This is a genomic window from Nocardia sp. JMUB6875 (assembly GCF_041154655.1).
Taxonomy (GTDB): Bacteria; Actinomycetota; Actinomycetes; order Mycobacteriales; family Mycobacteriaceae; genus Nocardia.
In genome coordinates this window covers 1-89,693 of sequence record NZ_BAAFGR010000006.1, presented here as the reverse complement: position 1 = coordinate 89,693, position 89,693 = coordinate 1, and the positions used below count along the sequence as shown (strand labels likewise).

Annotated in this window: 89 protein-coding genes, 1 rRNA gene and 3 pseudogenes; 52 read left to right on the top strand and 41 right to left on the bottom strand. The window is 68.2% G+C overall.

The genetic code is table 11. The features are described 5' to 3' along the window. Positions 1–149 precede the first annotated feature (149 nt). The 5 genes from rrf (at position 150) to ACAM49_RS03165 (ending at position 4,103) form a co-directional block, all read left to right on the top strand. A 5S ribosomal RNA gene (gene rrf / locus ACAM49_RS03185) occupies positions 150–266 on the top strand. A gap of 163 nt (positions 267–429) precedes the next feature. After that, positions 430–972, top strand: coding sequence for a YrdB family protein (locus tag ACAM49_RS03180; RefSeq protein ID WP_369633933.1), 543 nt, complete (start codon positions 430–432; stop codon positions 970–972). A gap of 69 nt (positions 973–1,041) precedes the next feature. After that, a complete protein-coding gene (gene fusA, locus ACAM49_RS03175; protein ID WP_369633932.1) occupies positions 1,042–3,075 on the top strand; it encodes an elongation factor G in 2,034 nt (677 codons plus the stop codon). A gap of 151 nt (positions 3,076–3,226) precedes the next feature. Continuing rightward, positions 3,227–3,649 (top strand): SRPBCC family protein, encoded by a 423-nt coding sequence (locus ACAM49_RS03170; protein WP_369633931.1) that lies wholly within the window; start codon positions 3,227–3,229, stop codon positions 3,647–3,649. After that, positions 3,642–4,103 carry a MarR family winged helix-turn-helix transcriptional regulator gene (locus tag ACAM49_RS03165; protein ID WP_369633930.1) on the top strand — a complete coding sequence of 154 codons (462 nt, stop codon included), beginning with the start codon at positions 3,642–3,644 and terminating at the stop codon, positions 4,101–4,103. Before ACAM49_RS03170 ends, ACAM49_RS03165 begins: the two co-directional genes overlap by 8 nt. Here ACAM49_RS03165 and ACAM49_RS03160 read toward each other — a convergent pair whose 3' ends face one another. Next, entirely contained in the window at positions 4,104–4,931 is an 828-nt protein-coding gene (locus ACAM49_RS03160; RefSeq protein ID WP_369633938.1) for a GNAT family N-acetyltransferase, read from the bottom strand. A gap of 86 nt (positions 4,932–5,017) precedes the next feature. Between ACAM49_RS03160 and ACAM49_RS03155 the strand changes: the two genes are divergently transcribed. The 10 genes from ACAM49_RS03155 to ACAM49_RS03110 all read left to right on the top strand — a co-directional run bounded on the left by ACAM49_RS03155 (position 5,018) and on the right by ACAM49_RS03110 (position 14,648). Next, complete coding sequence (locus ACAM49_RS03155; protein WP_369633929.1) at positions 5,018–5,644, top strand: HAD family hydrolase; 627 nt, start codon at positions 5,018–5,020, stop codon at positions 5,642–5,644. A gap of 79 nt (positions 5,645–5,723) precedes the next feature. After that, positions 5,724–6,887 carry an ABC transporter substrate-binding protein gene (locus ACAM49_RS03150; protein WP_369633928.1) on the top strand — a complete coding sequence of 388 codons (1,164 nt, stop codon included), beginning with the start codon at positions 5,724–5,726 and terminating at the stop codon, positions 6,885–6,887. After that, complete coding sequence (locus tag ACAM49_RS03145; protein WP_369633927.1) at positions 6,888–8,723, top strand: ABC transporter permease; 1,836 nt, start codon at positions 6,888–6,890, stop codon at positions 8,721–8,723. Then, the gene (locus ACAM49_RS03140) at positions 8,704–9,582 is read left to right on the top strand and encodes an ABC transporter ATP-binding protein (RefSeq protein WP_369633926.1); all 879 of its coding nucleotides are present in this window, start codon (positions 8,704–8,706) and stop codon (positions 9,580–9,582) included. The genes ACAM49_RS03145 and ACAM49_RS03140 overlap by 20 nt, the downstream gene beginning before the upstream one ends. Then, positions 9,575–10,327: an ABC transporter ATP-binding protein gene (locus ACAM49_RS03135; protein ID WP_369633925.1), complete on the top strand. Its 753-nt coding sequence runs from the start codon at positions 9,575–9,577 to the stop codon at positions 10,325–10,327. Before ACAM49_RS03140 ends, ACAM49_RS03135 begins: the two co-directional genes overlap by 8 nt. Then, the gene (locus tag ACAM49_RS03130; RefSeq protein WP_369633924.1) at positions 10,324–11,340 is read left to right on the top strand and encodes a putative FMN-dependent luciferase-like monooxygenase; all 1,017 of its coding nucleotides are present in this window, start codon (positions 10,324–10,326) and stop codon (positions 11,338–11,340) included. The genes ACAM49_RS03135 and ACAM49_RS03130 overlap by 4 nt, the downstream gene beginning before the upstream one ends. Beyond that, positions 11,337–11,804 (top strand): hypothetical protein, encoded by a 468-nt coding sequence (locus tag ACAM49_RS03125; protein WP_369633923.1) that lies wholly within the window; start codon positions 11,337–11,339, stop codon positions 11,802–11,804. Before ACAM49_RS03130 ends, ACAM49_RS03125 begins: the two co-directional genes overlap by 4 nt. Beyond that, positions 11,797–12,405, top strand: a complete 609-nt coding sequence (locus tag ACAM49_RS03120; RefSeq protein WP_369633922.1) for a peroxidase-related enzyme — start codon at positions 11,797–11,799, stop codon at positions 12,403–12,405. Before ACAM49_RS03125 ends, ACAM49_RS03120 begins: the two co-directional genes overlap by 8 nt. A 663-nt stretch (positions 12,406–13,068) precedes the next feature. Next, the gene (locus tag ACAM49_RS03115) at positions 13,069–13,701 is read left to right on the top strand and encodes a TetR/AcrR family transcriptional regulator (RefSeq protein ID WP_235949243.1); all 633 of its coding nucleotides are present in this window, start codon (positions 13,069–13,071) and stop codon (positions 13,699–13,701) included. A gap of 98 nt (positions 13,702–13,799) precedes the next feature. Continuing rightward, positions 13,800–14,648: an alpha/beta fold hydrolase gene (locus tag ACAM49_RS03110; RefSeq protein WP_369633921.1), complete on the top strand. Its 849-nt coding sequence runs from the start codon at positions 13,800–13,802 to the stop codon at positions 14,646–14,648. A 28-nt stretch (positions 14,649–14,676) separates the two neighbouring features. Here ACAM49_RS03110 and aspA read toward each other — a convergent pair whose 3' ends face one another. Next, the gene (gene aspA / locus ACAM49_RS03105; RefSeq protein ID WP_369633920.1) at positions 14,677–16,542 is read right to left on the bottom strand and encodes an aspartate ammonia-lyase; all 1,866 of its coding nucleotides are present in this window, start codon (positions 16,540–16,542) and stop codon (positions 14,677–14,679) included. A gap of 157 nt (positions 16,543–16,699) precedes the next feature. On the opposite strand from aspA, the gene ACAM49_RS03100 reads away from it, so the two are divergent. Then, positions 16,700–18,028 carry an anaerobic C4-dicarboxylate transporter family protein gene (locus ACAM49_RS03100; protein ID WP_369633919.1) on the top strand — a complete coding sequence of 443 codons (1,329 nt, stop codon included), beginning with the start codon at positions 16,700–16,702 and terminating at the stop codon, positions 18,026–18,028. A gap of 10 nt (positions 18,029–18,038) precedes the next feature. Here ACAM49_RS03100 and ACAM49_RS03095 read toward each other — a convergent pair whose 3' ends face one another. The 3 genes from ACAM49_RS03095 to ACAM49_RS03085 all read right to left on the bottom strand — a co-directional run bounded on the left by ACAM49_RS03095 (position 18,039) and on the right by ACAM49_RS03085 (position 21,651). Next, a complete protein-coding gene (locus tag ACAM49_RS03095; RefSeq protein WP_369633918.1) occupies positions 18,039–20,090 on the bottom strand; it encodes a prolyl oligopeptidase family protein in 2,052 nt (683 codons plus the stop codon). Positions 20,091–20,164: 74 nt separating this feature from the next. After that, entirely contained in the window at positions 20,165–21,178 is a 1,014-nt protein-coding gene (locus ACAM49_RS03090; RefSeq protein ID WP_369633917.1) for an NADP-dependent oxidoreductase, read from the bottom strand. A 56-nt stretch (positions 21,179–21,234) separates the two neighbouring features. Beyond that, positions 21,235–21,651 (bottom strand): helix-turn-helix domain-containing protein, encoded by a 417-nt coding sequence (locus tag ACAM49_RS03085; RefSeq protein WP_369633916.1) that lies wholly within the window; start codon positions 21,649–21,651, stop codon positions 21,235–21,237. A gap of 448 nt (positions 21,652–22,099) precedes the next feature. Here ACAM49_RS03085 and ACAM49_RS03080 point away from each other — a divergent pair, with 448 nt between their 5' ends. Both ACAM49_RS03080 and lpdA read left to right on the top strand, forming a co-directional pair. Further along, entirely contained in the window at positions 22,100–23,122 is a 1,023-nt protein-coding gene (locus ACAM49_RS03080) for a dipeptidase (protein ID WP_369633915.1), read from the top strand. A 70-nt stretch (positions 23,123–23,192) separates the two neighbouring features. Continuing rightward, positions 23,193–24,596 carry a dihydrolipoyl dehydrogenase gene (lpdA, locus tag ACAM49_RS03075; protein ID WP_369633914.1) on the top strand — a complete coding sequence of 468 codons (1,404 nt, stop codon included), beginning with the start codon at positions 23,193–23,195 and terminating at the stop codon, positions 24,594–24,596. A 61-nt stretch (positions 24,597–24,657) separates the two neighbouring features. On the opposite strand, the gene ACAM49_RS03070 is transcribed toward lpdA, so the two are convergent. Together ACAM49_RS03070 and ACAM49_RS03065 are read right to left on the bottom strand one after the other, a co-directional pair. Next, positions 24,658–25,137 carry a nucleoside deaminase gene (locus tag ACAM49_RS03070; protein WP_369633913.1) on the bottom strand — a complete coding sequence of 160 codons (480 nt, stop codon included), beginning with the start codon at positions 25,135–25,137 and terminating at the stop codon, positions 24,658–24,660. Between the two features lie 8 nt (positions 25,138–25,145). Further along, positions 25,146–25,544 (bottom strand): winged helix-turn-helix transcriptional regulator, encoded by a 399-nt coding sequence (locus ACAM49_RS03065; protein ID WP_369633912.1) that lies wholly within the window; start codon positions 25,542–25,544, stop codon positions 25,146–25,148. Positions 25,545–25,654: 110 nt separating this feature from the next. On the opposite strand from ACAM49_RS03065, the gene ACAM49_RS03060 reads away from it, so the two are divergent. Then, positions 25,655–26,506 (top strand): SDR family oxidoreductase, encoded by an 852-nt coding sequence (locus ACAM49_RS03060; protein WP_369633911.1) that lies wholly within the window; start codon positions 25,655–25,657, stop codon positions 26,504–26,506. Between the two features lie 22 nt (positions 26,507–26,528). Here the strand turns inward: ACAM49_RS03060 and ACAM49_RS03055 are convergent, their stop codons facing one another. The 5 genes from ACAM49_RS03055 to ACAM49_RS03035 form a co-directional block, all read right to left on the bottom strand. Further along, positions 26,529–27,032, bottom strand: a complete 504-nt coding sequence (locus ACAM49_RS03055; protein WP_369633910.1) for a transglycosylase SLT domain-containing protein — start codon at positions 27,030–27,032, stop codon at positions 26,529–26,531. Between the two features lie 174 nt (positions 27,033–27,206). Continuing rightward, the gene (locus ACAM49_RS03050) at positions 27,207–28,469 is read right to left on the bottom strand and encodes an RNA polymerase sigma factor (RefSeq protein WP_369633909.1); all 1,263 of its coding nucleotides are present in this window, start codon (positions 28,467–28,469) and stop codon (positions 27,207–27,209) included. A gap of 46 nt (positions 28,470–28,515) precedes the next feature. Continuing rightward, entirely contained in the window at positions 28,516–28,869 is a 354-nt protein-coding gene (locus ACAM49_RS03045; protein ID WP_369633908.1) for a YciI family protein, read from the bottom strand. A gap of 15 nt (positions 28,870–28,884) precedes the next feature. After that, positions 28,885–29,460: a dihydrofolate reductase family protein gene (locus ACAM49_RS03040; protein WP_369633907.1), complete on the bottom strand. Its 576-nt coding sequence runs from the start codon at positions 29,458–29,460 to the stop codon at positions 28,885–28,887. 109 nt (positions 29,461–29,569) lie between these two features. Then, positions 29,570–29,947 carry a VOC family protein gene (locus tag ACAM49_RS03035; RefSeq protein WP_369633906.1) on the bottom strand — a complete coding sequence of 126 codons (378 nt, stop codon included), beginning with the start codon at positions 29,945–29,947 and terminating at the stop codon, positions 29,570–29,572. A 123-nt stretch (positions 29,948–30,070) separates the two neighbouring features. Here ACAM49_RS03035 and ACAM49_RS03030 point away from each other — a divergent pair, with 123 nt between their 5' ends. Both ACAM49_RS03030 and ACAM49_RS03025 read left to right on the top strand, forming a co-directional pair. Further along, complete coding sequence (locus ACAM49_RS03030; protein ID WP_369633905.1) at positions 30,071–30,850, top strand: TetR/AcrR family transcriptional regulator; 780 nt, start codon at positions 30,071–30,073, stop codon at positions 30,848–30,850. Positions 30,851–30,952: 102 nt separating this feature from the next. Beyond that, positions 30,953–31,618: a GNAT family N-acetyltransferase gene (locus ACAM49_RS03025; RefSeq protein WP_369633904.1), complete on the top strand. Its 666-nt coding sequence runs from the start codon at positions 30,953–30,955 to the stop codon at positions 31,616–31,618. Positions 31,619–31,625: 7 nt separating this feature from the next. Here ACAM49_RS03025 and ACAM49_RS03020 read toward each other — a convergent pair whose 3' ends face one another. The 7 genes from ACAM49_RS03020 to urtA form a co-directional block, all read right to left on the bottom strand. Further along, positions 31,626–32,156 carry a carboxymuconolactone decarboxylase family protein gene (locus tag ACAM49_RS03020; protein ID WP_369633937.1) on the bottom strand — a complete coding sequence of 177 codons (531 nt, stop codon included), beginning with the start codon at positions 32,154–32,156 and terminating at the stop codon, positions 31,626–31,628. 63 nt (positions 32,157–32,219) lie between these two features. Continuing rightward, complete coding sequence (locus ACAM49_RS03015) at positions 32,220–32,963, bottom strand: GntR family transcriptional regulator (protein ID WP_369633903.1); 744 nt, start codon at positions 32,961–32,963, stop codon at positions 32,220–32,222. Positions 32,964–32,973: 10 nt separating this feature from the next. Then, positions 32,974–33,666 carry an urea ABC transporter ATP-binding subunit UrtE gene (urtE, locus tag ACAM49_RS03010; RefSeq protein WP_369633902.1) on the bottom strand — a complete coding sequence of 231 codons (693 nt, stop codon included), beginning with the start codon at positions 33,664–33,666 and terminating at the stop codon, positions 32,974–32,976. Beyond that, positions 33,650–34,441 (bottom strand): urea ABC transporter ATP-binding protein UrtD, encoded by a 792-nt coding sequence (urtD, locus tag ACAM49_RS03005; RefSeq protein WP_369633901.1) that lies wholly within the window; start codon positions 34,439–34,441, stop codon positions 33,650–33,652. The genes urtE and urtD overlap by 17 nt, the downstream gene beginning before the upstream one ends. Next, on the bottom strand, positions 34,441–35,610 hold the full coding sequence (urtC, locus tag ACAM49_RS03000; RefSeq protein WP_369633900.1) for an urea ABC transporter permease subunit UrtC: 1,170 nt from the start codon (positions 35,608–35,610) through the stop codon (positions 34,441–34,443). The genes urtD and urtC overlap by 1 nt, the downstream gene beginning before the upstream one ends. Beyond that, entirely contained in the window at positions 35,607–36,491 is an 885-nt protein-coding gene (urtB, locus tag ACAM49_RS02995; RefSeq protein ID WP_369633899.1) for an urea ABC transporter permease subunit UrtB, read from the bottom strand. The genes urtC and urtB overlap by 4 nt, the downstream gene beginning before the upstream one ends. Before the next feature lie 114 nt (positions 36,492–36,605). Continuing rightward, a complete protein-coding gene (gene urtA / locus ACAM49_RS02990; RefSeq protein ID WP_369633936.1) occupies positions 36,606–37,841 on the bottom strand; it encodes an urea ABC transporter substrate-binding protein in 1,236 nt (411 codons plus the stop codon). A 406-nt stretch (positions 37,842–38,247) separates the two neighbouring features. Here urtA and ACAM49_RS02985 point away from each other — a divergent pair, with 406 nt between their 5' ends. Beyond that, on the top strand, positions 38,248–38,481 hold the full coding sequence (locus ACAM49_RS02985; protein ID WP_369633898.1) for a hypothetical protein: 234 nt from the start codon (positions 38,248–38,250) through the stop codon (positions 38,479–38,481). After that, positions 38,474–38,773, top strand: a complete 300-nt coding sequence (locus tag ACAM49_RS02980) for a hypothetical protein (protein ID WP_369633897.1) — start codon at positions 38,474–38,476, stop codon at positions 38,771–38,773. Before ACAM49_RS02985 ends, ACAM49_RS02980 begins: the two co-directional genes overlap by 8 nt. Positions 38,774–38,812: 39 nt before the next feature. Here the strand turns inward: ACAM49_RS02980 and ramB are convergent, their stop codons facing one another. Then, on the bottom strand, positions 38,813–40,222 hold the full coding sequence (gene ramB / locus ACAM49_RS02975) for an acetate metabolism transcriptional regulator RamB (protein ID WP_369633896.1): 1,410 nt from the start codon (positions 40,220–40,222) through the stop codon (positions 38,813–38,815). 105 nt (positions 40,223–40,327) lie between these two features. Here ramB and ACAM49_RS02970 point away from each other — a divergent pair, with 105 nt between their 5' ends. Beyond that, on the top strand, positions 40,328–41,845 hold the full coding sequence (locus tag ACAM49_RS02970; RefSeq protein ID WP_369633895.1) for an ATP-dependent DNA ligase: 1,518 nt from the start codon (positions 40,328–40,330) through the stop codon (positions 41,843–41,845). Positions 41,846–42,124: 279 nt separating this feature from the next. Here the strand turns inward: ACAM49_RS02970 and ACAM49_RS02965 are convergent, their stop codons facing one another. Beyond that, entirely contained in the window at positions 42,125–42,565 is a 441-nt protein-coding gene (locus tag ACAM49_RS02965) for a DUF4254 domain-containing protein (RefSeq protein WP_369633894.1), read from the bottom strand. Between the two features lie 117 nt (positions 42,566–42,682). Here ACAM49_RS02965 and ACAM49_RS02960 point away from each other — a divergent pair, with 117 nt between their 5' ends. From ACAM49_RS02960 to ACAM49_RS02935, 6 genes and pseudogenes are all read left to right on the top strand, one after another. Then, positions 42,683–43,627, top strand: coding sequence for a hexose kinase (locus ACAM49_RS02960; RefSeq protein WP_369633893.1), 945 nt, complete (start codon positions 42,683–42,685; stop codon positions 43,625–43,627). Positions 43,628–43,711: 84 nt separating this feature from the next. After that, entirely contained in the window at positions 43,712–44,122 is a 411-nt protein-coding gene (locus ACAM49_RS02955) for a hypothetical protein (protein ID WP_369633892.1), read from the top strand. Positions 44,123–44,221: 99 nt separating this feature from the next. Next, positions 44,222–45,025, top strand: coding sequence for an ABC transporter ATP-binding protein (locus tag ACAM49_RS02950; RefSeq protein WP_369633891.1), 804 nt, complete (start codon positions 44,222–44,224; stop codon positions 45,023–45,025). After that, positions 45,022–45,783, top strand: coding sequence for an ABC transporter permease (locus tag ACAM49_RS02945; RefSeq protein ID WP_369633890.1), 762 nt, complete (start codon positions 45,022–45,024; stop codon positions 45,781–45,783). The genes ACAM49_RS02950 and ACAM49_RS02945 overlap by 4 nt, the downstream gene beginning before the upstream one ends. Positions 45,784–45,800: 17 nt before the next feature. Next, a complete protein-coding gene (locus ACAM49_RS02940) occupies positions 45,801–46,607 on the top strand; it encodes an ABC transporter permease (RefSeq protein WP_369633889.1) in 807 nt (268 codons plus the stop codon). A 79-nt stretch (positions 46,608–46,686) separates the two neighbouring features. After that, positions 46,687–47,787, top strand: a pseudogene (locus ACAM49_RS02935) (ABC transporter substrate-binding protein). Between the two features lie 18 nt (positions 47,788–47,805). Here the strand turns inward: ACAM49_RS02935 and ACAM49_RS02930 are convergent. Further along, positions 47,806–48,831, bottom strand: a complete 1,026-nt coding sequence (locus ACAM49_RS02930; protein WP_369633888.1) for an XdhC family protein — start codon at positions 48,829–48,831, stop codon at positions 47,806–47,808. A gap of 341 nt (positions 48,832–49,172) precedes the next feature. Then, positions 49,173–51,863: a tetratricopeptide repeat protein gene (locus ACAM49_RS02925; protein WP_369633887.1), complete on the bottom strand. Its 2,691-nt coding sequence runs from the start codon at positions 51,861–51,863 to the stop codon at positions 49,173–49,175. 186 nt (positions 51,864–52,049) lie between these two features. Between ACAM49_RS02925 and ACAM49_RS02920 the strand changes: the two genes are divergently transcribed. Next, a complete protein-coding gene (locus ACAM49_RS02920; protein ID WP_369633886.1) occupies positions 52,050–52,412 on the top strand; it encodes a hypothetical protein in 363 nt (120 codons plus the stop codon). Positions 52,413–52,416: 4 nt separating this feature from the next. Here ACAM49_RS02920 and ACAM49_RS02915 read toward each other — a convergent pair whose 3' ends face one another. Further along, on the bottom strand, positions 52,417–55,293 hold the full coding sequence (locus ACAM49_RS02915) for a tetratricopeptide repeat protein (RefSeq protein WP_369633885.1): 2,877 nt from the start codon (positions 55,291–55,293) through the stop codon (positions 52,417–52,419). Positions 55,294–55,472: 179 nt separating this feature from the next. Between ACAM49_RS02915 and ACAM49_RS02910 the strand changes: the two genes are divergently transcribed. Then, complete coding sequence (locus tag ACAM49_RS02910) at positions 55,473–55,700, top strand: hypothetical protein (RefSeq protein ID WP_369633884.1); 228 nt, start codon at positions 55,473–55,475, stop codon at positions 55,698–55,700. Between the two features lie 133 nt (positions 55,701–55,833). On the opposite strand, the gene ACAM49_RS02905 is transcribed toward ACAM49_RS02910, so the two are convergent. Then, a complete protein-coding gene (locus ACAM49_RS02905) occupies positions 55,834–56,313 on the bottom strand; it encodes a DUF1772 domain-containing protein (protein WP_369633883.1) in 480 nt (159 codons plus the stop codon). 515 nt (positions 56,314–56,828) lie between these two features. Between ACAM49_RS02905 and aceA the strand changes: the two genes are divergently transcribed. The 3 genes from aceA (at position 56,829) to metE (ending at position 61,801) form a co-directional block, all read left to right on the top strand. Continuing rightward, positions 56,829–58,118 carry an isocitrate lyase gene (aceA, locus tag ACAM49_RS02900; RefSeq protein WP_369633882.1) on the top strand — a complete coding sequence of 430 codons (1,290 nt, stop codon included), beginning with the start codon at positions 56,829–56,831 and terminating at the stop codon, positions 58,116–58,118. 298 nt (positions 58,119–58,416) lie between these two features. Beyond that, entirely contained in the window at positions 58,417–59,289 is an 873-nt protein-coding gene (locus tag ACAM49_RS02895; protein WP_369633881.1) for a 3-hydroxybutyryl-CoA dehydrogenase, read from the top strand. Positions 59,290–59,485: 196 nt separating this feature from the next. Then, positions 59,486–61,801 (top strand): 5-methyltetrahydropteroyltriglutamate--homocysteine S-methyltransferase, encoded by a 2,316-nt coding sequence (gene metE / locus ACAM49_RS02890; RefSeq protein ID WP_369633880.1) that lies wholly within the window; start codon positions 59,486–59,488, stop codon positions 61,799–61,801. An 8-nt stretch (positions 61,802–61,809) separates the two neighbouring features. Here metE and ACAM49_RS02885 read toward each other — a convergent pair whose 3' ends face one another. Further along, on the bottom strand, positions 61,810–62,541 hold the full coding sequence (locus tag ACAM49_RS02885) for an NIPSNAP family protein (protein ID WP_369633879.1): 732 nt from the start codon (positions 62,539–62,541) through the stop codon (positions 61,810–61,812). Positions 62,542–62,677: 136 nt separating this feature from the next. Here ACAM49_RS02885 and ACAM49_RS02880 point away from each other — a divergent pair, with 136 nt between their 5' ends. The 4 genes from ACAM49_RS02880 to ACAM49_RS02865 all read left to right on the top strand — a co-directional run bounded on the left by ACAM49_RS02880 (position 62,678) and on the right by ACAM49_RS02865 (position 64,310). Next, positions 62,678–62,800, top strand: a complete 123-nt coding sequence (locus tag ACAM49_RS02880; RefSeq protein ID WP_281033382.1) for a hypothetical protein — start codon at positions 62,678–62,680, stop codon at positions 62,798–62,800. 45 nt (positions 62,801–62,845) lie between these two features. Beyond that, positions 62,846–63,550 carry a helix-turn-helix transcriptional regulator gene (locus tag ACAM49_RS02875; protein WP_369633878.1) on the top strand — a complete coding sequence of 235 codons (705 nt, stop codon included), beginning with the start codon at positions 62,846–62,848 and terminating at the stop codon, positions 63,548–63,550. 110 nt (positions 63,551–63,660) lie between these two features. Then, positions 63,661–64,044 carry a VOC family protein gene (locus tag ACAM49_RS02870; protein ID WP_369633877.1) on the top strand — a complete coding sequence of 128 codons (384 nt, stop codon included), beginning with the start codon at positions 63,661–63,663 and terminating at the stop codon, positions 64,042–64,044. A 74-nt stretch (positions 64,045–64,118) separates the two neighbouring features. Then, entirely contained in the window at positions 64,119–64,310 is a 192-nt protein-coding gene (locus ACAM49_RS02865; protein WP_369633876.1) for an antitoxin, read from the top strand. Positions 64,311–64,391: 81 nt separating this feature from the next. On the opposite strand, the gene ACAM49_RS02860 is transcribed toward ACAM49_RS02865, so the two are convergent. Together ACAM49_RS02860 and ACAM49_RS02855 are read right to left on the bottom strand one after the other, a co-directional pair. Beyond that, a complete protein-coding gene (locus ACAM49_RS02860) occupies positions 64,392–64,640 on the bottom strand; it encodes a hypothetical protein (RefSeq protein ID WP_040813683.1) in 249 nt (82 codons plus the stop codon). Between the two features lie 146 nt (positions 64,641–64,786). Continuing rightward, positions 64,787–65,839, bottom strand: a complete 1,053-nt coding sequence (locus ACAM49_RS02855) for an NAD(P)-dependent alcohol dehydrogenase (protein ID WP_369633875.1) — start codon at positions 65,837–65,839, stop codon at positions 64,787–64,789. A 107-nt stretch (positions 65,840–65,946) separates the two neighbouring features. Between ACAM49_RS02855 and ACAM49_RS02850 the strand changes: the two genes are divergently transcribed. Together ACAM49_RS02850 and ACAM49_RS02845 are read left to right on the top strand one after the other, a co-directional pair. Then, positions 65,947–66,684 (top strand): ZIP family metal transporter, encoded by a 738-nt coding sequence (locus ACAM49_RS02850; protein WP_369633874.1) that lies wholly within the window; start codon positions 65,947–65,949, stop codon positions 66,682–66,684. A gap of 57 nt (positions 66,685–66,741) precedes the next feature. Beyond that, a complete protein-coding gene (locus tag ACAM49_RS02845) occupies positions 66,742–67,836 on the top strand; it encodes a S1C family serine protease (protein ID WP_369633873.1) in 1,095 nt (364 codons plus the stop codon). 17 nt (positions 67,837–67,853) lie between these two features. Here the strand turns inward: ACAM49_RS02845 and ACAM49_RS02840 are convergent, their stop codons facing one another. The 5 genes from ACAM49_RS02840 to ACAM49_RS02820 all read right to left on the bottom strand — a co-directional run bounded on the left by ACAM49_RS02840 (position 67,854) and on the right by ACAM49_RS02820 (position 72,051). Further along, on the bottom strand, positions 67,854–68,420 hold the full coding sequence (locus ACAM49_RS02840; protein WP_369633872.1) for a vitamin K epoxide reductase family protein: 567 nt from the start codon (positions 68,418–68,420) through the stop codon (positions 67,854–67,856). Then, positions 68,420–69,241, bottom strand: coding sequence for a DsbA family protein (locus tag ACAM49_RS02835; RefSeq protein WP_369633871.1), 822 nt, complete (start codon positions 69,239–69,241; stop codon positions 68,420–68,422). Before ACAM49_RS02835 ends, ACAM49_RS02840 begins: the two co-directional genes overlap by 1 nt. A 132-nt stretch (positions 69,242–69,373) precedes the next feature. Beyond that, positions 69,374–70,225 carry a polyphosphate kinase 2 family protein gene (locus ACAM49_RS02830; protein ID WP_369633870.1) on the bottom strand — a complete coding sequence of 284 codons (852 nt, stop codon included), beginning with the start codon at positions 70,223–70,225 and terminating at the stop codon, positions 69,374–69,376. A 49-nt stretch (positions 70,226–70,274) separates the two neighbouring features. Next, positions 70,275–71,000, bottom strand: coding sequence for an ESX secretion-associated protein EspG (locus ACAM49_RS02825; RefSeq protein ID WP_369633869.1), 726 nt, complete (start codon positions 70,998–71,000; stop codon positions 70,275–70,277). Positions 71,001–71,127: 127 nt separating this feature from the next. Further along, on the bottom strand, positions 71,128–72,051 hold the full coding sequence (locus ACAM49_RS02820; RefSeq protein ID WP_369633868.1) for an esterase/lipase family protein: 924 nt from the start codon (positions 72,049–72,051) through the stop codon (positions 71,128–71,130). 131 nt (positions 72,052–72,182) lie between these two features. On the opposite strand from ACAM49_RS02820, the gene ACAM49_RS02815 reads away from it, so the two are divergent. Then, positions 72,183–72,731 carry a TetR/AcrR family transcriptional regulator gene (locus ACAM49_RS02815; protein WP_369633867.1) on the top strand — a complete coding sequence of 183 codons (549 nt, stop codon included), beginning with the start codon at positions 72,183–72,185 and terminating at the stop codon, positions 72,729–72,731. A 29-nt stretch (positions 72,732–72,760) separates the two neighbouring features. Here ACAM49_RS02815 and ACAM49_RS02810 read toward each other — a convergent pair whose 3' ends face one another. Then, positions 72,761–73,396 (bottom strand): TetR family transcriptional regulator, encoded by a 636-nt coding sequence (locus ACAM49_RS02810; RefSeq protein WP_369633866.1) that lies wholly within the window; start codon positions 73,394–73,396, stop codon positions 72,761–72,763. A 102-nt stretch (positions 73,397–73,498) separates the two neighbouring features. Between ACAM49_RS02810 and ACAM49_RS02805 the strand changes: the two genes are divergently transcribed. Further along, entirely contained in the window at positions 73,499–74,455 is a 957-nt protein-coding gene (locus ACAM49_RS02805; protein WP_369633865.1) for a hypothetical protein, read from the top strand. Positions 74,456–74,458: 3 nt separating this feature from the next. On the opposite strand, the gene ACAM49_RS02800 is transcribed toward ACAM49_RS02805, so the two are convergent. The 3 genes from ACAM49_RS02800 to ACAM49_RS02790 form a co-directional block, all read right to left on the bottom strand. After that, the gene (locus tag ACAM49_RS02800) at positions 74,459–75,700 is read right to left on the bottom strand and encodes a trans-acting enoyl reductase family protein (protein WP_369633864.1); all 1,242 of its coding nucleotides are present in this window, start codon (positions 75,698–75,700) and stop codon (positions 74,459–74,461) included. 23 nt (positions 75,701–75,723) lie between these two features. Further along, positions 75,724–77,157, bottom strand: a complete 1,434-nt coding sequence (locus ACAM49_RS02795) for an ABC1 kinase family protein (RefSeq protein WP_369633863.1) — start codon at positions 77,155–77,157, stop codon at positions 75,724–75,726. Positions 77,158–77,267: 110 nt separating this feature from the next. Further along, positions 77,268–77,969, bottom strand: coding sequence for a TetR/AcrR family transcriptional regulator (locus ACAM49_RS02790; RefSeq protein WP_369633935.1), 702 nt, complete (start codon positions 77,967–77,969; stop codon positions 77,268–77,270). Positions 77,970–78,263: 294 nt separating this feature from the next. On the opposite strand from ACAM49_RS02790, the gene ACAM49_RS02785 reads away from it, so the two are divergent. The 6 genes from ACAM49_RS02785 (at position 78,264) to ACAM49_RS02760 (ending at position 83,593) form a co-directional block, all read left to right on the top strand. After that, complete coding sequence (locus tag ACAM49_RS02785; protein ID WP_369633934.1) at positions 78,264–79,481, top strand: DUF445 domain-containing protein; 1,218 nt, start codon at positions 78,264–78,266, stop codon at positions 79,479–79,481. A 123-nt stretch (positions 79,482–79,604) separates the two neighbouring features. Then, positions 79,605–80,138, top strand: coding sequence for a helix-turn-helix domain-containing protein (locus ACAM49_RS02780; protein WP_369633862.1), 534 nt, complete (start codon positions 79,605–79,607; stop codon positions 80,136–80,138). Further along, complete coding sequence (locus ACAM49_RS02775) at positions 80,135–80,803, top strand: heparin-binding hemagglutinin (protein WP_369633861.1); 669 nt, start codon at positions 80,135–80,137, stop codon at positions 80,801–80,803. Before ACAM49_RS02780 ends, ACAM49_RS02775 begins: the two co-directional genes overlap by 4 nt. 132 nt (positions 80,804–80,935) lie before the next feature. Beyond that, entirely contained in the window at positions 80,936–81,232 is a 297-nt protein-coding gene (locus ACAM49_RS02770) for a DUF2516 family protein (protein ID WP_040813756.1), read from the top strand. A gap of 192 nt (positions 81,233–81,424) precedes the next feature. Continuing rightward, a complete protein-coding gene (locus ACAM49_RS02765) occupies positions 81,425–82,447 on the top strand; it encodes an alpha/beta fold hydrolase (RefSeq protein ID WP_369633860.1) in 1,023 nt (340 codons plus the stop codon). 147 nt (positions 82,448–82,594) lie between these two features. Further along, on the top strand, positions 82,595–83,593 hold the full coding sequence (locus ACAM49_RS02760) for an alpha/beta fold hydrolase (RefSeq protein ID WP_369633859.1): 999 nt from the start codon (positions 82,595–82,597) through the stop codon (positions 83,591–83,593). Positions 83,594–83,660: 67 nt separating this feature from the next. Here the strand turns inward: ACAM49_RS02760 and purU are convergent, their stop codons facing one another. Beyond that, positions 83,661–84,536 (bottom strand): formyltetrahydrofolate deformylase, encoded by an 876-nt coding sequence (gene purU, locus ACAM49_RS02755; protein ID WP_369633858.1) that lies wholly within the window; start codon positions 84,534–84,536, stop codon positions 83,661–83,663. A 60-nt stretch (positions 84,537–84,596) separates the two neighbouring features. Then, complete coding sequence (locus ACAM49_RS02750) at positions 84,597–85,145, bottom strand: GNAT family N-acetyltransferase (RefSeq protein ID WP_369633857.1); 549 nt, start codon at positions 85,143–85,145, stop codon at positions 84,597–84,599. A gap of 54 nt (positions 85,146–85,199) precedes the next feature. Here ACAM49_RS02750 and deoC point away from each other — a divergent pair, with 54 nt between their 5' ends. Beyond that, positions 85,200–85,877, top strand: a complete 678-nt coding sequence (gene deoC / locus ACAM49_RS02745; RefSeq protein ID WP_369633856.1) for a deoxyribose-phosphate aldolase — start codon at positions 85,200–85,202, stop codon at positions 85,875–85,877. Here the strand turns inward: deoC and ACAM49_RS02740 are convergent. After that, a complete protein-coding gene (locus ACAM49_RS02740) occupies positions 85,874–86,998 on the bottom strand; it encodes a DUF2993 domain-containing protein (RefSeq protein WP_369633855.1) in 1,125 nt (374 codons plus the stop codon). The genes deoC and ACAM49_RS02740 overlap by 4 nt on opposite strands. A gap of 112 nt (positions 86,999–87,110) precedes the next feature. Between ACAM49_RS02740 and ACAM49_RS02735 the strand changes: the two genes are divergently transcribed. Together ACAM49_RS02735 and ACAM49_RS02730 are read left to right on the top strand one after the other, a co-directional pair. Further along, a complete protein-coding gene (locus ACAM49_RS02735; protein ID WP_369633854.1) occupies positions 87,111–87,728 on the top strand; it encodes a hypothetical protein in 618 nt (205 codons plus the stop codon). Positions 87,729–88,111: 383 nt separating this feature from the next. Continuing rightward, positions 88,112–88,165 (top strand): annotated as a pseudogene (locus ACAM49_RS02730) (hypothetical protein); the annotation flags it as partial. A 1,248-nt stretch (positions 88,166–89,413) separates the two neighbouring features. Here ACAM49_RS02730 and ACAM49_RS02725 read toward each other — a convergent pair. After that, positions 89,414–89,693: pseudogene (locus ACAM49_RS02725) on the bottom strand (class I SAM-dependent methyltransferase); the annotation flags it as partial.

Below are 89,693 nucleotides of genomic sequence, written 5' to 3'. Positions count from 1 at the left end.
TAGGCCAGAACTGGAAGCCCGGTAACGGGTGTAGGTGACTGGTACTAATAGGCCGAGGACTTACCAACAAAGAAGCTACGCGTCCACTGTGCAGTATCTGAAACAACACACAGACCCTCTGCGTGAGGGTGTGGATAGTTTCATAGAGTTACGGCGGCTATAGCGGTGGGGAAACGCCCGGTCCCATTCCGAACCCGGAAGCTAAGGCCACCTGCGCCGATGGTACTGCACTCGACAGGGTGTGGGAGAGTAGGACACCGCCGGAACATCATTCGCGAAACCCCCTGACTTCGGTCAGGGGGTTTCTGCGTTTCCGGGGCAGGCTTGGCCTTTCTCCAGCTCAGAGCATGTGGAGAGCGGTGCTCTTGACTCGGTGCGGAGATTCTGTGACCATTGGTCAAAACAGAGAGCACCGATCTCGGAGTAGTCATGATCAGCACCGCCTGGACCGCCGCCAACCTGACCCTCGCTTTCTTGTTGGAACTCGTGGCTGTCGGTGCACTGACCTACTGGGGCGTGCGCACCGGCCGCGGCCGCACCGCGAAGATTCTGCTGGGCGTGGGCATGGCGGTGGCCGCCGTGGCGCTCTGGGGCATGTTCGCGGCACCGCAGGCGAGCTACTCGATTCCCGTTGCCGCGGTGGTCACCAAGGTCGCGGTCTTCGGTGGCGCATCCGCCGGGCTCTGGCAGCTGGGCCACCGGGCGGCCGCCATCGGCTTCCCGGTCCTGGTGGTCGCCAATCTCGCGGCGATCCACTTCGGTCACCTCTCGTTCGGATCACCGCCGAGGCCGGTTGGGCCGCTGGGAAATTCACGCGACAGCGCGAACGTTGCACTGTTACGTTCACACCACTCGACAAGCAGGAAGGGGCCGATCATGCGGGAGTCTCGCACCATCGTCGTGGCCCGTTCGCGCTTCGAGGTGATCCTGGTGTCTTCGCCGGCTCGGTGCCGGCTGCGCGGCCGGTACTGAGTACCCCCGGACGTTCCTGATCGTCCCGGGGAATCGCGCTGTTCTGTACCAGATCAGCACGAAGGACGTATGACCGTGCGTACCAATGTTTCTCGAACCAATCTGGCTGCCGTTCGCAACCTCGGAATTCTCGCGCATGTCGACGCGGGCAAGACCACGGTGACCGAACGCATGCTGTTCCTCACCGGGATCACCCACAAGCGCGGCGAGGTGCACGACGGCACCACCGTCACCGATTTCGATCCACAGGAACGCGATCGGGGCATCACCATCTTCGCGGCGGCCGTGAGCTGCGCCTGGGCCGGGCACCGGCTCGCCGTCATCGATACCCCGGGGCACGTCGACTTCTCCGACGAGGTCGAGCGTTCCCTGCGTGTATTGGACGGCGCCGTAGCCGTTTTCGACGCCGTCGCGGGCGTCGAGCCGCAGAGCGAATCCGTGTGGCGGCGCGCCGACCGCTACGGCGTGCCGCGCATCGCGTTCGTCAACAAGATGGATCGCGCCGGGGCCGACCTGACGGCCGCCGTCGCCTCGATTCGCGAACGGCTGCACCCGGTTCCGCTGCTCGTGCAGCTACCGGTCTACAGCGACGAGGTATTCACCGGTGTCGTGGACCTCGTCCGCCTGCGGTCCCTGCAGTGGGACGGCGGGGTCGTCGAGGGCCCGGTGCCCGAACATCTCGCGGCGGACGTGGACCGCCACCGGCGTGAGCTGGAAGAGGTGGTGGCGGAACGGCATTCGGCGGCGCTCGAGGAGTTCGTCGAACGCTCCGGGCTGTCCGCCGACACCCTGACCGCCGCGCTGCGGGAGTTGACCCTCTCCGGCGAGGTGGTGCCGGTGCTGTGCGGCGCGGCCTACCGCGATATCGGCGTCGAGCCGCTGCTCGACGCCGTCGTCGCCTACCTGCCGTCGCCGCTCGACCGGCCCGCGGTCGGCAGCGACGACGACCAGCGCACCGCGGATCCGGCGGAACCGCTTGCGGCACTGGCGTTCAAGGTGCACGCCACGCCGACCGGGCGGCTCACCTTCGTCCGCGTCTATTCGGGCGTCCTGGCCAAGGGCGACACCGTGCTGGACACGGGCACCGGACGCCGCGAGCGGATCGCGCGCATCCTGCGGGTGCAGGCGGACCGGCACGAGGAGGTGGCGGCCGCGGTGGCGGGCGACATCGTCGCACTGGTCGGGCCCAAGGCAGTCCGGGTCGGCGCGACCCTGTGCGCGCCGGACGCGCCGGTCCAGCTGGAGCCCCCGGCTCCGACCGAACCGGTGATGTCGGTGGCGGTCGAGGCGCGCACCGGCGCCGAGACCGAGAAGCTGGCGCTCGCGCTGGCCCGCATCGCCGACGAGGACCCGTCCCTCACGGTGCGGACCGATCCGGAGACCGGGCAGACGCTGCTGGCCGGTCTGGGCGAGTTGCATCTCGAGGTCGTGGTGGAGAAGCTGCGCCGCGACCGCGGGCTGAGCGTGACGGTGGGCAGGCCGCAGGTGGCGTATCGCGAGACCGTGGTGCGCGGCGTGCGGGGTCTGGTGTACCGGCACGTCAAGCAGGACGGCGGGTCCGGGCAGTGGGCGCACATCGTGCTCGACGTGCAACCGCTGAACGAATCCGAGGCCGGGGCAACCGGTTTCGAGTTCGAGTCGGCGGTGGTCGGCGGCCGGGTGCCCGCGGAGTTCGTCCGCGCGGTGGAGGCCGGCTGCCGCGACGCCCTGGCCGAGGGCCCGCTCGCGGGTCATCCGGTCACCGGCGTGCGGGTCACGCTCACCGACGGTGCGACGCATTCGAAGGATTCGTCGGACCTGGCCTTCCGCACCGCCGGTCGGCTCGGCATGCGGGAAGCCTTGCGCGCCAGTGCCATGGCGGTACTGGAACCGCTGGCGGAGGTGACCGCCACGGTGCCGGAGGACCATGTCGGCGCGGTGCTCGGTGATCTCGCGGCCCGGCGCGGCCGGGTCACGGGTTCGGTCACCCGGACCGGGACCGTGGTGCTCACCGCCACGGTTCCGCTGGCCGAACTGTTCGGCTACGCAACGCGTTTGCGCAGCCGGACGCAGGGCCGGGGCACGTTCACCACGCGCCCGCTCGGCTACGCCCTCGCGCCCTAACGGGCGAACGGAGCCGGTGGCGGCGACACCTTGATGTCGTCCGCCACCGGCTTCCGGTGTGCGGGTTCCACCGAAAGGGGTTGATTGTTGTCGCGACTACAGTTACTGTTGTCGCAACAACAGATTTCCTCGATTGGAGATGGTCCCGATGATGTACTCGTTCACCGAAGCAGCCGTGATCAAGGGCGATATCGACAAGATCTGGGCGGTCGCCACCGATGTCGCCCGCTGGTCCGACTGGGATCCGCACGAGGAGAAGTCCCGCATCGACGGCGAATTCGCGGCCGGTACCAAGGGCTGGGTCAAGCCGAAGGGCGCCCCCGCCGGGCCGTTCACCATTGTGGCCGTGGAGCCCGGGAAGTCGTGGACCAGTGAGGCGGGCATTCCGTTCGGCAAGCTGCGCGGGCACCGCACCTATGAGGCGCTCGGCCACGGCACCGTGCGGGTGGCGGAGAATGTGGAAGTCCACGGGCCCTTCGGGCCGTTGTTCAAGCTGATCTGGGAGAAGGCCATGCGCGCGGACATGCCGCTGACCTTCGCCGCATTGGAAGAGGAGGCGCTACGGCGTGGCTGAATCTCCGGGTAATTCGCGGGGCGTGCCGCGGGGTCCGCTCATGAGTCCGGGCTTCTGGCTGCACCACGCCGCGCTGGAATGGCGGGCCACCCTGGAACGCAACCTGCGCCCGCTCGGCCTCACCCCCACCCAGTTCAACCTGCTGGCCTCGGCGGGCTGGCTGAGCCGGGAGGGGGAGCTGCCGACCCAGCAGCAGGTGGCGGACATGTCCGGCTCGGATCGGATGATGGCGTCCAAGGTGATTCGCGGCCTGGAGGAGCGTGAACTGCTGGTCCGCCGCCCCGACCCGGCCGACGCCCGCGTACTGCGCATCGAACTCACCCCCGCCGGAAGGGAATTGGCCAGCAAGGGCGTCCGGACCGCCGTCGACACCGACGCCCAACTCTTCGGCGACGACGGCGATCTTCTACGCGAACACCTGAAACCGATAGCCGCGCACCGGCTTCCGGACTGATCAGGACTTGACCAGGATGGCGCGGGTGTAGAGCAGGCTGAAGCCCTGGCGCTGGACATTCTGCTGGGATTTCGAGCCGGGCTGGGTGGTGACCACCGCGATATCGCAGCCCGCCGCCGTGGCCTCGGCGAGGCGGACCGACAGCAGCGAGGACTGGACGCCGTGCCGTCGTTGCTCGGGATGCGTTGCCGCGCCGGTGAGTTGGGCGACGCCCTGCGACAGGCGCATGCTCGCGCCGCCCGCCACCTGTCCGTGGTATCGGGCCAGATAGCGTCGTACGCCCGCGGCGCTGGTCATATCCCGCACGGCGGCGGCAATGATGTCGGCGGGGAACTCCTCGTGGGAGGCCACACCCTGGGTGTCGGGGGTCGCGAAACCGGTCGCGACCACGTCCAGCCAGACGTCGAATTCGGCCTCGTCGCTGTGCCGCACGTCGACCCCGTCGGCGACGATCGCCGCCCGGGCGTCGCCGAGCTCGATCCCGAGGACGTTCTCGAACGACACCAGCCGGTACCCGCGCCCGGTGAGCAGTTCGCCGATGCCCGGATCGCCGAGCTGCGAGATCTCGGCTTGCACCGGCGTCTTCCGTTCCGCGAACAACCGCTCGATCTCCTCGAGCTCGGCTTCCCCGGGTATCCCGTCGAAGCCGAGCCCGGCCACCTTGTTCAGTGGCGACCCGTCCTCCGCGAAGGAGGCCACCCCGCCCGCGATCGGAATCACGAATCCGGCGTCCGCCCCGTGCCGGGCCGCGGCGGCCCCGCTGCTCTTGGCGATCAGCTCCGCCTCGACCCGCTCGATACGGGCGGCCAACTCCACTCCACAGAACAGCGTTCCGGCACTTTGCATGGCTTCGACCATAGGGCGCGCCCGTGCCCGAGTCGCGGCATCTTCGGGCGCGGCTAGGGTCTTCAGGCGTGGCTGGTGATCATTCGAGCGGGCTGGTGGTCGGGTTCGACCTGGATATGACGCTGATCGATTCGCGGCCGGGGATCGCCGCGGTGTGGGATGCGGTGGCGGCGCGGACGGGGGTGGCGATCGATTCGGAGTTGGTGGTGTCGCGGCTCGGGCCACCGTTGGCGGTGGAGGCGGCCGAGTGGTTTCCCGAGCACGAGGTGCCGGGGATCGTGGCCATGTATCGGGAGTTCTATCCGGAGCTCGCGGTGCACGCCTCGGAGCATCTGCCGGGGGTGGTCGACGCGTTGGCCGCGGTGCACGGGGCCGGCGGGCGGGTGCTGGTGATCACCGCCAAGAACGGGCCGCACGCGCAATTGCATCTCGATCACCTCGGGCTGGAGGTCGACGAACTGGTCGGCGGGGCCTGGGCGGAGGAGAAGGGGGAGGTGCTGCGTGAGCGCGGGGCCTCGATCTATGTCGGCGATCATCTCGGGGATATTCGCGCGGCGAAGGTGGCCGACGCGGTGTCGGTCGCGGTGACCACCGGGCCCTACTCGGCCGAGGAATTGTCGGCCGCCGGTGCGGATGTGGTGCTGCGCGATCTGACCGGATTCCCGGCCTGGCTCACCGCGCACCTCGCCGCCTAGCTCGATTCGAGTGCCGCCCTTGGCATCAGGGTGAGCGCAACGGTGTTCGCGGCGACGGTCCCCGGCTACCTTTCGGCCAATGAGCAAGATCTTGTCCCGGTCGCGTGGTTTCAGCCGGGTTGCGGTAGGTATGACGGCTGCGGCCCTGGTGGCGGTGCTGGCCTCGGCCTGCTCCAACGATTCGTCCGGAAGCGGTTCGGACACCGTCTATTTCGGCGTCTCGGGGCCGAAGACCGGCAACTCCGCCGAGTACGGCCGGCTCTGGCAGCAGGGCTTCGATCTGGCGCTGGACGAGATCAATGCCGCGGGCGGGATCAATGGCAAGAAGGTCGCGCTGAAATGGGAGGATTCGCAATCGGATCCGAAGCAGACGGTGCCCATCGCGACCAAGTTCGTCGGCGATCAGTCGATCATCGCCGAGCTGGGTGACTTCTCCTCGCCCGCCTCCATCGCGGCCTCGCCGGTGTACAACCGCGGCAAGCTGGTGCAGTACGGGTTCACCAACTCCTCGGTGGACTTCACCAAGGGCGGCGACTACTCGTGGAGCCCGTCCATCACCTTGGACGTGTACCAGGAGCGCAATGCCGAATGGGTGCGCTCCAAGGCCAAGAAGGTGTCGGTGGTCTACCTCGAAACCGACTGGGGCAAGCAGGCTTTCAAGTTCTTCGAGCAGTTCGCCAAGGAGAAGGGCATCGAGATCGCCTACTCCTCTTCGATCCTGCCGGACTCGCAGGACTTCCGGCCGGTGCTGATCAAGGGCCGCGACGCCAACCCGGAGGCGTTCGTGCACCTGGGCTACGGCCCGGACGGCGCGCTGGTGGTCAAGCAGCTGCGTGATGTCGGCTTCAACGGCCAGTTCTTCGGCGGCCAGAACACCCCGCAGTTCATCGACCTGGCGGGCAAGGCGGCCGAGGGCGACATCGTGAACGGCGTGTTCACCCCGTCGGATCCGAGCCCGAAGGTGCAGAGCTTCGTCACCAAGTTCCGGGCCAAGTTCAATACCGATCCGGGCGACTTCAACGTCTACGCCTACGACGCGCTCTACGCGCTGGTGAAGGCCGCGAAGTCCGGCGGCGCGACCCGCGAGGGCGTGCTGAAGGGCCTGCGCGAGGTGAAGGACTTCGACGGAATCGGCCTGGGCACCTTCGCCTTCGATCAGCAGACGCGCCGCCCGAGCGGCGTGAAGCCGATCGAGCTGGTGCTGCAGAACGGCAAGTTCGTGCCGGTCGGAAGCAATAAGTAGATGCTCGACACGCTCATCGCGGGTCTGGTCCACGGCAATGCGTACGCGCTCATCGCCGTGGGCATCACCCTGATCTTCGGGGTCAGCAATGTCATCAACTTCGCGCACGGCTCGATCTTCGCGTTCGGCTCGGTGCTGGGCTGGTGGCTGATCGCCCAGCACGGGGTGCCGTGGTGGGTGGCGCTGGTGATCGTGGTGGCGGTGACGGCGCTGGTCGGTGTGGCCATCGACGTGCTCGCAGTGCGGCCGTTGCGGCGCGCCCCGGCCATCGCGGCGCTGCTGGCGACGGTGGCGGTCGGGCTGATCATCGAGAACGTGGTGGCGCTGGTGTTCGGGCCGGACACCCGGCCGTTCCCACAGGTGTTGCCCACCAACAATATTCGGCTGGGCGGGGTGCGATTGGGCACCTCGGACGTGGTCATGTTCGCCATTACCCTCACGGTGATGGCGGGACTCTGGGCGTTCCTGCGCTACAGCCGCCACGGTCTGGCCATTCGCGCCACGGCGCAGGATCCCGATGCGGCCGCGCAGATGGGTATCGGCGTGGGCCGGGTGCAGTCGCTGGCCTTCGCCATCGCGTCCGGATTGGGCGGGCTGGCAGGCATTTTCGTGGGTCTCTACAACTCGAACATCTCGCCGACCAGCGGCGGCATCGTCGGCATGACCGGGTTCGTGGCAGCGACCATCGGCGGGCTCGGCTCGATTCCGGGCGCGGTGCTCGGCGGGTTCGTGCTCGGACTGGTGGAGGCGTTCGGCATCTACTGGTTCGGTGACGGCTACCGGGACCTGATCACCTTCGGACTGCTGGTGGTGTTCCTGGTGCTGCGACCCGGCGGTCTGCTGGCGCGGCCGCCCGCCATCGAATCCGAGCCCATGACCGGCACGTTCCTCGGCGCGGGCCGGGAGTTGAAGATTCGCCGATGGCACGCGCTGGTGGCGTTGGCCGTTGCGGGAGTGGCGATTCCGCTGTTCGCCGACGATTACAGCCTCTCGGTCGGTACCCAGATCCTGGCCTACGCGATCATCGCGGTGTCCATGACGCTGGTGGCCGGATCCGCCGGGCAGCTGGCGATCGGGCAGGCGGGCCCGATCGCGATCGGCGCGTATACCTCCGCGGTGCTGACGGTTTCGCACGGCTGGGCGTTCCTGCCCGCCATCGTGGTCGCGGGCCTGGTCGCGGCCGTCGTGTCCTCGGTGCTGGCCGCGCCGCTGTGGCGGCTGGGCGGGCACTACGTGGCCATCGCGACCTTGGGCATCGGCATCGTGACGGTGGCGATCATTCGCAACTGGGAGCCGGTGACCCGGGGCAGCTACGGCATCTTCGGCATCCCCGCGCCGAAGCTCTTCGGCTACGAATTCACCACGCACGCACAGATATTCCGGCTGGAGCTGGCGGTGCTGGCGATCGTGCTGGCGGTGATCGTCGGGGTGCAGCGGTCCCGGCTCGGGACGGCCATCCGGGCCATCGGCGCCGACGAGGTGGCCGCGCGTTCGGCCGGGGTGCCGGTGCGCGACTACAAGGCGCTGGCCTTCGCGCTGGCCGCCTTCTTCTCCGGCATCGGCGGCGCGCTGCTGGCGCACCAGTACTCCTACATCGATCCGACCGTGTTCAATCTGCCCATGTCGCTGCTGGTGGTGACGATCCTGGTGCTGGGCGGTACGGCCTCGCCCTACGGCGCGGTGCTGGGCGCGGTGGTGCTGATCGGGGTGCCGGAGGCGCTGCGGCTCGCGCCGTCGTGGCGAATCGTGTTGTACGGCTTGGTGCTGCTGGCCGTGGTGCGGTTCCGGCCGCAGGGAATTCTGGTGAGGAGGGAACGTGTCGCAGTCGACGCCTGAGGTGGAAGCGGTACTGAGGGTGAACGGGCTGCGGCGTGCCTTCGGTGGTGTGCGGGCCGTGGACGGGGTCGAATTCTCGATCGCGCCCGGCGAATTCGTCTCGATCATCGGCCCCAACGGATCTGGGAAGTCGACGACGGTCAATCTGATCTCCGGGGTGCTGAAGCCCGACGCCGGTGAAGTACTGGTGCGCGGCAAGCGGATTCGCCCGGGCGCTCCGGAGGCGGCCGCCGCGGCGGGCATCGCACGGACCTTCCAGAACGGACGCGTCTTCGGCAATATGACCGTCCGCGAGAACGTGGACGTCGGCCTCCAGACGACGCTGCGCGCCTCCCGGCCGCTGCGGTTACTGGCGAATATCCCGGTGCTGCGGTGGGTTTCGCTGCTCGCCGAGCTCGCGGTGGCGCTGGTGCCGACCCCCGCGGCCCGTGCCGAGCGCCGGGAGTCGGCGGCCCGGATCGACGCGCAGGTGGCCCGGTTCTCCGAACGCCTCGGTCCGCGCGTCGACCACCCGGCCTACACGCTGTCCTACGCCAACCGCCGCCGCACCGAGATCGCCCGGGCGCTGGCGCTGGAACCCGATCTGCTGCTGCTCGACGAGCCAGCGGCGGGCATGAACCAGACCGAGACCGCCGAGATCGGCAGGCAGCTGGCCGAATTGAAGGCGCAGGGCCAGACCGTGCTGCTGGTGGAGCACAAGATGGACCTGGTCCACGACCTCTCGGACCGGGTGCTGGTCCTCGACGAGGGCCGGATCATCGCCGAGGGCACCCCCGACGAGGTGCTCGCCGACCCGCGCGTGATCGAGGCCTACCTCGGGACCAGCCGCGTGCACGGAAAGGTGGCCGTGGATGTCTGACGGCTTCGACGAGAACGCCACGCCCATCCTCGAATTCGAGAACGTGGTGGTGCACTACGGCCCGTCCCGGGCCCTGGACGAGGTGTCGCTGAAGGTCCGCCCCGGCGAGATCGTCTCCCTGCTCGGCGGCAATGCCTCCGGCAAGTCGACCACCATGAAAACCGCACTGGGCCTGCTGAAGCCGACCTCGGGCACGGTCCGGATCGACGGCGTCGACGTGAGCGCCACCCCGCCCGCGACCCGCATCCGGGCCGGCCTGGCCTCGGTGCCGGAGGCCCGCCGCGTCTTCCCGGCCATGACCGTGGAGGAGAACCTCTTCGTCGGCGGCTACATCCGCCGGGAGCGCCGCGCGGTGCTGGCCGCCCGCGCCGCCGAACTCTTCGAGCACTTCCCGCGCCTGGCCGAGCGCCGCACCCAGCGGGCGGGCACGCTCTCCGGCGGTGAGCAGCAGATGCTGGCCTTCGCCCGCGCGCTCATGAGCAAACCCCGCCTGATCTGCATGGACGAGCCCACCATGGGATTGTCGCCGCTGTTCGTGGATCGGGTGCTGGACGAGATCGCCCGGCTCAATCGGGAGCTGGGCCTGGCCATCCTGATCGTGGAACAGCAGGCGGAACTGGCACTGAGCATCGCGCACACCGCCAATGTGCTGCGCACCGGGCGCATCGTGCTGCACGGCCCGGCCGCGGAGCTCGTCGGCGACCCGGCCGTGCGCGACGCCTACCTCGGAAAGGTGACCGTATGACCCCGCAACGGCTCGGCTTCTTCACCCGCCTGGTCCGCACCGACCCCGCCGAGACCGCGGCCACGGTGTACCGCCAGGCGCTCGAGCAGATCGACCTGGCCGAACGCCTCGGCTACCAGACCGCGTGGGTGGCACAGCACCACCTGGATCCGGCCGAGGGCGGACTGCCGTCGCCGTTCGTGTTCCTCGCCCACGCGGCCGCCCGGTTCCCGCGGATTCGCTTCGGGACCGCCATCGTGACGCTGGCGCTGGAGGATCCGATCCGGGTGGCCGAGGACGCGGCCGTACTGGACGAACTGTCGGGCGGGCGACTGGAACTGGGCTTCGGCGCGGGCGGATCACGGCACGCCTTCGAGCTTTTCGAACTGGGCGACGCCGATCGGCAGCGGGTCTACGCCGACAAGCTCGCGAAAGTCACCGGGGCACTGGGCGGGGAGCCGCTGGTCGGCGATCGGACCCTGAACCCGCCCGCCCCCGGGCTGCGGGATCGGTTGTGGCAGGCCACGTTCTCCGCTGGTGGAGCCGAGCGGGCCGGGCGCGCCGGGGACGGTCTGCTGCTGTCCAAGGCCCAGCCGCGTGATCCGGCCGCGCCCGACGCCACCCTGTGGGAGATCCAGCAGCCGCTGGTGGACGCCTACCTCGATGCGCTGCCCTCCGGTGCGACACCGCGAATCGGCGCGTCCCGAGGTGTTTTCGTGGCCGACGACCATGACGAGGCCGTCGAGCTGGCCGAGCGCGGCGCGGCCCGATTCCTGGATCAGCTGGGCCGCAACGGCGGTCCCGAAGGGACGAACACCATCGCCGAGGTGCTGCGCGACATCTACTACGGCACCCCCGACGAGGTCGCCGCGCGGCTGGCCGCCGACTCGGCCCTGCGGCACGCCACCGACTTCATCGTGCAGGCGCATCCGGTCGATCCCGGGCACGCCGCCACCTCGCGTTCCATCGAACTCATCGCCACCAAGGTTGCGCCGCAACTGGGTTGGCGAGCCGACGAAAGGAATCAGTTGTGACAACGGACGTCATCGACGCCGTGCTCGGGGAGCGCGCGGAATCGGTGCGCGCGCTGCGGGCGGTGCGCCCGGCGGTGGTCGAGCACACGCAGGGGGTGTACTCGGCGTTGCTGGACGGTGAGGCGAGCGCGAGCATCGGCCGCGAACGCCTGGTAGCGGCGGCCGTGGCGGTGGCCGAGCTGGCGGGCGCGCCGGAACTGGCCGCGCATTACGCGTCGCTGGGAACCGTTCCGGCCGAGGGCGATCCGGTGCTGGCGGCGATCCTGCGCCATGCCGCGCGGGTGACCACCTCGCCCGCCGCCGTGACCCGGGCGGATATCGACGCGCTGGCCGCGGCCGGTCTGGACGAGCGCGACATCGTGACGGTGGCGCAGCTCATCGGATTCGTGCACTTCCAGGTCCGGCTGCTGGCCGGGCTCGAATTGATCGGAACCGACCCGGAGGGAAGTGCCGAGCATGAGTGAAGTGCGCAGCGTCGAAACATCGCGACGCCCAAAGGGATTCACCCAGGATCAGCTGGATTGGGTGCCGTGGGTGGAGCCCATCGCGCTGGCCGACGCGGACGACGAGCAGCGGCCCCTGCTCGAGGGCGATCGGGGCATCGGCCCGTATTTCCGGCTACTCGCGCGCAACGCCGCGGTGCTGGCCCACCGCAGCGCCAATGACAAAGAGATCTTCTATGGCCGCGAGGGTCTGGCCCGGGCCGAGCGCGAACTCGCGGCGACCGTTACCTCCCGGCACAACGGCTGCGAATACTGCGCCTCCGTTCATTCTCGTTTCACTTCGGCGCTGTCCAAGCGGCCCGCGGATGTCCAGCGGTTGCTGGACGAGGGCAATGACGTCCGGATCGACGAAACCTGGGACGCGGTCATCGATTTCGTGGACGCGCTGGCCGCGAATCCGCCCCGCGCGCACGCCGGGCACCTGAAACGCCTGCGGGAGCTGGGATTCGGCGATATCGAGCTGCACGATCTGGTGTTGTCCACCGCCTCGTTCTCCTGGGCCAACCGGCTCATGCTCACCCTCGGTGAGCCGGAGGTGCCGGCGGTTGTCAGCACTGTCTAGCGGTCTCTGGAAATAATTCTAGAAAGTTCATCCGAAATCTTCCCAGGGTGGGGATCGGCTCGGTATCGTTCCGATGGCAAACAGTCAGTGACGGCACTGGCAATCTGTTGGATCGGAGCACCACCATGACGAACTTCCTTTCGGATGTTCTAGTCCAGACCATCCTGAAGCTGCTGCAGACCGGTTCCTCGAGCCTTTCCGCCAAGTAGCGCAACGAGCGCCATCTTTCGGCTACTGCGCGGAAGCCGAATCGATGACGAAGGGCCTGATCTTTGACGAGGGGATCGGGCCCTTTTTCGTGCCCGCGGCAGGTCGCTGCTCCCGGCAGTCGGGACTCGTGCTTGCCTCGCACCGGAGCGACACGCGAAATTTATACTAAAAATCTCCTCGAAAAGTATTCCGTCCAGTTCCGCTGCTCTGTATCGTGTTGAACGGCAAACGATCAGTGACTTTCGGGTCAATGCGACATCGGGCCGCGAGTCTCCCCCCGGACGCGCGTCCCGAACCCGGGACGGTTCCCCTGCCTATACCCACCGTCCCGGGTGCGCCGCACTGCCCGAAGTCACTGAGCCAACTTTCGGCTAACGCGCGGTAAGTCGAAGGTGCAAACGAAGGGCCCGATCCATGACGAGGGGATCGGGCCCTTCGGTATTGTCTGGCGCAATGTCACAGGAAACGAACGCGGGAAGAATGTACGCCGGGCAGCCCGTAGAAGACCGGCAGCGGCAGCGTCGTGCGCGTTTTCTGGAGTCCGGGCTCACGGTGTTCGCGCGCGACGGATACGCCAATAGTTCCGTCGGGGCCATCTGTAAGGACGCCGGCCTCTCCTCGAGGCAGTTCTACGAGGAGTTCACCGGACGCGAATCGCTGCTGCTCGAGCTCTACGAGCAGATCGATCGCGAATCCCGGGAAGCCGTGGCGGCCACCATCGCCGAGCACTCCGACGCCAGCGCCATCGACATCATCGACGCCGCGGTCCGCGCCTATATCGAGTCCATCGGGCGAGATCCGCGCAAGGCCAGAGTCGCGCTCGTCGAAGTCGTCGGCGCGGGACCCAAGGTGGAGAAGTTCCGCCTGGAGCTGCGGCGCGCCTGGGGCGCGCTGCTGGCCAGTGCCGCCGAGGATGCCGCGCTGCACGGTGAAATCCCGCCCGGTGACTACGAAATGCGCGTACTCGCCATCATCGGCGCGGTGAACTACGTGGTGGACGCCTGGAGCGGTTCGGAACCGCGCCAGCCGCTCGACGACGTCATCCGCGTCCTGCGCCGCGTCATCATGGGTGCGGTCAGCGCCTGACTCCACCGCCGCCCCCGTTCGAACCTCCCCCATCCGACTCCCTTTCGCGCCCGTCCGCCTCGCGGACGGGCGCGATTTTTACGGGTAGCGTGCCGATCATGGAGACGGTGCCGATTCAGATGCCCGACGGGACCACCGTGCCGGTGCGGATGATTCCGGCGAAAGGCCCACACCGGCATCCGATTACGGCTGACACACCGAGGCCCGTGGTCGTAATCGTTCCGGGACTGGGGGTTCCGGGGGAGTTCTATTCACTGTTCGGGAAGCCCTTGGCGGACCGGGGTTTCGACGTGGCGCTGCTGGAGATCCGCGGAAACGGGGACAGTAAACCCAAACCCGGCGCGGCGAGCCAATTCGGTTACCACGAACTGGTCGCCGTGGACTTCCCGGCGATGTTCGAGGCGGTCCGCGAACGCTTTCCGGACAGCACGCCGTATCTGCTCGGGCACAGCATGGGCGGGCAGCTCGGGGTCATGTACGCCGCCCGGATTCGTGGACGGCTGGGCGGGCTCATCCTCGTCGCCTCTGGGACGCCCCACCACCGCGGATATTCGGGCCTGGCCGCGCTCGGCAGCGCGGCGCTCTCGCTGACCGCCCCGCTGGCCGGGTTCTGGCCCGGCGACACCGTCACCGCGGGCGGGTTCGGGCGGCAGTCGAAGGTGCTCATCGCCGACTGGGCGCGACTGGCCCGCACCGGCAAATTCCAGCCCGCCGGGGCCGATATCGATTACGAGGAGCGCATCGCGCGGCTGAAGCTGCCGGTGCTGTCGATCACCCTGCGCGGCGATGAGCTGACCCCGCAGCGCTCGGCGCGGCAATTGCTCGCCAAAATGCCGAACGCCGACATCACCACCTGGCACAACCCGGACTCGCTCGGGCACAACGGGTGGATCAGCGATCCCGGCTCTACCCTCGACTACGTCGAAAAGTGGCTCCGGGACCGCTGATTCGCGGTCGGCGGAATTCGGTGGCTCGCTACAGCGACCGGGACCGGGGTGCGGTCATCTTCTCCGGGCTGAGCAGCTCGTCCAGTTCGTCCTTGGTCATGGCGCCGCGTTCCAGCACCAGCTCGTAGACGCTGCCGCCGGTCTTCAACGCCTCCTTGGCGATCGAGGCCGACTGCTCGTAACCCAGCTTCGGCACCAGCGCGGTGACCAGGCCGATGCTGTGGTTGACCAGTTCCCGGCAGTGCTCCCGGTTGGCGGTGATGCCGACGACGCAGCGGGTGGTCAGGGTGATGGCCGCGTTGCGCAGCATCATGGTGCCCATCAGCAGGTCGTAGGCCATGATCGGCTCGGCCATGTTGAGTTCGAGCTGGCTGGCCTCGGCGGCCATGGTGACGGTCATGTCGTAGCCGATGAGCTGGAAACAGACCTGCGACACCACTTCCGGGATGACCGGGTTCACCTTGCCGGGCATGATCGACGAACCCGGCTGCATGGGCGGCAGATTGATCTCGCCCAGACCCGCGCGCGGGCCCGAGGACAGCAGCCGCAGATCGTTGCAGATCTTCGACAGCTGCACCGCGGCGCGCTTGAGCGTGGCGGAGATGGCGACGAAATCGCCGGAGTCCTGGGTGGCTTCGACCAGGTTCTCCGCCTGGACGATCGGCAGCCCGGTGACCTGGGCCAGCTTGGCGGTGACCAGTTCGGCGTAGCCGGGCGGGCTGGTGATGCCGGTGCCGATGGCGGTCGCGCCCATGTTCATCGCCAGCAGATCCTGCGAGATGCGCAGCAGGTGGGTGATGGCCTCACCGATCATCACCGCGTACGCGCCGAACTCCTGGCCCAGCGTCATCGGCACCGCGTCCTGCAGCTGGGTGCGGCCCATCTTGATGACATCGCTGAACTCGGCGGCCTTGGCCTGCAACGCGGTTCGCAGTTCGCCCAGCGCCGCGACGGCGTTCTGCAGCGACAGGTAGACGCCGAGCTTCACCGAGGTCGGGTAGACGTCGTTGGTGGACTGCGAGCAGTTCACGTCGTCGTTGGGATGCAGGAACTGGTACTCGCCCTTGTGGTGGCCCATGAGCTCGAGGCCGCGGTTGGCGATCACCTCGTTGGCGTTCATATTGGTCGAGGTGCCCGCGCCGCCCTGCACCATGTCGACGATGAAGTCCTCGCGCAGCTTGCCGGCCAGGATCTCGTCGCAGGCCCCGACGATGGCGTCGCGCTTGGCCTCGGTGATCGAGCCGAGCTCCGCATTGGCAAGCGCCGCCGCCTTTTTCACGTAGGCCAGGGCGTGCACGAGATCGCCGAACTTGCGCAGTTTGATGCCCGAGATCGGGAAGTTCTCGACCGCGCGCAGGGTCTGCACGCCGTAGTAGGCCTCCGACGGGATCTCGCGCTCGCCGAGCGAATCGTGCTCGGTGCGGATACCGCCCAGCGGACGGGACGCGGCCTGCATGGCCGACAGCTGTTCGGACACGCTGCGTAGGCGCTGGCTGATGAGCTGGGCCACCCGGCCCACCATGCGGTAGTAGCGCGCGGGATCCTCGGCGGCGATCTGGCGCATGGTGTCTCGGGAGACGGTGAGCACGACCGCGCCCGGTTTGGTGCGGGCGGTGGCGGCGTGCGGGCCGTCGTCGAGCAGCCCGACCTCGCCCAGCAGGCTGCCGGGGCCGTAGTGGCCCACCACGGTTTCGTGTCCGGTCAGGCCGACGAAGACCTCGACCTCGCCCTCGGTGATGATGCCCAGCCATTCGCGCGGCGTCGCCTCGTGGAAGAGCACCGCGCCGGGCGCGAACTCCCGGCGTTCGGCCTGTTTGGCGAGGGCACGCACATCATCCGGGTCGAGGCCGGTGGCGGTGGCGGTGGTCTTGATCAATTCGTCCAGCTGGCCCACATCGACTCCTCGTCCGGAAGGGAGGTGCTTGGTTCAGGACATCCAACACCGGCAAACAAACCGCAATCTTTCCGCGTTCGCCGGATATCTTTCAAGAGCGACTTGGTAACAGCATGCCCGGACACCACCACCTACTAGCCGAACAGGCGGGTCGACGATGGTCAAGATGCTGCTCGAACTGGCCGTCATGCTGGCCATCATCATGATCGGATCCCGGGTCGGAGGCATCGGACTCGGTGTCTGGGGTGGTATCGGCGTCTTCGCGCTGGCGACCATCTTCGGGGTCGAACCGACCGTGCCGCCGGTGGACGTGCTCCTCATCATCCTGTCGGTGGTGGTGGCCGCGGCGACCATGGAGGCCGCGGGCGGCGTCGACTACATGGTGCGAATCGCCGAGCGGATAATTCGCAGCAACCCCAAGCGCATTACCTTCGTGGCGCCGCTGGTGACTTACGCCTTCACCGTCGGCGCGGGCACCGGGCATCTGCTCTACCCGCTGCTGCCGGTCATCCACGAGGTGGCGCGCGAGGGCGGAATCCGGCCGGAGCGGCCGATTTCCATCGCCACCATCGCCAATCAGATCGCCATCGTGGCCAGCCCGGTCTCCGCGTCCACGGCCGCCTCGGTGGTGATCTTCGGGCCCGACGGCTGGTCCATCGTCAAGATCCTGGCCATCACCGTGCCGTCCACGCTCATCGGTTCCATGGTCGGCGCGCTGTCGGTGCTCCGGCTCGGCAAGGACCTCGACGACGATCCGGAATATCAGCGGCGGCTGGCGGCGGGGGAGATCCCGCCCATCGACCCGAGCCATGCCGACCGGGCGCCGCTGCCGCCGCGGGCCTCCTGGTCGGCGGGCATCTTCCTGCTCGGCGTGATCGCCATCGTGGTCTCCGGCGCGTTCCCGAGCCTGCGGCCGGACGTGCACGGCACCGACGGCAAGGTCGACGCGCTGGCCATGCCGTACGCCATCGAGGTGCTCATGCTCGCGACCGCCGCGGTGATCATGGTGCTGTGCAAGGTCGACGCCGCCCGGGTGCCCGGCATGCCGGTGGCCAAGGCGGGTCTGGTGGCGCTGGTCGGGGTGTTCGGATTGGCCTGGCTCGGTGACTCTTTCGTCGAGGCCAACAAGACGCTGATCGTCGACAAGCTCGGCAATATCGCCAAGGACTACCCGTGGACCTTCGCCATCATCGTGACCCTGGTGGCGGCGCTCATCCTGAGCCAGGCCGCGACCACGAAGACGATGATGCCGCTGGGCATCGCCCTGGGCATACCGTCGGCGCAGCTGGTGGCCATGCTGCCCGCGGTCGCGGCGCTGTTCATCCTGCCGGTGTATCCGACCTCCATCGCGGCGGTGAACTTCGACCTGAGCGGGACGACCCACTTCGGCAAGTACGTGCTCAACCACTCGTTCATGCGTCCCGGTCTGGTCACCCTGGTCGCCTCCATCGCCATCGGCTACGGGCTGGCGGCGGTCATCGGCTGAGCGCCGCGCGTCACTGCTTCATGAGCTGCTGGGCGAAGAACTCGTAGACCAGCGCGGCCTGGAAGGCCGACTGCTTGTTGTCGGCCGCGCCGCCGTGGCCGCCCTCGATGTTCTCGTAGTACCAGACGTCGTGGCCCTCGGATTCCAAGAGCGCGGCCATCTTTCGCGCATGGCCGGGGTGCACGCGGTCGTCGCGGGTGGAGGTGGTGAGCAGGATCGGCGGATACCGCCGGTCGGCGCTGGTGTTCTGGTACGGCGAGTACTTCGAGATGTACTCCCACTCCTCCGGCTTGTCCGGGTCGCCGTATTCGGCGATCCAGGACGCGCCCGCCAGCAGCAGGTGATAGCGCTTCATGTCCAGCAGCGGCACCTGGCACACGATGGCCCCGAACAGTTCCGGATACCGGGTCAGCATGACGCCCATGAGCAGGCCGCCGTTGCTGCCGCCGACCGCGCCCAGCTGCTCGTGGGTGGTGATGCCGCGGGCCACCAGGTCGCGGGCGATGGCCGCGAAATCCTCATAGGCCTTGTGCCGGTTGGCCTTCAGCACCGAGGTGTGCCACTCCGGGCCGTATTCGCCGCCGCCGCGGATATTGGTCATGACGTAGGTACCGCCGCGTTCCAGCCAGCCCATGCCGACCGCGCCGAAATAGCCCGGCGTGCGCGAGACCTCGAAGCCGCCGTAGCCGGACATGACGGTCGGGCCGGGCGCGCCCTTCCGATCACGGTGGCGGATCACGAAATACGGGATCTGGGTGCCGTCGTCGGAGGTGGCGAAGAACTGTTCGGTCTCCACGCCGTCGGCGTCGAAGAATTCCTGTTCCTGCTTGAGCACCTCCACACCGCCGCCCACCGAACCCCACATGAGGGTGGTCGGGCGAGTGAAACCACTGGTGGAGAGCATGAACTCGTCGCCGCCCTCGAGCCGGTCCAGATTGGTGACGCTGGTGGTGGCCATGCGCGGGGCGTCGGCCAGCGGTTCGCGGGTCCAGCCGTCGGGACCGGGGGTGAGCACGTAGAGCTTGGTCTGCACATCCTCGAGCGTGACGAGCATCAGGTGGTTCTCGGTCCAGCCGTAGCCGTGCAGCGCCGTATGCGCGTCCGGGGTGAACAGGACATCGAAATCCCGTGCACCGGAAAGGAATTCCTCGAAGTTTGTGGCCAGCAGCGAGCCCGAAGGATAGGTCGTGCCGTTCACCTCCCACGGCGACTTCAGCCGCACCAGCAGCAGCTCCTTGTACCAGGATTCGGTGGCGTCGCTGGGGACGTCGATGAAACGCAGGGTGCCGTCGGGCTCCAGCAGGTAGACCTCCTCGTTGAAGAAGTCGGTGGCTCGGCCCAGGAAGTGGCGCTCGTAGCCGGGGGTACGGTCGTAGCCCGCCGAGACGGCCACATCGGTGACCTCGCCCTCGTACACGAATTCCGCTGCCTCCAGCGGTGTTCCACGATGCCAGCGCTTCACCACGCGCGGGTAGCCGGAATCGGTGAGCGAGCCGGGGCCGAAATCGGTGCCGACGTACAGCGTGTCGTCATCGATCCACGCGAAGTCCGACTTGGCCTCCGGTAGATAGAACCCGCCGTCCTCGGGGGAGATGAAAGCCTTTGCCTCGATATCGAATTCGCGCACCACCTTGGCATCCGCGCCGCCGCGCGAGAGGCTGATCAGCGCCCGCCTCTGCTCCGGCCGCAACACCGCCGCGCTGCCCCATACCCAGTTCTCGTCCTCGGCCGCGGCCAGCGCGTCCAGATCGATGAGGATCTCCCACTCCGGATCCTGCTTGGCGTACTCGGCGAAGGTGGTGCGCCGCCACAGGCCCTTGGGGTGCTCGCGATCGCGCCAGTAGTTGTAGAGCCACGGGCCGCGCCGACCCGGGTACGCGATGCGGGTGTCGGTGTCGAGCATGGCGAGTACGCGCGCCTCGAGTTCGCCGAAGCGTTCCGAGGTGGCGAATCTCCGCTTCGCCACCTCATTACGCGCCTTCGCCCACTCCAGGGCGCGCTCGCCCTCGACCTCTTCGAGCCACAGGTACGGATCCGTCACGCTCTCTCCAACACCGGTCATGCCCTCATTGTTGCCGAGCCCCGCGTTCGCCGGTCGCGAACGTGTTGCCCGGGGTGCGGTGCCGGAGGGCCGCGTCAGCCGAGGCGCACCAGCATCTTTCCGGTGTTCGCTCCGGACAGCACGCCCAGGAACGCGGCGGGCGCCTGCTCGAGACCCTCGTAGACGGTCTCCCGGGCGCGCAGGGTGCCGTCGGCGAGCCAGCCCGCCGCCCGCCCGATGTATTCGCCGAACCTGGCGAGGTGACTGGTGACCAACATGCCGCGCAGCGTGATCTCCTTGGTGGCGGCCAGGTACAGATCCGGCGTGAACTCCGGTGCCGCACCGTTGTATCCGCTGATCGCGCCGACCAGGGCGATGCGGCCGCCCGGGCGCATGGCCTCGATGGCGACCTTCAGATGTTCGGCCCCGACGCCGTCGAGGTAGACGTCGATGCCCTCGGGCGCGGCGGCGGCCAGCTGCCCGCCCAGGTCGCCCGCGCGGTAGTCGACGGCCGCGTCGAAGCCGAATTCCTCGGTCAGCAGCCGGGTTTTCGCGGACCCGCCCGCCGAGCCGATCACCCGGCTCGCGCCGAGTTTGCGGGCGATCTGCCCGGCCACGCTGCCCACCGCGCCCGCCGCGGCCGAGACGAACACGACATCGCCGTCCCGGACCGGGGCGATCGTGGTCAGCGCCGCGTAGGCGGTCAGGCCGGGGGTGCCCAGCGCGCCGAGGTAGTGGTGTGGCTCGGCCAGGCCGGTATCGATCACGGTGGCTGTCTCGGCGTCCACCACCGCGAGCTCGCGCCAGCCCAGGAAGTGAGTCACGGTGGCCCCCACCGGAATCGCGGACGAGCGGGACTCGATCACCTCGCCCACCGCCGAACCCTCCAGCGCCTCACCGAGCCCGAACGGCGGGAGGTAGGACGGCTTGTCGTCCATGCGCCCGCGCATGTAGGGGTCCACCGACATCCAGGTGTTGCGGACCAGGATCTGGCCCTGCGCCAGCTCGGGCAGCGGGCGCTCCACGAGCGCGAAGTTCGCGGCCGTCGGCACGCCCTCGGGGCGGGCGGCCAGCTGAATCTCCCGGCCGGTACGGAGCTGAGTTGTCATGGCGCACAGTCCTTTTCGTTGCGGTGGGCCGGTATCCCGGCCCGTTGCCGACAACGTTAGGAACCGATCGCGCCCGCCCCCAGGTCCCGCGATGCCACCGCCCGGTCCGAATGCGCCAGTCCGGTCGGCGAGGTGCCGCGCCAGCGCCGGAACGCCTTGCGCAGGGCGCGATCGTCGGTGAATCCGAGCCGCGCGGCCACCGCCGCCGTCGAACGGCCCTCGGCCAGCAGGGTTTCGGCCCGCTCCGAGCGCAGCAGATCGACCTCGTACCGCCAGGTGGTGCCGTGGTCGGCGAGGCGGCGCTGCAGGGAGCGGCGGCTCACCAGCAGCCGCCGCGCCACGGCGTCCAGGGTGAGGTCGCCGTCGGCCAGGGCCGCGGCCAGGGCGGCGCGGAACGCCTCCAGCGGGCCGGGCAGGGCGCGCGAGCTCGCCAGCACCAGATCGGCATGACTGCGCAGCAGCTCGCCGAGCATCGGATCGGCGCGGTGCAGGGGCGCGGCGGCGTCGGCGGCGTGGAAGGTGATGCTGTCGGCGGGCGCGTCGAATTCGAGGTCGGTGGTGCCGAACGCCTCGGCCAGCGTCGAATGCCCTGGCGGCGCGGGTCCCCAGGGGTGCGGCGGCGGCCACGGCGATACCCGCGCCCGGGCCGGGTCGCAGGTGGGCGATCAACTCCCACAGGCGAATCAGGGAATCGAGCGGGATCCGGTTCAACCCGACGGCGAGCGCCTGCTCGTCCAGGCCGGGAATGCCCGCCAGTTGCCCGGGTTCGGCTCCGGCCTGCCGGGCGGCGTCGCGCACCAGGCGGATGAGCTGGGTCGAAACCGTGCGGTCGAGCGGATCCACCCGCCCCACAGTAGTGATCGCGCTCGTCCCACCGGTCGGTAGGATTGCGGCTTCGAAGCCCATCCGCGAGGAGGTTCGGTGTCGCCGCAACAACGTTCGCAGGCCGGCCGGCCGCGGCTGTGGGAACAGCACTGCTGCCTGCCGCTGCTGCCGACCGCGGATCTCACCGAGCTGACCCGGTATCCGCTCGGATCGTATCTATCGGTGAATATCGGATATTCGCCGCAATCCACCCGGGAGTCGCTGGAGCTGGTCACCCAGTTCCGGCGGGATGCCTTGACCGACGGGCGGTTCCGGCTCGTGCACAGCATCGAGGATGCCTGGCCGGAGACGCCGACCGCGGAGACCGAGTCCACGCTGGCGCTGGCCTTCGACCTGGAGGACTCCGGTCCGCTCGAGGGTGACCTCGACAATGTCGAGCTGTTCTACGAATTGGGGCTGCGGTCGCTGCTGCCCAGCTACAACTACGCCAACGCGGCCGGATGCGGCTGCCTCGATGCCAACGACACCGGGCTCACCGCGTACGGGCGGGAGCTGATCCGCAAGCTCAACGAGGTCGGGGTGTTCGCCGACGGATCGCACTGCTCGGTGCGGACCGGACTCGACATCGCCGAGACCACCACCGTGCCGATGATCTACAGCCACTCGAATTTCGCGGCGCTGTGGGCGCATCCGCGCAATATCACCGATGAGCAGGCCAAGGCGTGCGCGGCCACCGGGGGCGTGATCGGCATCAACGGCGTCGGAATCTTCCTGGGCCACAACGAGCCCGCGTCCCGGGCCGAGCGGGTCGCCGCCATGGCCGACCACGTCGTCTACGGCGTGGAGCTGCTGGGGATCGAGCACATCGGCATCTCGTCCGACTTCTCCTTCGACGGCGAGGAATTCAACGACGTCATCTTCGCCAGCCCGGAGAGCTTCTCCGAGGAGTACACCCGCTACGGCCGGTTGCAGTGGACTCCGCCGGAGGACCTGCTCGGTGAGTCGGACGTGCCGGGGCTGGACGAGGTGCTGGCCGCGCGCGGCTTCACCGAATCAGACCGGTCAGCCGTGTTCGGAGGCAATTTCGCGCGCGCGGCCCGGCAGGTGTGGCGCGATTAACGTGTTCCGCGTCTCACCCGAGCGGGGGATGGCTGAGTGAGCAACCGGTAACAGGTCTAGTCTCGACTGCGTGACTTCCCACTACGATGTCGTCGTTCTCGGCGCTGGTCCCGGCGGTTACGTCGCCGCGATCCGTGCCGCTCAACTCGGCCTGCGAACAGCGATCGTCGAGCAGAAATACTGGGGTGGCGTGTGCCTGAACGTGGGCTGCATTCCGTCCAAGGCGCTGCTGCGCAACGCCGAGCTCGCCCATATCTTCACCAAGGAAGCGAAGACCTTCGGTATCTCGGGTAACGCGACCTTCGACTTCGGCGCGGCGTTCGACCGCAGCCGCAAGGTCGCGGACGGCCGGGTCAAGGGCGTCCACTTCCTGATGAAGAAGAACAAGATCGACGAGTTCGACGGGAAGGGCACGTTCACCGGTCCGAAGTCGCTGTCGGTCGCGCTCACCAAGGGCGGCACCGAGGACATCACGTTCGACAACGTGATCATCGCCGCCGGCACCGAGACCAAGCTGCTGCCGGGCACCTCGCTGTCGGCCAATGTGGTCACCTACGAGGAGCAGATCCTCACCCGCGACCTGCCGGGCTCCATCCTCATCGTGGGTGCGGGCGCCATCGGCATGGAGTTCGGCTACGTCCTCAAGAACTACGGCGTGGACGTGCGCATCGTCGAATTCCTCGACCGCGCACTGCCGAACGAGGACGCCGACGTCTCCAAGGAGATCACCAAGGCGTACAAGAAGCTCGGCATCACCATCACCACCGGTGCGGCCGTGCAGTCCATCGACGACGACGGGTCGAAGGTCACCGTCGCCATCAAGGACAACAAGTCGGGTGCGATCGAGACCGTCACCGTCGACAAGGTGCTGCAGGCCGTCGGCTTCGCGCCGCGGGTGCAGGGCTACGGCCTCGAGGCCACCGGCGTGCAGCTCACCGATCGCGGCGCCATCGCCATCGACGACTACATGCGCACCAATGTCCCCGGCATCTACGCCATCGGTGACGTTACCGCCAAGCTGCAGCTCGCGCACGTCGCCGAGGCGCAGGGCGTGGTCGCCGCCGAGACCATCGCCGGTGCCGAGACCCAGGCGCTGGGCGACTACCGCATGATGCCGCGCGCCACCTTCTGCCAGCCGCAGGTCGCCTCCTTCGGCCTCACCGAGCAGCAGGCCCGCGACGAGGGCTACGACGTCAAGGTCGCCACCTTCCCGTTCACCGCCAACGGCAAGGCGCACGGCCTCGGCGACGCCCAGGGCTTCGTCAAGCTGGTCTCCGACGCCAAGTACGGAGAACTGCTGGGCGGCCACATGATCGGCCCGGACGTCTCCGAGCTGCTGCCCGAACTGACCCTGGCCCAGAAGTGGGACCTCACGGTCAACGAGGTGGCCCGCAACGTCCACACCCACCCGACCCTGTCGGAAGCGATTCAGGAAGCGATCCACGGCCTCGCGGGCCACATGATCAACTTCTGATTCTCGAACGAAGAAGCCCGGTGCCAGCGAAAAACGCTGACACCGGGCTTTTTTCGTAGATTCAATCTCCCAGGTGGAAGCGGCGGTGGAGGGCGTGGACGCGGTCGGTCAGTTCCGGGAAGGGGCCGGAGACCGGGATGCTCGGGGCTACTTCCCGGATGGCGAGGGGGCGGACCGGGCCCGTGGGGACGCCGAACTCGTTGAGCCACTCCAGGAGTTGGGCGGTGGAGGCGGCGTAGACGATGCGGCCGAGGCCGTTCCAGGCGTGGGCGGCCGAGCACATGGGGCAGTGTTCGCCGGAGGTGTAGACGGTGGCGGTGGCGCGTTCTTCGGGGGAGAGGTTCTCGCCCGCCCAGCGGGCGAGGTCGAATTCGGGGTGGCGGGTCTGGTCGCCGCCGGACACTCGATTGCGGTCTTCGGCCAGCACCTTGCCGTTCGCGTCCACCAGTAGCGATCCGAACGGTTCGTCGCCCGCGTCGAGCGCCTCCTCCGCCAGCTCCACACAGCGCTCCAAGTAGTGCAGATCGTCATCGGCGGACATGCGACTCCCTATTCACGGTGGTACTTGGTCTGGGCCTCGGTGATGGCGGAGATATTGGATTCGAGGATGTCGATGAGGCCGACGAGTTGGTCGGCGACCTTCGCGCCGAGGTCGGTGAGGGTGTACTCGACGACCGGCGGGATGGATTGCTGGACTTCGCGATTGACCATGCCGTCGCGTTCCAGGGTCTGCAGGGTTTGGGACAGCATGCGCTCGGAGATGCCGTCCACGCGGCGGCGCAGCGCGGAGAAGCGGTAGGGGCCCTCGCGCAGGGCGGCCAGGGCGAGCACGCCCCAGCGGCTGGCCACGTCCTGGAGCACGGGGCGCGAGGCGCAATTGCGGGCGAAGACGTCGGCCTCCAGCGTGGGGTCGACCGCATATGCCTGGTCGGGGGGCTGGGAGGTCATGAGATTCAGGTTACCTGTCATTCGGGTAGCGGTTTGGGAATGGGATGTGCTTACTATTAGTTAGTGCATGTCGAGAGTTCAGTTCATTCCCTGAAACCGTGGAGGAAGTCATGACCGTCGCAGTCACCGGAGCAAGCGGGCAGCTGGGTCGTCTCGTCGTCGAGGCGCTGTTGAAGGACGGATCGCAGCCGGTGGTGGCCGTGGTCCGCGATCCCGCCAAGGTGGCGGATCTGGCCGAGCGCGGCGTCGAGGTGCGGGCGGCGAGCTTCGACGATCCGGCCGCGCTGGAGCAGGCGTTCCAGGGCGTCGACCGGGTGCTGCTGATCTCCGGCAACGAGTTCGGCAAGCGGGTCGCCCAGCACACCAACGTGCTGCGCGCGGCCGAGGCGGCGGGCGTGAAACTGCTGGCCTACACCAGCATTCCGAAGGCCGACGCCAATCCGCTGATCCTGGCCCAGGAGCACATCGGCACCGAGGCGGTGCTGGCCGGGGCGAAGATCCCGACCACCGTGCTGCGCAACAGCTGGTACTGGGAGAACTACAACGGCGGCCTGGCCCACGCGGTCGAGTCCGGCACGCTCTACGGCGCGGCCCGCGACGGCAAGGTATCCGGCGCGGCCCGGGCCGATTACGCCGAGGCCGCGGCGCGCGTGCTCACCACCGACGGCCACGAGGGCAAGGTCTACGAGCTCGGCGGCGATGAGACCCTCACCTATGCCGAACTGGCGCAGGTGCTTTCGGAGGTCTCCGGCAAGCCGGTCGTCTACCAGGATCTGCCGCAGGCCGATTACGCCGCCGCGCTCGAGGGCGCGGGCCTGGATGCGGGCTACGCCGCGGTGCTGGCCGATGCCGACGCCGGTATCGCCGAGGGCATCCTGGCCGTCGACTCCGGCGACCTGCAGCGCCTGCTCGGCCGCCCGTCGACGCCGGTGGCCGAGGTCTTCCGCGCGGCCCTGGCCTGAGCATCGAGGACCGGCAGGCCCGCTAGTACCAGTTGTGGGCCTGCCAGAAGTCCCAGGCGGCGTTCGGGCTGCCGTAGCGGGCGACCATGTAGCGGTAGGCCCAGCGAATCTGGGTGAGCGGGTTGAACATCCAGTCCGGGCCCTCGCTGAACATCTTGTGCGCGGGCAGGGCCTGGGCCAGGCCGTAGGCGCCCGAGGTCGGGTTGATGGCGAAGACCTGCCAGTTGCTCTCGTGGGTGATGATCTGGTCGAACGAGGCCCACTGGTCGTCGGGGACGATGAAGCGGGACACCGTCTGCAGCGCCGGTTTCGAGTACCGCTGGGCGGTGCCGACCAGTTGCAGCAGACTGGCGGGATCCACCGGCAGCGCGGCCGGAATCTCGAGCGCATCGGCGATCGGGTTCGCGACCTCGGTGCGCGCGTCGGCGCTACCGGTCGCGACGGTCAGCGGGGTGAGGGCGGCCACGAGCAGTGCCAGCAGGGCGGCTCGTAGCGGTGGCTTCTTGGAGTCTCGAAAAGCGGGCAACGCCTGGTCCTTCCGTGTCGTCCCCCGTAACGCGAGCGGTCACAGCAAGCACGAAAAATCAGACCAATCTGTTTTCAGACGAACTGACGCTACGCCCTTTCAGTTCGCGGACAGAGGCGACACGCTGGTGGGCGACACGCTGGAAAAATGCCTGGTAAGAGCGAATTGCCGGAATCAGCGCGCCCGGCCGAGCAGCAATTCGCGCTCGGTCTCATTGGCCGTCAGCTCGGCCGCCCGGCCGAAAGCCGCCCGCGCCTCCGGATCTCGGCCCAGCTGTGCCAGCAGGTCCCCGCGCACCGCGTACAGCAGGTGGTAGCCCTCCAGCGCGCCCGCCGCGGCGATCGCGTCGACCAGTTCCAGTCCGGCCGCCGGACCGTGGACCTTGGCGACCGCGACCGCCCGGTTCAACTCCACCACCGGCGACGGAAACCGTTGCGCCAGAATCGCGTACAGTCCGGCGACGCGGCGCCAGTCGGTCTCCTCGGCGGTCGGGGCCATGGCGTGCACCGCCGCGATGGCGGCCTGCAGGGCGTAGCGCCCGGCCTCGCGGTCGCGGGTCCGGTTCAGGGTGTGCGCGCGGGCCAGGGCGGCGAAACCACGCTGGATGTAGAGCCGATTCCACCGGGAGCGATCCTGATCGGGCAGCAGCACCAGGCCGCTGTCGGATGCGCTGCGCGCACTGGTACGCGAAGCCTGGAGTTCGATCAGCGCCGCGAGCGCGTGCGCCTCCGGTTCGTCCGGGAGCAGGCCCGCCAGAATGCGCGCCAATCGCAGGGCGTCCTCGCACAATTCGGCGCGCACCCAGCGCTCGCCGGAGGTGGCCGTGTACCCCTCGTTGAAGATCAGGTAGATGACCTCGAGCACCGAGTCCAGCCGCGCGGTCAGCTCCGCGCCTTCGGGCACTTCGTAAGGGACCTTCTTGGCCGCGATGGTGCGCTTGGCGCGCACGATGCGTTGCGCCACGGTCGATTCCGGCACCAGATAGGCGCGCGCGATCTCGGTGGTGGTCAGGCCGCCGACCATGCGCAGGGTAAGCGCGGCCCGCGCGGGCGGCGTCAGCACGGGATGGCAGGCCGTGAAGATCATGCGCAGCAGATCGTCGGTGATGCCCGGCTCCGGCGCGGCCGGTTCTCCCTGCTCGATGATCGCCTGCCGCCCGAGCAACTCCAGCTTGCGCGCGAAGTTCGCATCGCGCCGAATGCGGTCCACGGCACGATGTTTCGCGGTCAGCATGAGCCAGCCGCCAGGATTGGGCGGAACGCCGTCGCGCGGCCACTGCTCCAACGCCGCGACCAGGGCGTCCTGCGCCAACTCCTCGGCGGTCGCGATATCCCCCACGATCCTGGTCAGCCCGGCGACCAGCTTGGGCCACTCGATCCGCCACGCCGCCTCCACCGCCCGCCGCGCCCGCTCGGTCTCGGGCCGGCCGGAGTTCACGCGCGCACCGTCCGGGGCGCGTGAACTCCTTGGGCGGGTGGGGGATTCAGTTCTGGCCGCCCTCGACCTTCCGCACCTCGACCTCGATGTCCCACTCCGGGCCGTGGACGCGCAGGAATCGGCTCGCCCATTCCACCGCCTCCTCCGTCGTTCGCGTCTGGAGTAGACAGTAGCCGCCGATGATCTCCTTGGACTCGGTGAACGGGCCGTCGAGAACGGTTTGCGCGCCGCCGGTCTGCCGGATGCGCACGGTCTCGTCGATGCCGAGGCCCGCGGTGTCCAGCAGCACGCCCGCCTTGGTCATCTCCTCGATGAGGGCGTCCATGTTCGCGAGCAGCTCCTCGCTCGGACCCTCCGGGGCCTGGTTGGGGTCCAGGCGAATCAGCACCATGTGTCGCATTTTTCGATCCTCTCTCTAGGCGACCGCGTAGCGGACGTAAACAGCGCCGGAGTCGAAGGACTTCGTCTCCAGCAGGGCCAGCTTGGTCTCGAACTTCGCCGGGAACAGCGGGGTGCCCGCGCCGATCGTGACGGGGTGGATGACCAGCCGGTACTCGTCGATGAGCCCGTTGTCGGCGAACCAGTGCACCAGGGTGGGGCTGCCGTAGATGACCAGCGCGCCACCGTCTTCCGCCTTCAGTTCCGCGATCCGCGCCGCCGCGTCCGCGCCGATGATCCGGGTGTTGTTCCAGCCCGGCTCCTCGAGCGTGGTCGAGAATACGAGCTTGTCGATCTTGGTGACCCATTCCGCGTGCTCGAGGTCGTGGGCGCCGGCCTCCGGATCGTTCGGGACCGTCGACCAGTGGTCGCGCATGCCCTCGAAGGTCTTGCGGCCGTAGACCGTGGTGCCCACATCGGTGCGGATGTGCCGGTCATGGAAGGTGGCGAGGTCCGGGCTGTAGCCGTGGGCCGTCCATTCCAATCCCATCCCGGTGTCGGAGGCCGCGAAGCCGTCGAGGGACATGTGCGAGAAAGCGACTACCTTGCGCATCGGATTTCCTTCCGTCGAGTCGTGGACCCTGGGTGGTCCTCACCTACTCCTCGAACGGGGTCGCCCGGAATCGACACACACGGCGAAAACTTTTTTCAGCGGTTCTCCATCAGACCCATTGGACCAGCTGGACGACGATGCCGTTGGGGTCGAGGGTCTGGAAGTAGCGCTCGCCCCACGGCTCGGTCTCGATGGGCGTCACGATCGGCACGCCCTCCTTGCGGACCCGTTCGTATTCGGCATCGATGTCGTCCACGACGAAGACGACCAGCAGGCCCTCGCCCGCGCTGCCCGCGATGCGCTCCGGCTTGAAGCTGCCCAGGCCGGTGCGCAGGTAGATGACATCGAATCCGGCGTCCGCGCGGGTGACGTTCACGAAGCCGTCCGCCGACATCTTCTCGGTGAAGCCGAAGTGGTCGACGAGGAACTTCGCGGAGGCGATCGGGTCGGACACGTTCAGGGAGATGGCGGAAGCGGTGATGTTCAAGGGTCCTCCTGGGTGGTGCCGATTAACTCTGTACTAAGTACGCTATACTTTGTACGCAAATTCCCGACGGGACGCAAAGTGAGGACCGTCACATCGATACGATCGGCGGCGGAGGTGAGCCGAATGGCCGGAAAAGGCGGGGAACGCAGCAGCGCGGGCGACCCGGTGCGCACGCTGGAATTGCTGTGGCGGGTGCCGGGATCCGGTGGACCCACGCGCGGACCCAAACAGCGCACCACGCTGGACGCCGTCATCGCGGCCGCGCTCGAGATCGCCGACGCCGAGGGGCTGGGCGCGCTCACCATGCGGTCGGTGGCGGCCAAACTGGGCATCACGCCCATGGCCACTTACACCTATGTGCCGGGCAAATCCGAACTGCTCGACCTCATGCTCGACACCGTCTACCAGCGCATGCCACGCCACGATCTGAGCGGAATGCCTTGGCGGGAACGGGTTTCCACCATCGCCGCCGAGAATCGCGAACTACTGGCCGCGCATCCGTGGGTGGCCTACCTGCCGACCACGCGACCGCCGCTGGGCCCGGGCGTGGCCGCGAAATACGACCACGAGCTGCGCGCCTTCGACGGTCTGGGCCTCGACGACCTGGAGATGGACGCCGCGCTCACCTACGTGCTCGGCTTCGTGACCTCGACCGCGCAGCTGGCCATCGACACCGCGCGGGCCGCGGCCGAGAGCGGTCAGTCCGACCGCGACTGGTGGGAGCGCGCCGCCCCGTTGCTCGCCCGGGTCTTCGATGCCGACCGCTATCCCCTGGCGGCCCGGGTCGGCGCGGTTGCCGGGCAGGCGCACGACAGTGCCTACAGCGCGGACCACGCCTACGAGTTCGGGCTGTCGCGGGTGCTGGACGGGTTGGCGGTATTGATCGAAAACCGCAGGCCCTGAGCGCCGTTTGACCGCGCGGACAATTTTCGCGGCACAGACCGATCGGGACGATGGTCTCAATTTCGCCGCGCGGACCCCTCGATCGCGGGCAGAATTCCAGCTATGCCGCGAGCAGCCCCGGCAATCGTTGCCGCCGAAACCTTCACGCGGGCAGCGCAGCCGGTGCTCCCCGTGGGCGACGGCCTGGTGCTGCGCCCGTGGCTGCGCCGCGACGGGCCCGAGGTGTACCTCGCCTTCCAGGACCCGGCCATCCGCCGCTGGCATGTGCGCACCGCCGACACCGTCGAGGAGGCGGGGGACTGGGTCGACTCCTGGGCGCGCTCCTGGACCGGAGGTTCGGCCGCGAATTGGGCTGTCGCCGACAGCCGTACCGGCCGCCTGATGGGCCGCGCCTCCCTGCACCACATGGAGCTCTGGCACGGCGAGGCCGAAATCGCCTACTGGGTGGTGCCCGCCGCCCGGGGCCGCGGCATCGCGCCCCGCGCGGTGGACGCCCTGGTCGGCTGGGCCTTCGAGGTGGCCGGATTCCACCGCCTCGAACTCCGCCATTCGGTGCACAACGCCCAATCCTGCCGGGTCGCACACAAATCCGGGTTCGTGCTGGAGGGCATCAATCGCAGCGCGGGCCTGCACGCAGACGGCTGGCACGACATGCACCTGCATGCCCGCCTGGCGCACCCCGCCGAACCGGCCTTCTCCCACCATCTCCCGGACGCCGCGGCCGTTCCGGAGGCGGCGACCCAGCCGGTCTACCGCCTCCGCCGCTGACCGTTCGCTAGTGGTCGGTCTGGATGCGCAGGGCGGTGATGGTGCTGGCCAGGCCCTCGTACTGGTTGGTGAGCAGCACGATTTCGATCAGGTGGCGTTCGTCGTAATGGGCGGCGAGGGCCTGCCAGGTGGCGTCGTCGAGGTCGCGGGTGGTGACGAGCTGGTCGACCGCGGTCAGCAGCGCGCGCTCCCGGTCGGTCCAGCCCGGGGCGGCCGGACCCTCCTTGATCCGGTCCAGGATCTCGGCGGTGACGCCCGCGCGGCGGCCCAGCCGGATGTGATGGTCCATCTCGTACTCGCATTGCCGCAGGTGAGCGACGCGGATGATGACCAGTTCCGACTCGTACCGGCGCAGCTTGCCGCCGGGCATGAGCCGCCCGGAGAAGTGCAGCCAGCCCCGGAACAGCCCGCCGGTGCGTCCCAGCGTGCTGAACAGATGCGCGTCCTCGGTACCGGCCGCACGCGAAAGCGCCTGCCAGACAACCCAGTTCACCGGCCCCAGCTCGCGCAACCGACCGGGGGCGATACGTGGCTTCATCGACACCATGGGTCCAGTCAACACCCTGTCCCAGTCACCCGCCAGGCCAGCGCGCGGGAGCGTTCATTCCCGCACGGCCTGGGCGAGTTTGGTGAGCTCCAGCGCGCGGCGGGCACGGGTCAGCACGTGCGCCCGCGAGCTGGTGAGGTGGGCCAGCAGCGTGCGCAGCGCGGTGTCGAGGTCGCCGCTCAGCAGGAATTCGGCGATGGCGATGTGGTCCTCGGCCATGGCGGCGATGCGTTCGGGGGTGGGCATGTCGAGGGCGCGGACCGGGCGGACCCGGGCCTGCACGGTGGAGAGCGCGTCCGCGAGCGCGGAGTTGCCCGCGGCCAGCAGCAGGGTGGTGTGGAACTGCTCGTCCGCGGCGATGAGGGCGGCGCCGGGCTCGGGCGGGTGTTCGCGGATTCTGCGCCAGGTCTCGAGCTCGCGCCGCACCGCGGTCATCTCGTGGAGGGTGGCCGTGGGCAGCGCGGAGCTCAGCGACGGGGTGGTCGAGGGGCTGGACGGGGTGGTCTGCAGGCGCTGGATTCCCCTGGCCTCCAGCACGATTCGGAGTTCGTAGAGGTCGCCGAGCTCATCGACCCGGGGGCGGTACGGGTAGAGGCCGTCGGGGTGGCGTTCCAGCAGGCCGTCGGCATAGAGGCGGGCCAGCGCCTCGCGGACGGGAGTGCGGGAGACGCCGTAGGACTCGGCGAGGCGTTCCTCGCCGAGGCGTTCGGTCGGCACCAGCACCCCGGCCGCGAGATCACGCTGGAGGGATCGGTAGACCCGCTCGGACAACGGAATACGCCCCCTGCGCGCGTTCACGTGTGTCCGATCAGATCGCCATGGCCAGGCGCACCGCGGATTCCGCGCCCGCGCCGCCCGCCCCCGAGGAGGTGATGCGGCCCGAACGCAGCACGTAGAACTGCTGCGCGGCCTGCAGGGCGAAACCGATGTGCTGCTCCACCAGCAGCACACTCAATCCGCCGCGTTCGGTCAGTTCGATGATGGTGCGCTCGATCTCGGCCACCACCGACGGCTGGATGCCCTCGGTCGGCTCGTCGAGGATCAGCAGCTTCGGCTCGGTGATCAAGGCGCGGGCGATGGCCAGCTGCTGGCGCTGGCCGCCGGAGAGCAGTCCGGCCTTGCGGGACAACAACTCCCGCAGCGCCGGGAACAGGTCCAGCGATTCGGCGATGAGTTCCTTGCCCCGCGCCCGGCCGTCGGCCACCACCTGCAGGTTCTCCATTGTGGACAGCTGTGGAAAACTCTGCTGCCCCTGCGGGACATAGGCGATGCCGCGCTTGACCCGCCGCGACGGGGACAGCTTGGTGATGTCGTCGCCGTCGAATCGGATCTTCCCGGACTTGGCGGGCAGCAGCCCCACCGCCGCGCGCAGCAGCGAGGTCTTCCCGGCCCCGTTGTGGCCCATGATGGCCGCGACGCCGTTCTCCGGAACCGTCAGGGACACACCGTGAATCACCTCGGTCCGGCCGTAGCCGGTGTGTAGGTCAGCGAGCTCCAGCATCGGCGGCCTCCTCTTGTTGGTCGGTGCTCGGCGGCAGTTCACCCGCCGCGGCGGTGCCGAGGTAGACCTCCTGCACCTTGGGATCGGCCTGCACGGCCTCGACGCTGCCCTCGCTGAGGACCTTGCCGCCGGCCAGCACCGTCACCGAGTTCGCGAACGCGCGCATGAAGTCCATATCGTGCTCGACGACGATCACCACGCGTTCGGACCCGATGCGGCGCAACAGGTTTCCGGTCTCCTCGCGCTCCTCGGCGCTCATGCCCGCGACCGGCTCGTCCAGCAGCAGCACCGAGGCGTTCTGCACCAGCAGCATGCCGATCTCGAGCCACTGCTTCTGCCCGTGCGCGAGCACCCCGGCGGGCTTGTCGCGCAACGCGGTCAGGCCGGTGATCTCCAGCGCCTCCTCAATGGCGGGCAGCACCGACTTGCGGCTGCGCAGCAGGGTGAGGGCGGAACGCCCGGCGCCCGCGGCGATATCGAGATTCTGTAGCACCGTGAGCTGTTCGAACACACTCGCGGTCTGGAAGGTGCGGCCCACGCCGAGGCGGGCGATCTGGTGCACCTTGCGGCCGATGAGCTCGGTGCCGCTCTTGCGGGCCGAACCGGTGGCCGGGGTGAGGCCGGTGATGGCGTCGATCAGGGTGGTCTTGCCCGCGCCATTGGGTCCGATGAGGAACCGCAGATCGCCGGACAGGACGGTGAGATCGACGTCGGTGACGGCCTTGAAGCCGTCGAAACTCACCGACAGCTTGCTGATTTCGAGATACTCGGCCATCAGGCTTCCACCTTCTCCTCGACCTCGGCGGACTGCTCCTCGACAACCTCGGCGGCCTCGGCCGATTCGACCGGCGCCGCCGGTGTTCCGGCCGCAGCCTCGGCGGGCCGCACCCGCTCCAGCAATTGCTTTGCCATGGGCCCGAATCCGGCCAGCCCGGCCGGAATGAACCCGACCACCACGATGAACAGCGCACCCTGGAAGTACGTCCACGCCGACGGGAAGTTCTCCGAGAACGTGGTCTGCGCCCAGGCCACACCCACCGCGCCCAGCACCGGCCCGAGCAGGGTGGTGCGGCCGCCGATGGCGACGCCGATCAGGAACGCGATGGACGGCACGACACCGATATCGGCGGGGGAGATGATGCCGACGATCGGGGTGAACAGCGCCCCCGCGATGCCCGCGAAGAACGCGGCCACCACATAGGCGACGATCTTGATATTGGCCGGGTCGTAGCCCAGGAAGCGCACCCGCTCCTCCTGATCACGCACGGCGACAAGCAGTTCGCCGTACCGGCTGCGCATGAGCTGGCGCGCCACGGCCACCACGATCAGCAGCGTCCCGGCCGCGATGAAGAACAGCATGCGCCGGTTCACCGGATCGTCCAGGCGGAAGCCGAAGAACGACCGGAAGTCGCTCAATCCGGTGAAGCCGCCGATGGTCTGCTGCCCGGTGAGCAGGATCGCCAGCGCCGCGGCCAGCGCCTGGCTCAGGATGGCGAAGTACGCGCCCTTGACCCGGCGCTTGAAGACACCGAAGCCGAGCACCGCCGCGATGGCCGCGGGCAGTATCAGAATCCCCAGGATCGCGACCGGCGCGGAGGCGAAAGGCTGCCAGTAGGATGGCAATTCGGGAACACCCGCGATCACCATGAACTCCGGCACATCCTCGTGCGCCTTGGCGGCGTCGGCCATCTGCATGTGCATGGCCATGATGTACGCGCCGATGCCGAAGAACACGCCCTGCCCGAGGGTGAGCATGCCGCCCCGGCCCCAGGCCAGGCCGATGCCGACGGCCACGATGGCGAAACAGAGGAACTTGGCCAGCAGGCTCAGCCGGAAATCGGTGAGCACGGCGGGCGCGAGGACGAACAGGACGACGGCGGCAATGGCGAAGCCGCCCAAGGCTTTCAAGGAAGAGTTGCCGTTGAGGCGCTGAATGACGGTCATGCCAGACTCCTCGTCCGGACGGTGAACAGACCCTGCGGGCGCGCCTGCAGGAAGATCACGACCACGATGAAGACGATCACCTTGGCGACCGTCGCGGTGGTCGAGTATTCGACGAACGAGTTCAGCAGGCCCATGGCGAAGGCCGCGATGACGGTGCCCTTGATCTGCCCGAGGCCGCCGATGACGACCACCAGGAAGGCGTCCACCAGATACGACTGCCCGATGGTGGGGCTGGTGGAGCCGATCAGTGTGAGCGCCACCCCGGCCACGGCCGCCAGGCCGGAGCCGATGAAGAACGTGCTGATATCGGTGAGACGCGAAGAGACGCCGGAGGTTTCGGCCAGGCTGCGGTTCTGCACCACGGCCCGGATGCGACGGCCCAGCGGCGTCGTCTTGAGCGCGGTGGCCAGCGCGATCACCGCCGCCACGGCCAGCACCATGATGAAGATGCGGGTCTTGGGCACCACGGTGCCCGCGATGGTGATGCCGCCGGTCAGCCAGTCCGGGGCGACCACGTTCTTGGCGGGCGCGCCGAAGATGTCGCGCACCGCCTGCTGCAGCACCAGCCCGACACCGAAGGTGACCAGCAGGGTGTCCAGCGGCCGGTCGTACATCCAGCGGATGAGCCCCATCTCCAGGGCCGCACCCAGCAGGCCGCCGACCAGGAAGCCGACGAACAGCGACACGATCAGCGCCACGCCCGTCGCCGAGATCAGCTGCTCCACAACGTAAGTCGTGTAACAACCGGCCATGATGAATTCGCCGTGCGCCATATTGATGACGCCCATCTGACCGAAGGTCAGCGACAGCCCCAACGCGGCGAGCAGCAGGATCGAGCCCAGGCTCAGTCCCGTGAACAGCTGTCCGACAGCGACGTCCATGTTCTGTACCTCTTGAGTTCTATTGGTGGAGAACGCCGTACGGCTGGTGCGGCCGCCGCGTCGTGAGAGCTCACGCGGTACCGCACCAGCCGCCCCTCATCGGCGGCCGCCGAGTTACTTGAGGCCCTTGGCCCAGTCGTAGTTCTTCAGGTACGGGTCCGGAGCGACCGCCTTGCCGGAGTCCCACACGGTGTAGATCAGGCCGTCGGGGTGGATCTCGCCGATGCGCGCGGTCTTGGTGATGTGGTGGTTGGAGCCGTCGATGGTGACGGTGCCCTCCGGCGCGTCGAAGCTGACGCCGTCGGCGGACTTCTGAATATCGGCCACCGCGAACGACTTCGCCTTCTCGACGGTGCTCTTCCACAGGAAGACCGAGGTGTAGGCGGCCTCCATCGGGTCGGAGGTGGGCTTGCCCGCGCCGTAGGCGGCCTTGTAGGCGGAGACGAACGCCTTGTTCTGCGGGGTGTCGACGGTCTGGTAGTAGTTCCAGGCGGTCAGCTGGCCCGCGACGTTCTGCACGCCGACGCCGCCGACCTCCTCCTCGGCGATGGACACCGAAACCACCGGCATATCAGCGGCTTTCAGGCCCGCGTTGGCGTACTCGCGGAAGAAGGCCACATTGGAGTCGCCGTTGAGGGTGTTGAACACCGCGCCCGCCTTGGAGCTGCGCACCTTGTTGACGATGGTGGAGAAGTCCGTCGAGCCCAGCGGCGCGTAGTCCTCGCCCTTGATCTCGATGCCGTTGGCCTTGGCGTACGCCTTGATCTCGCGGTTGGCGGTCTGCGGGAAGACGTAGTCCGAACCCACCAGGTAGAGGGAGGTGATGCCCTTCTGCTTCAGGTAGTCCAGCGCCGGGATGATCTGCTGGTTGGTGGTCGCGCCGGTGTAGAAGATGTTCTTGGAATCTTCCAGGCCCTCGTACTGGACGGGGTAGTACAGCAGCGAGTTCAGCGATTCGAACTTGGGCTTCATGGCCTTGCGCGACGCCGAGGTCCAGCCGCCGAAGACCGCGGCCACGCAGTCGGAGCTGATCAGCTTCTCGGCCTTCTCCGCGAAGGTCTTCGGATCGGACGCGCCGTCCTCGAGCACGATCTCGAGCTTCTTGCCCAGGACGCCGCCGGCGGCATTGATCTGGTCGACCGCCAGCTTGGTGGCATTGGCCACGGTGACCTCACTGATGGCCATGGTGCCGGTCAGCGAGTGCAGCGAGCCGATCTTGATGGTGTCCTTGGAGGTGTCCACGCAGGACTTGGCATTGGAGCCGGACGCGGAATCGCTGTCACGCGAACCACAACCGGCGACCATGACGGCGGACAACGCCAGTGCGGTGGGGATGGTGATCGCCTTCATCAGGCGGGAAGCCCTGTCCCGGCGGGAAGAGTCGTGCATGGGGGCGGATCCTTCACTTCACGATGTTCGGCGACGCCACATGCGCCGCTTGCGAATACCGCCGCGTATACAACGGCTGTATTCGTGAGACGGAACGGTAAACGGGAAGTGTTGCGCCGGAATGTCTCTCGATGAATGCCCGATTTCTGAGGTTTCCGGGGTGTGAATTTCTGCTCACGGCAACGGGATTCGTTCGATAGCATCGCCGTATCGCAGCAGTTCAGGGTGCATAAGAGCCTCTAGTCGAGGCTCGTGAAAGCCGGAGTCGACACGGGGTGGGCGGTGTGGAACCTCGAGTAAGGCGCACTGTCATGCGCCGCTGATTTTATACCACTGATTGGTGGTATAAATTGGTAGTATGTGCGCTATGGGCACCACGAAAGCCACCTTGTCCCTCGACAGCGCCGCCCTACTACTGGCCCGCCAGGCCGCCGAGCGGGAGGACATGAGTGTCTCCCAGTGGGTGTCACGGGCGATGCGGAACGAGATCCAGCGCAGCTACGCGGCTACCAGCGGTGGTGCCGCGGAGGCGGCCGAAGAGTGGGCCGAGCAGGAACGGTCGACCGCCCTGGGGCAGGAGGCACCCGATCATCATGCGTAAGGGCGACATCATTCACTACGGCGCCGAAGGCATGGCCAGACCGCGCATCGCCGTTCTGATCTCGTCGGACATCATCCTCGGTCGCGCTGACATCAGCCATGTTTCGGGCTTTGTGATCAGGGAGGTCGAGCACCCGGGGTTGCAGCATATGGACGTCTCCGGGTTCGGATTCATCGACGCGGCGACCCCGGAGCGGCTCTACCGAGGGTGGATCGGTGAGATAGTCGGCAATGTCGGTGACGCGGCATTGGAGACGATTGCTGCCCACCTGCGTATTGCGTTCGATCTGTAACTATCACAGCGTGTATCACGTCCGTGCCAGTCGATTTTGTCATTGAATGACGTACGGCGAGATCGAACTTCGGTGCTCGCTGATATCGAGTGATTTACCCAGCGGGGGGAAGGCGCGCTGTGGGCAGTTCGAGCGTTCGCAGACGCGGCAGCCCGCGCCGATCGGGGTGGCCTTCGGCTCGTTGAGATCCAGGCCGTCGGCGTAAACGGTGCGGCCCGCGTGGCGTAGTTCGCAGCCCAGGCCGATGGCGAAGGTCTTGCTGGGTTCGCCGTAGCGGGTGGCGCGGCGTTCGACGGTGCGGGCCACCCACAGGTATTTGCGGCCGTCGGGCATCTGGGCGATCTGGGTCATGATCTTCGCCGGATAGGCGAAGGTCTCGTAGACATTCCACAGCGGGCAGGTGCCGCCGCTGGAGGAGAAGTGGAAACCGGTGGCGGACTGGCGTTTCGACATATTGCCGGCGCGGTCCACCCGCACGAAGGAGAACGGGACGCCGCGCAGTTTCGGGCGCTGCAGCGTCGAGAGGCGGTGGCAGATGGTCTCGTAACTCTGGGTGAAGAACGCCGACAGCCGCTCGATGTCGTAGCGGAAATCCTCGGCCACCTCGTGGAAATGGGCGTACGGCAGCACGGTGGCGGCGGCGAAATAATTGGCCAGGCCCAGTTTCGCCAGGACGATCGATTCGTGGCCGGTGAAATTGCCCTCGGCCACCAGCTTTTCGATCAGATCGCCGCATTCCAGATAGGCGAGTTCGGCCGCCAGTTTGAATACCCGCTGCCCGCCGGAGAGATGCGGGGCGATTTCCAGGCGGCGCTGTTCGGGATCGTAACGGTGCAGCACGCCGTCGCCCAGATCGATGCGCTCCACGATCTGCACGCCGTGCGCGTCGGCCAGGCGGCGTGGGATCTCGCGTTTCAGGTCACCGCCGTGGAATCGCATGCGGTGGGTGAGTTCCTCGGCGGCGGTATCCAATTCGTGAATGTAGTTCTGCCGCTGATAGAAGTAGTCGCGCACTTCCTCGTGCGGTTTGGAGATGGCCGCCGAACCGCTGCCGTCGGCGAAGCGGTCCTCGGTGGCGGCGGCCAGCTGCGCGGTCGTATTCCGGTAGCGGCGGTGCATGTTCACCATGGCGCGCGCCAGACCCGGATGCGCGGAGACCATTTCTGCGATCTCCTGGGCGTCGGCCTCCACCCCGAGCTCCTGGTCCATCACGACCTCCTGGAGTTCGGCGATGAGCCGGGTGTCGTCCTGGGAGGAGAAGAAGCCGGCGTCGACGCCGAAGACTTCACTGATGCGCAGCAGGACCGGTACGGTGAGCGGGCGCACGTCGTGTTCGATCTGATTCAGATAGCTCGCGGAGATCTCGAGCTTCTTGGCCAGGGACACCTGACTCAGCCCGCGTTCGGTACGCAACTGGCGGAGCCGCGCGCCGACGAAAGTCTTGGCCATGCGACCGAGTTTATTGCCGCATTAGCATGCTTGCCAACGACGGGATTAGCATCGCTGCTGAGCTTTGGGTCACATCCTGTCGGTGGGCGGGGTTACCGTTCTGAAGTGCTCTTGTCCGAAGTGGTTGAGGCGTCGCGGGAGGTCCGGGCGACATCGTCCCGGAAGAACAAGATCAATATCTTCGCCGGGCTCCTGAAGCGGGCCGCGGCCGATGAATTGGCGCAGGTCGTCGCCTGGTTGTCCGGTGACCTCCTACAGGGCCGGATCGGGACCGGATGGCGGACGCTGACCGCGCTCGAGGTCGAGTCCGCGGCGGCGCCGACCTTGTCGGTCGACGATGTGGACAAATCCTTCGATCAGCTCGGTGAGATCACGGGCAGCGGATCGGCCGCGCGGCGGCAGGAATTGCTGGCGAGCCTGTTCGGTGCCGCGACGCGGGACGAACACGACTTCCTGCTGCGGCTGCTGACCGGGGAGATGCGGCAGGGTGCGCTGACCGCGATCGTCGCCGAGGCGGTGGCGGTCGCCTTCGAGGTGCCGATCGCGGCGGTGCGCCGGGCGCACATGCTGTCCGGGCGGCTGCCGGTCACCGCCGTCGCGGCGCGGACCGGCGGCGTCGCGGCGCTGGAGGCGTTCCGGCTCGAGGTCGGGCGGCCGATCCAGCCCATGCTGGCCTCGCCCGGCGCGACGCTCGACGAGGCCATGGCCGAATTCGGCGGCGAGGTCAGTGTCGAACACAAGATGGACGGTGCCCGCATCCAGGTGCACCGGGATGGTGATCGGGTGTGGGTGTTCACCCGGACGCTGCGCGAGATCACCGCCAGCGTGCCCGAATTGGTGGATCTGGTGCGGAAATTGGACTGCACCAGCGTGGTCCTCGACGGAGAAACCCTGGCGCTGAACGACTCCGGCCGCCCCCGCCCGTTCCAGGAGACCATGAGCCGCTTCGGCGCGGCCACCGCCCAGGAACTGCTGCTGCATCCGTACTTCTTCGACTGCCTGCACCGCGACGGCGTCGACCTGCTCGACGCGCCCCTGCGCGAGCGGCGCGCGGCCCTCACCGAAGTGGCCGGCGGCCTGAGCATTCCCGCCCTCATCGCCCCCGACGCCGAGGCGGCCGCCGAATACTTCGACGGCGCGCTGGCGGCGGGCCACGAGGGCATCATGATCAAATCCCTGGCCGCCCCCTACGCCGCGGGCCGCCGCGGCCGCGCCTGGCAGAAGATCAAACCCACCCACACCCTCGACCTCATCGTCCTGGGCGCGGAATGGGGCTACGGCCGCCGCACCGGCTACCTGTCCAACCTGCACCTCGGCGCCCGCGATCCGGAGGGCGGCGAACCGATCATGGTCGGCAAGACCTTCAAGGGCCTGACCGACGCCCTATTGCAGTGGCAGACCGCCGAATTCCCCCGCCACGAACGCGAACGCGACGGCACCACCGTCTACCTCTATCCCGAACTGGTCGTCGAGATCGCCCTCGACGGCGTCCAGACCAGCCCCCGGTATTCCGGCGGCGTGGCCCTGCGCTTCGCCCGCGTGGTCCGCTACCGCCCCGACAAGGAACCCGCCGACGCCGACACCATCGACACCATCCGCGCCCTACTCCCCGGCACGAAATAGATCTCCGAAGCCGATCTCACTCACAGCCGATTCACAGCTGGAATATGGGACGCTCCGAGCTTCTCGCTCCATGATTCAAAGGTCGATAGCCGATCGGACGGTTGTCAGGTGACGAGAGCTCAGGAACTGCCACCGCATCTCCCACGCGGAAATCCCTGTGTGATCGTGCCGTCCTGGTCGAAATCGACGGTGGATTGCGCATGGTCCACCTGTGTGGCCGGTGGTGCCCCGCCCCCTCGCCGGGCACCGCCGGCCGCGGTCAATTCCGTGGTCGTGCGGTCAGGATTCGTAGTCGTGGGTGCCCGTCAGATTGGGCAGTCTGCGCCGGCCCGCGGCCAGTTCACCCGCCAGATCCTCATAGGCGATGGCCAATTCGGTGAGCCGCTGGGCGGCATCGTGCATGGCGTCGTCGGGCGACATGGTCAAGGTCAGATAGGCCAGCGCGGAGAACTGGGCCAGCCGATCCACCACGGTCCCGACCGTCTCGGTGTGCAGGTGCGCGTCGCGCGCCGCCTTGGGCAGTTCGGCCGCCACCCAGCTGTCGATATCGTGCACCAGCCGGGCCCGGTCGTGGTCGATCCGGTCGACGCCGGCGGCGCTGGTGAGTCGTCGTTCGTGCAGGTCCGCGAGTAACCCGGCGCAGCGCAGCACCGGATGATCGTCGGGGGGCAGGCCGCGGCAGGCCTGCAGCAGCAGGTGTTTCGGTGGGAGCGGATGCACGGCCGACATACTGCCCCTCGAATATCTCCGAATGGCAACGACATTCGCGGACGACATTCGGTGCCACTTTGTCTTCCAGGGGTTGCATCCGGTGCCGTGACGTGCCGAGATGGTGGAGTGATCCTCACCGTTACCCTGAACCCCGCCTACGACATGACGTACCGGGTCGAGAATTTCGAGCGGGGACGAGCCCAGCGGGTGCGCTCGGTGGATCAACGGCTGGGCGGGCGCGGCATCAATGTCACCCGGGTGCTGAACCAGCTCGGCAAGTACGCGCGCGCCACCGGATTCGCCGATCATTCCTTCGCGGCCGCCGCCGAACTCGAGATGCCGGTGGATTTCGTGCACGCGCTGCCGTGGGTGCGGCGCACGGTGGTGATCAGCGAATCCGACGACGGCACCGCCACCGCGCTGTGGGAGCCCGGGCCCCGGGTCACCGAACCGCATGCCGTGGACCAGCTGCGGGTCCGGGTCGGGGGCCTGCTGTCGGACGTGAGCGGCCTGGTCATCGCCGGTTCCCTGCCCGGCGGCGTGAGTCAGGCGCTGCCCGCCGAGCTGGCCCGCACCGCGATCGCCGCGGGCGTGCCCACCATCTGCGACTTCGACGGTCAGGCGCTGGAATTGGCGGCGCGCGTGCCGGGCGTGGTGCTCACCCCCAATACCGATGAGCTGGAACGGCTCACCGGCCGCCCGGCGGGCACGATTCCCGAGATATTGGCCGCGGTCGAACCGCTGCTCGCCGACGGCCTCGGCGCGGTGGTGGTGACCCGCGGCGGTGCGGGCATGGTCGCGGTCACCCCGACCCGCGCCTGGACGGCCGCCCTGCCGAAACCGCTGGCGGGCAATCCCACCGGCGCGGGCGACGCCGCCGTGGCGGCCCTGATCGCCGGATTCGCCACCGAGCGCACGCCGGACTGGCCCACGCTGCTGGCCGACGCGGTCGCCACTTCCGCTGCGGCCGTGGTCATTCCGGTCGCCGGGGAGATCGACCGGGTGCTGCGCGACCGGCTGCTGCCCACGGTGCGGGTCACCGAACTGGAGTCGGTGGCCGCCAGGCCGTGAGCGCTGCGCCCCTCGCCGGTATGTGAACCGGACGGTCGGCGTGTGGTCGGGGGTTAGGGGGTCGTACGGGGTTAAGTTGGGGGAGTGTCCGACCTAGATACCCAGTCCGATCGCGGGCCGGGTGTGGACGACCGGTACCGGATGCCGCGGGTGGTGCGCGCGGCACAGATTCTCGCGCTCGGCATGGCCGGACTCGGAATCGTCTGCGTGGCTTCGCAGGGCTGGTTGTTCGGGGCATCAGCCGCCATACCGACCGCCGTGCCCTTCATCCCGGCCTTCCTGCTCGGACTGGTCGCGCTGACCTTCAATTCCGAGGGCCAAGGGGTACGGATCGGGGCGATCCTGGTGGCCGCCATGAATATGTTCTGGACGGTGCCGTCGATCACCGAGGGACGGCCACCCGGGCCGCTGGGGCCACTGGTGTCACTCGCCATGATCGTGTTGCTGTTCCGGAAGGAGGCCCGCGATTGGTTCGAACCCCCGACGTGGTGGTGAGCATCCGGTAATCGGTTCGAGCCTTCGGAAGTAACAACTACGAAATCTCGTCTGCCCATTTGCAATCTGCGTGCAATTCCCGGCCCTTACGGTTGCCCTATGAGTTCGGAAGTCGCCGCGGGAACGGGCATTCATATCAGCGGGTTGAGCAAGACCTTCCGCTCCGGGCGGCGTGAGGTGCAAGCACTCGTGGACGTCGATCTGCATACCGAGCAGGGCGCGTTCCTGTCGCTGCTCGGCCCCTCCGGCTGCGGGAAGTCCACGATCCTGCGCATTCTCGCGGATCTGGAGTCCCCCACCGCGGGCACCGCGAAGATCAATGGCGAGACCCCCGCCGAGCTGCGCCGCCGCCACGAGTTCGGGATCGCCTTCCAGGATTCGGCGCTGTTGCCGTGGCGCAGCGTGGAATCCAATATCAAGCTGCCGCTGCAGGTGGCGGGCCTGCCCGCGGACAAGGAACTGGTCGCCGATCTGATCCGGCTGGTCGGGCTGGACGGTTTCGAGAAGGCCAAGCCCGCGCAGCTGTCCGGCGGTATGCGGCAACGGGTTTCGATCGCCCGCGCGCTGGTGGTCAAGCCGACGGTGCTGCTGCTGGACGAACCCTTCGGCGCGCTCGACGATATGACCCGGCAGCGGCTGAACCTGGAACTGCTGCGCATCTGGACCGAGAAGCCCGCCACCACACTGATGGTCACCCACGGCATCGCCGAGGCCGTCTTCCTCTCCGATGTGGTGGCCGTGATGAGCCCGCGCCCCGGCCGGGTGGTGGAGGTCGTGGACATCGATCTGCCGCGGCCGCGCAAGCCCGAGATGATGCGCTCGCCGGAATTCCACAAGCTGCACGACTATCTGTCGGAGTTGCTGTTCGGGCGCACCGGCAAGGGCGGGGTGGCGTCGGAATGAGAGAACGACTACGGCTCACCCGGCTCGGCGGGCTGGCGGGCATCGCCGTGCTGCTGGCGGTGTGGACGCTGCTGGCCGAACTGCGCGTCGCGGGCGGCACGGTGCCGAGCCCGTGGAATGTGCTGCACACCATGTACACCGACGGCTGGGCGCTGTACGGCCCCAACTTCCGGGTCACCGCCTGGGGCGCGCTGCAGGGCTTCGCCTGGGGCAACGGCATGGCCATCGCGCTCGCGGTGCTGGTGGTGCTGATCCCGCCGATCGAGATGCTGGTCACCCAGCTGGCCATCCTCAGCTACTGCACGCCGCTGCTGGCGCTGGGGCCGATCATCCTGGTGGTGTTCGGCGGGCGCACGCCCACGGTGTTCCTGGCCGCCATGTACTGCTTCTTCACCACCATGGTCGGGACGGTGTCCGGGCTGCGGTCGGCCGATCGCACCAGCATGGATCTGGTGCGGGCCTACGGCGGCGGCCGCTGGCAGCGGCTGCGGCGGGTGCAGTTGATCGCGGCGCTGCCGAATACCTTGGCCGCCTTGAAGATCGCCGCGCCGTCCGCGGTGCTGGGTGCGATCATCGGCGAGTACCTGGGCGGGGTGGACAGCGGCATCGGCGTCGCGCTGACCGCCGCGCAGACCGCCTACAACGTGCCGCGCACCTGGGGCATGGCGCTGGCCGCGGCCGCGTTGGCCGGGCTCGGCTACGCGGTCGTGGCGGTGGTGGCGCGGGTCGCGGTGCCGTGGACGCGGGCGGAGGCGTGAGAGGGATGGGCGCGAGCGTGACGAAGACCCTGAACGTGCTGCGGCCGATCGGCAGATTCCTGCTGCCGCTGCTGGTTTCGCTGATTCTGCTGGTGGCGCTGTGGTACGGCTTCCTGAAGCTGTACCCGCAGGTCGGGCTGGTCGGCAAGAGCCCGGGCGACGTCTGGAAGTACCTGGTGACGGGCCCGACCTCGGGCAATGCCCGCAAGGTGATCTTCGAGGAAATGCGAATCACCCTGCGGGACGCGCTCATCGGGTTCGGCTCCGGCATGGGCGCGGCGCTGGCGGTGGCCGCGCTGTTCATCGGGATCCCGGCGGTGGCGCAGGCGTTCATGCCGGTGGCCATGCTGCTGCGCTCGGTGCCGCTGGTGGCGATCACCCCGATCATCGTGCTGGTGTTCGGCCGCGGACTGGTGGGCGTCACCGTGATGGCGGCCATCGTGGTGTTCTTCCCGGCCCTGGTGATGATCATGACCGGATTGCGGTCCGCGCCACGCCAAGCCACGGAACTGGTGGTGGCCTACGGCGGCTCGACCTGGACGGCCATGCGCATGGTGTCGATTCCGGCAGCGCTGCCGTCGGTCTTCGCCGCCGCCCGCGTGTCGGTGCCCGGCGCGCTGATCGGTGCTCTGCTCGGCGAATGGCTGGGCAGCGGAACGGGATTGGGGGCCGGGCTGATCCGCGCCATCCCCACCTTCCAGTACAACCGGCTGTGGGCCTCGATCGCGCTGGTGACGGTGGTGTCGGTCTTCGCCTACGCGGTGGTCGGCGTGCTGGAGAACCTGGTGCTGGCGCGGTTCGCGCCGCAGCGGGACCGCGATTGAGCGCGCGAGTTAACCTGCCGCACACAAATACCCGCGGAAAAGCAAAATAAATGAAATCGAAACGGCCTACATTCGCCGGATGAGTGGTTTGTTTCGGCCGGGTCCGGCCTCGCAGTTGTCCATGGGACGGCGGTCCTTCCTCCGCTACGCCGGGCTGGCCGGCGCGGCGGTCGGCGGCGCCGGTGTGCTCGCCGCGTGCGGCAGCAGCTCCTCGGGCGGCTGAAACGGCAGCAGCGCCGACGGTTCCAAGTACGGGACCGTGGCGGTGCAGCTGTCCTGGCTGAAGAACATCGAATTCGCGGGCGAGTACTTCGCCGATTCCAAGGGCTACTACAAGGACGCCGGATTCGGTTCGGTGAACCTGGTCGCGGGCGGCGCGGCCAGCACCTCGGTGGAGGCCGGGCTGGGCACCGGCAAGATCTGGATCGGCATGTCCGCGCCGCAGACCACCGCGCCCGCCGTGCTGGAGGGCCTGTCCGCCAAGATCGTCGGCACCACGTATCAGAAGAACCCCTTCTGCATCGTGAGCAGCGCCAAGAATCCGATCAAGAACCCGCAGGACATGAAGGGCCGCAAGATCGGTGTCCAGGACACCAATCAGCTCATCTTCAACGCCCTGCTCACCGCCAACGGCATGACGCCGAGCGACGTCACCATCGTGCCCGCGCAATACGATCCGACACCGCTGGCCAACGGCGAGGTCGACGGCTGGGTCAGCTACGCCACCAATGAGCCGATCACCCTGGCCTCCAAGGGCTTCCAGAACATGAACTTCCTCTTCGCCGACTACGGCCTGCCGCTGGTGGCGGAGACGCTGACGGTCAGCCAGAAGACCATCGACTCCGAGCGCGACAAGCTCAAGGCGTTCCTGATGGCCGAGGTCAAGGGCTGGAAGGACGCGGTCGCCAGCCCGGAGGAATCCGCGCGGCTGGCGGTCGAGGTGTACGGCAAGGACCAGCGTCTGGAACTGAAGGAACAGACGATGGAGGCGGCGGCGCAGAACGGGCTGGTGGTCTCGGCCGCGACCAAGACCAACGGGCTGTTCACCATGACCGATGAGCTGATCGCGCAGAACATCGCGGCGCTGGGCAAGGCCAAGATCGACATCAAGGCGAACCAGCTGTTCGATCTGTCGGTGCTCAACGAGATGTTCGCCGAGCACCCGGAATTGAAGGGCTAGCGCACCGAAGCCGAAGGGCTAGCGGACCAGTTGTACATGCCGCCGGCCCTTGCCCGGTGAGGTGGACAGCGGCTCGGCCGAGGTCCCGTTGCGCACCGCCAGCAGTTCGGCGGCGATCGCGACGGCGGTCTCGGCCGGGGTGCGCGCGCCCACGTCCAGACCGGCGGGGGAGTGCAGGCGGGCCAGGGTGTCGTCGGTGAAGCCGCCCGCCTGCAGCGCTTCCTGGCGATGTGCGTGCAAGGCCGGGGTACCCAGGGCTGCCAGGTATCCCAGCTCGGGTAGTCGGAGCGCCACGGTGAGCAAGGGGATGTCGAACTTCGGGTCGTGCGAGAGCACCACCATCGCGGTGTTGGAATCGATCTCGCCCGCCGAGGCCAGGGTGTTGAGGTAGCGGTGCGGCCAGTCGACCACCACCTCGCAGCCGGGATAGGCCGCGGCGGTGGCGAAGGTGGGCCGGGCGTCGACGATGGTGATCCGGTAGCCGAGCAGCTTGGCCTGGGTGGCCAGCGCACCCGCGAAGATATTGGCGCCCACCAGGATCAGATGCGGCGGCCGCGCGAACGAGGAGACGAACACATCCGAATCCGGCAGCGACACCAGTTCGGTGCCGTGCTTGCGGTCGGTGATCAGATGCTGCCCGATCACATCCGGGTCGGAATGCCATACCACCGTGAACAGCGTGACCTGCCGCTGCGCCGCGATATCGGCTGCCACATCCGGGAACTCGGGAAAGTGCCGGCGCGAGAACGGCTCGGTGAACACGTCGAGCGTGCCGACGCAGTCCATTTGCGCGTCCAGCCCGTTGCCCGGCCCGAACCGCTGCAGCCCGCGCCGCCCGGTCCGCGCCGACTCCAGCGCGGCCTCGTAGGCGGCCGCCTCCGCGCAACCCGCCGAGATCGAACCGAAGGCCCGCCCGTCGGCATCCACCACCATGGCCGATCCCACCGGAACCGGCGTAGCCCCTTGGGTCCGAACGAGAGTGGCCAACCCGCCGGTCCTGCCGCTGTGCCACACCCGGAGAAGGTCCTCGACGATTTCCCGCATCACATGCTCCCGATCACAGTGCGTCACCCGCCGGACAATCCCGATCGATCCCCGTAGCGAGGTCACCGCACGTGACGCACACCATATCCGCTCGTTCCCGTAAATAAGTGTCCGCCCCCGATTTTCGCCCCGCGCTCCCGCGCGCCCACCGGCCCGACACCGCCGAGCCGAAATTCTCCCCGGCAGAACTCCCCGATACAGCATTCCGCGCCGAACCATTCCGCACCGTGAAAGTCCGCAATGCAAGGTTCGGAAACGTACGTTCGGGGATCACGCGAGCAGGGTAATCCGGTCCGACCAGGTTTGCTGGCCAAGCGACCACCAGGTTGCTCGACGCCCGGTCAGCAGTCGAAGCCGAGGCGGCGCAGGTCTTCCTGGACTCGCTCGGGGAGGGGGACGGATTCGCGTCGGCAGCGGGCCAGGGCCTGGGCGAGTTCCTCGCGAACCTGGTGGGCGAGCTTGATGCCCATGCTCTCGTAGAGCAGCAGGGATTTGCAGAGCAGATCGCACGGGCGCCAGTGCGCGCCGCCGGAGCGCAGCGCGATGTAGGCGAGGGCGCGCAGGACGTCGGCCTCGCCGTGCGGGTCGCGGGTGCGGCGGGTCAGGTCCAGGGATTCGGCGTAGTCCTCCTGGGCGGCGTCGAGGTCGCCGACATCGCGGGCCAGATGGCCCAGCCCGCGCAGGGCGTCGGCGCGCAGCAGGTGGTCGCCGATCTCGGCGCCGATCTCGAAGGCGTCGCTCAATTGGCTTCGGGCGGTGGCGTACTGAGCCGATTCGCGGGAGACGCTGCCCAGGCCCCACAGCGACCAGCCCAGGCTGTAGCGGTCGCCGATCTCGCGGGCGATGTCCAGCGCTTCCAGGTAGTAGCGGTGGGCGGTGGCGCGATCGCCGCCCATGCGCTCCATGTGGCCGAGGCCGCGCAGGGCATCGCCCTCGAACTTCGGGTTCTCCAATTGCCGTGCCATGCCCAGCACATCGGAGTACGCGGTGCGGGCGCGGTCGTAATCGCCGATGTGCCTGGTGACATCGGCCAGCCCCCACAGCGACGCCGCGATGCGCTGGGCATCGCCGAGCGCGGTGGCGATGTCGTGTGCCTCCTGGAAGCAGGCGGCGGCGGTCTCGTAGCTGCAGGCTCTGCGGTGGAGGGTGCCCAGTTCGAAGAGGATGTCGCACGCCGTGCTGCGATCGTCGCCGCCGCGGGCGATGGTCAAGGCGCGGAACAGGAGTCCGCGCGCATCGGTGAGATGGCCGAGTTCGGACAGGTGCGCGCCCAGCAGCCGGGCCAGCTCGCCGGTATCGGGCTCCGAACCGGTGACGCGCACGCAGCCCAGCAGCAGTTCGCGTTCGCGATCGAGCCAATCCTGCGCGCGCTGGGTGACTCCGGTCGGATCCGGCGTGGGCGGCGCGGAGAAGCTGCCCGCCGCCTCGTAGGGTTGCTGCACTCCGGCCTGCCGCGCCACCCCGAGGCAGTACCGCACCAGCCGCCCCACCGCGGCGGTGTGCTCGCTCGGCAGATCCTCGGCATCGGCCTTCACGCGTGCGAAAAGCCGTGTCACATCGTGGATTCGGAAGCGCTGCCCGCGCGGCCCCGCCTCGGCCGGATCCAGCAGGCCGACCTCGAAGATCTGGCGGATCAGGCCGTAGGCCTGGGCCTGGGGGACGCCCGCCATCGGGGCGAGGGTCTCGGCGGTGATCTCGGTGCCGGGGAACCAGCCGAGCAGGCGGACCGAGCGCTGCAGGACCGGGTCCGGGAGGCGCTGGTAGGAGAGTTCGAAGGCGGCGCGGAGGGTTTCGCCTTCGGCGGAGAAGAGGTCCAGGGCGCGTTCGACGAGGGAGTCCTCGGCGCCGTCGGGGCCCTCGCGCATGTGCTCGGCGAGTTTGGTGAACTCGGCGGCGGCCGCGCCGAGCAGGTCCGGACCCTGGTAGGCGATCTGGCCCGCGATCAGGCGGATCGCGAGGGGCAGGCCGCCCGCGGCCCCCAGCACCAGGCGGGCGGCGGCGACGTCGTAATCCGGTGGCAGATGGGCGAATTCGACGAGCAGCTCCTCCGCCTCGGCGGGGCTCATGGCGTCGAGCTGGAGCGGGACGGCGCCGGTGAGACCGGTGAGCTTGTGGCGGCTGGTGATGAGGACGAAGCAGTCGCGCGCCTCGGGGAGCAGGGCCCGCACCTGTTTGGAGTCGAGGGCGTTGTCGAAGACGATGAGCGAGCGGCGATCCCGCATCTCGTGGCGCCAGCGCGCGGATCGCGGCGCGATATCGGGCTTGATGGTCTCCGGCGGCACCCCGATCTTCAGCAGCACCTGCTCGAGCACTCCGGCGGGGGTGCGCGGCGGGCGGCCGTCGGTGTGGCCGTGCAGGTTCTCCCAGATGATTCCGTCGGGGTATCGGTCCTCGAAGGTCTCCACCATCCAGCGTGCGAGCGCCGTCTTCCCCACGCCCGCAAGACCATTGACCACGTGCACGTTCGGGCCGCCCGAGTTCAGATGCGCCTCGATCCGGTTGCGCAGCAGCCGCCGCTGTTCGGTGCGGCCCACGAAGGGCACCAGCTCGCTGGGGAAGCCATTGTCCGAGGCCGCGGGCAGCGCCGTGGTCCGGCGCGACACCACCGCCCGGTAGGCGGCCACCTCCGCACTCGGCATCTGGGCCAGATCCGCGGTGTCCACCAACTGATCCCAGCTGGTCCGATAGATCGCGGCCAGGTTCTTGAGCACCTCCAGCGTCGGCCGCGGATGGATCCGCCCCGCCCCGCGCGGCCCCGGCCACGACTCGTACTCCGAGATCCGCGCCGCCTTCATCGGCGCGCTCGGCTTCCCGGTCAGCCGGTTGAACTCGTCGGCCACCTGCTGCTGGGTGAACTCGTTCGCCAGCCGCCAGGCCTTGCGCGGGCGGCACCCCCGCTGCCGCAATTCCGCGACCAGCGGCTCCAGCAGTTCGTTCTCCCGCAATCCGATTCCGAGCAGAATCCCGCGCAATTCCTTGCGCGCGTCGGCCCCCACCACATCGGATTCCCCGTTCTTCTGCGCGGCGGCCACGGAAACCTCCCCCCGCCATTGTGAACATTTCCTTGGTACCGCTCATGTTTGGGCTGGTCAAGAACTCGTGACGTGCCAAGAATCGGCGAATCCCGCTGGGATCGAACAATGCCCGCCCACTCGCGACCATTGATTGGACAGGACGGGCACGGGGGACGGGTCCGCGGTCGAGAAAGGATCGAATCAATGGTTACCGATTCGAATTGGATGATCACCTCCGACGTGGCGCACGAGGTCGCCTTCCGCATCGATGTTCCCGAGGAGCACCGCGGCCGCTGGGTCCTCTCCTACCTCCCCACCTACCGCCGGCTCTCGCGCGACCAGGCCATGGCCGGCGTCGTCCTCGCGGAGATGATCCTCCTCGGATTGCTGCGTCCCAGTGGCGAATTCGACGAAGAGGTGGCGGCCTTGCACGCCGAGATGATCGGGCTCACCATCACCGACGCCATGTGCCTGCTGGCGCTGCGCGAGGCCGGGCGGGAACGGGAGGCCCGCGGCGAGGAGGAGGGAGAGCCCGCGCGATCGCCGCGGCGGGAGGCGCTGCGGTGACGGCTCAGACGCGCATTGCCGCGTGCTCGGCCCGGACCAGGTCGAGTACCGGCAATTCGATCTGTTCATAGAGCTCCAGCGCCTGCTCGAGCCGGGCCCGGCCGGAATCCGGATCTCCCGCGCGCGCCGCGAGTTTCCCGAGCGCGCGCAGGGCGTCGGCCTGGCCGTGGATGTCCCCGAGCCGCTGGGCGATCCGCAGCGAATCCGCGTAGAAACGCTGGGCCAGCCGGTATTCATTGCGTTCGGCACTGTCGACGTAGTGCCGGTGGACATGCCCGAGCCCGCGCAGCGTATCGATCTGTCCCAGCGGTTCCGCGATGATCTGCGCGATCGCCGAGGCCTCGGTGAAGCAATCCCGGGCGTCGTCGTAGTCGCCGCGCGAACGGGCCAGATGGCCCAGACCCCACAGCGACAAGAGCTCCCCGTACTGATCGCCGATCCGGCGGGCGATGCCCAGCGCGGCGTCGAACCGATTGCGCGCCACCTCGATACTGCCGGTCATGCGCTCCACATGACCCAGGCCGCGCAGCGCATCACCCTCGAGCTTGCGCTGTTCGATGCTGCGCGCGATGCGCTGCACATTGAGATACAGCGGCCGGGCGGTGTCATAGCGGCCCCACAGGCGCGCGACCTCCGCATAACTCCACTGCACGGCCGCCAGCCGCTCCAGATCGGTCAGGTCGGAGGCGATGACCAGCGCTTCCCGCGACCGGACCTCCGCCTCCCGGTATCGGGAGGACATGCGTTCGGTGTGGCTGAGCCCTTCCAGTGCATCGCATTCCGTCTGCTTGTGCCCGATCTCCCGGGAAATCAGCAGGGCCTCATGGAAATTCGACCGGGCCAGATCGTATTCGCCCGTCACCCACTCGGATTGCCCTAGCTCGCACAGTGATTCGACCTGAATGCGCCGGTCGGTCAGCTCCAACCCGATGCGGCGGGCGGCCGCGTACGTGGCTCGTGCACTCTCGTGATTGCCGCGCAGGCGGTGAATCCGCCCGCGGCCCAGCAGCGCCCAGGCCCGCGCCGTCGCGTCCTCGAGATGGTCCGCGATCGATAGCGCCTGCGCGTAGAGCCGGTCCGCGTCCGACCAGTGCCCGAGGCTGCACAGATGACAGGCCAGCAGGCGCGCCAATTCCGCGGTGTCCGAGGTCATTTCGTCCAGCGGCAGGCAGCCGAGCAGCAGTTCGCGCTCCCGGCTCAGCCAGCCCCGCGCGTGCGCGGCCGCGTCCAGCGAACTCGTCGCTGTAGCGCGGCTGCCCGCGGAATCGAAGGGCCGCAAGGAAGCCGCCTGCCGCGCCACCGTCAGGCTGTGCGCGACGATCCGCGCGATCGCCACCCGCCGATCCTCCGGCCGATTCTCCAGCTCGGCCTCCACCTGCGCGCAGAGCCGGTTCAGATCGTGCATGCGATACCGCGACGGCTGATTCGGACCGGCCACCGCGTCCAGCAGGCCCGCCTCGGACAACCGGTTGATCAGGTTCTTCGCCTCGTCCACCGAGATCGCGGCCATGGCGCCCAGGATCTCGGCGGTGACCTCCGAGCCCGGAAAGGAACCCAGCAGCCGGACCAGGCGCTGCAGCTCCGGATCGCGCAGGCGGCGATACGACATCTCGAAGGCGGTGCGCACCGATTCGTCCTCGGCGCGGAACTTCTCGAGAATGTGGCGGGCCGGGGAGTCGCCCGCCGGATCCGACGCGCGTTTACCGCGCTCGGTCAGCTCGGCGAAGTCGGCGGCGAACGAGGACAGCGCGCTCTCACCGTGATAGGCGATATGGCCCGCGATCAGCTTGATGGCCAGCGGCAGATTGCCCGCGGTGCGGACGATCTGGGTGGCGGCCTCGCGGTCGTAGCCCGGCGGCAGACCGGCCAGGCGGACCAGCAGCTGCTCGGCCTCCACGCTGTTCATCGCCTCCAGCGGCAGCGGGTCGGCGCCCGCCAGCTTGGTGAGATGGGTGCGGCTGGTGACCACCACCAGCGTGCCGGGCGACAGCGGCAGCAGATCGCGGACGTGATCGCTGTCGGGGGTGTTGTCGAAGGTGAGGTACATCTGCTTGTCGCGCATGGCGTTTCGCCACTTGTCCGAGCGGCGGGCGAGGTCCGGCGGGATGGTCTCGCGCGGCACCCCGATCTCCAGCAACAGCTGTTCGAGCACATCGGCGGGTTCGCGCGGATCCTGGCCCGGGGTGTAGCCGTGCAGATCCACCCAGATCCGGCCGTCGGGATAGCGGGCGGAGAACAGGGCCTCGGCGAAGCGGGCCAGCGCGGTCTTCCCGACCCCGGGATGGCCGTGGATCACGTGCACCGACGGCGCGCTGCGGGCCCGCCGATGCGCCACGATCCGGCGGTTCAACTCCCCGACCGCCTCCTTTCGGCCGACGAAATTCGGTTCGCGCGGCGGCAGATCCGCGATCGGCGCCCCGGCCGGGAGGCTGCTGCGCCGGGCCACCGCATCGCGAAAGCGCTCCACGGCCGCGGGTTCCAGCTGCGCCAGGTCCTCGGCGTCGACCAGTTCGTCCCAGGTGGTGCCGTAGATGCGGGCCAGCAACTCCAGCACCTCGACGGTCAGGCGCGGGCCGGTGCGGACGGCCGGCCAGCGCTCGAAGTACGAGATCTGGTTGCCCTGAACGGTTCTGCGGTGATCGTCGCGATGGTCGTTGAACTGTTCGGCCACGTCCTCGAGGGTGAGCTCGGCGATCTCGCGGCGGCCGTTGGTGCGGGCCAGGCCCGCCGCGTAGCGCCACGCCACCCGCGGCCGTAACCCCTTCTGGCGCAGCTCGTTCACCAGCAGCGGCAGCAGTTGCGCATCGGATAATCCGGTGGCGGCCAGGCCATCTCGCAGCCGCCGCCGCTCCGCTCGCGTGGTGGGATGACGAGCACTCACGATTTCTTCCCCCGGTTATTGCCGATTCCTTGGTAGCAGTGGGTGTTTCGCCAGGTCAAGCACCGTGTCTCAATTGCGAAAGTTCTCGCTTTCCACTTCGTGAAGCGGTGACCCGAATTCCGCATCCTGAAGTCGGGTCGACCGGCGGCACGGTCGGCCGGGGCGGAAGGAGTTCTGGCATGGGTGTCATCTATCTGGTCCCGCTGCCGAGTCGGTTCAACCTGTGCTGGATGGTGATCGGCGCCTGTGCGGTCCTCGCCTTCGCGGTGTTGGTCATGCTCGTCGTCACCGTCGGCTGCGGCAGCCACGTCTCGACCGATCCGGGGTCCGTGACTCCGACGCGGTCCGTGGTGGCCGGGGTATGCGAACCGTTCTGTCCGATCTCGGCCGCTCCGCCGGTGGGCTGACCGGCAGACTCCGCCGATGGGCCGGAGGGGAGCAAATCGGCGGCGGCCCGGCGGTCGTTCGACCCGCCGGGAAACACGAGGCCCCGCACCGGAATCGGTGCGGGGCCTTCGGGTGCGGAAGGGCACGGGTGGGTCAGAAGAGGGCCAGGGCGGCGAGCAGACCGGCCAGGGCGATCGTCTGCAGGGCCACCCGCAGGTTGAGGATGCTGTCCCACTTGGCCTGCAGGGCACGGGCATTGGCGGGGATCACGCCGGTCTGCGCGGCGGCGGTCTGGGCGGTGTTGACCGGCTTGGCGATCAGGACGTAGCAGGCCAGCCAGGTGAGCAGGGCGGCGAGCGCGATGCCGGCGGCCGCGGCCGCGCCGAACTGCCCGGCGGCGATGGCGAATCCCAGGGCGAGGACGGCGGTGATGACGCCGCCCGCGCCGAAGACCGGCATCCGCTTGTCGCCGTAGTAGTGGCCCCACCCGGCGCTGATCGTCATGGTGGCGTCGTCGAGGTGGTCGCGGTAGACCGAGCGGGTAATGAGGGCCACCGACCAGTCGGTGCCGTAGACGACGGCATTGGCAAGTACGGCGAGGGCGGCGAGGATCTGGCCGGTCAGGACGAGCATTTGAGGCCTCTTTCGACTGGAATCTAGCGACGCTAGGAACTGAAGCAAAGATAGCAGCGCTAGGGCTAGGTTGTCTAGCGGTGCTAGATATCCGATTTCCGGTCGTCTGAACGGATTGAATTTCGGACCCCGGTGGCTCGCCTCACAACTATCAAGATCACAATGGGCTGTGAAGGTGCTCACATCTGGACGGCCGTCGGCGCGTCATGCACCGGTGGCCCCCGTCACGCAAACAGTACGAGCGTTATGCAAAACCGCATGTCAGGCCTACTGGCAAGTAGATTCCACGGCTGCTATTCGCAAGCAAATTTCGCAGCATTAGCAAAATGCCGGTGAAAGCTAGCGTGGATTCACACTTGCAACAGGTAGACGGGACTTTTGTCCTGTGCCATCGTGTGGAAGTACACCTCGCGGGCCTAGCAAGTCTGCAAATTGCCGCTCCAGCAGTGGTCGAACATCCCTCCGGGATTCGACCGGCGGGGCTACCGAGACCGAACGAAGAAGTGGAGTCAGAGATGTCGAACGTCGGCACCCCGAAGACCGCTGCGGAGATCCAGAAGGACTGGGACACCAACCCGCGCTGGAAGGGCATCACCCGCAACTACACGGCCGAGCAGGTCGTCAAGCTGCAGGGCACCGTCGTCGAGGAGCACACCCTCGCTCGTCGTGGCGCCGAGATCCTCTGGGATCTGGTCAACAACGAGGACTACATCAACTCCCTGGGCGCCCTCACCGGCAACCAGGCCGTGCAGCAGGTCCGCGCCGGCCTGAAGGCCATCTACCTGTCCGGTTGGCAGGTCGCCGGTGACGCGAACCTGTCCGGCCACACCTACCCGGACCAGTCGCTGTACCCGGCCAACTCGGTTCCGGCCGTGGTCCGCCGCATCAACAACGCGCTGCTGCGCGCCGACGAGATCGCCAAGGTCGAGGGTGACACCTCGGTCGCCAACTGGCTGGCCCCGATCGTCGCCGACGCCGAGGCCGGCTTCGGTGGCGCCCTGAACGCCTACGAGCTGCAGAAGGCCATGATCGCCTCCGGCGCGGCCGGCGTGCACTGGGAGGACCAGCTGGCCTCCGAGAAGAAGTGCGGCCACCTGGGCGGCAAGGTGCTGATCCCCACCCAGCAGCACATCCGCACCCTGACCTCCGCGCGTCTGGCCGCCGACGTCGCCGACGTGCCGTCGGTGATCATCGCCCGCACCGACGCCGAGGCCGCCACCCTCATCACCTCCGATGTGGACGAGCGCGACCGCGAGTTCCTGGACGGCACCCGTACCGCCGAGGGCTTCTTCGGTACCCGCAACGGCATCGACCCCTGCATCGCGCGTGCCAAGGCCTACGCCCCCTACGCCGACCTCATCTGGATGGAGACCGGCGTGCCGGACCTCGAGGTCGCGCGCAAGTTCGCCGAGGCCGTCCGCGGCGAGTTCCCGGACCAGCTGCTGGCCTACAACTGCTCGCCGTCCTTCAACTGGAAGGCGCACCTGGACGACGCGACCATCGCGAAGTTCCAGCGCGAGCTGGGCGCCATGGGCTTCAAGTTCCAGTTCATCACCCTGGCCGGCTTCCACTCGCTGAACTACGGCATGTTCGACCTGGCGCACGGCTACGCCCGCGAGGGCATGACCGCCTTCGTCGACCTGCAGGAGCGCGAGTTCAAGGCCGCCGCCGAGCGTGGCTTCACCGCCGTCAAGCACCAGCGTGAGGTCGGCGCCGGCTACTTCGACACCATCGCCACCACCGTTGACCCCAACACCAGCACCGCGGCGCTGAAGGGCTCGACCGAAGAGGGCCAGTTCCACTGAGCCACCCGAGGCGGCTCGGCGTAAACAGCTGAGCCACTTCAGGTTCCGAGGACAACCCCGAGGCGGCAGTCGCATCACACCTTCCGCCGCCGCGGGACCTCAGGACTCGCCGAGAGGGATGGCAAGCCCCTCTCGGCGAGTCCACCCGCCCTTCCCGTCGACAGCCCCGGCGGGGAGGGCATTTCCTTATAACGTTTTTCGTAAGACAGCTTTTCAAGACCTTAAGAAGGCGCAGGGTCGTTCAGTTATACGACGCCTTCATCCACAGCCACGACGGCCAAAGAGCAGGAGCGGGACCGTGAGCACAGAGAAGATTCAGCGCGTCGGCATCATCGGCGCAGGACAGATGGGCGCGGGCATCGCGGAGGTTTGCGCCCGGGCACACGTCGATGTGCTTGTTTTCGAGCAGACCCGTGAGCTCGCCGCCGCCGGGCGGGCCCGCATCCTGCGGTCGCTGGACCGCGGGGTGTCCAGCGGCAAGATCACCGAGCGCGAGCGCGAGCAGGCCGCCTGGCGGCTGCGCTTCACCAGCGACCTCGGCGATTTCGCCGACCGTCAGCTGGTGGTCGAGGCCGTCGTGGAGAACGAGGACGTGAAGACCGCGATCTTCGCCGAACTCGACAAGGTCGTCACCGATCCGAACGCGGTGCTGGCCTCCAACACCTCTTCCATTCCGATCATGAAGATCGCCGTGGCCACCAACAACCCGGAGCGGGTCGTTGGCATGCACTTCTTCAACCCGGTGCCGGTGCTGCCGCTGGTCGAGCTGGTCACCACGCTCAAGACCACCGACACCGTCACCAAGCGCGCCGAGCAGTTCGCCGCCGACGTGCTGGGCAAGCAGGTGGTGCGCTCCGCCGACCGCTCGGGTTTCGTGGTCAACGCGCTGCTGGTGCCGTACCTGCTCTCGGCCATCCGCATGGTCGAATCCGGTTTCGCCACCAAGGAAGACGTCGACAAGGCCATGGTGCTGGGCTGTGCCCACCCGATGGGCCCGCTGGCCCTGACCGACCTGGTCGGCCTCGACACCGTGAAGTCCATCGCCGACTCCATGTACGAGGAGTTCAAGGAGCCGCTGTACAGCGCGCCCCCGCTGCTCTCGCGCATGGTCGAGGCCGGGCTGCTGGGCAAGAAGGCCGGAGCCGGCTTCTACCAGTACAACCGCGCGTGATCTGAGCCTTTCCATGGCGTATCGATGCGCTCACGCGGGTGGTCGCGTGAGCGCATCGTGTTTTTCTCCGCAAAGAGCAGAGCGTCTTTTTCTCCAAGGTGCACGCCGCAGGGCATGTGGCGGCGTCCACCACAACCGGGCATAAGCTGCAATCAGGTCGTTCGGGACCGGCAGCTCGGAAGGAGTGTCCGTTCAGATGGTCAACGTCACCGACGGGTTCGGGTCCAGCATTCTGGGTTACCCGCGCATCGGCGAGCATCGGCAGCTAAAGCGTGCGCTGGAGTCGTACTGGCACGGCACGCTGTCTCGCGACGAGCTGCTCGCCGTCGGGCGCGATATCCAGGACAGCCAGTACCGCGAGCTGGCCGCCACCGGGTTGACGCAGGTCCCCGGCAACACCTTCTCGTTCTACGACCACATCCTCGACAACGCGCTGCTCTTCGGCGCGGTCCCCAAGCGGTTCGAGCCCTATCGAGAAGGCTTGGACCCGTTGGACTTCTACTTCCTGATGGCTCGCGGCCGGCCTGACCTGCCGCCGCTCGAGCTGGTCAAGCTGCTGAACACGCCGTACCACTACCGGCAGCCCGAACTCGACACCGACACCGAATTCTCGCTGCACCCCGAGGCCCTGCTCGACGAATTCGACCGCGCCAAGGCCGACGGCATCGAACTGCGGCCGGTGATCCTCGGCCCGCTGTCGCTGCTGCTGCTGTCCAAGACCGGACACGTCCCCGGCCAGACCGAATTCGACAAGCTGGTGCTGCTGGACAAGCTGCTGCCGGTGTACGAGGAACTGTTCGAGATCCTCGCCAAGCGCGGCGCCACCTGCGTGCAGCTGGACGAGCCGTGCTTCACCAGCGACCGCTCGCCCTCGACCATGGAGCTGTTCGAGAAGACCTACCAGCGGCTGTCCAAGGCCCCGCTGCGCCCGCGCATGCTGGTCACCGGGCAGTACGGCGACTTCGGTGAGGCCACCGAAATCCTGTGCCGCACCGCGGTGGAGGCCATCGGCCTGGACCTCGCGAGCTACCGCGTGGTGCCCGAGGAGCTGGCCAAGATTCCGGGCATCAAGCGCAAGCGGCTCTATGCCGGCGTCATCAGCGGCACCAATGTGTGGCGCGCCGACCGGTACGTGACGCTGGAATACCTCAACAAGCTCGCCCAGGTCTGCCCCGACATGGTGGTGTCGACCGGCGCCACGCTGCTGCACGTGCCCTACGACGTGCTCGTCGAATACGAGCTCGAGGGCCCCGTCGCGGACCGCCTCGCCTTCGCCAAACAGAAGGTGCTGGAGGTGGTTTCGCTGGCCAAGGCGCTCACCGAGGGCCCCTCGGAGAAGTGGCGCAAGAAGCCGACCTCGGTGCACTTCAAGCAGAAGCACGCGGTGCGCCAGCGGGTGTACGCGGTGACCCCGCAGATGCGGGTGCGCGAACCCTACGAGACGCGAAAGGTCGCGCAGCAGGCCAAGCTTCGGCTGCCGCTGGTGCCCGCCACCACGCTGGGCTCCTTCCCGCAGACCGAGGCGGCCCGCCAGGCCCGCCACGATCTCGGCCAGGGCAAGCTGTCCTACGACGACTACCGCAAGCGCATCGAGGCCGAGATCGAGTCGACCATCCGCCTGCAGGAGGACATCGGCCTCGACGTGTTCGTGCACGGCGAGCACGAGCGCAACGACATGATCCAGTACTTCGCGGAGCTGCTCGACGGCTTCGCCACCACCCACTTCGGCTGGGTGCAGGTGTACGGATCCCGTTGCGTGCGACCGCCGATCGTGTACGGCGACGTGTCGCGCCCGGCGCCCATGTCGGTGTCGTGGACCACCTACGCGCAGTCGCTCACCGACAAGCCGGTCAAGGGCATGGTCACCGGCCCGGTCACCATGCTGGCCCGCTCGTTCGTGCGCCAGGACCAGCCGCTCTACGAGACCGCCGACCAGGTGGCGCTGGCCATTCGCGACGAGGTCGTGGACCTGGAGAAGGCGGGCATCGCCATCATCCAGGTGGACGAGCCCTCCATCCGCGAACTGCTGCCGCTGCGCAAGAAGGGGCAGGCCGAATACCTGCGCTGGGCGGTCGGCGCGTTCAAGCTGGCCACCTCCGGCGTCAAGCCGGAGACCCAGATCCACACGCACATCGGCTATTCCAGCCGCGGCGACGTGGTGGCGGCCATCGAGGAACTCGACGCCGACGTGACCGCCATCGTGGCCACCCGCTCCATCGAATGGGTGCTCGAGGCGCTCAAGGAGGACTGCGCCGAGGGCCGCGGCCTGACCCACGGTGTCGGCCCGGGTGTGTACGAGAGCCGCTCCGCGCGCATCCCGGACATCGACGAGCTGGACGAATTGCTCACCGCCGCAGCCGAAGCCGTCACCCCGGAACGCCTGTGGGCGAATCCGGACGGCGGCCTCAAGACCCGCCACCACTGGCAGCTGGATCCGTCGCTGCGCAATATGGTCGCGGCGGCCCGCCGCGTCCGCCGGCGGGCGGAGGCCGCGGCGGGCGAAAGCGCCTGACGGTTCGGTCAGCGCAGCAGTGAGCGTGCGGTCGGGGCGAGTCGCAGGACCTGCTCCGGCCGCTCCAGCCGCTTGTTCAGGTCGGGAGCGAGGTCGTCACGCCATCGCGGTGAACGGATCAGCGCGGCGAGGCGCGCGGCCCGCTGGTCGTCGTCGGCGAATGTCGCGAACCAGGTGAAGGCCGACTCACCCTCGCGAACGGGCAAGGGCGCGAACGTATTCGGCGCGGGCTCGGTCGCGTAGACGCCGATCGGGTGGATGTCCGCCGCGGCGAGCGCGGGCCGGACTCGGTCGTCGAAGAACGCGGCGAACTCGTCGAGGTCGACGGACGGGTGGTAGACGGTCGCCATGACCCGCGCGGGAGGGGGAGCGGTGGCGTCGCGGCCGGGGCGCTCGCCCGGCACCGTGAACCCGCTGCCCGGCGGGGCAGGGCGCAGTAGCAGCACGTCGTCGGTGTCGACCATGGTGGCGCGGGCCGCCGGGGCGTGCGTTCTCCAGGTCTCGCTGTCCAGATAGAACGCGGCCAGCGCGGCATGGCGGGCCCGCATATCGGGGAAGGCGCGTAGCCAGACGAACCGGTCCGGATCGTCCTCGTCGCGGAACTGCCCAATCATGCGTGCGCCCAAGGCTTCCTGCGGATCGAGCAGTTCGCGGTCGAAGAGGTCGATGAGGGTGTCGCGGGTGCCCGGTCGCAGTGTGTACTGCCGCAATTCGAGGACCGGCCAGAGGATTTCGGTCATCTCTTCACGGTCGCACCGCTGGGACAGTCGTTCCAGTGGCCTGAATGCCGCTTTCCGTCAAGATCTGGCCAGTCACGAAGTGGTCATGAACCACGGATTAGCTTGTGAACCATCGGTTTTCGAGATGGAGGCGGACGTGGATCCGACGGGTAAGGGCAATCAGCCGGACGAGCCGGAAGGCGACAAGCAGTACTACGACTCCTACAACCAGAAGGGCGACCAGGTGGCGCAGGAGCCGCCGTGGAAGTCGGGACGCTGACGCGGTAGCCGGAAACTTGTCGGTGGGGGTGGCTACGGTGTGGGCGTGAACCGCACCGATCGGCTCTACGCGATTGTCGAGGAGTTGCGGGCGATTTCGCCGCGCCTCCGCACGGCACGGGAATTGGCGGCGCGGCACGGGGTCAGCGTGCGCACGGTCGAACGGGATATCAGCGCGCTGCAGCAGTCCGGTGTACCGATCTACGCCGATGTGGGGCGCCGCGGCGGGTACGCGCTGGAGAAGAGCATGTCGCTGCCACCGTTGAACTTCACGGCGGCCGAGGCGGTGGCGCTGGCCGTGGCGGTGGCGCGCGCCGACGACGGGCCGTTCGCGGCGGCGGGGCGCAGTGCGCTGCGCAAGATCCTGGCCGCCATGTCGCAGCAGAATGCCGACGCGGCACGGCAATTGGCGTTGCGGGTGCGGCTGTTCGACGCGCCCGAGGCCGTCGCGCCGATGCCGATCCCGCCCGAGGTGGAGCAGGCCGTGGTGGCGCGCCGCGTGCTGCGCATCGAATATCTGGACCGCTCCGGCGTGCTCAGCGAGCGCGAGGTGGAGCCGGTGGCGCTGCTGCACGGCAGCAATGGCTGGTACCTGCTGGCGTGGTGCCGCCTGCGCGATGAGCCGCGCAACTTCCGGCTGGATCGCATGAAGGGCATCGAGCTGACCGAATGGGTCGGGCCGGAGCGGTCCATCGACATGTGCCGCCCCGCGGAGCCGGTGCACGAGATCCGGATGATCTCGCTCGGCTAGGTCCGGAAACTCCGTCGGAAAGTCCGAAAAACACCGACAGGGGGTTGTCGCCGGACCGGGAGATCGTGATGGGGCAAGGCAATCCACCCCAGACTCTCCGGGAGACAGAGATGACCAACCCTCCGCCTTTCAACACCGTGGCCTGGTTCCAGGTCGGCAGCAATGAGCCCGATCAGGTGAAGGCCTTCTACCAGGAACTCTTCGGCTGGAACTTCGCCCCGGATCCGGACCAGGACGGCGATTACGACCTCGTCACCTACCCCGGCAGCGATATGCCCGCGGGCGGCATCGCGCACACCGCCGACGCCTCCGGAAACCACGCCATCTTCTACGTGCTGGTCCAGGATGTCCCCGAGATCCTGGCCGCGGCCGAGAAGGCGGGCGGCAAGGTGTTCGTGCAGCCCGTCACCGCCAAGAACGGCCTGGTGTTCTCCGAGATCCTCGACACCTCGGGCAACCGTTTCGGCATCTTCAGCCCGCCGCCGGTGAACTGATCACCGATTCCGCACACCGGCGCGGTTAGCCTGTCAGCGAAGCTTTTTCGACGACAGGAGTATGGATCGTGGGCATGTTCGACCAGTTGAAGGATGCGGCGGGCAAGGCGGCGGAGCTGGCGGGCCAGCACGCCGACAAGCTGGAGCCGCTGATCGACAAGGCGGGCGACGCCATCGACCAGCAGACCGACGGCAAGTTCGCCGGTGCCGTGGACAAGGTGCAGGACGCCGCCAAGCAGGCGCTGCGCGAGCAGTCGGGGCAGTAGCGAAGAGCTCGGTCATCGAGCGGCCGGCGGCGACACTGCCGCCGGATTCGCTACCACCGCACCGCGATTCGCGGGGCCGGATCAGCGGCGCTGCTCGTGCGGGCCGTGGTGGTCGCGCTCGTACCAGTTGCGGTAGTGGCTCCAGCAGTAGTCCCAGTTGAAGCCGTGGCTGTCGCGATCGCAGTAGTAGTGGTACCAGTAGTTGTCGTCACGATCGGTGGCGGCGATACCGGTCCCGGCCGGGAGCGCCGAGGCGATGCCCGCGCCGACGGGCAGGGCGAACAGGGCGGCGGCGGTGACGGTCACCAGACGTTTGGTGAGGGTCGACATGTGATCTGCTCCTTGGGCTTTCATGTTCCGGGAGGTGTTTCCCGTGAAAGCAATGGTGCTGATCCGCGGCCGAATTCTCTGTCCGCCCGCCGACGCCGCGAAGGTGTTCGCGCCGACACAACGGTCGGCGCGAACACCTCCGGCGATCACATCGTGGCGGTGTCGATGACGAAGCGGTAGCGCACATCCGAGGCGACCGCGCGGTCGTACGCCTCGTTGATCCGGTCGGCGGAGATGACCTCGATCTCCGCGCCGATGCCGTGCTCGGCACAGAAGTTCAGCATCTCCTGCGTCTGCGGAATGCCGCCGATCATGGAACCCGACAGCGAGCGCCGCATCCCGGCCAGCGTGGAAGCCCTTACGCTGGCGGGCTTGTCGGGCAGGCCGAGCAGCACCAGGCTGCCGTCCAGCTTCAGCAACTTGATGTAGTCCTCGATCGGCAGATCGGCCGACACGGTATTGATGATCAGGTCGAAGGATCCGCGCAACTGCTTGAACGTGGCGCGGTCACCGGTGGCGTAGTAGTGCTGCGCGCCGAAGCGCAGGCCGTCCTCCTGCTTGGACAGCGAGTGGCTGAGCACGGTCACCTCCGCGCCCATGGCGGCGGCGATCTTCACACCCACGTGCCCGAGCCCGCCCATGCCGATGATGGCGACCTTCTTGCCGGGCCCGGCGTTCCAATGCCGCAGCGGCGAGAACAACGTGATGCCCGCGCACAGCAGCGGCGCGGCCACATCGAGCCCGATGCCGTCCGGAATCGACAGCACGAAACCCTCGGTCACCACGACCTGCGTGGAGTAGCCGCCGAGGGTGTACCCGCCCGCCTGCTGTTCCACGGGCACCGCGGTGTTGTAGGTCCAGACCACGCCCTTGGTGCAGTACTGCTGTTCCCCGGCCAGGCAGGCCTCGCACTCCCCGCAGGAATCGACCATGCAGCCCACCCCGACCCGGTCGCCGACCCGATGCCGGGTCACCTCGGAGCCGACGGCGGCGACGATGCCCGCGATCTCGTGGCCGGGCACGCACGGGTAGGCGGTCCCGTGCCATTCGTTGCGGGCGGTGTGGATGTCGGAATGGCAGATGCCCGCGTATTTGACGTCGATCAGCACATCGTGGGGTCCGAGCTCGCGGCGTTCGATGGCGATCTTCTCGAAGGCCCCGTCCGGGGCGGATACGGCATATGCGGCAGCAGTGCTCATGCAGTCATGCCTACTCCCACATGCCGGCAATCTCCAACCGGTCGTCGGATATCTCATGCTCGGCGCGGCGTGGCGACCCCGCGGCAATTGCTCGGCACGATGACACGATGGCGATTCTGCTGTCCCTGTTCTCGATGTGCGCCACCCTGGTCGGCGGCCTGATCGCGTCCCGCATCGGCGACCGCAAGCGCCTGGTTCTCGGCCTGGCCGCCGGCGTCATGCTCGGCGTGGTGGCCTTCGATCTGATGCCGGAATCACTCGAGGCCGACGAGCGCATCGTGCTCGGCGTCCCGGTCCCGCTGCTGGCCGCGGTGGTCGGCTTCTTCACCGTGCACATCATCGAGCGGTCCATGGCCATTCACACCGGCTACGAGGACGAATACGTCGCCCACCAGCACGGCCACGATTTCAGCTCGCTGGGCCTGCTGGCCGCGGGCGGCCTGGTCTTCCACAGCATGCTCGACGGTCTGAGCATCGGCTTCGGTTTCCAGGCCAGCACCACGGTCGGCGCGGCCGTGGCCATCGCGGTCATCAGCCACGATTTCGCCGACGGTTTCAACACTTTCACCCTGACCACGCTCTACGGCAATGCCCGCAAGCGGGGTCTGATCATGCTCGGACTGGACGCGATCGCGCCGGTGATCGGTGCGGTGATCGGTACGCTGGTGAAGGTGCCGAAGGAACTGGTCGGCCTTTATCTGGGTTATTTCGCGGGATTCCTGCTCTACCTGGCGATGGCCGATATCCTGCCCGAGGCACACGCGGGCAAACCCTCCCGGGGACCCCTGCTGTGCACGCTGGCCGGGGTGCTGTTCATGTTGTTCGTAGCCGCCCTGAGCCACTGAAATACTGGTACACCAATTAGGTAGAGCTCGAGCGGCGATCGGCAGTCGGGAGGGTCCGTGGACGACGGCAGACGTCGAGGCCGGGGCGGCCGCATGCTGGCGCTCTTCGTCGCCGCGCTCCTCGGCTTCACCGGATTCCTCTGCTACCGAGGCGAACTGCCCCGCTGGGCCCTGGACGACGCCGCCACGTCGTCCACCCTCATCGGCCCCGCGCTCCCGCCGCTGGATGTCGACCTGGTCTCCCGGGTGGCCGAACCGGCCCTGGTGAACATCACCGCCGGCATCCGCCCCTACGGCCTGGGCGCTGCCGGTTCGGGCATCGTGCTGACCGCCGAGGGCGAGATCCTCACCAGCCATCACGTCATCAAAGGCGCTGACACCGTGACGGTTTCGGATGTCGGCACCGGCGCGACCTACACCGCCACCGTCGCCGGATACGACGCCGGCGCCGATATCGCCCTGCTGGATCTGACCGGCGCCGACGGTCTCCCGGTCGCCCGCATCGGCAGTTCCGCCCCGCTGCACCTGGGCGACGACGTGCTGGCCATCGGCAATGCGGGCGGCACCGGCTCCCCGACCGCGGTCGGCGGTCCCATCACCAATCTGGATTCGGCCATCGTGGCCCGCAATGCCGCGGACCTGTCGCGAAAGTCGTTGCACGGCATGATCGAAGTGGCCGCCGCGGTGGCCGCCGGGCAGTCCGGCGGCGCGCTCGTTGACCGCTACGGCTCGGTGGTCGGCGTGGTCACCGCCGCCTCGGGCGATCTGCAGAAGACCTTGGGCAAGGGCCCCAACGGATATGCCGTCCCCATCGACACCGCCATGAACGTGGTCCGCCAGATCCGTTCCGGCACACCGACCGACACCGTCCACATCGGCCCCACCGCCACCCTCGGCATCCTCACCTCCGACGCGCGGCCCACCGGCGCGCGCATCGACGTGGCCATCTACGGCCTGCCCGCCTACGCGGCCGGGCTCGCCGACGGCGAGATCATCACCGCCCTCGACGACCGCCCCATCACGAGCTCACAAATGCTGAAAGCCGCACTCAACGCCCATAAACCGGACGATGTGGTGCGGCTCGAGATCAGCGATCCCACGGGCGGCCGCCGCACGGTGAGCGTCACGCTCACCGTGGGCCCGCCCAACTAGAATTCGGCCCTGCCCGACTAGAACTTGCTGTTCCAGTAGTCCTGGAACTTGAGGTACACGGTCAGGATGATGATCGCGTAGTAGATCGCGATCAGCGTCCAGCGCCATTCCACGAGAATCTGCAGCAGCCCGCGCGAGCGTCCGAACAGCAGCCCGGTCACGATCGCGAACATGGCCGGGGTCACCGCCCACACCACCATGCACCACGGGCACAGCGCGTGGATCTCGAAGGTGGCGTCCCAGACCAGCCAGCCGATGGCCGCGATGCCGGCCAGCAGACCCAGCCACATTCCGGCGAAGAACCAGCGCGGCAACGAGATTCCGACCACCAGCAGGATGCCGACGGTGACGAAGACCGAGAAGCCGACCACACCGATGATCGGATTGGGGAATCCGAACATGGACGCGGACTTGGACTCCATCACCGTCGTGCACGAGATCGTGGCGTCGATGGTGCACATCGGCTTGTAGCCGGACTCGGTGAGCGACTTGAACTTCTCGACCAGCAGCGTCACCGACGCTCCCCAGCCGAGCAACGCACCCAGCAGCAGCGGCCAAGCCGAGCGGGGTCCCGCCGCGATCATCACTTGCCCGCGTTCTCGATCACCGCGGTCATGCCGCCGTTGCCCATCAGCGCCTGCGGATCCTGCACCTGGGTGCCGTTGACGTAGACCGTCGGGGTGGACTTCACGCCGGTGGCGAAGACCTTGTCGGTCTGGGTCTTCACCCAGCCGGTGTACTTGCCGTCCTTGATCGCCTGGGCGACAGCGGGATCGGTGTATCCGGCGTCCTTGGCGATCTGGATGAGCTGGTCATCGGTCATGCCGGCGCCGCCCTCCTTGGGCTGCTTGGCGTACATCTCGGCCAGCCAGCCCTGGAACTTCGACGGATCCGCCTCGTACATCACGTAGGCCGCCGCGGCGCCGCGGGTGGAGAACTGATTGCCGCCGGAGGCGCGGTCCAGGAAGGTGATGATGTTGTAGTCCACCACCGCCTGGCCGCTCTGCACGGCCTTCTTCAGCGCATCGGCATTGGCGTTCTCGAACATGGCGCACGCCGGGCACTGCACGTCGGCGACCACGCGGACGTTCACCTTCTGCTTGCCCTCGGGTGCGGGCGCGGCGGTGTTGTCGATGCGGATCGCGCCCTCGGGGGTGAGGTTGGCCGGGACCAGGGCCGCCTGCGCGGCATCCCAGTGGAAGGAGTTGGCGGCCTCGGCCTTGTCGTCGTTGTGCTTGCGCATGGCCAGGGTGATGCCGATGCCCGCGATCAGGCCGAGCAGCACGACGGCCACGCCCACCTGGATGAGGATCTTCCGATTGCGATCGGCCTTCGCCGCGTTCGCCAGCGGATTCTTACCGGTTGTCTTGCTCACCTGCGCGCTCACCACGCCTTCCGTAGTCACGACTCTGCGGGCCCATCTTCACCCGCGAACCTGAGAGATGCCTGTATCCGGGCATGCCGAGTCGCCTCGGGTGTCCGACCACGAGCGATTGTCCGTGACCAACGGCGGGCTATGACCCCGAGGGGGTCTCAATCACGCTCGGTCGAGGCGCTTTTTCTGCTCGGCGATATCGAAGTCGGCGGCCGGCCAATCCAGCTTCAGGCCCTGCAGCGCGTCGATGAGCAGTTCGGTGACGGCCAGGCGCGAGTACCACTTGTGGTCGCAGGGCAGCACGTACCAGGGCGCGTAGTCGGTATTGGTGCGGTCCAGGACCGCCTGGTACGCCTCTTGGTACTGCGGCCAGAAGGCGCGCTCGTCGATGTCGTTCGGGTTGAACTTCCAGTACTTGTCGGGCCGGTCCAGCCGCTGCGCGAGCCGCTTCTTCTGCTCGTCGAGGGAGACGAACATGGCCACCTTCACCACGGTGGTGCCGTCGTCCACGAGTTTGCGCTCGAACTTGTTGATCTCGTCGTAGCGCTTCTCCCAGATTTCCGGGGCCACCAGCTCGTGCACCCGCACCACCAGCACGTCCTCGTAGTGGGAGCGGTCGAACACGCCGATCTGGCCGCCGCGCGGCAGCTTCTTGCGAATCCGCCACAGGTAGTGGTGCTTGCGCTCCTCGGCCGTCGGCACCCCGAAGGCCGCGTGATCCACGCCCTGCGGGTCCACCGAGCCGATGACATGCCGGACGATGCCGCCCTTGCCGGCGGTGTCCATGCCCTGCAACACCAGCAGCACACTGCGGTTGTCACCGGAACGGCCGTTGGCGTACAGCTTCTCCTGCAGATCCGACAGCACCTCGGCGCGCTCGGCGAGCAGCTGCTCCCCGGCCTTCTTGTCGCCCTTGAATCCGGGGGTTGCCGAGGTACTCAGATCCTGCACCTGCACGCCATCGGCGCGTAGGGCCTTGGTGACCGGTTTCGACCAGGATGTCGCCTTCGCCATTCGTCATGGTTAGCACGCGTGGTGGTTTCGCGCAGCCAACCGCGCCGAATCAGACCCGGGCCAGCTGCACCAGTTGGGCCGCCAGTTCCTCGTCGGTGATGGGGGTCAGCGTCAGGTCCGCGGCGGTGGTGAGCAGGTAGCGGCCGTCGCCGGAGAAGTCGAGCCAGGTGCGGTGCCGGGTCGGCGGGGACAGCGGATTCGCGGGTTCGACCGTGACGGTGATGAATCCGCGCCCGTCCACCGGTTCGCGCAGCTTGCGTCGGAAGCGGTCGGCCTCCGCGCCGGTGCCGGTGGCGTCGGGATAGAGCACCGCCTGCTGCGGTTCACGCAGCGGCTCCAGCTGCCCCGGCGGCGCGGACCCGATGACCTCGACCAGTTCGCGGCCCAATTGCTCTGCGGGGCACAGCGATACGGTCACCGAATCCGGCAGTGAGACCAGGATGCCCACCCGCTGCTGGGCCACGGCCGCGAAGGCGAGAATGCGCCGGGCCCGCGGACCGGCGGTGTGCTCGCCGTAGAGGGTGACCGTGGTGGTGTCGGTGCGGGCGCACAGGGCCAGCGCCGCGGCCAGTTCCGGATCGGTGCGGCGCAGGAAGCGCTGCGGTGATCCGCCCAGCGCGGGGGCCGCGAATCGCGGTGCGGCCTCGGCGCTCTCCCGGCTCTCCGAGCCGCCGGGCACGGGCGGGGTCGTGTCGAGCGGGTAGGGACGTCGGGCCAGATCGGTCTCGCGGGTCCAGATCATCGCGAACTCGTCCGGGGTCAGAATCCATTTCACAGTGGCCGACCCCCCTTTCTTCGGTACCACCTCCGTCCCGTCGCGACCCTACCGGAGAGATTCTGCGGGTGCTGGGTGTCGCCGGAGAGCTCGATCTGTGACCTGGCGCACTGTCATGGCGGATCGGCTATCGAACCGGACCCGCGAAAGGCAGGACGACGGTGCACGAGACGGGTTGCGCGCGGCCGGGATCGAGGGCATTGAGCACCACGCGCACGGCCACCGGATCCGCGGGCAGCTCGTAGTGCTCGGTGTAATCGGTCGGGCACAGGTCCTGCAGCACCACATTGTCGACGTTCGGGCCCTCCAGCAGGCCGGTGGTCCACGGCGTGGCGATCTCGTCGTAGCGCGAGACCACCGTGGTGAAACGGATATCCGGCGCGATGGCCGGATTCGCGTTCAGATCGATGGAAACCGCTGAGCCGGGCGAGAGTTCACACGGACCGCACTGCTGGACGACCTGTGCGCCGAGTGCCGTCGACTCCAGCAGCGGCTGCAGGCTCGCGATGCCGCTGACCGTCGAACCGTGCAGCGGCGCGGCGAGCGCCACGTAGTGGTCGATCTTCGGGATGCCGCCGAGATGGTTCAGCAGGTAGAACGGCACCGCGCCGCCCATCGAATGACCAACCAGGTCAACCTTTTCCGAGCCGGTGGCGGCGCGCACGCGATCGATGAAGTCGGAGATCTGCCGGGCGCTCTCGGCGATGGGCGTGATCGCGCCCAGGACGGGGCCCAGTGCGCCGGTGCCGTAGGTCGTGGTGAAGACGCAGTACCCGGCGTTGGTGAGCACCGGCGACAGCGAGTTCCAGGTCACCGTGTCATTGGACAGGCCGTGCAGCAACACCACCGGATTCGGATGCGCCGCAGTGGGTTTGCACGACCAATCGTTCGCTCCCGGCGGGTGCTGGCCCGGTGTGGTGAGCTCGGCGGCCAGCCCGCCGAAGTAGCTGTAGGAGGGATCGGGCTCGTCGGCCGCGGCCGGGCCGATCGCCCCGAGTGAGGCCGAGGCGGCGGACAGGATCGCGATGGTGAGGCGGGTGGCCAAGCGCATGGGTACTCCCGGATTCGAGGCCGGTCGGCCGCCTGGCGCCCCCTTCGCGTCAGGCGTGACCGACCGGTCGGTCACAGGCTATCGGCTGTGTACGCTCAGGGGAAGACACAGTGCGCGAGAGGATTTCGGTCATGCCCAAGCCCGCGGAGCCCGGCCGCAACGCCCTCCTCGACGCGGGCGCCGAGGTCGCCGCCCGGACCGGCCTGCGCGGACTGTCGGTGAATGCCGTGGTCGCCGCCGCGGGCATGGCGAAAGGCAGCTTCTACCACCACTTTCCGGATCGGCGCAGCTATGTCATCGCGCTGCACCGGCGCTATCACGAGGAATTGACCGCGGCCATCTTCGCGGCGGTCGGCGACCGGCCGCCGGGGCGCGACCGCTTGCGCGCCGGCATCACCGTCTACCTGGACGCCTGCCTGCGCACGCGGGGCACGAAAGCGTTTCTCGCGCAGTCCCGCACGGACACCGACCTGCTCGACGAGGTGACCACGCGCAATCTGTCCTTCGCGGCGGTCATCGCGCCCGACCTCACAGCCCTGGGCTGGGCCGATTCGGCGGCCGTGGCGCATCTGGTCATCGCCATGGCGGCCGAGACCGCGCTGGCCGAACTGTATTCCGCCGCACCGCGTCCCGAGTTGCGCGCCGCACTCACCGCCCTGATCGAACGCACCCCGGCCTGACCGGTCGCCGCGCCTCCGCTCGCGGTTGCTCAATCACGTTGTGAGGCTGGGTAATCGGCGAGCTCGGCGATGGCGCTGTCGAACCCGCGCGTGGCGGTGTCGATGATCAAGGCCCGCACCGCGTCCGGATCCATGCCCGCGAGAATGGCTCGCCGGATCTCGGCGTGCAGGGCCCGGTCCAGGCCCGCCAGCGCCGCGGCCACCAGTCGAGGCGTCGGATCATGGGGTTCGGCGTCCGTCGCATCGGAGAGTGCTTGCGCCAGTGCGGCTTCCGACCGCTCGCCGAGCTGACGCAGGCGGGCCTGCAGGGCGGGGCTGTCGTCGATCAGCTGCCAGAACGCTGTGGCCGCGGGGGACAGGCCGAGGGTGGGATCGTCGCGGTGGACCCGATCCAGGAAGGCGCGCCGGATGGCCGCGGCCGCCGACTCGCCGGGCTCCCGCTCCCGGACGGCCGCGGCCATGCGATCGGCGACCTCGTCCTGGCGGTCGAAGAACAGATCCTCCTTGGTCGGGAAGTAGTTGAAGGCGGTGTTGACCGAGACGTTCGCCGCCCGCGCGATCTCGGCGACGGTCACCTTGTCGAATCCCTTCTCGGCGAACAGCGCCATGGCCGCGTCGGCCAGCGCGGTCCGGGTGGCGAGCTTCTTCTCCTCGCGCAGTGCCAACTGCTTCTCCTCGATGCCGACGACCTCTTCTCACTTCGGAAAGCAGTATAGGTGTGACACTAAAATTGGTGTCACACCAAACTTCGCGCTACGGTCGAACCCATGACCCTCAGATTCGGCATCTACGCGGGCGGACTCGGCGGCGATCAGTACGGCAATGTCACTCCCGGCCCGCCCGAGCGGGCCGACCGCATCACCGAAGCCTTGGACGCGCTGCACGGCGATCATCCGTTCCTGGTGCGCGGGTACGTCCTCTACAGCGATGCGCGCGGCGGATTCCAGGAGGCCCCGCCGCGGCCGTGGCAGTACGCCGGGCCGCACCGCAAGCTCGATCTGGTGGTGTGCTTCCACGAGCCCGGCGACGATCTCACGGGCTGGCTCGAATTCCTGCGCCGCCAGCTGCGCGAGCACGGGCCGGTGCTGGCCTCACTGCAGGTCGCGGAGGAACCCAACCACGCGGGTCCCGGCGGCAATGCCGACTACCCGAACGTCCGCCAGGCCGTCGTCGAGGGCGTGCGCGCCGCCCGCGCGGAGGCCGACCGGCTCGGCCTGGACGTCCGCATCGGCTGCAACTCCACGGTGATCCTGGATCCGGCCCAGGAGTTCTGGACCGACCTGGGGCGCAGGGGCGGAAGCGAATTCGCCGCGGCGCTCGACTACGTCGGCCTGGATTTCTTCCCGGACGTCTTCCGCCCGATCCCCGCCGACGGCCTGGAAGCCGCGGTCACCGCGATCGTCACCGGCTTCCGCCGCGAAAGCCTCGCCGCCGCGGGCATTCCCGAGACCACGCCCCTGCACATCACCGAATCCGGTTGGGCCACCGGCCCGAACCGCTCCTACGCGCGGCAGGCCGAGGTGCTCGAGACCGTGGTGCGCCTCGTCGACGGCCTGGCCGCCGAGCTCAACATCACCACCTACGAACACTTCGGCCTGCGCGACTCCTACAGCGATCAGGGCGATATGAATCTCGAATTCGGGCTGCTGCGTTCGGATTACACGCCCAAGCCCGCCTTCGAGCGCTACCGCGACCTCATCGCGAAGTACAGCACTCCGGAATAGCCGTCAGGCGGGATCGACCTTGATGGTCATGCCGGCCCCGCGCAGCCGCTCGGTCAGCGCGTCGCCCATGGCCGAGGCCGGGGTGAGAATGCCCGCCAGCTCCGGCAGGTCGTCGAAGGCCAGGCACAGCCCGGACTGGCCGAGCATGACCGAGGTGGCCTGATAGCCCGGATCGCCCTTGCCCGCGAAGGTGCACAGGTACTTCGCGCCCGAGGTGGTGTGCGCGAAGGTGCGCATGGTGAACCAGCCGCTCTTGCGGGCCTGCTCGCTCGGACCGGTGCCCGGCTTGGGCACGATGCGGTCGATCAGCTTGCGGCCCACCGACACTCGCGACAGCACCGCGCCCGCCGCCATGGTGGCCACGATGCCGCCCGCGATACCCGCCGCGACCAGCGGCGCGGCCGTCGACGAACCCGCGCTCATGACCTCGCGGTAGCGGAAGTTCTTGCCGTAGGGCCAGCCCAGCAGGCCGTTGGAGCGGCGCACGATCTTGGTGTTGTGCGCGCCCATGATGAAGGTCGCCACCCAGCCGTCCAGGCTCGGATCGATGGCCGAGGCCCGCGACAGCGCCTGATCGCTCTGGCGGCCGACATCGGGCTCCATGGCCTTGTCGGGGCTCAGCGAATAGGGATGCGACATGATCGAACCCTTGCGCGGATCCTCCGCGATGGCCTCCATCATGGCGCGCCCGGAATCGATGGTGCCGCCGCTGGCCCCGCCCTTGAGGCTGGCCACCAGGGTGACATCGGTGAGCTCGCCGGTATTGTCCGCGACGGTGCGCTGGTAGAGCTGGTACACGCTCAGATCCGACGGAATCGAGTCGTAGCCACAGGAATTCACGATCTTCGCGCCGGTCTCGGCGGCCTTGTCACCGAAGCGGTCGATGCAGTCGCGAATGAACAGCGGCTCACCGGTGAGATCGGCGTAGTGCGTGCCGTTCTCGGCGCACGCCTGCACCAGCGGGAACCCGTAGCGCAGGTACGGGCCGACGGTGGTAACGACCACCTTGGTCCGCGCCGCCAGCGCGTCCAGGCTGGCTTGATCGTTCGAATCCGCCTGCACCAGAGGCCATTCCGCGGCACCGGCTCCCAGTTCGGCGCGTACCGCGGCCAGCTTCTCGGCCGACCGCCCCGCCAGCGCGATGCGGGCATCCGCCGGTGCGGCCTCCAGCAGGTACTGCGCGGTGAGCTTCCCGACGAAACCGGTCGCTCCGAATAGGGCGATGTCGAATTCCCTGTTGGCCATTGCTTTTCCCATCGGGTGAGGTGTCACGCCTTGGCAGCGCGCTTGCGAGTCTTCTTGGCGGGCCCCCCGGTTGTCGGCTTGGGAGCCGGACGGCTTGCCAGCCATTCATGATGTGCGCGACCGAGTTCGGTTACCGGCTCATCGCCGTACAGCCACTCCCGCGCGATGCGATGCCAGTTGCCCGTCGCCTCGAGCTGCCCGAGCATGCCGAAGGTCAGGAAGTCCGCGCGCCGCGAGAACAGATGCTCCGGCGGCAGATTCTGCTGCTTCATCCCCTCGAAGTCGGTGGCCCGCGGATCCACCGCCAGCACGAACGCCCCGGACGCCAATTCGGGCGTGATGGTGAGCTCCTCGTCCACCAGCGCCCACTCGCACGCGGCCAGCACGTACTCCAGGCATTCCTCGGGCGTGATCTCCTCCGGCGATTCGATGACACCGCGCTGGATCATCAAGTCCCGCAGGTCCTCCGCGCGCTCCTCGGCCGCCGCGCGAATGCAGATGGCCTCGAACTGCACGTGCTCGGGATCCATCCGGTTGTAGAGCCCGAAGTCCAGGAACGCCACCCGCCCGTCCGCGCCCAGCAGCAGATTGCCCGGATGCGGATCGCCGCAGAACTCGTTGAAGGTGAACAGCGAACCCACGTAGAAGCGGTAGATGATCTCGCCGATCCGATTCCGCTCCGCCGCCGGCAGTTCCCGGATCTCCTCGAACCCGCGGCCCGGGAAGTACTCGCTGACCAGCACGCGGGTGGTGGACAGCTCCGGATAGGTGGTCGGCACCACGATGAACGGATGCCCGGTGAACAGCTCCGAGATCTGCTTCTGGGTATTGGCCTCGGCGACGTAGTCGAGTTCGCTCTCCAGATTCAGCCGCAGCTCGTCGAGCACGGCCGGGGTCACCCACGGCATGGCCGACTGCAGGATGCGCCGGAACATGGCCAGGTTCTTCAGATCCGCGCGCACGGCCGCGTCGATGCCCGGGTACTGCACCTTCACCGCGACCTCGCGGCCGTCGTGCAGCTTTCCCTTGTAGACCTGCCCGATCGACGCCGCGGCGATGGGCTCCGGATCGAATTCGGCGAAAACGGCCTCCAGCGGCTTGCCGAAATCCTCCTCGATGACCGCCTTCATGACCTCGAACGACACCGAGGGCGCGCTGTCGCGCAGCACCGCCAGCCGCCGCTGGAACCGCTCCCGATGCTGCGGCGGAACCAGATCCAGGTCCAGCACGGACAGCATCTGCCCGAGCTTCATGGCCACACCCTTCATGGTGCCCAGCACCATGACCATCTGCTCGGTGGCCCGGATCATGGACTCCTCGGCCATCCGCGCCCGCACGGCCTCGGAGCGGCCGCGCATCGATCGTCGAGTCTTCTGAGCTCGCAAGGCATTACCGGCAACGGCAATACCCAGCTTCGTCCCCCGCGCGAGCCTGGATGTGGGCAGCTCTTTCGCCATCAGTGACCCTCCATGGGAGCCAACACCCCCGTTGGTGCCGACACGGCGAAACCGCATGACTGGTCCGCCACGAGTCAGCCTAACCACACTGAGAACTCGAGTGCTAGCTGTCAGCTAGCAGTATTTTCCGGATCCGGTAGCACGTGCGGCTTGGAGTTGAAGTAGTGCCGATCGCCGCCCGCCCGGACCATCCCCTCGATGGCGCTCCACGCCATCATCGTCAGGTAGTCGAGCATTTCCTCGCTGGACATGGTGCGGTTGGAGATCCACCAGTCCGTCGCCAGCTGCACGCCGCCGACCAGCACGTAGGACCACAGCATCGACCCCTCGGTCTGCACGTTGCGGTCGAAGGCCTTGTCCACGATGACCGCCGAGACCACCTGCGCGAAGAGCTTCTCGAAGTCGGCGAGGGTGGAGGTGTCGGTGGCCGAGCCGTTGCCCATGATGAATCGATAGACGTCGGTATCGGAATCGACCGTGTGGACGTAGGCCGCCAGCGTGTTGCGGACCAGTTGGTATTCATCGAGGTCGTCACTGATCGCCTCGTAGATGCGCGGCATCAGCGTGGTCTCGATGAACCGCTCCATGGTGGCGCGGGTCAGATCCTGCTTGTCCGAGAAATACCGGTACAGAACCGTTTTGGAGACGCCGATCTCGGCGGCGATCTCATCCATCCCGGCATCCCCGCCGCGCTTGCGGATGGCGGCGAGGGTGCCGTCCACCAGCTCCTCGCGCCGATCGATCTTGTGCTGCTGCCAGCGGCGTTTGCGGCCGTCGACACGACCACCGCGTGGGCCGGCGGCCGCCTCCATGGCGGCACTCACGGTGCCTTTGGTGGTCACGCTGCGTTGGCTCCTTGTTCGCGTCCTGGGCCTGGGCCTATTCAGCTTAAGCCTCCCATGCTGTGGAACGGCGCCGATCGGGACGGGCCCGGTGGCGGGGAGTTCGTCACACCACGCGCCAGAATGGAAGATATGGAGCAACCTGTGGGCAGTGCCGGGGTCCTCGACACCATCGAGCCCGGGCCCAGGAAGACCACACCGTCGGGCGGCGGTGCCTTCGCCGAATTCCTGGACGAGGACGGCAAGAAACGCGAACTCTGGCGGATGAAGGCCATCGCCACCGGCTTTCTGCTGGCCGCCACCATCATCTACATCGTCTGCGCCTGGACCGATTCGCGCGGTGCGGGCGGGGCGTGGGTCGGCTATGTGAAGGCCGCCTCGGAGGCCGGCATGGTCGGCGCGCTGGCGGACTGGTTCGCGGTCACCGCGCTCTTCCGTCATCCGCTGGGCCTGCCGATTCCGCACACCGCCATCATTCGCAAGAAGAAGGATCAGGTCGGCGCGGGCCTGGGCGAATTCGTGCGCGAGAACTTCCTGTCGCCCGATGCCGTGGCCGACAAGGTGAATTCCGCGCAGATCAGCCTGCGCCTGGGCCGGTGGATGGCCGAACCCGGTCACGCCGAACGCATTTCCGACGAGAGCGCGACGATTCTGCGCGCGGTCATCGGCGTGCTGCGCGACGAGGACGTCGAGCAGATCATCGATCAGACCATCGTCAAGCGCATCGCCGAGCCGCTGTGGGGCCCGCCCATCGGCCGGGTGCTCAACGAGCTGATCGCCGACAACCGGCAGGCCCCGCTGCTGGATCTGCTGGCCGAGCGCGCACACCAGTGGGCGCTGGACTCGCAGGAGACCCTGGACCGCATCGTGAACCGCGACGCGCCCTCCTGGGCTCCGAAATTCGTGAATTCGCTCCTGGCCGAGCGCATTTATCGGGAGCTGGTGGAATTCACCTGGAAGGTGCGCACCCAGCCCGACCACGAGGTGCGGCTGGCGGCGAATCGCTTCCTCGAGGATTTCGCGAACGATCTGCAATTCGACGACGCCATGATCGAGAAGGCGGAAAAGATCAAGACCGAGCTGATGACCCGCCGCGAGGTCAACGGCCTGGCGCAGGCCACCTGGCGCGCGGCCAAGCGCATGATCCTGGAATCGGCCGACGATCCGAATTCCACGCTGCGCCGCAAGGTGTCCGACAATGTCCAGCAGTTGGGCGAGCGGCTCTCGGCGGATCCGGCCATGCGTGACAAGGTGGACGGGTGGCTCGAGCGGGGCGTCCGATATCTGGTCGCCAATTACGGCGCCGAGTTCGCGACCCTGGTCAGCGACACGGTTGCCCGCTGGGACGCGGACGAGGCCAGTCGCAAGATCGAATTGGCCGCGGGCAAGGATCTGCAATTCATTCGCATCAATGGCACGGTGGTCGGTTCCCTGGCGGGCCTGGTCATCTACGCGGTATCGCATTTGCTGTTCAATGGCTGAACAATTGTCCAGAAAGCGTCGCGGGCGCGGCGCCGGCTGTTTGCCGCAATGGTGCTAGCAGAGCGCTTGCAAGAGCTAGCACCCCGTCCTAGAATTGACCGCACAACCGCCGGAAGGTGAGTGATGAAGCACGATCCCGAGGTTCCCGAATCGATCGAAGGCGACGCAGCGGAGACGTCCGCCGCCGGAGACCGGTCGGGCCGCGTAGCCAACGCGGCTCACGACATCGGGGGCTTCATCCGGTCGCAACGCGAGGCCGCCCAGGTCTCGTTGCGACAGCTCGCACAGCTGGCGGGGGTGAGCAATCCGTACTTGAGTCAGATCGAGCGCGGGCTGCGTAATCCGTCCGCCGAGGTACTCGCCCAGATCGCGAAGGGTCTGCGGGTCTCCTCGGAGGTCTTGTACATGCGGGCCGGGTACCTCGAACAGAGGCCGCACGGCCCCGTCCGGGATGCCCTGCTGGCAGACGTCAATCTGACCGAGCGTCAGAAGCAGGTCCTCCTGGACATTTACGAATCGTTCCGACGGGAAAACCAGACGGACGAGGACAGAGGGGACGCAACGGACCTGATGGGGGGCGTTCCCGGGGGAAACAGGGACAACGAGGTTCCGCACCGCACAACCGAAGTTCCGCCACGCCAGGAGAACGAACCATGACCGAGCCCAAGCTCACCACCACCGTGACCAAGCCGCTCTACGCCACCGTCGGCGCGGGTGACGCCCTCTACGCCACCGTGCTGGACGTCGTCTCGCAGATCCGCGAGCGGGCCAACTCCGCAGACGTGCAGGGCCGCATCGAGGAAGCCCGCGAGCGCTTCGCCAACCTGCCGGCCGACCTGCAGGGCCAGGCCGAGACCCTGCGCCAGCGCGTGCAGGCGCTGCCGTCCGAGCTGCCCGAGGACCTGGCCGAGCTGCGCGAGAAGGCCACCCCCGAGGAGCTGCGCAAGCTGGTCGACCAGTACTACCACCAGCTCCTCGACCTGTACGCCGACCTGGCCGCCCGCGGCGAGGAGACCGTCGAGAAGCTGCGCAGCAACCCGGCCTTCGAGGAGCGCTTCGAGCAGGTCGAGTCGCGCTACAACGACCTGCTGGCCCAGACCCAGGATCTGGTCGGCAAGGTGACCGAGCAGGTCGGGCCCTACATCGGCCTGGCGCCGAAGGAAGAGGCCGCCGAGGAGGAGGCCGTCGACGCCGAGGTTGTCGATGTGACCACCGAGACCGCGCCGGTCGAGGACGCCCCGGTCAAGAAGGCCGCGCCCGCCAAGAAGGCGCCGGCGAAGAAGGCCCCGGCCAAGAAGGCCGCCCCCGCCGCGAAGAAGTAATTCGCGCACACTCGAAAAAGCTTGTGGCCCTCGCACAATGGCGTGCGGGGGCCACAGCTGTTTTGTAAGGGTTGTGTTCGGAAGCTCGTGTCGCGGTGAGAAGCCCTGGTGGCCAGGGTCTTCCTCCGTATGATGTGTGGGGTGATGGGAATTACCGGATTGATTCTGTGGGTGCTGCAGCTGTGCGCGCTCGGTATGACGGTGTTCGCCCTCGTGCACGCGATTCGTCAGCGTCCGGATGCCTTCACGGCCGTGGACAAGCTGACCAAGCCCGTGTGGATCGCCATTCTGGCGGCCTCCCTGGGTGCGCTGCTGCTGGCCCAGACCCCGGTGGGGATCCTCGGCATCGCGGCGGTTATCGCGACCGGCGTCTACCTCGCCGATGTGCGTCCCAAGGTCGATGAGATCCAGCGCGGGCCGCGCTGGTAACCGGCCCTTCTGAAGGCCACCGAAACCTTCGGCCGCCCCCGGATCATCCGGGTGGCGGCCGATTTTTTTTCACACCAACCCCCTGGCCAGGGGTGAAGTCGGTCCCGACTCGGAAACTTTTCGGGTGCTTGCACTAGCAAGCACGGGTGACGCGGGTTACTGTATCGAGCAGTAACACAAAGGAGTGTCCTTATGCGGGCAATGCTGCCTCATCCTGCGGACCTCGGCCGGAAGGTCCGCGACCTGCTGCGCGATCAGCGCACGCACCTGCGCACCCGGACCTACGGCAACGCGGATCTGAATCCACCGGTCGGCCCGTACGAGGTCGTCCCGGTCACCGCCTCGGATGGCGCCCGGCTCCGCGTGCACGCCTACGGCCCCGCCGACGGCAACGTCCTGGTGCTGGTGCACGGCTGGACCTGCTGCCTCGAATACTGGAACCCCCAGATCAACGCCTTCGCCGGGGAATACCGCGTCATCGCCTACGACGTGCGCGGCCACGGCGAGAGCGAAGCGGGCACCGCGCCGCTCACCACCGATCAGCTCGCCGACGATCTCGCCGATGTGCTGGACGCGGTCCTGAAGCCGGGCCAGCGGGCCGTGCTGGTGGGGCACAGCCTGGGCGGCATGACGATTCAGGCCTGGGCCGGGCGATACCCGCAGCGGGTGCGGCGGCAGCTGCTCGCGGTGCTGATGACCAATACCGCGGCCGGCGATCTGATCGCCGAGACCACGGTGGTCCCGTTCTTCAATCGCGGCCTGGTCAAGCTGCCGTTCGTGGTCGGCCTGCTCGGCCTCAGCGCCCCCATCGTCTTCCCGCCGATCGCGCCCGTGCGCTGGCTGTTCCGGCGGCAGATCATGAGCCTGGCCTCGACCGGCGATATCGCCGACTTCGCGCAGAACATCGTGCGTTCGTGCCCGGCGCGGGTGCGCGGCCGGTTCGGAACCCTGTTGTCCTACTTGGATGTCGGGCGCGGCGCGGCGAATCTGACCGTGCCGACCACCGTCATCGCGGGGTCGGCCGATGACATGACACCGCCGGTGCATGCCGAGCGGATCGTCGAAATGCTCACCGCGGCAGGAAGTTTGGCGGGTTTCAAAACCCTGCCGACCGGGCATCTGGGAAATGTGGAGGCGTACCGGGAGTTCAACGACGAACTCGCCCTGGTCGCCGCGTCCGCGTTCGGTGCTCCGGCGCGGGTGGTGGGTGCCTGAGGGGTGGTTCCGGCCACCCCTTGGGGACCTTATCGGGGACGTCCATCGACCCGAACATTGTTGTATAGCAAGAAGATATATACGTGCTTGCACTAGCAAGCACCCCGGTTAGCGCGCTACTGTGGTCTGGAACACAAAGGAGTGCTCATGTTGGTGAAACTGCCGGAGGCGGGCGTGGATGCGCTGACCGCCCCCTTTCGCCCCGGACTGCGGTCCCGCCGCTACAAGACGGCTGCATTCAACACCCCGCGTCCCGCCGAAATCATTCCCGTAACCACCCGTGACGGCGCGAAACTGCGTGTACACGCCTACGGTCCCGCCGACGGCGAGGTCATCGTGCTGGCCCACGGCTGGTCCTGCGCCATCGAGTACTGGAACCCGCAGATCAACGCCTTCTCCGGCGAGTACCGGGTGATCGCCTTCGATCAGCGCGGCCACGGCGAAAGCGACTGCGGCACCCGGCCTTTCAGCGCCGACCAGCTGGCCGACGACTTCTCCGACCTGCTCGACGCCGTGCTGGGGCCGGACCAGCGGGCGGTGCTGGTCGGACACAGCATGGGCGGCATGACGATTCAGGCCTGGGCGCAGAAGTACCCCGAGCAGGTCCAGCGCCGGGCCTCGGCGGTGCTGCTGGCCACCACGGCCGCGCGTCAGATTCCCACCCGCGCCACCGTGATTCCGCTGCTCAATGACGTCATTCCCGGTCCGGAGTGGCTGGCCGTGGCGCTGTTCGGCACGCCGGTCCCGCTGCCCGGCGGCCGGGCGATCAACCTGGTCGCCAAGAGCCGGCTGGCCAATCCGGCCGCCACCCGCGACGAGGTCGCCTTCGGCGTCTCCATCGTGCGGTCCTGCCGCCCGTCGGTGCGCGCGGCCGTGGCCCGGGGCCTGGTCAAGCTGGATCTGCACGGCGCGGCCGCGAATCTGACCGTGCCGACCACGGTCGTCGCGGGCTCCTACGACCGGCTGCTGCCCGAGGTGCACTCGCGCGAGATCGCCGACACCCTGGAAGCCGCGGGCTACCTCGACCGCTACGTCGTGCTGCCGACCGGGCACCTGGTGAACATCGAGGCCCAGCACGCCTTCAATATCGAACTGCACCGGGTCATCCGGATGGCCCGCCGCGGCAACGTCGCCGCCGCGAGCTGACGCTCGACCCTCGAAACGAGAAACGCCCGCCCCGGTGAGAACCGGGGCGGGCGTTGGCTTTCAGGGCCTACTCGAACACGACGGTGCGGCGGCCGTGCACCAGCACGCGGCCCTCGAGATGCCAGCGCAGGCCGCGGGCCAGCACCACGCGCTCGATATCGCGGCCCTGGCGGACCATGTCGCGCACGGTGTCCGCGTGGTCGATGCGGATCACGTCCTGTTCCAGGATCGGGCCCGCGTCCAGCTCGGCGGTGACGTAGTGGCAGGTCGCGCCGATCAGCTTCACGCCGCGCGCGAACGCCTGGTGGTACGGGCGCGCGCCGACGAACGACGGCAGGAAGCTGTGGTGGATATTGATGGCCTTGCCGGCCCAGTGCTCGCACAGTTCGGCGGGCAGCACCTGCATGAAGCGGGCCAGCACCACGGCGTGCGGGTCGTGGGCGTCGACCAGTTCGCGGACCTGCTCGAAGGCCGGGCCGCGTTCGGCCGGGTCCTTGGGGAACGGCACATGGTGGAACTTGATGCCGTGCGCCTCGGTCATGCCCGCCAGGTCCGGGTGATTGCCGATGACCGCCTCGATGGTGGCGGGCAGCTCACCGCTGGTGGCGCGGCCGAGCAGATCGTGCAGGCAGTGGCCGTCCTTGGAGACCAGCAGCACCGCGCGGCGGCGTTCGCCGGAGTCGAGCAGCTGCCAGTCGGCTCCGAGGTCGGCGGCGATGGCGCTGAAGCGGTCGCGCAGCTCGGCCAGCTCGAACGGCACGGTGGCGGCCTCGATCGCCTGCCGGGTGAAGAACCAGCCGGTCTCCAGATCGGAGTGGTAACCCGCCTCCACGATCGAGCCGCCGAAATCGGCGATGAACGAGGTGATGCGGGCGATGATGCCGGGACGATCCGGGCAGCCCAGGGTGAGCACGTAGCGACGGTCGTCCGGGGTAGAACTCATTCGGACATCTTCCCAGCAACCGTTCGGCGCGGGATCAAAGGGGTGAACCAGTGGTTCCGGTCACAACGCATAAAAGGCGTCGGCGTAGCGGAATTCGCCCTTGATCTCGAGCTCGTAGGCGGTCAGCGGGCGGACCTGGAAGTGGGAGGTCCAGTCGGCCACATCGGGGACGATGCCGAGGCGGGTGCCGGGGACGAAGCCGAAGCGGGGGTAGTACTCGAGGCTGCCGAGCAGGCCGACGAGGGGTTCGTCGAGGGCGTCGGCCGCGCCGAGCGCGGCGTGCATGAGGGCCGAGCCGATGCCCTTGCCCTGTTGCTCGGCGTGGACGCCGATCGGGCCCAGGGCCAGCACCGGGAACGGGCCGATGCCCGCGCGGGTGAGGCAGACGTGGCCGACGATCCGATCCTGGAATTCCGCCACCAGCGACAGGGTCGGGATCCAGGCCGAGCCGTCGTCGCGCAGGTGGTGCACGAGACCGACTTCGACGGGGTCGCCGACCGGTGGGGAGACGGGGATATCGCCTTCGGCAGCCGCGGAGCGATCGAAGGCGCTGCGGTGCACCGCGTCGATCGCTACGGCATCGCCGGTACGTTCACGACGGATCAGCACACCTACAAGCATGCGCGACGGCGATGGCGGCCCGCAACGAAATTCGCCGGGCATATGCCAAACTCGGTGCTCATGGCACAGATTTCCCGTCGTGACGTGGCGGCGATGATCGATCACACCCTGCTGGCCCCCGAGGCCACCCCCGCCGATGTCACCGCGCTGATCGACGAGGCGCGCGAGCTGGGGGTGTTCGCGATCTGCGTGTCCCCGTCCATGCTGCCGGTGCGCGCGCCCGGGCTGGTGGTGGCCACGGTCGCGGGTTTCCCGTCCGGCAAACATCATTCGCTGGTGAAGGGCGCGGAGGCGCGGCTGGCGGTGGATCAGGGCGCGGCCGAGGTGGACATGGTCATCGACGTCGGGGCGGCGCGGGCCGGGGACTTCAACGCGGTGCTGTCCGACATCGTCACGGTCCGCGAGGCCGTCGGCGACCGGGCGCTGCTCAAGGTGATCCTGGAATCCGCCGCGCTGAGCGATGAGGCCATCGTCGAGGCCTGCCGGGCCGCCGAGAAGGCGGGCGCGGATTTCGTGAAGACCTCCACCGGTTTCCATCCGGCGGGCGGGGCGAGCGCGCATGCCGTGCGGCTCATGGCCGAGACCGTCGGCGGGCGGCTGGGCGTGAAGGCCAGCGGCGGCATCCGCACGTCGGCGCAGGCGGCGGAGATGATCGCCGCCGGCGCCACGCGGTTGGGACTGTCTCGGTCTCGTGAAGTGCTGGAAGGGTTTCCGGGCTAGCAGCTGACGGTCTGCTGCCCCTGGCTCTGATCGGCGGTCACCGTGGTGTGGCCGCCCTGCAGGGTGACGTGCAGCCCCGAATTGGTGACCTCCACCTTGGTGGGCTGCAGGCCCATCGGGTAGGTCTGCAGGCTCTCGGTCAGGGCCTGCACGATGCCGGAGACCAGATCGGTGGGCAGCCCGAAGCCGAGCAGCGACGCCTGCATGGTGTCGACCTCGATCTTGTCGCCGACGATCTTCGGCTTGACCTGCAGCTGGGCCAGGCCGGCCAGCACCGAGAAGCTCAGCGTGCCGGAGTTCGGGTCCGTGGCGGTGGCCGACACCAGGCCGCCGAGGGTCTTGGTGATGCCGTCGGTGCTCCAGGTGACGTCGGCGTTCGAGCTGCCGATCGTCAGTTCCCGGCCGTCGCTGCTGTATTCGACGTCATCGAAGACCGAATGCACCACCATGCCCTGTGCCGAACCGAATTTCACGTCGTCGCTGTCGACGTTCACCCTGGAGACCTTGTGGTCGAAGGCGGTGAGCAGCAAGGGCTTCCAGCCGAACGAGACATCGATCTTGGATCCCATGCTGGCCTCGAACTGGGAGCTGATGCACTTCTCCGCCCGGTTGCGGGCATACGCCTCGCCACCGGCCAGGCCGCCCGCGAGCAACAGCGCCACCACCAGTCCCACGATGAGCAGGGTCTTCTTGCGATTTCGCGGCTTGCCCGGCGAGCCGCCCTGTCCGCCACCGACTTTCGCCGGCGGCGGCGGGGTGCCGGGCGGAATCGGACCGGCTCCGTAGGCGGCGTCGCCGGGGTGGATCGCCTGGGTCGGGTGCTCGCCGAGCACCTCTGTGGGGTGATGGCCGAGGACCTCGGTCGGGTGCTCACCGAGCTGTGCGGTGGGCTGCTGGTCGAGGTGGGGATCGGTCCACCACTCGGCCTGCTGAGTCGCCGCGGCGTCCGGTCCCGTGTGCCCGTTGAGCACCTCGGTGCGCGAGTCGGGCTGCGCGCCTAGGACTTCGGTGGGCGTGCTGTCCGGTTTGCCGAGGTCGAGCGGCTGCGCGGCGGGATTCGCCGGCTGCGCGGGGTTGGCGTCACGGGTGGTCGCGTCGTCCGAGGTCGGGTTCGAACTCATGGGGCCGATTCTTCCCGAGGTTTCTGAGTGAGCTCTGTGCTTCCCGTGAGGTGTCGGCTTACCGGGACGGATTGTGACGTAACGCACATGGGCGCGGCCTATTCTGAATGTCATGGCTGGGAACGCGGCACCGGAGCCCGATCCGGAACACGGGTGGTCGGCGCTGCGGGACCAGGCCGCCCGGCATGCCGGGTATTTCACCACCCGCCAGGTGCTGCGCACCGGGTGCGAGAACCTGATCCGGGACGGGCTGCGCGACGGCAGCATTCTGCGTTCGGGGGTGGGGCTGCTGCGGCTGGCCGACTGGCCGGACGGTCCGCTCGACGAATACGCCATGTGGGCGGCGTGGTTCGACGGTGCGGCCGCGGTCTCGCATCACAGTGCCGCCGAACTGCACGGTCTCGGGCGGTTGCGGCCCCGGTTCGTGCACCTGTCGGCGCGGGTCGGACGGTTTCCGCTCTCGCCGCGACTGGTGGTGCTGCGGCGCAGTTTCGCGCGCAATGACGTGGAATCGGCGGGGGCCTTTCTGGTGACCACCCCGCTGCGCACGGTGCTGGATCTGGCCGAGGCGGGCATCGGGCAGGCCGCGCTGGACGAGGTGGTGGCCGACGCGGTCGCCATCCACCGCTGTGCCCGCGCCGAAATCCGTTCCGCCAGTGCCGCTCTGGATCCGGCGACGGCGGCGCGGCTGCATCGCTCGCTGAGCCGCACCCAGCAGGACCCGCGATAGGGATTTCACGGCGCGGGGTTCGAGTTTTCCGGCGCGAGATTTCGTGGCAGGGTGACTGTTCATGGGCAAGGTCAGCGCGGGCGTGTGGGATCTGGTGTTTCCGCCGGGACCGCCCGATCTGATCGCGGACATGTTCTCGGCGGCCGTGGTCGCCGACGCGATCCGGCCCTATGACGCCGATCTGGCGCAATCGGTGGAGACCTGCCGGGACTGGCGGCGCGGGTATCACCGGGTCTTCCGGGGGATGACGGCGCTGGCCATCGGCGCGCCCGAGGTCTCGCTCGGCATGGCCGCGGCGGGCCTGAAATCGGTGCGGCACATGCTGCGCTTCGCGGTCGGGCGCACCGTCGCCGCGCTGGACACCGTCGACGTGGACGCCGAGGCCGCGGCGGCCGAGCTGGAGACCGGCGAGGTGGCGGGCGAGGGCACGGCGGTGAAGCGGCTCGAGGTGCCGTGGCGCGGGCAGGTGCTGGCCGAGGAATCGCTGCGGCTGCGCCTGGCCGAATGGCAGACCCACGGGATTCTGGAACCCGACTTCGTGGCCGCCGTCGAGCGGGTCATCGACCATCCGGAATGGTTGCGGCTGCCCGGTTTCCGGGTCACCGTGACCGGCGCGGGGGCGGAGCTCGGGCCGTTGCGGCCGCTGCTGGCCTGGGGTGCGGATGTGCTCGCGGTGGATCGGCCGGGGCGGGCGCGCTGGGACAAGCTGCGGTCGATCGCGGCGGCCGGGGCCGGGATCATGCGATTCCCCGTCTCGGACAACGAACCCGGCGTCGACATCTCCAGAAGCTTTCCCGCACTGGCCGGTTGGATCTCCGCGCACAGCGACGCCCGCCCGGTGCTCGGCCTCTACGCCGAACTCCCCGGAGCCGCCGGGGTGCGCCTGGCCGCCGCCTCCGACGTCCTCGCCGAAACCCTGCTGCGCCACCATCCCGACGCGGCCCTGGCCCTGCTCGGTTCCCCCACCGACACCTACGCCGTACCCGCCTCCGTGGTGGCCGCCGCCCGAGATCAACTGGCGCAGCGCGGTTTCCGCGGCAGCGCCCAGGACCTGATCCACCGCGTCGCACCCCACTCGCTCTACCGCCTCAACTACACCCGCCCGATCTTCGACACCGACGGCGGCGCCTGGGGTCTGTTCGACAACCTCCCCGCCCTCGCGGGCCCGGATTACGCCTTGGCCCAACGCCTTCCCCGCTGGCGAGCCGTCCTCGCCCAACAGTCGGGCCACCCCGTCTCCTTCACCGTCGCCCCACCCGCCTGGACCCGCACCCTCACCCGCGAACCCGCCTGGCGCACCGCCGCCTACCGCGCCTCCGCCCGCTTCGGCATCGAGGTCTTCGACCCCGCCACCGCCCGCACCCTCCTCGCCGCCAAACTGGTCGCCGACCTGAATCCGCCGGAGGAGTCTCCGGTGTCCGAGGCGGATGGGGCCCGAATGTCCAACCCGGAGGCTCTTTTCGCGACCGGCGCGGCCCACGGCGGCCTGTGGCGGCAGCCGTTCGCGCCGCGCTCGCTGCTCGCCCCCGCCGCGATCTCCGGCACGGTCCGGGAGCTGCTCCACAAGCTCCAATGATCCGCGCGTACTCGCGCGGATCATTGCAGCCTGCGGTCGGCCGATGGTGCCCCACCGAGGGGCCGGGGTTCGGGGACCGTAGGTGGACAGCGTAACTCGCGGCGGCCGCTCAGGGCAGGGGTGCGACGGCGGACCAGGGGACCGTCAAGACGTTGTCGCGCAGGCGGCGTCGGTAGTGGCGCAGCGGAAATCCTTGTTCGCGTAGGAGATCCGCGGCGTGGCGCCAGCGGACTCGCGGGCCGTAGGGGGCCAGGGGGGCGGCGACGGCCCAGGCGCGGTCGGCGGCGGTGAGGAGGGCGTGGATGGGCTCGCCGGGGATGTTGCGGTGGATGAGGGCCTTGGGGAGGCGTTCTGCGATGTCGGAAGGGGTTTCGACGGTGAAGGGGTCC

Excerpts from the sequence above, each read along its gene's own strand:
- ACAM49_RS02760 (WP_369633859.1), top strand. The coding sequence starts at position 82,595 with ATGTTGGTGAAACTGCCGGAGGCGGGCGTGGATGCGCTGACCGCCCCC.
- ACAM49_RS02765 (WP_369633860.1), top strand. The coding sequence starts at position 81,425 with ATGCGGGCAATGCTGCCTCATCCTGCGGACCTCGGCCGGAAGGTCCGC.
- purU (WP_369633858.1), bottom strand. The coding sequence starts at position 84,536 with ATGAGTTCTACCCCGGACGACCGTCGCTACGTGCTCACCCTGGGCTGC.
- urtD (WP_369633901.1), bottom strand. The coding sequence starts at position 34,441 with ATGGCCGAGTATCTCGAAATCAGCAAGCTGTCGGTGAGTTTCGACGGC.
- ACAM49_RS02790 (WP_369633935.1), bottom strand. The coding sequence starts at position 77,969 with ATGGAGGCGGCCGCCGGCCCACGCGGTGGTCGTGTCGACGGCCGCAAA.
- ACAM49_RS02985 (WP_369633898.1), top strand. The coding sequence starts at position 38,248 with ATGGGCACCACGAAAGCCACCTTGTCCCTCGACAGCGCCGCCCTACTA.
- ACAM49_RS02735 (WP_369633854.1), top strand. The coding sequence starts at position 87,111 with ATGGCTGGGAACGCGGCACCGGAGCCCGATCCGGAACACGGGTGGTCG.
- ACAM49_RS02785 (WP_369633934.1), top strand. The coding sequence starts at position 78,264 with ATGAAGGCCATCGCCACCGGCTTTCTGCTGGCCGCCACCATCATCTAC.
- ACAM49_RS03130 (WP_369633924.1), top strand. The coding sequence starts at position 10,324 with ATGACCCCGCAACGGCTCGGCTTCTTCACCCGCCTGGTCCGCACCGAC.
- ACAM49_RS02860 (WP_040813683.1), bottom strand. The coding sequence starts at position 64,640 with ATGTCGACCCTCACCAAACGTCTGGTGACCGTCACCGCCGCCGCCCTG.
- ACAM49_RS02905 (WP_369633883.1), bottom strand. The coding sequence starts at position 56,313 with ATGCTCGTCCTGACCGGCCAGATCCTCGCCGCCCTCGCCGTACTTGCC.
- urtC (WP_369633900.1), bottom strand. The coding sequence starts at position 35,610 with ATGACCGTCATTCAGCGCCTCAACGGCAACTCTTCCTTGAAAGCCTTG.
- deoC (WP_369633856.1), top strand. The coding sequence starts at position 85,200 with ATGCCAAACTCGGTGCTCATGGCACAGATTTCCCGTCGTGACGTGGCG.
- ACAM49_RS02850 (WP_369633874.1), top strand. The coding sequence starts at position 65,947 with ATGGCGATTCTGCTGTCCCTGTTCTCGATGTGCGCCACCCTGGTCGGC.
- ACAM49_RS02870 (WP_369633877.1), top strand. The coding sequence starts at position 63,661 with ATGACCAACCCTCCGCCTTTCAACACCGTGGCCTGGTTCCAGGTCGGC.
- ACAM49_RS03095 (WP_369633918.1), bottom strand. The coding sequence starts at position 20,090 with ATGACCGGTGTTGGAGAGAGCGTGACGGATCCGTACCTGTGGCTCGAA.
- ACAM49_RS02805 (WP_369633865.1), top strand. The coding sequence starts at position 73,499 with ATGACCCTCAGATTCGGCATCTACGCGGGCGGACTCGGCGGCGATCAG.
- urtB (WP_369633899.1), bottom strand. The coding sequence starts at position 36,491 with ATGGACGTCGCTGTCGGACAGCTGTTCACGGGACTGAGCCTGGGCTCG.
- ACAM49_RS03040 (WP_369633907.1), bottom strand. The coding sequence starts at position 29,460 with ATGCGCAAGGTAGTCGCTTTCTCGCACATGTCCCTCGACGGCTTCGCG.
- ramB (WP_369633896.1), bottom strand. The coding sequence starts at position 40,222 with ATGGCCAAGACTTTCGTCGGCGCGCGGCTCCGCCAGTTGCGTACCGAA.
- ACAM49_RS03045 (WP_369633908.1), bottom strand. The coding sequence starts at position 28,869 with ATGCGACACATGGTGCTGATTCGCCTGGACCCCAACCAGGCCCCGGAG.
- fusA (WP_369633932.1), top strand. The coding sequence starts at position 1,042 with ATGACCGTGCGTACCAATGTTTCTCGAACCAATCTGGCTGCCGTTCGC.
- metE (WP_369633880.1), top strand. The coding sequence starts at position 59,486 with ATGGTCAACGTCACCGACGGGTTCGGGTCCAGCATTCTGGGTTACCCG.
- ACAM49_RS02740 (WP_369633855.1), bottom strand. The coding sequence starts at position 86,998 with ATGAGTTCGAACCCGACCTCGGACGACGCGACCACCCGTGACGCCAAC.
- ACAM49_RS03090 (WP_369633917.1), bottom strand. The coding sequence starts at position 21,178 with ATGACAACTCAGCTCCGTACCGGCCGGGAGATTCAGCTGGCCGCCCGC.
- urtA (WP_369633936.1), bottom strand. The coding sequence starts at position 37,841 with ATGAAGGCGATCACCATCCCCACCGCACTGGCGTTGTCCGCCGTCATG.
- ACAM49_RS02910 (WP_369633884.1), top strand. The coding sequence starts at position 55,473 with ATGGGTGTCATCTATCTGGTCCCGCTGCCGAGTCGGTTCAACCTGTGC.
- ACAM49_RS02945 (WP_369633890.1), top strand. The coding sequence starts at position 45,022 with ATGAGAGAACGACTACGGCTCACCCGGCTCGGCGGGCTGGCGGGCATC.
- ACAM49_RS02980 (WP_369633897.1), top strand. The coding sequence starts at position 38,474 with ATGCGTAAGGGCGACATCATTCACTACGGCGCCGAAGGCATGGCCAGA.
- ACAM49_RS03115 (WP_235949243.1), top strand. The coding sequence starts at position 13,069 with ATGTCACAGGAAACGAACGCGGGAAGAATGTACGCCGGGCAGCCCGTA.
- ACAM49_RS02840 (WP_369633872.1), bottom strand. The coding sequence starts at position 68,420 with ATGATCGCGGCGGGACCCCGCTCGGCTTGGCCGCTGCTGCTGGGTGCG.
- ACAM49_RS03085 (WP_369633916.1), bottom strand. The coding sequence starts at position 21,651 with ATGCTCGGCGAGCTGCTGCGCAGTCATGCCGATCTGGTGCTGGCGAGC.
- ACAM49_RS02885 (WP_369633879.1), bottom strand. The coding sequence starts at position 62,541 with ATGACCGAAATCCTCTGGCCGGTCCTCGAATTGCGGCAGTACACACTG.
- ACAM49_RS03070 (WP_369633913.1), bottom strand. The coding sequence starts at position 25,137 with ATGTCCGCCGATGACGATCTGCACTACTTGGAGCGCTGTGTGGAGCTG.
- ACAM49_RS03180 (WP_369633933.1), top strand. The coding sequence starts at position 430 with ATGATCAGCACCGCCTGGACCGCCGCCAACCTGACCCTCGCTTTCTTG.
- ACAM49_RS02865 (WP_369633876.1), top strand. The coding sequence starts at position 64,119 with ATGTTCGACCAGTTGAAGGATGCGGCGGGCAAGGCGGCGGAGCTGGCG.
- ACAM49_RS02855 (WP_369633875.1), bottom strand. The coding sequence starts at position 65,839 with ATGAGCACTGCTGCCGCATATGCCGTATCCGCCCCGGACGGGGCCTTC.
- ACAM49_RS03065 (WP_369633912.1), bottom strand. The coding sequence starts at position 25,544 with ATGACCTCCCAGCCCCCCGACCAGGCATATGCGGTCGACCCCACGCTG.
- ACAM49_RS02780 (WP_369633862.1), top strand. The coding sequence starts at position 79,605 with ATGAAGCACGATCCCGAGGTTCCCGAATCGATCGAAGGCGACGCAGCG.
- ACAM49_RS02820 (WP_369633868.1), bottom strand. The coding sequence starts at position 72,051 with ATGCGCTTGGCCACCCGCCTCACCATCGCGATCCTGTCCGCCGCCTCG.
- aceA (WP_369633882.1), top strand. The coding sequence starts at position 56,829 with ATGTCGAACGTCGGCACCCCGAAGACCGCTGCGGAGATCCAGAAGGAC.
- ACAM49_RS03150 (WP_369633928.1), top strand. The coding sequence starts at position 5,724 with ATGAGCAAGATCTTGTCCCGGTCGCGTGGTTTCAGCCGGGTTGCGGTA.
- ACAM49_RS03030 (WP_369633905.1), top strand. The coding sequence starts at position 30,071 with ATGGCCGGAAAAGGCGGGGAACGCAGCAGCGCGGGCGACCCGGTGCGC.
- ACAM49_RS03120 (WP_369633922.1), top strand. The coding sequence starts at position 11,797 with ATGAGTGAAGTGCGCAGCGTCGAAACATCGCGACGCCCAAAGGGATTC.
- ACAM49_RS02815 (WP_369633867.1), top strand. The coding sequence starts at position 72,183 with ATGCCCAAGCCCGCGGAGCCCGGCCGCAACGCCCTCCTCGACGCGGGC.
- ACAM49_RS03145 (WP_369633927.1), top strand. The coding sequence starts at position 6,888 with ATGCTCGACACGCTCATCGCGGGTCTGGTCCACGGCAATGCGTACGCG.
- ACAM49_RS03170 (WP_369633931.1), top strand. The coding sequence starts at position 3,227 with ATGTACTCGTTCACCGAAGCAGCCGTGATCAAGGGCGATATCGACAAG.
- ACAM49_RS02920 (WP_369633886.1), top strand. The coding sequence starts at position 52,050 with ATGGTTACCGATTCGAATTGGATGATCACCTCCGACGTGGCGCACGAG.
- ACAM49_RS03100 (WP_369633919.1), top strand. The coding sequence starts at position 16,700 with ATGGTCAAGATGCTGCTCGAACTGGCCGTCATGCTGGCCATCATCATG.
- urtE (WP_369633902.1), bottom strand. The coding sequence starts at position 33,666 with ATGCTGGAGCTCGCTGACCTACACACCGGCTACGGCCGGACCGAGGTG.
- ACAM49_RS02770 (WP_040813756.1), top strand. The coding sequence starts at position 80,936 with ATGTGTGGGGTGATGGGAATTACCGGATTGATTCTGTGGGTGCTGCAG.
- ACAM49_RS03110 (WP_369633921.1), top strand. The coding sequence starts at position 13,800 with ATGGAGACGGTGCCGATTCAGATGCCCGACGGGACCACCGTGCCGGTG.
- ACAM49_RS02950 (WP_369633891.1), top strand. The coding sequence starts at position 44,222 with ATGAGTTCGGAAGTCGCCGCGGGAACGGGCATTCATATCAGCGGGTTG.
- ACAM49_RS02830 (WP_369633870.1), bottom strand. The coding sequence starts at position 70,225 with ATGGCGAAGGCGACATCCTGGTCGAAACCGGTCACCAAGGCCCTACGC.
- ACAM49_RS03020 (WP_369633937.1), bottom strand. The coding sequence starts at position 32,156 with ATGAAGCCACGTATCGCCCCCGGTCGGTTGCGCGAGCTGGGGCCGGTG.
- ACAM49_RS03025 (WP_369633904.1), top strand. The coding sequence starts at position 30,953 with ATGCCGCGAGCAGCCCCGGCAATCGTTGCCGCCGAAACCTTCACGCGG.
- ACAM49_RS02800 (WP_369633864.1), bottom strand. The coding sequence starts at position 75,700 with ATGGCCAACAGGGAATTCGACATCGCCCTATTCGGAGCGACCGGTTTC.
- ACAM49_RS03060 (WP_369633911.1), top strand. The coding sequence starts at position 25,655 with ATGACCGTCGCAGTCACCGGAGCAAGCGGGCAGCTGGGTCGTCTCGTC.
- ACAM49_RS03135 (WP_369633925.1), top strand. The coding sequence starts at position 9,575 with ATGTCTGACGGCTTCGACGAGAACGCCACGCCCATCCTCGAATTCGAG.
- ACAM49_RS02775 (WP_369633861.1), top strand. The coding sequence starts at position 80,135 with ATGACCGAGCCCAAGCTCACCACCACCGTGACCAAGCCGCTCTACGCC.
- ACAM49_RS02930 (WP_369633888.1), bottom strand. The coding sequence starts at position 48,831 with ATGCGGGAAATCGTCGAGGACCTTCTCCGGGTGTGGCACAGCGGCAGG.
- ACAM49_RS02795 (WP_369633863.1), bottom strand. The coding sequence starts at position 77,157 with ATGGCGAAAGAGCTGCCCACATCCAGGCTCGCGCGGGGGACGAAGCTG.